General features: G+C 36.2%; 102 protein-coding genes, 1 tRNA gene, 2 pseudogenes, 1 riboswitch and 3 other annotated features (1 of these 109 only partly in view). Of the genes and pseudogenes, 13 read left to right on the forward strand and 92 right to left on the reverse strand.

Annotation, left to right across the window (positions count from 1 at the left end; translation table 11 throughout):
- The 17 genes and pseudogenes from Q1B07_RS07500 to Q1B07_RS07580 all read right to left on the reverse strand — a co-directional run.
- A protein-coding gene (locus tag Q1B07_RS07500) for a 2-isopropylmalate synthase (RefSeq protein WP_299091787.1) crosses the window boundary here: on the reverse strand, positions 1–405 show its start. The gene continues 1,146 nt to the left of window position 1, outside the view; the window shows 405 of its 1,551 coding nt (coding positions 1–405); the start codon lies at positions 403–405; its stop codon lies beyond the left edge, outside the window.
- Complete coding sequence (ilvC, locus tag Q1B07_RS07505; protein WP_299091790.1) at positions 392–1,423, reverse strand: ketol-acid reductoisomerase; 1,032 nt, start codon at positions 1,421–1,423, stop codon at positions 392–394. Before ilvC ends, Q1B07_RS07500 begins: the two co-directional genes overlap by 14 nt.
- 96 nt (positions 1,424–1,519) lie before the next feature.
- Positions 1,520–2,035 (reverse strand): acetolactate synthase small subunit, encoded by a 516-nt coding sequence (gene ilvN, locus Q1B07_RS07510; protein ID WP_299091793.1) that lies wholly within the window; start codon positions 2,033–2,035, stop codon positions 1,520–1,522.
- Positions 2,032–3,753, reverse strand: a complete 1,722-nt coding sequence (gene ilvB / locus Q1B07_RS07515; RefSeq protein WP_299091795.1) for an acetolactate synthase large subunit — start codon at positions 3,751–3,753, stop codon at positions 2,032–2,034. Before ilvB ends, ilvN begins: the two co-directional genes overlap by 4 nt.
- Before the next feature lie 124 nt (positions 3,754–3,877).
- Positions 3,878–4,130 (reverse strand) — a binding site (T-box leader).
- A 609-nt stretch (positions 4,131–4,739) separates the two neighbouring features.
- A tRNA-Arg gene (locus Q1B07_RS07520) sits at positions 4,740–4,816 on the reverse strand.
- 431 nt (positions 4,817–5,247) lie between these two features.
- Positions 5,248–5,760, reverse strand: a complete 513-nt coding sequence (locus Q1B07_RS07525) for a metallophosphoesterase (protein WP_299089443.1) — start codon at positions 5,758–5,760, stop codon at positions 5,248–5,250.
- A 16-nt stretch (positions 5,761–5,776) separates the two neighbouring features.
- Positions 5,777–6,370, reverse strand: a complete 594-nt coding sequence (locus tag Q1B07_RS07530; protein ID WP_299089445.1) for an XTP/dITP diphosphatase — start codon at positions 6,368–6,370, stop codon at positions 5,777–5,779.
- Complete coding sequence (rph, locus tag Q1B07_RS07535) at positions 6,367–7,134, reverse strand: ribonuclease PH (RefSeq protein WP_299089446.1); 768 nt, start codon at positions 7,132–7,134, stop codon at positions 6,367–6,369. The genes Q1B07_RS07530 and rph overlap by 4 nt, the downstream gene beginning before the upstream one ends.
- 122 nt (positions 7,135–7,256) lie before the next feature.
- Positions 7,257–8,327 carry a GerMN domain-containing protein gene (locus Q1B07_RS07540; protein ID WP_299089447.1) on the reverse strand — a complete coding sequence of 357 codons (1,071 nt, stop codon included), beginning with the start codon at positions 8,325–8,327 and terminating at the stop codon, positions 7,257–7,259.
- Between the two features lie 171 nt (positions 8,328–8,498).
- A complete protein-coding gene (racE, locus tag Q1B07_RS07545) occupies positions 8,499–9,314 on the reverse strand; it encodes a glutamate racemase (RefSeq protein ID WP_299089448.1) in 816 nt (271 codons plus the stop codon).
- Positions 9,315–9,323: 9 nt separating this feature from the next.
- Positions 9,324–9,773, reverse strand: a complete 450-nt coding sequence (locus Q1B07_RS07550; RefSeq protein WP_299089449.1) for a MarR family transcriptional regulator — start codon at positions 9,771–9,773, stop codon at positions 9,324–9,326.
- 208 nt (positions 9,774–9,981) lie between these two features.
- Positions 9,982–10,074 (reverse strand): annotated as a pseudogene (locus Q1B07_RS07555) (hypothetical protein); the annotation flags it as partial.
- Positions 10,075–10,084: 10 nt separating this feature from the next.
- The gene (locus tag Q1B07_RS07560; protein WP_299089451.1) at positions 10,085–11,701 is read right to left on the reverse strand and encodes a recombinase family protein; all 1,617 of its coding nucleotides are present in this window, start codon (positions 11,699–11,701) and stop codon (positions 10,085–10,087) included.
- Positions 11,702–11,801: 100 nt separating this feature from the next.
- Entirely contained in the window at positions 11,802–12,275 is a 474-nt protein-coding gene (locus Q1B07_RS07565) for a recombinase family protein (protein WP_299089452.1), read from the reverse strand.
- Positions 12,276–12,312: 37 nt separating this feature from the next.
- Positions 12,313–12,465: a hypothetical protein gene (locus tag Q1B07_RS07570; RefSeq protein ID WP_174750121.1), complete on the reverse strand. Its 153-nt coding sequence runs from the start codon at positions 12,463–12,465 to the stop codon at positions 12,313–12,315.
- Between the two features lie 271 nt (positions 12,466–12,736).
- Complete coding sequence (locus tag Q1B07_RS07575) at positions 12,737–13,804, reverse strand: hypothetical protein (RefSeq protein ID WP_274575469.1); 1,068 nt, start codon at positions 13,802–13,804, stop codon at positions 12,737–12,739.
- 47 nt (positions 13,805–13,851) lie between these two features.
- Positions 13,852–14,208 carry a hypothetical protein gene (locus tag Q1B07_RS07580; RefSeq protein WP_299089459.1) on the reverse strand — a complete coding sequence of 119 codons (357 nt, stop codon included), beginning with the start codon at positions 14,206–14,208 and terminating at the stop codon, positions 13,852–13,854.
- 133 nt (positions 14,209–14,341) lie between these two features.
- Here Q1B07_RS07580 and Q1B07_RS07585 point away from each other — a divergent pair, with 133 nt between their 5' ends.
- Together Q1B07_RS07585 and recJ are read left to right on the forward strand one after the other, a co-directional pair.
- Positions 14,342–14,689 (forward strand): helix-turn-helix transcriptional regulator, encoded by a 348-nt coding sequence (locus Q1B07_RS07585; RefSeq protein WP_274575467.1) that lies wholly within the window; start codon positions 14,342–14,344, stop codon positions 14,687–14,689.
- A 242-nt stretch (positions 14,690–14,931) separates the two neighbouring features.
- On the forward strand, positions 14,932–16,524 hold the full coding sequence (recJ, locus tag Q1B07_RS07590; protein WP_299089460.1) for a single-stranded-DNA-specific exonuclease RecJ: 1,593 nt from the start codon (positions 14,932–14,934) through the stop codon (positions 16,522–16,524).
- A 495-nt stretch (positions 16,525–17,019) separates the two neighbouring features.
- Here recJ and Q1B07_RS07595 read toward each other — a convergent pair whose 3' ends face one another.
- The 4 genes from Q1B07_RS07595 to Q1B07_RS07610 form a co-directional block, all read right to left on the reverse strand.
- Positions 17,020–17,373 carry a hypothetical protein gene (locus Q1B07_RS07595; RefSeq protein WP_299089462.1) on the reverse strand — a complete coding sequence of 118 codons (354 nt, stop codon included), beginning with the start codon at positions 17,371–17,373 and terminating at the stop codon, positions 17,020–17,022.
- Between the two features lie 374 nt (positions 17,374–17,747).
- Complete coding sequence (locus Q1B07_RS07600; protein WP_299089464.1) at positions 17,748–19,388, reverse strand: class I SAM-dependent methyltransferase; 1,641 nt, start codon at positions 19,386–19,388, stop codon at positions 17,748–17,750.
- Positions 19,389–19,400: 12 nt separating this feature from the next.
- On the reverse strand, positions 19,401–22,433 hold the full coding sequence (locus tag Q1B07_RS07605; protein WP_299089466.1) for an N-6 DNA methylase: 3,033 nt from the start codon (positions 22,431–22,433) through the stop codon (positions 19,401–19,403).
- A gap of 145 nt (positions 22,434–22,578) precedes the next feature.
- On the reverse strand, positions 22,579–23,163 hold the full coding sequence (locus Q1B07_RS07610) for a hypothetical protein (RefSeq protein ID WP_299089467.1): 585 nt from the start codon (positions 23,161–23,163) through the stop codon (positions 22,579–22,581).
- 188 nt (positions 23,164–23,351) lie between these two features.
- Here Q1B07_RS07610 and Q1B07_RS07615 point away from each other — a divergent pair, with 188 nt between their 5' ends.
- Entirely contained in the window at positions 23,352–24,416 is a 1,065-nt protein-coding gene (locus Q1B07_RS07615; RefSeq protein ID WP_299089468.1) for a hypothetical protein, read from the forward strand.
- A gap of 45 nt (positions 24,417–24,461) precedes the next feature.
- Here Q1B07_RS07615 and Q1B07_RS07620 read toward each other — a convergent pair whose 3' ends face one another.
- From Q1B07_RS07620 to Q1B07_RS07630, 3 genes are all read right to left on the reverse strand, one after another.
- On the reverse strand, positions 24,462–24,848 hold the full coding sequence (locus Q1B07_RS07620) for a hypothetical protein (protein WP_299089469.1): 387 nt from the start codon (positions 24,846–24,848) through the stop codon (positions 24,462–24,464).
- Positions 24,841–25,659 (reverse strand): ParA family protein, encoded by an 819-nt coding sequence (locus tag Q1B07_RS07625; protein ID WP_299089470.1) that lies wholly within the window; start codon positions 25,657–25,659, stop codon positions 24,841–24,843. The genes Q1B07_RS07620 and Q1B07_RS07625 overlap by 8 nt, the downstream gene beginning before the upstream one ends.
- 903 nt (positions 25,660–26,562) lie before the next feature.
- Positions 26,563–27,609: a hypothetical protein gene (locus Q1B07_RS07630; RefSeq protein WP_274575451.1), complete on the reverse strand. Its 1,047-nt coding sequence runs from the start codon at positions 27,607–27,609 to the stop codon at positions 26,563–26,565.
- Between the two features lie 466 nt (positions 27,610–28,075).
- On the opposite strand from Q1B07_RS07630, the gene Q1B07_RS07635 reads away from it, so the two are divergent.
- Positions 28,076–28,345 (forward strand): hypothetical protein, encoded by a 270-nt coding sequence (locus tag Q1B07_RS07635; protein ID WP_299089471.1) that lies wholly within the window; start codon positions 28,076–28,078, stop codon positions 28,343–28,345.
- Between the two features lie 147 nt (positions 28,346–28,492).
- Here Q1B07_RS07635 and Q1B07_RS07640 read toward each other — a convergent pair whose 3' ends face one another.
- From Q1B07_RS07640 to Q1B07_RS07650, 3 genes are all read right to left on the reverse strand, one after another.
- Positions 28,493–28,771 carry a helix-turn-helix domain-containing protein gene (locus Q1B07_RS07640; RefSeq protein WP_274575446.1) on the reverse strand — a complete coding sequence of 93 codons (279 nt, stop codon included), beginning with the start codon at positions 28,769–28,771 and terminating at the stop codon, positions 28,493–28,495.
- Positions 28,764–29,195, reverse strand: coding sequence for a hypothetical protein (locus Q1B07_RS07645; protein WP_299089474.1), 432 nt, complete (start codon positions 29,193–29,195; stop codon positions 28,764–28,766). Before Q1B07_RS07645 ends, Q1B07_RS07640 begins: the two co-directional genes overlap by 8 nt.
- 213 nt (positions 29,196–29,408) lie before the next feature.
- Positions 29,409–30,629: a tyrosine-type recombinase/integrase gene (locus tag Q1B07_RS07650; protein WP_299089475.1), complete on the reverse strand. Its 1,221-nt coding sequence runs from the start codon at positions 30,627–30,629 to the stop codon at positions 29,409–29,411.
- A gap of 1,547 nt (positions 30,630–32,176) precedes the next feature.
- Here Q1B07_RS07650 and Q1B07_RS07655 point away from each other — a divergent pair.
- Positions 32,177–33,190 carry a hypothetical protein gene (locus Q1B07_RS07655; RefSeq protein WP_299089476.1) on the forward strand — a complete coding sequence of 338 codons (1,014 nt, stop codon included), beginning with the start codon at positions 32,177–32,179 and terminating at the stop codon, positions 33,188–33,190.
- 133 nt (positions 33,191–33,323) lie between these two features.
- Here Q1B07_RS07655 and Q1B07_RS07660 read toward each other — a convergent pair whose 3' ends face one another.
- From Q1B07_RS07660 to Q1B07_RS07685, 6 genes are all read right to left on the reverse strand, one after another.
- Complete coding sequence (locus Q1B07_RS07660) at positions 33,324–34,262, reverse strand: hypothetical protein (protein ID WP_299089477.1); 939 nt, start codon at positions 34,260–34,262, stop codon at positions 33,324–33,326.
- Between the two features lie 407 nt (positions 34,263–34,669).
- On the reverse strand, positions 34,670–34,978 hold the full coding sequence (locus Q1B07_RS07665) for a hypothetical protein (RefSeq protein ID WP_299089478.1): 309 nt from the start codon (positions 34,976–34,978) through the stop codon (positions 34,670–34,672).
- Positions 34,979–35,174: 196 nt separating this feature from the next.
- Complete coding sequence (locus Q1B07_RS07670; RefSeq protein ID WP_299089479.1) at positions 35,175–35,699, reverse strand: hypothetical protein; 525 nt, start codon at positions 35,697–35,699, stop codon at positions 35,175–35,177.
- 102 nt (positions 35,700–35,801) lie between these two features.
- Entirely contained in the window at positions 35,802–36,200 is a 399-nt protein-coding gene (locus tag Q1B07_RS07675) for a pilin (RefSeq protein ID WP_299089480.1), read from the reverse strand.
- A gap of 155 nt (positions 36,201–36,355) precedes the next feature.
- Positions 36,356–36,700, reverse strand: a complete 345-nt coding sequence (locus tag Q1B07_RS07680) for a hypothetical protein (RefSeq protein WP_299089481.1) — start codon at positions 36,698–36,700, stop codon at positions 36,356–36,358.
- A 222-nt stretch (positions 36,701–36,922) separates the two neighbouring features.
- Positions 36,923–37,315: a hypothetical protein gene (locus Q1B07_RS07685; RefSeq protein ID WP_299089482.1), complete on the reverse strand. Its 393-nt coding sequence runs from the start codon at positions 37,313–37,315 to the stop codon at positions 36,923–36,925.
- Positions 37,316–37,540: 225 nt separating this feature from the next.
- On the opposite strand from Q1B07_RS07685, the gene Q1B07_RS07690 reads away from it, so the two are divergent.
- Positions 37,541–38,632, forward strand: coding sequence for a hypothetical protein (locus tag Q1B07_RS07690; protein WP_299089485.1), 1,092 nt, complete (start codon positions 37,541–37,543; stop codon positions 38,630–38,632).
- Positions 38,633–38,685: 53 nt separating this feature from the next.
- Here the strand turns inward: Q1B07_RS07690 and Q1B07_RS07695 are convergent, their stop codons facing one another.
- From Q1B07_RS07695 to Q1B07_RS07735, 9 genes and pseudogenes are all read right to left on the reverse strand, one after another.
- Positions 38,686–39,321 (reverse strand): hypothetical protein, encoded by a 636-nt coding sequence (locus tag Q1B07_RS07695; RefSeq protein WP_299089486.1) that lies wholly within the window; start codon positions 39,319–39,321, stop codon positions 38,686–38,688.
- A gap of 212 nt (positions 39,322–39,533) precedes the next feature.
- Positions 39,534–40,439 (reverse strand): annotated as a pseudogene (locus tag Q1B07_RS07700) (tyrosine-type recombinase/integrase).
- A 200-nt stretch (positions 40,440–40,639) separates the two neighbouring features.
- The gene (locus tag Q1B07_RS07705) at positions 40,640–41,770 is read right to left on the reverse strand and encodes a phosphoribosyltransferase (RefSeq protein ID WP_299089487.1); all 1,131 of its coding nucleotides are present in this window, start codon (positions 41,768–41,770) and stop codon (positions 40,640–40,642) included.
- A complete protein-coding gene (gene dprA, locus Q1B07_RS07710; protein ID WP_299089488.1) occupies positions 41,763–42,797 on the reverse strand; it encodes a DNA-processing protein DprA in 1,035 nt (344 codons plus the stop codon). The genes Q1B07_RS07705 and dprA overlap by 8 nt, the downstream gene beginning before the upstream one ends.
- 269 nt (positions 42,798–43,066) lie before the next feature.
- Entirely contained in the window at positions 43,067–43,255 is a 189-nt protein-coding gene (locus Q1B07_RS07715; RefSeq protein ID WP_299089489.1) for a LuxR C-terminal-related transcriptional regulator, read from the reverse strand.
- Between the two features lie 134 nt (positions 43,256–43,389).
- A complete protein-coding gene (locus Q1B07_RS07720) occupies positions 43,390–43,857 on the reverse strand; it encodes a thioesterase family protein (protein WP_299089491.1) in 468 nt (155 codons plus the stop codon).
- A gap of 454 nt (positions 43,858–44,311) precedes the next feature.
- Entirely contained in the window at positions 44,312–45,073 is a 762-nt protein-coding gene (sdhB, locus tag Q1B07_RS07725; RefSeq protein ID WP_299089493.1) for a succinate dehydrogenase iron-sulfur subunit, read from the reverse strand.
- Positions 45,073–46,836, reverse strand: a complete 1,764-nt coding sequence (gene sdhA / locus Q1B07_RS07730) for a succinate dehydrogenase flavoprotein subunit (protein WP_299089495.1) — start codon at positions 46,834–46,836, stop codon at positions 45,073–45,075. Before sdhA ends, sdhB begins: the two co-directional genes overlap by 1 nt.
- Positions 46,837–46,870: 34 nt before the next feature.
- A complete protein-coding gene (locus Q1B07_RS07735; RefSeq protein ID WP_299089497.1) occupies positions 46,871–47,479 on the reverse strand; it encodes a succinate dehydrogenase cytochrome b558 subunit in 609 nt (202 codons plus the stop codon).
- A 546-nt stretch (positions 47,480–48,025) separates the two neighbouring features.
- Between Q1B07_RS07735 and Q1B07_RS07740 the strand changes: the two genes are divergently transcribed.
- Positions 48,026–48,487 carry a YslB family protein gene (locus Q1B07_RS07740; protein ID WP_299089580.1) on the forward strand — a complete coding sequence of 154 codons (462 nt, stop codon included), beginning with the start codon at positions 48,026–48,028 and terminating at the stop codon, positions 48,485–48,487.
- A gap of 58 nt (positions 48,488–48,545) precedes the next feature.
- Here Q1B07_RS07740 and Q1B07_RS07745 read toward each other — a convergent pair whose 3' ends face one another.
- The 13 genes from Q1B07_RS07745 to zapA all read right to left on the reverse strand — a co-directional run bounded on the left by Q1B07_RS07745 (position 48,546) and on the right by zapA (position 63,818).
- Positions 48,546–49,775: an aspartate kinase gene (locus Q1B07_RS07745; RefSeq protein ID WP_299089499.1), complete on the reverse strand. Its 1,230-nt coding sequence runs from the start codon at positions 49,773–49,775 to the stop codon at positions 48,546–48,548.
- A 143-nt stretch (positions 49,776–49,918) separates the two neighbouring features.
- Positions 49,919–50,100, reverse strand: a riboswitch (Lysine riboswitch).
- Positions 50,101–50,179: 79 nt separating this feature from the next.
- Positions 50,180–51,952, reverse strand: coding sequence for an excinuclease ABC subunit UvrC (gene uvrC, locus Q1B07_RS07750; protein ID WP_299089500.1), 1,773 nt, complete (start codon positions 51,950–51,952; stop codon positions 50,180–50,182).
- Positions 51,953–52,175: 223 nt separating this feature from the next.
- A complete protein-coding gene (gene trxA, locus Q1B07_RS07755; protein WP_299089501.1) occupies positions 52,176–52,490 on the reverse strand; it encodes a thioredoxin in 315 nt (104 codons plus the stop codon).
- A 159-nt stretch (positions 52,491–52,649) separates the two neighbouring features.
- Entirely contained in the window at positions 52,650–53,627 is a 978-nt protein-coding gene (locus tag Q1B07_RS07760; RefSeq protein ID WP_299089502.1) for an electron transfer flavoprotein subunit alpha/FixB family protein, read from the reverse strand.
- A 47-nt stretch (positions 53,628–53,674) separates the two neighbouring features.
- A complete protein-coding gene (locus Q1B07_RS07765; protein WP_299089504.1) occupies positions 53,675–54,448 on the reverse strand; it encodes an electron transfer flavoprotein subunit beta/FixA family protein in 774 nt (257 codons plus the stop codon).
- Positions 54,449–54,499: 51 nt separating this feature from the next.
- Positions 54,500–55,273 (reverse strand): enoyl-CoA hydratase, encoded by a 774-nt coding sequence (locus Q1B07_RS07770; RefSeq protein WP_299089507.1) that lies wholly within the window; start codon positions 55,271–55,273, stop codon positions 54,500–54,502.
- 116 nt (positions 55,274–55,389) lie between these two features.
- Positions 55,390–55,974 (reverse strand): TetR/AcrR family transcriptional regulator, encoded by a 585-nt coding sequence (locus tag Q1B07_RS07775; protein WP_299089509.1) that lies wholly within the window; start codon positions 55,972–55,974, stop codon positions 55,390–55,392.
- Between the two features lie 166 nt (positions 55,975–56,140).
- Positions 56,141–57,829: an AMP-binding protein gene (locus tag Q1B07_RS07780; RefSeq protein WP_299089512.1), complete on the reverse strand. Its 1,689-nt coding sequence runs from the start codon at positions 57,827–57,829 to the stop codon at positions 56,141–56,143.
- Positions 57,830–58,307: 478 nt separating this feature from the next.
- Entirely contained in the window at positions 58,308–58,712 is a 405-nt protein-coding gene (locus Q1B07_RS07785) for a DUF350 domain-containing protein (protein ID WP_299089513.1), read from the reverse strand.
- A 14-nt stretch (positions 58,713–58,726) separates the two neighbouring features.
- Complete coding sequence (locus tag Q1B07_RS07790) at positions 58,727–61,087, reverse strand: endonuclease MutS2 (protein WP_299089514.1); 2,361 nt, start codon at positions 61,085–61,087, stop codon at positions 58,727–58,729.
- Between the two features lie 66 nt (positions 61,088–61,153).
- On the reverse strand, positions 61,154–62,899 hold the full coding sequence (polX, locus tag Q1B07_RS07795; protein ID WP_299089515.1) for a DNA polymerase/3'-5' exonuclease PolX: 1,746 nt from the start codon (positions 62,897–62,899) through the stop codon (positions 61,154–61,156).
- Positions 62,900–63,011: 112 nt separating this feature from the next.
- Entirely contained in the window at positions 63,012–63,551 is a 540-nt protein-coding gene (locus Q1B07_RS07800) for a CvpA family protein (RefSeq protein WP_299089516.1), read from the reverse strand.
- Between the two features lie 9 nt (positions 63,552–63,560).
- A complete protein-coding gene (gene zapA / locus Q1B07_RS07805; protein WP_046517263.1) occupies positions 63,561–63,818 on the reverse strand; it encodes a cell division protein ZapA in 258 nt (85 codons plus the stop codon).
- A 133-nt stretch (positions 63,819–63,951) separates the two neighbouring features.
- On the opposite strand from zapA, the gene rnhC reads away from it, so the two are divergent.
- On the forward strand, positions 63,952–64,890 hold the full coding sequence (gene rnhC / locus Q1B07_RS07810; RefSeq protein WP_299089521.1) for a ribonuclease HIII: 939 nt from the start codon (positions 63,952–63,954) through the stop codon (positions 64,888–64,890).
- A 33-nt stretch (positions 64,891–64,923) separates the two neighbouring features.
- Here rnhC and pheT read toward each other — a convergent pair whose 3' ends face one another.
- The 3 genes from pheT to Q1B07_RS07825 form a co-directional block, all read right to left on the reverse strand.
- Positions 64,924–67,338: a phenylalanine--tRNA ligase subunit beta gene (gene pheT, locus Q1B07_RS07815; protein WP_299089522.1), complete on the reverse strand. Its 2,415-nt coding sequence runs from the start codon at positions 67,336–67,338 to the stop codon at positions 64,924–64,926.
- 16 nt (positions 67,339–67,354) lie between these two features.
- Positions 67,355–68,389 (reverse strand): phenylalanine--tRNA ligase subunit alpha, encoded by a 1,035-nt coding sequence (pheS, locus tag Q1B07_RS07820; RefSeq protein WP_299089524.1) that lies wholly within the window; start codon positions 68,387–68,389, stop codon positions 67,355–67,357.
- A gap of 189 nt (positions 68,390–68,578) precedes the next feature.
- Positions 68,579–68,875: a binding site (T-box leader), on the reverse strand.
- Between the two features lie 49 nt (positions 68,876–68,924).
- Complete coding sequence (locus Q1B07_RS07825; RefSeq protein WP_299089525.1) at positions 68,925–69,677, reverse strand: RNA methyltransferase; 753 nt, start codon at positions 69,675–69,677, stop codon at positions 68,925–68,927.
- Between the two features lie 113 nt (positions 69,678–69,790).
- Between Q1B07_RS07825 and sspI the strand changes: the two genes are divergently transcribed.
- Positions 69,791–70,003, forward strand: coding sequence for a small acid-soluble spore protein SspI (sspI, locus tag Q1B07_RS07830; protein WP_299089526.1), 213 nt, complete (start codon positions 69,791–69,793; stop codon positions 70,001–70,003).
- Positions 70,004–70,326: 323 nt separating this feature from the next.
- On the opposite strand, the gene Q1B07_RS07835 is transcribed toward sspI, so the two are convergent.
- Positions 70,327–71,412, reverse strand: a complete 1,086-nt coding sequence (locus Q1B07_RS07835) for a M42 family metallopeptidase (protein ID WP_299089527.1) — start codon at positions 71,410–71,412, stop codon at positions 70,327–70,329.
- An 84-nt stretch (positions 71,413–71,496) separates the two neighbouring features.
- Positions 71,497–71,985, reverse strand: coding sequence for a dUTP diphosphatase (locus Q1B07_RS07840; protein ID WP_299089528.1), 489 nt, complete (start codon positions 71,983–71,985; stop codon positions 71,497–71,499).
- Between the two features lie 121 nt (positions 71,986–72,106).
- Between Q1B07_RS07840 and Q1B07_RS07845 the strand changes: the two genes are divergently transcribed.
- Positions 72,107–72,499, forward strand: a complete 393-nt coding sequence (locus Q1B07_RS07845; RefSeq protein ID WP_366945160.1) for a sigma-w pathway protein ysdB — start codon at positions 72,107–72,109, stop codon at positions 72,497–72,499.
- A gap of 75 nt (positions 72,500–72,574) precedes the next feature.
- On the opposite strand, the gene Q1B07_RS07850 is transcribed toward Q1B07_RS07845, so the two are convergent.
- The 19 genes from Q1B07_RS07850 to Q1B07_RS07940 form a co-directional block, all read right to left on the reverse strand.
- On the reverse strand, positions 72,575–73,156 hold the full coding sequence (locus Q1B07_RS07850; protein WP_299089529.1) for a VTT domain-containing protein: 582 nt from the start codon (positions 73,154–73,156) through the stop codon (positions 72,575–72,577).
- Positions 73,157–73,225: 69 nt separating this feature from the next.
- Complete coding sequence (locus Q1B07_RS07855) at positions 73,226–73,495, reverse strand: DUF1294 domain-containing protein (protein WP_299089531.1); 270 nt, start codon at positions 73,493–73,495, stop codon at positions 73,226–73,228.
- A 100-nt stretch (positions 73,496–73,595) separates the two neighbouring features.
- Positions 73,596–73,955 (reverse strand): 50S ribosomal protein L20, encoded by a 360-nt coding sequence (gene rplT / locus Q1B07_RS07860; RefSeq protein ID WP_299089532.1) that lies wholly within the window; start codon positions 73,953–73,955, stop codon positions 73,596–73,598.
- Positions 73,956–73,987: 32 nt separating this feature from the next.
- On the reverse strand, positions 73,988–74,188 hold the full coding sequence (rpmI, locus tag Q1B07_RS07865) for a 50S ribosomal protein L35 (RefSeq protein WP_066326889.1): 201 nt from the start codon (positions 74,186–74,188) through the stop codon (positions 73,988–73,990).
- A 20-nt stretch (positions 74,189–74,208) separates the two neighbouring features.
- Complete coding sequence (gene infC, locus Q1B07_RS07870; RefSeq protein ID WP_197089596.1) at positions 74,209–74,730, reverse strand: translation initiation factor IF-3; 522 nt, start codon at positions 74,728–74,730, stop codon at positions 74,209–74,211.
- A 79-nt stretch (positions 74,731–74,809) separates the two neighbouring features.
- Positions 74,810–74,937: a sequence feature (ribosomal protein L20 leader region), on the reverse strand.
- A gap of 366 nt (positions 74,938–75,303) precedes the next feature.
- A complete protein-coding gene (thrS, locus tag Q1B07_RS07875; RefSeq protein ID WP_299089534.1) occupies positions 75,304–77,241 on the reverse strand; it encodes a threonine--tRNA ligase in 1,938 nt (645 codons plus the stop codon).
- Positions 77,242–77,846: 605 nt separating this feature from the next.
- Complete coding sequence (gene ytxC / locus Q1B07_RS07880) at positions 77,847–78,695, reverse strand: putative sporulation protein YtxC (protein WP_299089535.1); 849 nt, start codon at positions 78,693–78,695, stop codon at positions 77,847–77,849.
- A 154-nt stretch (positions 78,696–78,849) separates the two neighbouring features.
- Complete coding sequence (gene dnaI, locus Q1B07_RS07885) at positions 78,850–79,791, reverse strand: primosomal protein DnaI (protein WP_299089536.1); 942 nt, start codon at positions 79,789–79,791, stop codon at positions 78,850–78,852.
- Between the two features lie 30 nt (positions 79,792–79,821).
- A complete protein-coding gene (locus Q1B07_RS07890; RefSeq protein WP_299089537.1) occupies positions 79,822–81,267 on the reverse strand; it encodes a DnaD domain protein in 1,446 nt (481 codons plus the stop codon).
- A gap of 76 nt (positions 81,268–81,343) precedes the next feature.
- Positions 81,344–81,802 carry a transcriptional regulator NrdR gene (gene nrdR, locus Q1B07_RS07895; RefSeq protein ID WP_046517230.1) on the reverse strand — a complete coding sequence of 153 codons (459 nt, stop codon included), beginning with the start codon at positions 81,800–81,802 and terminating at the stop codon, positions 81,344–81,346.
- Between the two features lie 36 nt (positions 81,803–81,838).
- Positions 81,839–82,234 carry a cytosolic protein gene (locus Q1B07_RS07900; protein WP_299089540.1) on the reverse strand — a complete coding sequence of 132 codons (396 nt, stop codon included), beginning with the start codon at positions 82,232–82,234 and terminating at the stop codon, positions 81,839–81,841.
- A gap of 132 nt (positions 82,235–82,366) precedes the next feature.
- Complete coding sequence (gene speD, locus Q1B07_RS07905; RefSeq protein WP_046517225.1) at positions 82,367–82,747, reverse strand: adenosylmethionine decarboxylase; 381 nt, start codon at positions 82,745–82,747, stop codon at positions 82,367–82,369.
- A 289-nt stretch (positions 82,748–83,036) separates the two neighbouring features.
- Complete coding sequence (locus tag Q1B07_RS07910) at positions 83,037–84,056, reverse strand: glyceraldehyde-3-phosphate dehydrogenase (RefSeq protein ID WP_299089542.1); 1,020 nt, start codon at positions 84,054–84,056, stop codon at positions 83,037–83,039.
- 139 nt (positions 84,057–84,195) lie between these two features.
- Positions 84,196–84,801, reverse strand: a complete 606-nt coding sequence (gene coaE, locus Q1B07_RS07915) for a dephospho-CoA kinase (RefSeq protein WP_299089544.1) — start codon at positions 84,799–84,801, stop codon at positions 84,196–84,198.
- Positions 84,802–84,822: 21 nt separating this feature from the next.
- Positions 84,823–85,464: a sporulation membrane protein YtaF gene (gene ytaF, locus Q1B07_RS07920; RefSeq protein ID WP_299089546.1), complete on the reverse strand. Its 642-nt coding sequence runs from the start codon at positions 85,462–85,464 to the stop codon at positions 84,823–84,825.
- 167 nt (positions 85,465–85,631) lie between these two features.
- A complete protein-coding gene (mutM, locus tag Q1B07_RS07925) occupies positions 85,632–86,456 on the reverse strand; it encodes a DNA-formamidopyrimidine glycosylase (protein ID WP_299089548.1) in 825 nt (274 codons plus the stop codon).
- Positions 86,457–86,490: 34 nt separating this feature from the next.
- A complete protein-coding gene (gene polA, locus Q1B07_RS07930) occupies positions 86,491–89,121 on the reverse strand; it encodes a DNA polymerase I (protein WP_299089549.1) in 2,631 nt (876 codons plus the stop codon).
- A 329-nt stretch (positions 89,122–89,450) separates the two neighbouring features.
- The gene (gene pnpS / locus Q1B07_RS07935) at positions 89,451–91,226 is read right to left on the reverse strand and encodes a two-component system histidine kinase PnpS (protein ID WP_299089552.1); all 1,776 of its coding nucleotides are present in this window, start codon (positions 91,224–91,226) and stop codon (positions 89,451–89,453) included.
- Positions 91,219–91,941, reverse strand: a complete 723-nt coding sequence (locus Q1B07_RS07940) for a response regulator transcription factor (protein ID WP_299089554.1) — start codon at positions 91,939–91,941, stop codon at positions 91,219–91,221. Before Q1B07_RS07940 ends, pnpS begins: the two co-directional genes overlap by 8 nt.
- Positions 91,942–92,474: 533 nt before the next feature.
- Here Q1B07_RS07940 and Q1B07_RS07945 point away from each other — a divergent pair.
- Complete coding sequence (locus tag Q1B07_RS07945) at positions 92,475–92,696, forward strand: hypothetical protein (RefSeq protein WP_299089585.1); 222 nt, start codon at positions 92,475–92,477, stop codon at positions 92,694–92,696.
- Positions 92,697–92,731: 35 nt separating this feature from the next.
- Positions 92,732–93,187: a CBO0543 family protein gene (locus tag Q1B07_RS07950; RefSeq protein WP_299089555.1), complete on the forward strand. Its 456-nt coding sequence runs from the start codon at positions 92,732–92,734 to the stop codon at positions 93,185–93,187.
- A gap of 50 nt (positions 93,188–93,237) precedes the next feature.
- On the opposite strand, the gene Q1B07_RS07955 is transcribed toward Q1B07_RS07950, so the two are convergent.
- The 5 genes from Q1B07_RS07955 to Q1B07_RS07975 form a co-directional block, all read right to left on the reverse strand.
- Positions 93,238–93,714, reverse strand: coding sequence for a MaoC/PaaZ C-terminal domain-containing protein (locus Q1B07_RS07955; RefSeq protein WP_299089556.1), 477 nt, complete (start codon positions 93,712–93,714; stop codon positions 93,238–93,240).
- 125 nt (positions 93,715–93,839) lie between these two features.
- Positions 93,840–94,778, reverse strand: a complete 939-nt coding sequence (gene mdh / locus Q1B07_RS07960) for a malate dehydrogenase (RefSeq protein WP_299089558.1) — start codon at positions 94,776–94,778, stop codon at positions 93,840–93,842.
- A 99-nt stretch (positions 94,779–94,877) separates the two neighbouring features.
- On the reverse strand, positions 94,878–96,149 hold the full coding sequence (icd, locus tag Q1B07_RS07965; RefSeq protein ID WP_299089559.1) for an NADP-dependent isocitrate dehydrogenase: 1,272 nt from the start codon (positions 96,147–96,149) through the stop codon (positions 94,878–94,880).
- 222 nt (positions 96,150–96,371) lie between these two features.
- Positions 96,372–97,490: a citrate synthase gene (gene citZ, locus Q1B07_RS07970; protein ID WP_299089562.1), complete on the reverse strand. Its 1,119-nt coding sequence runs from the start codon at positions 97,488–97,490 to the stop codon at positions 96,372–96,374.
- Between the two features lie 622 nt (positions 97,491–98,112).
- Complete coding sequence (locus Q1B07_RS07975; RefSeq protein WP_299089564.1) at positions 98,113–98,577, reverse strand: DUF441 domain-containing protein; 465 nt, start codon at positions 98,575–98,577, stop codon at positions 98,113–98,115.
- 190 nt (positions 98,578–98,767) lie between these two features.
- Here Q1B07_RS07975 and ytvI point away from each other — a divergent pair, with 190 nt between their 5' ends.
- Entirely contained in the window at positions 98,768–99,883 is a 1,116-nt protein-coding gene (gene ytvI / locus Q1B07_RS07980; protein ID WP_299089566.1) for a sporulation integral membrane protein YtvI, read from the forward strand.
- A gap of 33 nt (positions 99,884–99,916) precedes the next feature.
- Here ytvI and Q1B07_RS07985 read toward each other — a convergent pair whose 3' ends face one another.
- From Q1B07_RS07985 to dnaE, 8 genes are all read right to left on the reverse strand, one after another.
- Positions 99,917–100,303 (reverse strand): FxsA family protein, encoded by a 387-nt coding sequence (locus Q1B07_RS07985; protein WP_299089567.1) that lies wholly within the window; start codon positions 100,301–100,303, stop codon positions 99,917–99,919.
- A gap of 162 nt (positions 100,304–100,465) precedes the next feature.
- Positions 100,466–102,226 carry a pyruvate kinase gene (gene pyk / locus Q1B07_RS07990; protein WP_299089569.1) on the reverse strand — a complete coding sequence of 587 codons (1,761 nt, stop codon included), beginning with the start codon at positions 102,224–102,226 and terminating at the stop codon, positions 100,466–100,468.
- 166 nt (positions 102,227–102,392) lie between these two features.
- Positions 102,393–103,352, reverse strand: coding sequence for a 6-phosphofructokinase (gene pfkA, locus Q1B07_RS07995; protein ID WP_299089571.1), 960 nt, complete (start codon positions 103,350–103,352; stop codon positions 102,393–102,395).
- A 270-nt stretch (positions 103,353–103,622) separates the two neighbouring features.
- On the reverse strand, positions 103,623–104,600 hold the full coding sequence (gene accA / locus Q1B07_RS08000) for an acetyl-CoA carboxylase carboxyl transferase subunit alpha (RefSeq protein ID WP_299089572.1): 978 nt from the start codon (positions 104,598–104,600) through the stop codon (positions 103,623–103,625).
- Entirely contained in the window at positions 104,594–105,469 is an 876-nt protein-coding gene (gene accD / locus Q1B07_RS08005) for an acetyl-CoA carboxylase, carboxyltransferase subunit beta (protein WP_299089574.1), read from the reverse strand. Before accD ends, accA begins: the two co-directional genes overlap by 7 nt.
- Positions 105,470–105,649: 180 nt before the next feature.
- Positions 105,650–106,276: a GntR family transcriptional regulator gene (locus Q1B07_RS08010; RefSeq protein WP_299089576.1), complete on the reverse strand. Its 627-nt coding sequence runs from the start codon at positions 106,274–106,276 to the stop codon at positions 105,650–105,652.
- A 17-nt stretch (positions 106,277–106,293) separates the two neighbouring features.
- On the reverse strand, positions 106,294–107,523 hold the full coding sequence (locus Q1B07_RS08015; protein WP_299089577.1) for a malic enzyme-like NAD(P)-binding protein: 1,230 nt from the start codon (positions 107,521–107,523) through the stop codon (positions 106,294–106,296).
- 253 nt (positions 107,524–107,776) lie between these two features.
- On the reverse strand, positions 107,777–111,136 hold the full coding sequence (gene dnaE / locus Q1B07_RS08020) for a DNA polymerase III subunit alpha (RefSeq protein WP_299089578.1): 3,360 nt from the start codon (positions 111,134–111,136) through the stop codon (positions 107,777–107,779).
- Between the last annotated feature and the right edge of the window lie 217 nt (positions 111,137–111,353).

The raw sequence follows: 111,353 nt of genomic DNA on the forward strand, positions 1-111,353 counted from the left end.
AATGATCGGGAAATACTTAGCAGCATATTTCACAGCATCTACAGCCGTTGCAATCACTTGTTCTTTCGACTTTTTCAGCTTATATTCCCTATGAATCGGGGAAGTTGCCAAGAATACATGCAATCTTGGCTCTTCGGCAAATTTTAATGCTTCCCACGCTGCATCGATATCGCTTTTTACAGAACGTGCAAGTCCGGTAACAGAGCTAGTTTTAATTGTTTTCGCAATCTCTTGAACTGCTAATAAATCACCTTTTGATGTAGCAGGAAATCCTGCTTCAATAACGTCCATTCCGAGTCTTTCTAGCTGTTTTGCAATCTCCAGCTTTTCTTTTACATTAAGATTGACGCCTGGAGATTGCTCGCCATCACGGAGCGTTGTATCAAATAGGTTAATTTTTCGCACTCACACTCACCGCTTCTTTCTTGTTTTGTTTAGATTTTACGAACGGCATCATTGCACGAAGCTTCTTACCTACAACTTCGATTTGATGTTCATTTTCGTTGTTATTGATCGCGTTGAATTGAGGGCGGTTTGCTTGGTTTTCTAAAATCCACTCTTTCGCAAATTTACCTGTTTGAATATCTTTTAATACTTCTTTCATTGCTTCTTTAGAACGGCCATCTACAACACGTGGTCCTGAAACGAAGTCACCCCATTGTGCAGTATCAGAGATGGAATATCTCATTCCAGCCATACCATCTTCATACATTAAGTCAACGATTAATTTTAATTCATGTAAACATTCGAAGTAAGCAACTTCAGGCTGATATCCAGCTTCTACTAATGTTTCGAAACCAGCTTTTACTAATGAAGTTAAACCACCGCAAAGCACTGCTTGTTCTCCGAATAAATCTGTTTCAGTTTCTTCTTTAAATGTCGTTTCTAATACGCCAGCGCGAGCTGATCCAACACCTTTTGCGTATGCTAAAGCTTTTTCTTTTGCTGTACCAGTTACATCTTGGTAGATCGCGAATAATGCAGGTACACCAGCACCTTCTTCATATGTTCTTCTAACTAAGTGTCCAGGACCCTTTGGTGCAACCAAGAATACATCAACATCTGCAGGAGGAACGATTTGGCTGAAATGTACGTTAAAGCCATGTGCAAATACTAATGAATTACCTGCTTCTAAACCTGGTTTGATTTCTTCTTCATATACTTTTGCTTGTTGCTCATCTGGAAGTAGTACCATTACGATATCTCCAAGTTGTGCAGCTTCAGCTACTGATACAACATGGTGACCATCTTCAACAGCTTTGTTAAAAGAACCGCCTTGGCGAACACCTACTACTACGTCAACGCCGCTTTCTTTTAAGTTAAGTGCATGTGCATGACCTTGAGAACCATATCCAATGATTGCTACCTTTTTACCTTGTAATGCTGCTTCGTTTACGTCTCCGTTATAATATACTTTTGTCATGTATAATCTCTCCTTTGAAAATGTAAGTTTATTAGTAGATCTTTTGCTTTTATATAAATCTTAAAACCTGTGCTTCAGGCAAGATTTTTACCTTTATTAAACAATGGAAATAGGAACTTCCTTGGCAGCTCTTTGTGTGCCGCGAGTGAATGCAGTTGTTCCTGTTCTGGCAATTTCTTTAATGCCATATGGCTTTAATAAATCAATTAATACTTCGATTTTTGATGGCTCGCCCGTTACTTGTACGACAACACTTTCACGGCTGACATCAATCACCGTTGCCCGGAATGGCTGAATGAGTCCTTGAATCTCCATTCTTGTAGCAGGTGTTGACATCACCTTTATTAACGCAAGCTCTCTTGCTACAATTGATTGTGAGGTAATATCAACAACTTTAATCACATCAATTTGTTTATTTAATTGCTTTGTGATTTGCTCAACTTCTTTTTCTTCTTGAACATTTACAACAAGCGTCATTCGTGAAACACCTTCAGTTTCCGCATGACCTACTGTTATGCTTTCAATATTAAAATGTCTTTTCGAAAATAATCCTGTAATTCGATTTAAAACACCTGTTTGATTTAGTACTGTTAATGAAATTATCCTTTTCAAAGCTTTACACCTACCATTTCATGCAACCCTTTTCCTGAAGCTACCATTGGATAGACGTTTTCATCTTTGCTTACTCGTATATCTAATAAGACCGGACCGTCAGAAGTAATGGCTTCCTTCAATTTCTCTTCCCAGCCTTCAGTTCTTTCAATGCGAACGCCTTTAATGCCATAAGCTTCTGATAATTTAACAAAATCAGGTTGTGAAACAAATTTTGATTCTGAATAGCGTTCTTCATAGAATAATTGCTGCCATTGTCTTACCATTCCTAAAGCAACATTGTTTAAAATGACAACTTTAATTGGTAAGTTCAATTCATGGATAACTGATAATTCTTGAAGCGTCATTTGGAAGCCGCCATCACCTAAAACAGCAATAACTGTAGAATCTCTATCAGCTAATTGCGCGCCGATTGCAGCTGGCAAGCCGAAGCCCATTGTGCCAAGTCCGCCAGATGTTACCCATTTATTTGGATTTTTAAAATTATAATATTGTGCCGCCCACATTTGATGCTGACCTACATCGGTTGTTACGATCGCTTCTCCATTCGTCCATTCATGGATTAGCTCTAGAACCTTTTGTGGTTTTAACTCAGTGTCTTCCTCATTATAAACAAGAGGATATTCTTGCTTATTTTTAGCAAGCTGGTCATTCCATTCCTTTTGATCACCTTGTTTGCCTTCTTGTTTAATTAGCTGTTCTAATACTAGCTTTGCATCACCAACGATCGGAATTTGTGTTGGAACATTTTTTCCAATCTCAGCTGGATCAATATCAATATGTGCTACTGTAGCTTTTTTAGCGAAATGCTCTAAGTTGCCTGTAACCCGGTCGTCAAATCTTGCCCCAACGCTGATTAATAAATCACAGTCATAAAGTGCCATGTTTGCGGTATATGTGCCATGCATTCCAGCCATTCCTAGGAATAGAGGATGATCAGCCGGAAAACCGCCTAAGCCTAGCAGCGTGTTCGCAACAGGTATTTGTTGTTGTTCAGCATATTCTGTCAATTCTTTTGAAGCATTTGCATGTAAAACACCTGCGCCTGCAAGAATCACTGGTTTTTTAGCGCGGCTTACTGCTTCAACTAATTTTCGAATCTGCAAATAATTCGGTTCACAAGTTGGTTGATAACCTGGCAAGTTGACAGGCATATCATAGCTGAAATCCCCTTCAACAGTCGCAATGTCTTTAGGAATGTCAATTAAAACAGGACCTGGTCTGCCAGTTGTTGCAATATGAAATGCTTCTTTAATAATTCTTGGAAGCTCGCTTACTTCACGAACTTGATAATTATGCTTTGTAATAGGAGTTGTAATTCCTAATATATCAGCTTCCTGGAAAGCATCTGATCCGATAACACTAGAAGCAACCTGCCCTGTAAAGACTACTAATGGTAATGAGTCAATCATCGCATCTGTCAAACCTGTAACTAAGTTCGTTGCACCTGGGCCTGATGTTGCAATGACAACACCTGGTTTTCCAGAGACACGAGCGTAACCTTCCGCTGCATGTATACCGCCTTGTTCATGTCGAGTTAATACATGGAACATACCAGAATTATATAGACTATCATAAATTGGTAAGACTGCTCCGCCAGGATATCCGAAAATTACTTCTACTTTTTCCTGCTTAAGTGCTTCAATTAGCATTAAAGACCCCGACATTGTATTTGTACATTTGGCAGTTGAGCTGTTCAACTGTACATTTGTACTCATTTTCTTTCCTCCCTTAGCAGGCTACTTTTAGCCCTTTGTTTTAGTTTTTCTGTTCTTGCTTGACTAAAAACAGCATATAAAAAACCTTCCCACCCCTCATAAGACTCCACAACAATTTGTGTGCCAAAGGGGCAAAAAGGTTAATAAACTTTTCGCGGTACCACCCTTCTTCATGGCCAAAAATGACCACCTTACGAACAGATCCACTGTTCACTTTGATAACGAGTACCGAAGAATGGGACTCGGTTAATCTTACTGTTGTTTCAGATTAACACTCAGAGGCGAGTTCATCATTTGGGAGTATCACCGGCTTCCAGCTACCCCGGTTCTCTGTAGATTCTTTACCAAAGACTACTTATCCTCTTCACCGTTTTCCTATATGCAGTTTATTAGCCAGTTTGAAGGCGATAATCCTTCAAGTGCTTATAATATCCAAGGGTGAAAGATCACCCAGTTCTCATAATTTGTTTTATTTTTTAATATATCCCTTCTAGCGAGAGAAAATCCACTAAAAGAGAAATCTCAAAAAGTTAGCATCAGAACATCTGAATGAAAGGAGAAATTCTCATTTTATTTAAGAATTTTCTACACTTTTTTAAATGTTCGTGTAACTTTATTTGAACTTATATTACGCTCTAGAAAAGCAAGTGTCAACAGTGTTTTATGAATTATTTGATAATTTAGATTTATCGGATTAGTTGTATCCGCTTTCATTGTTGATATGCTTGGAATGGCTTTTTTAAAAAAATTTTGAAGAATTTTTAAAATCCGCAACTGCGGAAATCGTAGGATAGAAGAATAATGTTAAGCAGGAGAGCTTGACAAGTAAAAAAGTGATCTTTGATAAAAATGATGTTACATGAAATTCGAAAGAAAATACACAAGTTTGTAAGGTTATATCCCACTATTTTTTAGATAAGACGTTAGCTTTTCAAATAAAAAAACCCTTCATAATATGATGAAAGGGTTTGATATGTATTGTTTGATGGCGTCCCAGGAGAGATTCGAACTCCCGACCGACGGCTTAGAAGGCCGTTGCTCTATCCAGCTGAGCTACTGGGACTTAATTTATAAAAAATATAAGGTTTTAAATACTAAATTTGTCGTCGTCCCGATTTCAGAAAGATGATTCAAGATGCTGCTCAATCGGTACGCTGATGCCATTTCAAGGTAGCGTATTCGTTCGTGCTCTATCCAGCTGAGCTACTGGGACTTAATTTATAAAAAATATAAGGTTTTAAATACTAAATTTGTCGTCGTCCCGATTTCGGAAAGATGATTCAAGATGCTGCTCAATCGGTACGCTGATGCCATTTCAAGGCAGCGTATTCGTTCGTGCTCTATCCAGCTGAGCTACTGGGACTTATTTTAAGGATACAGATTTCAATTTCAAATATCACTAGCGACATTTTTCATTATATTGATATTTAATTTAAAAGTCAATATTATTATTGAATTTTTTAAAGGAGAGGGAGATCTCTCCCTCTCAAATATTTAATTTAGGGTTACTTGCTGAGAAAGTTCCTCAACTTTCTGTCCATTCACTTCATAAAACGTAACTTTTGCGGTGTTTTTTTCAATAGTAAGTATAGCATATGTCTTTTGTCTTCGCATCGCAGGAAGTCTGATGCTTCCGGGATTTATAAATAATATGCCATCGATCATCTCAGCACCGGCGATATGTGAATGTCCAAAACATGCAATATTCGCCTTTTTCTCTAATGCACGGTATTTTAAATTCATTAATGTAGCTTTTACATTATATAGGTGGCCATGTGTCATATACAAGATGAAACCATTTACATCTACTATGATCTCATTCGGCAATTCTGAGCCAAAATCACAATTCCCTTTAACACCTTTAAAAGAACTTAATTCTTTACTGTCTGCCGGGAGCTCAGAATCTCCACAATGCAGCATAAAGTCCACTTCTGTTTTATGGCGGTTTTTTATGTCCTCGATTTCTGCTGTTAAGCCATGGCTATCACTCATTATTAAAACATTCATAAATACGCGCCCCATTTTAAATTTGTTTAATAACTTCCAAGATCTTTTTTATAGCCTCTGCCCGGTGACTTATCCGGTTTTTTTCCTCTTTCGGTATACTTGCCATTGTCTGATTTAACCCTTTCACAATAAAGATTGGGTCATATCCAAAACCATTTTCTCCTTGCTGCTTCATTGCGATATACCCTTCACAAGTTCCCACCACCGTTTTTGTTTGCTGTCCAGGTATTGATAAGGCCAGCGCACAAATAAATCTTGCAGAACGGTCCTCCATGCTTTTAACACCAGTTAATTCTTCTAATACTTGGCTGATATTCGCTTGATCATCTTTTGCAGGTCCAGCATATCGAGCAGAAAAAATCCCCGGCCTGCCGCCTAAATAATCAATGGCTAAACCAGAATCATCGGCAATTGTCATGCGCTGATAGGCTTCCGAAATAGCTTCTGCTTTCAATATGGCATTTTCCTCAAAAGTAACCCCTGTCTCTTCAACATCAATTGAATCAGGGTAATCTAATAGAGAGTGAACATGGAAGCCTATTGGAGATAATAATGCTTCAAATTCTTTTACTTTCCCTGGATTTTTTGTTGCAATAATGATTTCCTTCACTTTGCACCAACCTGCTTTTTGATATTTTCTGTCACGATGAGTGAAAGATCGCCAAGCGCCGCTTTTTGATGTTCGATAAGAGCTAATATTCCTTCTTCAGCCAGATCAAGCAGACAATTTAATTGCTGTCTTGAAAATGTTGCTTCTTCTCCAGTACCTTGCAATTCAACAAATTGACCTTGCGATGTCATAATGACATTCATATCGACTTCTGCACGTGAATCTTCAACATAATCTAAATCTAAGATTTCTCCATGCTCATTGTCAACCCCTACTGATACAGCAGCAAGGTAATCTGTAATTGGCAGCGCCTTTATTTTCCTATCAGCAACCAATTTCCCAAGCGCAATCGTCATAGCAACAAATGCACCTGTGATTGAAGCTGTCCTTGTTCCACCATCAGCTTGAATAACATCACAGTCAATCCAAATAGTGCGTTCACCTAATTCTTTTAGATCAACAACTGCTCGTAATGCTCTACCTATTAAGCGCTGAATCTCCATTGTCCGACCACTGATTTTCCCTTTTGAGGACTCTCGAATTGTACGCTGCTCTGTTGCCCTTGGAAGCATGGAATACTCAGCTGTAATCCATCCTTTTCCTTCACCGCGCATAAACGGCGGCACTCTATCCTCAATACTGGCATTACAAATTACCTTTGTATTACCGAAGGAGATTAAGACGGAACCCTCTGGATGAATAACAAAATCTTTTACTATATCTACTTTCCTCAACTGATCCTTAGCACGGCCATCATGTCTCATTCTTTAATTCCCTCCAATGAAAGTCCATTAAATTCTGTAAAATTATGTACAAGAAAGAAGAGGTAGCTTTGTTATAAGCATACCTCTTTTTACCCTTTTTATAGTATATCAAAAACGTGCTATTAAAAACTACCTGTGTTCACTTTAGCAGGTCTTGTAACAGGCTCGGTCAACTTTTCTCCATTCTCTCTCATTAATTCTGCTTTTCCATTTACTGTTACAGCAACACTTTCGACCCCTTCTTGCTCAGTTAACGTTAATACCAGTGATTGGAGAACCTCTGATGAAATGATTTTTTGTTCTTCATCAAAACTTCCATAAATTGATTCATTAAAATCTAAGGTTACCTTTCCATCTTCATATTTAGGCGCGCTTAATAATTCAACATCATTTTGGAAGCCGCTAATTAAACCTGTTGAAGGTGAAGGTCCCTCAATAAGCTCTTTTACTGCAGCAGCGATTGGATCTGTTTCCGTATTACTCACCCGCTTTGTAACAGGAACATAGTACTGTTGCCCATCAGCTTCAGCCGTGTAATAAACGGTTAACGGATGGGTATTTGTAATATCAACAACATCTGTAGAATCATGATTAATACCGCTTTCTCTACTCACACCATCCTGAATTGGTGTTCCATTTACAGGCATTTCCTTCTGCTCATGGCCATTCACCCAAATCTTTACCTTTTCCACATTATCAAACTGTGTTAATGTCCATGTAATTGCTTGTAAAATTTTTGCTTCATCTTCTTTTTTATAATCATTGAATTCCTTAGAAAAATCTGCAATGGCTACACCGTCTTTAATATCAACCCCTAATACTTGAGTATCTTGCGGTAGTACGGCACGAAAACCATTTGGAAGAATATTTGATATTGGTCCGCCTTCTACTAAGTATTCTAATGCTTGTTTTGCGACACTTTTCGTTTTTGGTAGGTTCATTGAATAAGGGACAACCAATCCGTTTTTATCGATTAAATATAATTGACTTGTCACACTTTCCTCTGATGCTTCATCTGATACACCCTCTACATTTCCCTCTGAATTTAACTGTTCAGCGTCATCTGTAAGGGTCACATCTTGTGGTGGATCAATTTCTTTTGCAGCTTGTTCAGCATTAAATAAACCACAACCAGAAAGTAACATAGATGATGCAATAACCGTTATTGCTATCTGTTTGTTATATTTAGACATTCTCATCCCTCCAAAGGCAGTTTGTACTACTATGTATACGAGCTATTATTTGTTTTAGACCGATTTTTTGTACAAACTTTCATGAATAGCTACTCGCATTCTTGGAGGGTACCGTATGGGCACACAAGGAAAGAGGCTGCTCAATTGAGACAGCCTCTCTCTTCGTATCTATTAAGATTTCAGTTGCACATCCAATTTGATTGATTTGACACACTCTATTTCATGTTCAAACCATTTTGTTGCAATTTTTTCAAACAATTCTCTTGGACCAGTTGTTAAAAAAAAATGCTGTTTTTTACCTGAGGATTGGTTTAATGCCTTTTTAAACGACAGAATTGTACTAACTTCTCTAGCAGTTTCATCCCCAGAGCAAATGATTTTTACTGCTTGTCCCATGAATCTTTCAATTTGCGGCTGAAGAATTGGATAATGTGTACAACCGAGAATTAACGTATCTATAGGAGAACCTTTAAGTGGTGCAAGAGTTTCTTCAACGATTAAATCCGCTTCTTCACCTTCATACTCACCACTCTCAACAAGTGGGACAAATTTAGGACACGCTAAACTTTCAACTGTTAATCTACTATTTAATGTTTTAAGCGCTGTTTCATAGGCAGCACTTTTAATGGTATTCACCGTACCAATAACACCGATATGATGATTTTTTGTTACTTTAACAGCTGTTCTAGCTCCGGGAAATATAACGCCAATAACAGGTATATCAACATTTTCCTGAATTTCCTGCAAGGCAATCGCTGTTGCTGTGTTGCATGCAATGACTAGCATTTTTATATGATGATTCTCTAATAAGTAATTTGTCATTTCCCATGTAAAACGACGTACCTCTTCAGCTGGTCTCGGGCCATATGGACAACGCGCTGTATCACCTAAGTAAATGATTTCTTCTTTTGGTAATTGTCTCATAATTTCTTTTGCTACTGTTAATCCGCCGACTCCCGAATCAATAACACCAATAGGACTTTTCAAACAATCGCCTCATTCTTCTCTCATTTCTTGTTGCAATTTAATTAACGATTTTTCTAGTAAGATCACTTCATCTTCCTTGAAATGAACAAGTATATCTTTTAAGTAATTTTGACGTTTATGAATCACTTCTTCGATAATTCGTTCACCTTCTTCTAATAGATGAATTCGTACAACTCTACGATCTTTTGGGTCTTTCACTCTAATAACCAATTGATTTTTTTCCATACGATCAACTAAATCTGTCGTTGTACTACACGCCAAATACATTTTATTAGATAGCTCGCCAATTGTTAAGTCCCCATTTTCCCAAAGCCATTGTAAAGCAATAAATTGCGGGGGTGTAATAGCATAATCACTTAATATTTCCCTGCCTTTTTGCTTAATAATAGCTGATATATGACGCAGCGCTTTTTCTAAATCGGCTACGGTTTGTTCATTCACACTTGCATGATTTGTCATTACATTCAAAACCCTCACTAATGAAATAGTGAGGATGACTCTTACACAAGATTTTATAGCAATCTAAGTCATCCTCATTTCATATTTTCCATGTTTTCCACAAAAAATGCAAGCTGCATGAGGACGATCAGATCAACCCAATAATAAAAAAACGATCATTATATAAATAATAACCGGCTTCCTTACTGAAAAGGTTAGCCGGTATTGGTTAGAGCTCTAGTTCACCCATTCGAAGGAGCTCGACAACCGCTTGAGAACGTCCCTTAACACCAAGCTTTTGCATTGCATTCGTAATCGGGTTTGAAAACGAACTAAATTTTTAAGTTCTCCAGTTCTATTGTTCCTAATGGAGTTATAATAAGTACCAGCCCATTCCTATCCACAGTAATTACATCAATAAGCTGTTTTAAAACCAATTGCAACTCATCTATTTCAACAAAATTAAGATTCACCAAGCGTTGTAATCCATCATGAACTTGGGACTTTATATAGTCTAAGTTATTAGTTGTTTTACTCGTATCTTCTAGGTTTTTAAGTTCTTCTTGAATGTCCTTAATCTCCGCTTCATAGGTTTCCTTCTCAAACTCAAATTGTCCTTTGTCTATGTTTCCTAAATTAAATTCTTTCCTGAGATTCATAAGAAACGTTCTATTTTGCTTTAATTGTGCTTCTAACTTCTTTCTCTTGTTTTTATTTGCCTTTTCATCGTTAGTGGTAGTAATTTCAAGACCTGCACTCACTTCATCAATATTTACTTTTTTTTCTAATTCCAACTTAATTGTTTGCAGAACTCCTATTTTAAATTCTTCAAATGGTGCCCACAAATCATTAATGCACCCTTTAGTTCCTATTCTCCGTCTAGATGAACATATTAGATACCTATACTCTTGACCTTTCTTGCCAACTTTCCCTGACTTCATGGAAACATAACTGCTACCACAGTGAGCACATTTAACTAACCCTGAAAAAGGATTTACTTTCACATTTCGTACTCCTCCTCTTTTTCCTCCTCCCCTCTTAAGTCGAATTTTCTGAGCATCTTCAAATATTTTATCTGTGATAATTGGTTCCCACTCAATTTGTTCGTTTCTTTCCCATTTTTCTTTGGGCACTTGAACTAACTTATTTCTTCGATTTTGAACATCAGAGACATCTGTAACTTTTTTTACAGTATATTTCCCGTGGACATTTCTCCCTGTATACGCCTCATTTTGCAGCATTCTCTGTACTGTTGTAATGCCCCATTTTTCATTTCTCGGTGAAGGTATTTCCTCATGATTTAGATACTCTATTATTTTTTTTTCACCCATACCATTGATATATAAATTGAAAATTTTTCGCACGATGTCAGCTTTATTTTCATCAATTTCTAAGGTTTTCACTTTGTTTTTAGACTTTTCATCTACTTTTATTATCTTTTTATAACCGTATGGAGCTGTACTTCCAGTAAAATTCCCTTTCAATGCAGATTCTCTAATACCAGCTCTTGAAGAAACACTTATTTGTTGAGACAGCTTTTGGTTAACTGCTGACATAATGGTGAAAACCATCTCATCGTTAACATCCACTTTTGAATCATAATTGTCATTGATGGATATCAGTCTAATCTCTAGGGCATCAACTAAAGTCCGTTTTAAAGCAAGTGCATCTAAAGAGTCACGAGAAAAACGCGAAAGTGAAGTAAAAATAACAGTTGAAAAATATCCTTTCTTGGCATCTTCAATAAGTAGTTTAATATCATCTCGCTCCATAATGTTGGTTCCCGTTGACCTATCTTCATATATAAATTCTGGTCGAACCTCTAAATCTTCCATTTTAGCTTTTTGGAGACATATTGATTTCTGATGTTCAGGTGAATCCTTTTGTGATTCTTTTAATGTAGAAACACGCACATAAACGGCTGCAAGATTACTTTTGTCCTTCTGCATATTGCTCTTTAACCTCCCTAAATAAAAAACCTCATAGCATAAAGCTGTGAGGTTTACTTGTTCCTTCTATTATAAAATGTTTGTAGTTTCAGTGTAAGTATTATTTATTTCCTGTCCTCAAATGAGTAACCATTTCCTGTGCAACTTCTTCCAGCGTTAATCCCATGTTTATTGCAGCATGCATTAATTGAAATTTTAACTCATCATCATATACACCGGAATCATAGTCTTCTTCTAAAGAAATGAGGCGAAGTCCTAAGCCATTTACCAGTATCCTTTTTAAAGTAAGTGTATCAAAAGTATCCAAAGAAAGCCGCGAGAGCGAAGTAAAGACCACAATTGAAAAAAGCCCTTTCTTTGCATCTTCAATTAGCAGTCTCATGCTCTCACTGTCCATAATTTTTGTTGAAGTTGAATCATCTTCATACATAAAGTTCGGTAGAAACTCTAAGTCTTCCATTCTTATTTTTTCCATGCAACTAGATTTTTGGTTCTCAAAGGAGTCGTGATTAGGACCTTGGTGATTAGATACTCCTACATATATTGCTGCGATTTTAGCTGTCTCCGTACTCATTTATTTACTCCTCCTATTTTTAAAGCCACCATTCTTATTATGAGGTTTTCTTATTTTGATTATAGCGTAGTTCTTGTGATTGGATTAACACTTTATTAATTGTTTGACTTACAAGTTGGTCTACAACCTCCCCAGATGATTTTCCATGGGAACTAGCTGCTACCACAAAAGTTAACTTTTTCTTCGCCATAAAAAAATCATCTCCTTTCTCTGCATGGATATGCAGGCTCAAATTTGTCCTATTACTTTTTTGTTTTGTTAGGCTGATTTTTGCAGTTTTGAACTGTGTAAGTCAGTATACATTCCGAAAAATACAAATAAAATATTGATATTGGTTTTTTTTTATTGTATGTAGATTCAAAATTTTTTCAAAAAATTTTTAAATACGCAAAAAAACCCGGAGAGAGTTCTCTCCGAGGTCAATTTTTCCCTATGTCACAGTAAATACCAAAAATAATCTTCTATTCATTAAAAGTTGGTCTAGAAATCTTCACAAGCTCAATCGCTTGCTCTAGTTCATATTCATGTCTACTCCATATATGGAATTCATCTTTGGTTTTTGTAACAGCAAAATCATGTGGATTCTCTACTGGAATAGGAAACTCTGAAATAAAGTCAAGGTTGCTATTGTAAACCCCCAATGAGATTTGGTCTCCATCGGCTAGAAACACATAGATATTTCCGTTGTCATCCCCGATAATATCCACATCATCAGTCATTTGAATTCCCTTTAATTCTCCATCTTCAAATAATGGTTCACCTGTTACAAGGTCTATTACATGAATACTGCCATCATCATCACTTACGAAAAATAATTTTTTCTTTACAGTATCCACATAAACTGTTGATTCGTATGGGTTCTGCTTTTGAGTAGATGCCATTTCCAATACATCTTTAACATTATCGAACTCCAAAATAGGCTCTCCATCTATATACAATGTGTTTTTATCTTCCGTACTTTTGATTACCCCTTCTCCTTCAGAAGTGTTCACGAAATAAAGTTCACCATCTTCTTCGGGAATTTGCTTACCCGTATCTTTAATAACATTCATATCATCAAAATTAAATTGTCCAATCGTCAATACATCATCTTTCATTTCATACAGCGTATTCCCCCTAGCATATTGAGGTTCGCGTTGTATCCTATGAAATCCATTCTCTGCATTCGTAATGCTTTTCCATCCATTTTCACTACCTGATACCCCGATGGTTCCGTCATCATCATTAAAAGTCATATAAATTCCATCATCCGATTCTACTACATAGATATCGGATGGGCTATTATGTTCCTTGTTCAAATCAAAAGTGCCTCCTCCAAAGACTTTGACTGTTTCGATTAGTTGAAAGCCTTCTTTATCTACACTAACTTCTCTACTTTCTTCTGTATTTTCTTCTTCCTCATTTTTAGTTGATTCTGTTTCTTTAGTTGCAGGTGTAACATTATTTTCACTTGCTTCTTCTTCATTTCCGCAACCTGCCAAGGCTAAAAATAAAAGTAAAATTAATAAATGGTAAGAGCGTAACTTCAACTATGTTCATCTCCCTATAAGATTTTTTAATTGAATTATTCGATATTTTAAACTTTAGGTTTTGCCATTAAGTGAATAGCTAAAGCAACTCCAAATACGAACAATGAACCAAAAATATGTCCAGTGAAAGACCACACCAGAACTCCCCATAGTACAGACAATAAAACAAGAAAAATTACTTGGACAACCGGAAGCCAATATAGGACCATACCTATGAAAAACATAATAAATACTGCTGTCCAGCTATAATCAAAAAAAGTTGCTGATGAAAAAAAGCTAACTACAAACACTTCAGCCATAATGAAGTATATAAATGACCAAGAAACACCGTATTTTTTCTCAAACTCCATATCTTTTACGGCTCCCTTAATCCCTTTTCGAACCTCATCACGGTCTAAGTCCATAATTATCCCCCCTTTAACAAGTTCCTGAGAAAATTTTACCACATTCACACTTATAAGTGTTATAAATATAAAAATAACACTTATAGTGTATTAATTTTAAATTGTGCGCTTTATATGCTTGTGTCAACAGGTGGTGAAGCTATTGGAATTAATACAAAAGTTGGGTGAGCGTATTCGATTTTTACGAAGAGAAAAAAACATAAGCCAAGAACAACTAGGAGAGTTATCGAACTTACATACGAACTACATTGGAGCAATTGAACGCGGCGAGAAAAACATTACTTTAGAGAGTTTGGTGAAAGTCTCTAAAGGATTGGAAGTTTCCTTAGATGAACTTTTTCGTTACTTGGAACCGATGGACGAGCCTGATGACCTGCAAAAGGTTGTTGATTTATTATCCAATCGGTCTTCTGAGGACCAATCCTTAGCTTTTAACCTATTAGTTGAAATTTTTCATTGGGAACAGAAGAAAAATCAATAATGAGGAAAAAAAAGGAGCATAAACTTATTCGGTTTAATGCTCTTTTTTTGTTTTGTAAAAGATTCAGGTATAGATTCTCTTAAAGCAGTTCATAATTACATTAGCAACAAAATACCAGAATACCAGATTAGGAGAGATATGAAGAAAATCTTTGGAAAAAATATGCTATTTCATTAGAAGAACATCAAAAAAGGGATAAAATTCTCTATCATTCAAAGTTATTTAAAATACACCCTATCGTAATGCAATACCTTTTTCATCAAGGGGTAAAAGAGACAGAAAAAATCTTTACTTTTCTTTACCCCACGACTAGTGATTTTCATGACCCATTTTTATTTAACGATATGAAAGTAGCTGTGGATAGAATTATGAAAGCTATTATCAAGAAAGAGAAAATTTTTATTTTCGGCGATTATGACGGCGATGGTATTACATCAACAACTTTACTTTTAAAATGCTTACAATTCCTAGGCGCAGATGTAAGTTATAAAGTCCCAATGAGAGCAGAAGGATACGGATTGAAGGCGTCTAGCATTCATAGATTACCAGATAACATTTCTCTAATTATTACTGTTGATAACGGGACAACTTGCCACCAAGCACTTACTGCAGCAGCAAAAAGAGGGATAGAGGTCATTGTCACGGACCACCACGAGATATCGGAAAAAGGGATACCAAACTGCCTTGCCTTTTTAAACCCCAAACGAAAAGATAACACTTATCCTTTTCAGCACCTTTCAGGTGCAGGTGTTGTATTTAAATTGGCTCACGCACTTCATCTTGCACTAGATAGGGACTGGAGTATCCATTATAAGGAATATATTGAATTCGCAGCCATTGGAACAATTTCTGACCTTGTGCCATTAAAAGGTGAAAATCGCACGATTTGTAAACTTGCTCTGGAGAAAATGAATCATGCACCTTCTGAAGTGCTCAAAACCATTTGTGCACTCTTAAAGGTTAACAAGGTTAGCAGCAGCACGATATCGCATCAAATTGCTCCACTTCTAAATTCACATGGGAAACTTGGAGACCCAAATCAATCGGTTGATTTATTAGTTTCGGAAAATGTTAACGCTGAGAATGTAATGAGACATATTGAGCTAAACGAGAAGCGAAAGCGTATGTCTGATATCCAATACGCCATCTGTGAAGAAGTAATCAAGAAAAACAAATCGTTTGAACAACCTGTCATCACTGTTTATGGTAATTTTCAAAAAGGATGTATCGGAAGCCTGGCTTCTAAAATTTCTAAAAAGTATCGAAAACCTGTCATCATTGTTGGAGAGAACGGTGCAGGTTCTGGAAGAAGTGTATGCAGCTCAAGATTTTCCCTGCTTAATACACTAAATCGATGTAAAGAGCATTTGATTAAATTTGGAGGACATCATTGTGCTGTGGGATTCTGTATAGAGCCTTCGGACCAAAACATTCAAACCTTCTTTGCAACTATTCAAGAAGCAGCCAAAAAAGAAGGCAGTTCCTTCTCATTCAAATGGTATTTTACTGAACAGTCACCCGTTGAATTCAAAAGGGGTATTTTCGAGGGTTTACAATTGTTAGAACCTTTTGGAAAGGACTTTTACCAACCTGTCTTCCTATCTCCTGCGCTCCACATAAAAGAGGTTAAGATGTTTGGTGACAATGGAGAACACGCAAAATTAATTACTGATAACAGTGATACATTCTATTTTTATAATCAATCTTCCATGGCTCGAAGCTATAAAGACCAGTCCAGAAACTTTTTCTACTCTTCAACATTAAATGACGAAAATGAATTTCTGGCACATGCCGTCGAACAGCCAATAAATTTAGAGTATTATGGTATATTCTAACATCAGAATCATATTTTAGAATTAGAAAGGTTCATTATAAGCAATCCTCCCAAGGACTCCATTACATATCCAATTATGGATATATAATAATAAACAAAATGGAGGTCTATTATAATGAATTACAAATGCCAATTACAGATGTTGAAGATGTTTCTAGAGGATAGAATTAGAAATACGAATGAAGCGATGATAGCAAGAAGAAATAAGAATCTGAAGCACGAGCGTAGGGTATACCAGGAAATTTTAGTCTTATTAAGAGACTATAAACTATGATGGTTATATTAATAATTATTAGGATATGGACATGAAAATAAAAAAAGCATTGCGTTAAAACCCTAAGTAGTTCAGTTATTGTGGAGAAAACTTAAAATAACAAGCTAAATAACATTTGATTTCACAGGTTAATTCATATAGTAAATAGCACACAAAAAAGCTCAGAGTTTACTGCTCTGAGCTTTCTTTTTTTAGGGAACTTATTCCATTAAAACCCCCTTTTTATCTGAATAAAGCAGTTGATACTTTTTGTTTTAAGTAGTTATACTGTTTGGCATTAGTATCAGCAAATGCTTCTTCTCTATTTGAAAGTAAATCCTTATATGTAATGTTCTCTATAAATTGAGAATCTGTTAAATCGTATCGTTTCTTATTAATGAAGTTATAAAAATGCCACCCATCGGGCAGTTTGGTTTTCATTATTTCCCCACCCAAAATATCATTTACTACTAGTGCTGTTACACCACATTGTCCTTTGGCAGGGTTTTCCTTACTCCATTTGGAACTTGACTCTAAAGACCAGGACTCTAACAAAATCTTCTTTATTTCTTCTACTTTTATCGTTTTCTTCTCCATATAAATCCTCTTTTCTCAATAGATTAACTCAAACTAAAGTTATTAAGCAAACCTGCCTTTTAGCGGAAAAAGAGTTATTTGCTTATATACTTTAACATAAATTACCTATTCCCTTTGGTTGTTTTTTAACATCTCAAATGACAGCCTAATTCGCACTAAAAATAACACATTGACAATAGCTATTGTCATCCCGTTAATTGGTATGCTATTTCACGCGTTAATTCTGCAACGAAACAGGAATAACCCTTACATACCAATAAAAAATCGAGTACAAAACCTTTGCGATTTAATACTCGATTTCTATCGCTAATTCTATTGTTTCTCCAAGTTATCTGAACTACTTATTAAAACCCGCAATGCTTTTTTTATTTTATCTATTTTCTTTCTCGTCTTCTTTTCATAAGTTTTTTCCAAATAACTCTAAAAGAACTAACGAATTCTTCTTCTAATGCCAAATACTTAACTAAAACCTCTCTATCAACAAGGTCTAATACCTGTTCAAAATCAGTATTATTTCTAATACAATCATCTATATGTTCAAGTAATTTTTTCGCCAAGTTGTCATCGATATTTTGGAGATTTGGCAGCATAATTTTTTCGACTTCTCCAGGTAAAATCTCCAATACTCCTCCACCATAACTTCTTCCCTCTATTTCAGTAAACGCTAAAGTTATGCTGTTATAATACGAGAGTAAAATCTTTTGATGATTAAGCCCCTCATTAAAACGAACCCTATGCATAGTATCCGTACTTACCGCATTAATTTTGTTTATAACAAATTTCGGATATAGGTCATTTCTTCTTAAAATAAAAGCATCTGGTTGCCACACAGAGGGAATGTGATACCAATATTTTCTTAAACCTAACTTATACCCATTATTGTGCCCTACTTCTTCTCCCCATTTTATATATTCCTTATGACCCTCAGAAAAATTATCTGATGATTCATTAGGGAAATATACTAACTGGGCAGGCAAGTTAGCATTTACATTCGCTAGCCAATCTTCGTGATTAAAATAAATCCCCTTCGCATGGGCACTTCTACCAATCAACGGAATAATTACTTCTTCCAATCCGTATTCCTGCACTACTTCTTTTTTTACTGAGAAGTATTTATTATTACCTGTAGTTATGCCAATATCTACATCTGCGATTTCTTCAAATTTATTAAACCTAGAATCAGAAATTACACTATTAATCGCTTCAATCTCATGATTAGATAAAAAGTATTTTGTCCATTTATCTTTTGAATGGTCAACCTCTTTGTACTCAACTGGTTGCCCCATGATTTCCTCATTTAAAGACTGTAGGTTTGTAACATCAATTAGAGAAATTTTGTTTTCTAAATTAATGTCATCTCCTTTTTCACCTAACAAAAGTACAACCTCTTGTTGAACATCAGGGAATACTAATTCCTTGAATGTAATTACCGTAATTTTAGATAGTGTATTCTCTAGAAACTGTCTTAAATCAGCAGCGTAAGCAACTTGTAAGAGCTCAGCAGGTATTATTAATCCAATTTTTCCGTTTGATGATAGCAATTGGACACTTGCCACTACAAATGATACCCAAGCATTAATCAATTTATTTGATTTCATTCCGTTTCTGACAAGAATGTCAGACTGCGTATCTCGCTGTTCGGGAGTGAGATATTGATAACGAATGTAAGGTGGATTTCCAATTATTAAGTCATATTCATTAAATTGCAGATTATCGGTGAATTCCGAGAAGAAATCATTATTAATAATATTTATATGATGATTTCCTTTTAAAACTTTTTGTTTAGCTTTTTCCGCTTCTTCTTCTATAATTTCTATAGCCGTACACTGGTCAAATTCGACATCTTCAATTTCTGTTAAGCCTTCAAGGAATGCACCATCCCCACAGCTTGGTTCTAATATATTTTTTTTCGGTCCGTCTTGAAAAGCCCAGCGAATTATAAAGTCTGTTAGTTCTCTTGGTGTATAGTAACCTCCACGAAGCTTCTGTGAAGAATTTTGAGCTTTTAATTTCAATTTATACCACCCTTAATTAAATACATGCTTATACTCAGATATGCCATAAAGGTCGGTAACTGCATTCGTGACTGAAAGTTTTAAATCATCCTTCTCATTAATTAAAGCACTTCTCTCTCTTCTATCTAAACCTTTATTTGCTAGTTTTTTATTTATAGAATAGATTTCTCTGGTATTCATTACTATTGAATCATAAAGGTTCTTCTGTGTGCTATCTGTAAAATCCACATTAATTATAGGTAGTCTAGATAAAACAGAGGTTCCTCTGGAATGGAACCCACCTTCAAAGTCACTACCAATTACGCTAGTTAGCCATTCAATTGCAGGATGATTTAATACTGCTTGTATAAATTCAAGTACATATGGACTATTTGGATTCTCAGTAATTGCACAAAATCCAGCAGTTCCTCCAGAAGCAATTAGCATATCATGGTCATCATATAAGTATAAAGGTTTTCTCGTAAGAATACCAACTATTAATTTAGGTGTGTTGATGAACCTTGTTAGAGCTTGAATTCGACCGTAATGATACCATGTATCAGGAGTAGCATGGGGTACATCTCTTCCTTTTGTAGCGCCTGACACCTGTTTAGGAACTAATCTGTCGTAAAAATCATTCAAGTATGCCCATGTCTCAGAGAAGAGGGATGACATCTCTGCTCTACTATAAATTTCACCATTCTCATTATAAGGGAATATAATCCATTTATTTGGTGAAACATAGTCGTAAGTATCAATGTTTTTTTCTATTTTTTTTGTTGGTTTATAGTAAGGCTTAAGAATATTTTTTTCAATCAGATATTCCTTTTCCTCTTTTAAAATTTTAAAATATTGGCTATCTTGGTCAATAATTTGGTCTTCACTAAACCAGTAGATTGGCACTGGGCGCTCTGCGCTTGTTTGAATCCCATTAAAAATTTCAGCTATATTTTCATCATTAATTTTCCCACCAAATAGTGTGGCATTTTCATATAACTTATTAATTAACCTAGCTTTTTCTTCATCTGATACTAACACCCAAGAATTTTCACTTAAAATGTTGCTATTTAAAGTGACTCTCAGGAGTTTCTCTTCGTTTTCTTGGTTAATCCACCAGTCTTGTAGGTTTTCGACTTCTTCAAAAATAAACTGTGAACTTTTCAATTTACCTGCTAACAGTACAGAACTATAAGTTGTAACATTTTTGTCTTTAAATAATTGTGCTGCTCCGAAATCTATAAATTCTTTTACATATCCGTTCTTTGCTAAGATATCTCTCAACTTTTCTCCTGCAACAATTTTTGAGAATTTATTAGGAACAATGTAACATAGGATTCCATTATCTTTTAACTTATCCATAGCTCTTTCTATAAATAACATGTACTTATCAAATTGTTTATAGGAAGAAGTATACATTTTTTCATAAACCCATACCTCATCCCCTGGAAGCAAAGTATTCATATCGGACGTTTTAACATAAGGTGGATTACCAATAATAGCATCAAATTTTTCTACATTATTATTAAATTTCCAGTTGAATGCTGAGATTAAGTATTTGTCGTTATCTTCAATTTTTCTTTTTTTGAGATGACCAAATTCTACAAGTGCATTTCCTGTTTTAATATTCTCATTTAGCACTGGTAACAATGAATTGCCTCTTCCTAAAGTTGGCTCTGTTTCTTCTTCCAATAGCTTTAATAATAAACTGAACTTACATACTTCAACAGCATTAGGGTCAATATCTAAACCATATATAGAAGATGTAAGAATTTCTTTTTTTTCATTAAAAGGTAAAAAAAAGCGTTCATCCTCCCCTTCAATGAGAAAATCTTTATCAAACTTCTCATACCAGTTTCTTACTTGTTCCATCAAGTAGCCAAATGATTCAATAAGAAAAACACCAGAACCACAAGCAATATCCGCTATGTTTAGTTTTTTTATTTCATCCGGAGATTTATCTTTTGTCAGTGGTTCTAATGATTTTTTAACCATATACCTTACTATTTGAAGGGGTGTTGTCACAACATCTCTGTTAATATTCTCAGCTTTTTTAGATAAGATAATTTTATTATCAGCAGTTAAAGTTAATTTCTCAGATAAAAATATCTCATAAATTTCACCGAGGATGTTTGCATCAATTATATTATAAATGAAGGGACTTTCTGGATAATAAAGGTCTTTAATAATATCGCTTACCACTTCATTATTTAGGTCTAAGACAATTTCAGCGTTTTCAAATATCCCAGAATTATACTTAACATCTGCCTCTTGCAATACTTTTAATAATTCATTCTTTAATCTATCTTCATTTTCAATAGTATCTAGCAATTTATAATATGTTGGTAAGTTTCTATCTTCACAGATTCGTAAAAAGATAATTTGATTTATAAAAGATTGAACAGCATCATTTATATAGGATATTTGATATTCGGGATGGGTTTCGTATAAGTCGTTTGCTAAGTTTACTCTCCACTTGTTGATTTGCTTAAGAAATAGGCTGTCAACTGTTACAACATCCCGATTTACTACTAGATTTCCTAATTTCTCATCATAATCACTACTGTATACAGCCTCTTTAGATAGTAGAGAATGAATTTCTTCCCATTTTTCAAGATACTCCGTATAGTGATACCTTTTTAATAAAGCCTTCTGTGGAACATCATCCTCCATTGGCGCCACTGTTGTATCATATATATATAAATATTCAAAATTTGTTAATACAGCTATTTGATGACGAGCAGTGACACCATAACTCCTGGTTTGAATAGCTGGCTCAGGAATGTTTGTAATGTCAACATGTGGCTTTTTAACTTCTATAAAAAATTTCTTTACTCCCCTAATGGTAATGGTGTAATCAGGTCTTTTTCCTTTTGTATCAAACTTCTCTGGTACTATTTCCCTTATGTATGGGTCTACGCCTTTTTTGTTACTAACATCCCATCCAAGTAGTTCGAGGAATGGATTAATCAAAACATCCCTTGTTTCATGTTCATTAAAAGAATTTGCTTTATAACTGTCATAGTTTTTTTTGAAATTTTCTACTAATTTTTCTAAAAGACCCGTCATATCTTCACATCCTACTCTCACATATTCTTAGTAAAATTATACCAGCAATATATCATTATACAATTACCGTTTAAAAATTAACTTTTCATAGATAGAATAAAAAAAACAAGCAGGAGGGTTCCTGCTTGTTTTGAGAATCTATAAGTTACAGTGGTGGTAGCTTTAATTTCGTTATTAGTTCAGAAGCAAAAATCTCTTTTGAATCTTTCTGCAAATTAATAATCTCATACTTATCTGTTTTATAATCATCAATATTACAGTTAAATTTATCGTTAAATGTTACCAAAACAAATTGCATATCTTCATTTTTTCCCCAAATTAAATTATTTGCACGAAAAGTATCCTCATCAATTTTTACTGTTTTGGCAGCTTTTACAGATATCCCCCTCAATACTTTAGGTTCTCCAACTGCATTCCCATGTTTAAAGGGATTGATTACTGCAATATCAATTTCATTTTTACCAGTTTTGTATTTATTTAAGAAGTTTTGATTAGTAACAACAGCATATCCCTTAGATTCTATTTGGTGTTTACACAAAAAATAAACAAAACGATGAATAATAAACTCAGGTAAACTTTTATAATTTGAATGGATGCCAGTCATACTTATTGATGTTTCAATAAATGTTTGGTAACAGTCCCTAACTTCCCCATTAGTGATAGAGTAGAGATTGCGTTCAATATAAGTGTTAATTTCTAATAGGTATCTCTCCGAAATTTCTCTTAACATATTTCCCCTCATTGTTTCCATGTTAGCTAGTAAACTTTAGATTTTTTCCATCAACAAGTAATAGATTTCCCTTTTATAAAATTCTACTTTTATACTATGATAGGAAATAACCAGTTAATTTTCAATCAAAAGAGACAATTCCAGCTTTATCAAAATTTCACTTTAATTAGCAAAAGGAGTATTTAGTATTGAAAAAATTATATTTAGTTCTAGTCCTATGCATAGTTTTTTTAGTCTATTCTCCCCAACTAGGAGTTGCGGAGACAAATGAGGTGCCGCCAAAGGCTGAAACTTCTGTTAAGACACCAAAAGCATCCTATCAATGGGATAAAGTTGATGAAGGTCTTTACCACTTTATATTCACAAGTGATTTTAGCAAACTTACTGAAAATGAGAAACTCAACACTTTTTATGAACAGTTAGCGAAGTTTAAAAAAGAACATTCAGGGGAAACAATCGTTGGCTATCAAGCTACAACCAATAATACTCCTTCTGCTTCCATAAATGGCTTTATGGTATCTACAGAAAAGAAAGCAATGAATGGTGCTGTTCTTGCAGCAATCATAACAGGGATTGTTACTGGATTAATTGGGTTAATTACTTTAATCTATACAGTTAGGAATAACAAAAAGACGCTTTTCGTAAATAATATTACATCTGAAAGAGTAAAGTGGATGGGTCAACTAAAAGAGTATGTAGCGGAATTTATCTCTTTAGCTAGCTTTTATAATGAGAAGCCTGTCTTAGAAGACGCAAAAGAAAAAGGAGAATATCTTGATAAAATTATTCATGCCAGAGCAAAAATAAAGCTCCACCTCAATTATAAAGGGGAAGCAGATAAGAAGATAATGGAGATTGTTGATAAAATGTCTTCTAACATTATGACAGCTTTCGAAACATTTACTCTCCTTAAAAAAAGTGATAAAGAAAAAGTTGCCTATGTTATGGAACAGCACAAGGAACAACTAGATAAAAGAATTAAATCAAAAATCGATAAAAGCATTCAGGACACTCCTAAATCTCAATCAATACCAGATTATCAATCAGTCTTAAAAACAGTTACGGAAATTGTCCATGAAGCGCAAAATGAAGAGATTGCACTGTTTAATAACCGTTTTAAGAAGGAGTTTAAACAATTAAAAAAAGAACTACAAAACAATACTGATATATTATTAGAGCATACGCAAAAGTATTTAAAAGAGGAATGGAACCGAGTAAAACAGGAAGCTGAGAAAGGGAATTTATCAAAGTAGTGAATAAATAAATTAGTATTATAAGCCACTTTAGATAGTGGCTTTTTAAAAGTATCCTTCTTGCCTTAACGCATTTTCAATAACCAAATTTACCCATGCACTTTTAGAAATTTTTCGTTCAATATGATTGATGTTATCGTAAATCTTAACATTTTCCTCTTTTTGGTCTGCAATGAAGCGTTCTAAAACTTTATTTAATGAAGATTCAATGGAGACAATTATTTTTATGTACTCATTCTTTTCTTGTTTATCATATGAAATCAGTTGTCTTTCTTCCCGTTTTTCCTGCCCCTTAAGAATGCCATCCTCCTGTTCTTCTTCTGAATTTATTTGTAACCGTTTTTTAGCTTGATTTGTTCTCGTTCGTCTTTCCTCTTCTTTTGCAGCTTCTACTTCTATTTCATCTAGTTGGCTTAAAAAATCATCAGTCATTTAAACTCGCTCCCTTCCCCCTTAAAAACACTTTATTTGAGATGATACGAATATCTTCCATGATATTCTTTGACCAAACATCTTTTAAATCATTCAACATGATACCTTCATTTTTACTCGTAGAAACTTTTTGAGAGTAACGAATGCTACCTAGAATTTTTTCTTCAGGTATTCCATTTTCAATTAATCGATTCCTGAACATTTCTAACTGTTTTAATGATTTCTCTTTAGGTCCTTTATGTTCTACTTTGTTAAAGACAATACCATAATCAATCTGATAACCAGCTTCTTTATATTCACTTACTAATTCAACACTGCGTTCCGCAGAAATAATACCATCCATGTCGATATCGGTCGGTATAACAATAAAATTCGAAGCAGAAATTGAATAATTTACTACATCTGAATTCTCATTAGGATGTGTATCTAAAATGACAAAATCAAACATTTTGGTTAAAGGCTCTAATTTATTCCTTAAAACATCTAGCTGTTTTGGTCGTGGTACATTTTTTTTCACCCAATCAGCATAATCATCGACCCGCTCATCGCTTGGTATGTAGTAAATATTATCCCTGAACTTTTGAATTACCTCCGATGGCTTTGCAGCTCCCGTAAGCCAATCATATGCAGACACATTAAACGAATCCCTATCTTTTAAAAATCCAGTTGCAATACTGCTATTTTGACATGTATCAATGATACAAACTTTTTTTCCTTGTTCTGACTGTTCTGCAATCGAGATGCTTAAAAACCGTGCTAGGGTACTTTTTCCTACTCCACCTTTACCTGAATAAACTGTTATAACTCCCATTAAATATTCCTCCCTACACCCTTCTAAATAAAGGTTCATTTATCACTTTCAGTAATTCAATCTTTATTCCTTTCTATAAAGATAAAAAAATAGAAATTTATATTTATAAAAAGATAAAAGTATATACTTTTATTTTTTGCAATTATCCACCAGCATTTCTAAGTAGCGATTTTCCCGTTTTAAGCCTTTTGCCTGATATTTTCGAATCAATTGTTATCTAAGAAACTTAAAATGAATGATTTGCCCTTTTTTGTGAATTCTACAGCCAATATTTCTTTATAGGATGGGTTTTAAAATAACGCACAATAGTGCGTTCAATCATTTAAGGACAGACAGTGAAAAGAAAAAGAAAAGACCTAGTGGAGAAAGTGATTAAATTCAGTGGACATAAAAAGCTGTGATGTCGTGAACAAGATTTTAAAACCATGCGCCTTCACATTTTCGAAAAAACATCGAAAATGCTTGTCGTTTAAAAATTTCTTTCTAAATAAAAAACGAGGATGGGGTTTATCCTCGTTTGCCAGGCGGCAGCCGTCTGATGACTTTAGGAATCAGACAACTATCTTTACTAATAAAGTACCCTCTAAATTTCTCAGAACACTTGGGGCTACAAGAATAATTCCATATTTCGGTTGTAACCCTATACCATACTTTTTTTCTTCGGTTGGAACTCTATACCATACTTTTTTTTATAAAAGAAGCTGGTTTAATGGTTTAATTTTTTTACTTCGAATAGTAAATTTATGTTTAACAACTATTTTTCTAATAAATCACTCTTCAAAATCCGCTCCTCCTTATAGCTCTAAGTCTCACTCCGTATTTTGGTTGTAACCCTATACCATACTTTTTTTCTTCGGTTGGAACCCTATACCATACTTTTTTCACAAAAAAAGAGTGAAATTATCACTCTTTCTCTTTTTGATTTTTATTGTCTTCTTCTTTAGCTAAACCAAACAATGTTCGCACAGAACGATACCATTCATCATTTTGTACTTGTGTTGTGACGAATACGAGACTAGGATTGATGAAATAGATTTGATTTTCAGCTTCGAATGACCCTAAAACGTTAGCCTGTTTTAAGATTTTAAAATACATTTCTAACTTTTCTCTTTGATTCCCATCCATTCGCTTAGGTGTTTGACCAGTTATTGCTTTCCAAAGTTCTTTTTTGGTCAATTTCTTAATTAATTTTGGATTGTGTTCCAATGCTGTAAGAGCGTCTTTGTACCCTTTAGTGATATCATCATGGTAATTTTTGCATAGTATGTAAGCTTGGGGATGAACAAAAGGTAATAATCCTGCGACTAATGATAAAGGGTACAATTCTAATTTTTTCTTTCTTCTTTTGTCATTGTTCTTTTTTTCAACGATTTCATCTATTTTTTTAATGAATTTTGATAAATTTCTCTGGAATATTTTCACACAATACTCTTCATGTTCATCAAATTCGCCTTTAATTACATATTTTCCATGCATTTTATAACCAAATGCATTGTCTTTTCCTAAACGAACTGGTACAAGTATTTCAACTTCAATTAGAGAATCTAATAAAGCTTTTGTTAGTTTTCTGGAAGCCCCAATGTAATTGGCAATTTCAGTTTGACTTAGGGGTTTCCCCTTTAATGATAATGGAATATCTTGAAAAGAAATCAAAGGCAATAATTTAACGAAATAGTGCATTCTGGCTTGTGTTAATTTCCCTGAAATTTCTTTGATGCTCCGTTTAATTTGAACAAACCCTTTCCGATTGTTTTTTTTATAATCTTCTTCTAGTTTCATTTTTTCTATGAATGCTTTGATTTGATTTTTACTTCTAACATCCGATTTATCTAAATCAATTAGCCTCAAAAATCGTTCTTTCCCTGTTTTTTTGCTCTTTACCTTAATATAAGCTTCTGTTACCTCCAAGACTTCTTCAAATTCCATAATTCGATTAAAATTCGTATCCATTTCTATTCCTCCTAATAAATTTTAAATATCATTTTTTAGGAGTCACTCTAAAAAAATTGAAGGACTTTCATCGAAAATATAAAATGAATAAATAGGTTCATATTATGATTTTGTTTGAATTGTTTTTGTAACTCCACGAATAAGAACATCTAGGATTCTTAATCAATTTATATAAAATCTCGTCCATTTTCGAAGGCTTCTTACTAGCCTTCTTTTTTTAATGTCTTTGTTATAACTTCTTATTTGTATACATCATCTTTAGTAATCTACAACAGAATTTTTCAATTTCCTAGTTTCGCGTTCTTTTTTTATTTAGGTTTATATTGATTATTTCCTTTTATAAAAATAGAAAGATAGAAAGATTGAAGTATATACTTTTATCTACCAAATAAGTCGTATTTCTTTAATCAAAAATTTCATTTTCTATGTATTATAGGTTCATACGGAACAAAGGAGGAATATTTTTATGAAATTCATGAACCCAAACGATTTGATTATCACAATAGACTGGAAAGATGAAAGTACGCTTATGAGGGAAGGATTTGTAACGATTTCAGACTCTTTTTCACAGCGTCACATTTCAGTTGAAATGGTGTTGTTCCCTGCCGAAAACCGAATCGAAATTGACTGTGTAGAACTGATACGCTTATATCCTTCGCAAAAAGGGTTAGATGTGGATATGGGTGAATTAAAAACATTGTTGATGACTCATATTAAAGAATGCTTAAACACATAAAAAAGGACGAATTATTTCGTCCTTTTTTACTCATGAAACATTTATCCCTTATCGGAATCAGCGACTACTATAAAACAGGAATAGAGCCTTTTGCTTTGGTCAATTGTCATATTGAAGTTCGTAAAATAAATAGATATAATGACTATTTTATTTGTATGAGTTATTTAACCAATTAAAGAACCTTCGAGTCGGTATTATAATTCTACTGCCCACCTTCTTGCATGGAAACTCCGGATTCCTTGCCATTTCATAAATTTTGCTGGTAGAGACATTCAATATCTTAGCTGCCTTATCTGCTGTTAAAGTTTCACCGTATTGTTCCACCACATTGTTATTTCCTTGCATCTCCTTTAACTCTTCTAATATCTCCACTTTAATTTTTTGCAGTTCCTCGGAAAGAATCTTTCTTATAATATCTTCAATCATTTTGTTCCCCCAAGTTCCAATAAGCTTCCCCGCCGTCTAACCAATGAAACAACCTAGCTGTATCAACTTTTGAGCTGTATATTTTCGGGAAATTCTTATCAGTTTTACCTAGTTTTCTAATCGCATAGACACTTAAGTTTAGTATCTCAGAAGCGTTTTTTAATGTGATGACAGAGCTATGCTTATCAACCTGAGATTTATATTTCTCCCTAACCTCGTCGTCAATTTGAAGTGCTTCTTCATACCTTTTTTCGAATAATTCATAGTCAATTTCTTCTTGTCCTTTTTTTAGATTTTCTAGTGTATCTGATTCTTCCGAATGCTCTTCATTAACTTGACCAGTATTAATTTCTGGATTCTGTTGTAAATAAAGTTGTATTTCTTCTCGAACAATTTTTCGTATTAGATTTTCAAGTTCACTCACTTCAACCACCCTTATATCATCATGACACTATTCATTTATGATGTTTTTTCTTTTTATTATAAATGAGCCAACACCTAAAGAAATATTAGAATTATTTGAATTCCCTCTGTAATTCAATCAATGAATGATTTTTCAAAGCTTCATAGATTTTTTTGCAAACAGTTTTCGGGATGAATGATTACAGTTCATAGAATACACCTCCTTTTTAAAAAGTTAATTGCTCTTTTTGAAATTACGCTTTAATGGCGGGTCAAGTTTAACATAGCAGCGCCCAACTGTATCCGTTCTTGAGTGCCCTAAATGTAGCATGACATATAATTTTCTCATCTGGTCCCAAGTGAATGGTTTCATTGGCAAGCCTTTTTTTAGACGATAGTAGTTTAGTCTTTTCCTTTCATTTTCAATTCGTTGGTCTATTTTTTCTTTATTTGAACCTTGTAAATTAACATAGTTCCTTATTTTCTTCCATAAATCTTTTTTTGAAGTGAATTTTGTAGAATCATATAATTTCTGTGCAAAACAGCGTCTCGTCGAGTGACTAGTGTAGCGTTTAGTGACATTCCCTTTTTCATCTCTTTCCACCAAACCAGCTTTTTCAGCTATTTTTTTGTAGGTCTCTTGCATATATTTTGATGCAGCTTCTTTGCTCATTTGCTTTCCTTTCTTATCAAATAACGGAAAGAGTGGAGAACCGTCTGCTTTCCCTCTTGTTAAATTGGCATAAAACAGCTTCTGGCTCATATCCATCGGAACTTTTCTGCTAAAGTTATTTTTATCTTTTTCGTAATACTTTGTCATTTTTTCTAAGTCGATATTTCTTGCCTTTAAATTAATTTCAGCCGTAATCCTTCCGCCCGTGTGTCTTTGTGCTAATATGATATTTTTAACCGTTTCGTAATTGAGGTTCGTTTTGGGGATAACTTTATCAATATTGTTAACTATCATGCGGTATTCCTGGTCTGTGGCTTTCATCGAGGTTCGTTCATCGTGGTGCATTGTGGCTTCTTCTTTGTAAATTTTATATAAGTAACCTGTGCCTTCTTCCACGCTCCCTTTTAAGCCTACTCTTACCTTTTCTATTCCGTTTTTCTTCCACACACCGTGCTCTTTTACAATTTCCTGCAACTTTCCGAATGCATGTATACAATTCTCCACATGGCTTCCTGAAACCGGTTTTTTATCGCTTCTGGCATGGAATCGCTCAAGTAATCCATCAATATGTTTCTCAACCCATTCTGCTTTCCAAAACTTTGGATTATAGGCATCACGGCTTTTTTTATCCGTTGCCTGTTCTTTAATTTCATCAAGGGTTGTGTTAAAAAAAGTTTTAACTTGCCCAAAATATCGTTTGGCTGTACTTTCCGAAATATCGCCTTTTTTTACACCACAATTAAATGCTTGTTCTACCATTGCCAAAGCATGGTCTTTCTTCATAAACATCGCCTCCCTTCACGGTATTTTTTAAAATAAAATTATTTAAAATTCTAGAATTTTGTTTTTTATTTAGATTAGAAGTGTCTTCTAGTAAGCACCTTTTTATGACAAAATACAGAAAAACAAATGAGAAAATGGCATGCTAAATGGCAGTTGCTCATTTTGGACTTTCTGCAGTTTCCTTCTTATCCGAATCGCCAAAACATCGCTCCCAACCTGCCCTCATGGGGCAGGTTGCTCCCTCGTTTTGGCGAACGGATGAAGGAAACTGCACTTGCTTCAAAGATTCCAGCTTTGGCTGCCAGCTCCGCGCGAGCGCGAACCTGAACAGCCAAACCCTCCATCTTCGAAGCCGTTTCGCTAAAGCCACAGTCTCCGAAAGAGCTTCGTGCCAGCACGAACCTCTTTCGAAGCCTTTAGGCTTCATCGAAACAAAACCAAATGAACGCAAATAGCAATTCTCCAACTTATGCATACCATTGCCCGACTTAGAGAGAAAATTGTGCTTGCTCCTATGTTTGCTGCACATATCAAGAAATGAATGACAATCACTCAAGTTTCATTTCCTCATATGTACAGCAATTTAAATAAAAGCAATGTTCTCTCCTTGTTGCAGACGCTTCACCGTACTCCTTGGTCCCCTATCCAAGTTTCCTCCACGCACATGAGAATCTTTATACCCCTGTATAAAGATTGCTGAGCCCTCACTCCTCATGCGATTCCCTAAGTTTCCCTAGGTTCACCTGCCTAGCTGTCAAGCTAGTGCCATATCCACACGGGACTTAGGCATGTTGGGATTAATCGCCTGTTACGGCATGCACACATTGTGTGCGAGCAATGCAAAATATACACTCATTATCAAAATCACTAATTGCTACAACCGATTTTCATGAATATTAAATTGTTAAACTTCCTTAAGACTAATGCGACAACTACTTTTCTAAACATCCAATTTTATTCCGACACAGTTTTTTCTCCTCTTTTTTATTATTCTTGCTAATTCTGATTTGGAATCATTGGCTATACGCATCCCATGTTCTCTCCTCCTCTTTTTTAATTTTTTTAGGGAAATCCACGCATAAAATTCATTTACATATCCTCCTTTTGATTTTTTTGCCTTGTTTGGTCAGGTGGCAATAACCTGTGTTCCCAAAATGCAATTGTGACAAGTCTGCCTTAAAACATTCGTGACAAGGGACATCCATAAACTAAAAACAACATTGCAACACGGCAATAAATTATTATTCTCCGCCAATATTCAGTTGTAATTTTGGGTTGTTTTCACTATATGCTGCTGTTTTCATTACATGCGCGAAAGAGCCATTTCTTTGTCGAAATGCCTGTACTATTTACTATCTTGTTTACATTCTTTTATCTATCTCTATACGAGATAATTTCTCGCTTCAGCGAAAAAAGGTTAATACATATTTTTATCATAATTCCATTTAGTTGTTTTGGAGAAAAAAAAGGGATTTTTTGAATGAATTGTCTGTTTTCCTTGTATGATGAAGAACAATCGATTAAAACATGGTAAAGGAGTGATTAAATTGGAAGTTGATTATGTAAAATTTGAAGAATTAGTGATGAACTTGGAAAAAAGATATCGTGCTCCAAAGCTTAAAATCAAGGAGTATGCGTTATCGAATGAACAATTAGGAAAAGTTCGGTTTGATGAGGAGGACATTCATTTTGAGGTTAAACAAGATGTAAGTTCTGGGTGTCTGATGGTTCCTTCAAGTTACGAAGAGTCTCTGAATCTTCCGTTATTGGTTAATAAATTTATAAGGTACTCCATTGATTATCATCGTGGACCTCTTTTTCAAATTACGGTCGAGTCCGGGTATTGGAAGTTAAAAAACCAAGACATGCGTTATAAAGAGTATGTCGTAGAACTTAAGAACACTATACATTTAAATTACTGGTTCGAACAAAAGAGATGGGCATTTATTAAAAAGGAAGACTGGTTGAAGATGTACCGAGACATGCAACAGGATTTAAATCAACCGATATTAAAACAACTTGAAATGGCATTTGCTGACCTTCTTGATACCACTGCAAAAGTACGCCATTCCTTATCCAGCAAACAGTTAACTCCACTAGCAAAAGAGTATATTTCGATTCTCCGTGATTTAAGATGGTATATAGAAAGAGTACCGAAGCTATGGTTCATTTTTAATGTCTATTCGAAAGATATGTACTATCGGATTCTTGATAGACTGAACAATCTACATAAGTGGTTAGATGAAGCAGACGCATTTATTTACGATAAAGAAAAGAATCAAGACCCTATTGCTAAAATAGATGAAGAGAATACTCCATTATATCTCCTCGATAGAGCAGCCGAACCACTTCTTCTGGAAGGATATGAAGTATTTAATAACTCCGTTACTCCCTCCTTACAAACCATCTTCACTCACAATAAGCCATTTGAAACTCACGCCAATAAACAGACCCTCAAAGATTATGAAACAATAGCTCTGGGTATCTCAAGAAAAAAGAAAAAGACCTTTGTTTGGATGAATGAAGTAAAAGCACAATATAATATTCGTAAAAAAGACTAGGCAAATTTCCGCTAACAATTCATATTCGGGATTGAAGGTTATTAGGGAACACTATAAATGACTTACTATAAAGCATTAAAGAACGCAAAGTGCTCAGATATAAATTTTTATCTGAGCACTTGAACAACATATTCTATACAATTCTAAAAAAATCGTATTTACTTCGTTTATCTTTCAAATCATAGAATGGATTATGTTCAAATTGAGCTGGTATAACCTCTGAATATAGTTTTACATGTAGCCGTTTAGTATCGATTTCTACCGAAACATAATCTACATTTTCCTTGAATAAATCTGAATACTCAGTGTGTGTTTTCGAAGGAAATCTATACTTCATTATGTCGTTATATTTTGGTTGAAAATACCTAATCAAAGCAGCTTCTGTAAAGTTTATCTCCTGTTTCTTACGAATTAAATCGTAAGGTCGCTCAGTTATTTCCAATTGTTTAATAAAAATATCAAAGCTTTTTTGTTTATCTTGCTCTATAGGAGATAGAAAACCTATAGTGTTTCTATCAAAATCCCAAGAAGATAAGAAGATACTCTTATCATCTTCCTTTTCTGCATAAATTTTCTGCAAGGTTGAATGAGATTTTAATCTCTCATAGACTGTTCTCTCACCATCCTTACCAAAAGAACGACCAATATAAACAACTTCACAATCCATTACATATCCATTCGCTATTAAGAACATAAATGAATTAGCCTTAAGTACGTAATTACCTAATGCATCTTTAATTTCTAAATCATCTTTATTCGGACTTAATACAACTTCTAATTCTTGGTTTTTCAAGTTATTAATCAACCTAAATTCAACTTTATCATCAGCTCTATCATCCATAATCTTAATTTCCAAATCTATATATTTTTCATCTATTTTTATAGAATCACGAACAAAAATTATTTTAGGTGCTTTAACAACCATATAAATATGCATTTTAGGTATTTGATTGTACTTATTTTCAAGCTCTAATAAACTTGCAAAATCATAATGTCGAAAAAACATTCCATATGATTCCACCATTGAAATACCAAGGTTTGAGCCAGTGGAAAACTCTTCCTTATCCTTCATTTTTCTCATCCTATCCCTATTACTTTAACTCCTCTTACATTACTGATGTTAATTACACAATACATTTTTATTTTACCACACCAAAATTTAGGTTATCTGTATAACTTAGGATAAATATGATTTTTAAATAAAGTAGTAATGAAATACCAATATTACAATCACTAAATACTTCTTCAATTATTTGTCCTTTGGAATAACTCCTTTTTTTATTACAAATAAAAACAATGGAAATTCCCTTGTCATGCCCAGTGTTCTACACATTAGTTCCAGTTTCATCAATACATATGTATATCGCCGTTTTCTAACTTTCAGTCTGGGTTACATGAAAGCATCCAAACGATTTTATTTTTGACTGATAATCTGAATTTGTGTAATTTCCCTCAAACTTTTTTGACCAAATTAATAAGTTAAATAAACATTAAGGTATATAGAGAACCAGTAAGAGCAAAACAAAAGTAGAAAACAAACATTTTAGATAGTGCCTCTTTTACTTTATATCTAAAGCCTGCTCCTAAGAATATTAGTACACTGTAAAGAAACCCAAATATCCAAATGCAGCCTAGCAAATTGCCTTTGCTATTCATATTACCAAGCATAGATAAATTCCAATGGAACGGGTTTGAAAACATTACATAAACGAAAACATAACCAACAAAGAACAAAAACAGAACAATAATAAATCGAAAGGCAATCTCCAGAATCTCTTTTACCTTCATAAGCTATCACTTCCTGATTATAAAAACGAACAGTTTCTTTATACAATATATTTAGATTTTAACAATCAAATCCTTGTAAATCTTTGTTCAATCTGTTTTTCCAATTACCTTTTATATTTAGCAATAAAAAAGGCAGTCAAATGAATTCTATGTTTATCACAGAATCAGACAGCCTGGTTGTCTCTTTATTGGCATCTTAGCTTACTTGGCATGAAGCCCATTTTTCTATATTAATATCCGCTTTTGGACACTTGTTATGTTTTTCAAGTTGCTTCCAAAAACGATAAATGATGGTTTCACTCATTGTTTGAATAAACTCATCTAGCTCTTTATTTATCTCTGTTAAGTGATTTTGCAAAGAATCAATGAATTTTTTCCCGTATTGGTTTACTACTGATAAATATTTCTCTTTATCTGCAGTGATAGAATTATATTGTTCTAATGTTTGTTGAAAATCTCGATTATATTGTTTTAATGTAACCTGAACAAATTTGACATCCAAAAACAGTTCTCTGCTCTGTTCCATCGAAAGCAGCGTAACTCCCTCTGCCGTTTTTATTTCCCCTTCTTTGAAATTCACATACAGCATGCGCGTAGCTATGAGTGATTCTAACGAAGGTCTTTCTTCAACTGGCTCAAGAATGTTAAAGCTCTTCTTCTTTCCTTCATATGCTTTTTTCTCTATATCAGTGTTTTTAAAAACAGTTTTAATAAAATTCATTATGAATTCCCCCCTAAAATCTTTTTTGGCGTACATACATACGCTTGAAAGAATCATAATTACAATATCTATTAAGTCAATAAAAAAAGGCAATAAGCCTTTTTATAAAGTTTGAAAAGTATCAATAAGATTCAAGATATGATAAGCCGAGAATGCGATAAGCATCCCTATTCCAGCACGAATAATCATTTTCTTAGCTTCTTCTATCTTAAACGGGTCACCCTCTGACATTGTGTATTGGAAACCAGCCTGTATTATCATAATAAGTGCCAATCCGGATGACACATAAACTACGGCATATGCGAAAGCATTGAAGCTCTCACTAATCTTTGAAACATTTTCATCTACATTGTCATTTTGGGTTACTGGCATGCAATAACCTGCTCCAGAGTCCCAATACGCACCACCGCTGTAGCAATTGACCTCACCAGGTCTCTTTGCATCTGCGACTGTCGGGGATAAACAGAACATGATAATCCATAAAGAAATTAATCGTTTCATACTCCCTACCTTCCTTTACCGAAAAAAAGACATTGGGGCAGTGAAATTATATTCGATTTCTTTGTTAATGCAATAAACAACGCAAAAAAGCTACTACATGATTAGTATTGTAGTAGCTATCCATGAAATCTACTTTTTAATATATTAGCAGGTAATTATAGCAGTTTTCTTTTAGAAAGATAATTAAACATGTCCTCGACCGTTTCAAATATGTTGTATGCTTCTTCTGCATTTAAATCCGTATCGTTTAAAGGAATCAATGTGTAATGACAAGTTGTGTAGTATACTTTCTTAAATATTTCTGAATTGGAATCACATACTTCTTTTAAATTGCTTTCTAAGTTCAATTCTATTGTTGATTTCGTTGTAACGGACTCAATCGCATTAAACAGCGTTACATACAGAGCAAATTCTTTTTCTGTATAATGTGACAAAGTATTTCTCAATCTTTGAACTTGCGCTTTTTCAATTTCGCTTAATTGTTCATACCCATAGAACATTGTTTTTCTCCCCTTTATACGCTTTACTTTTTCGAATCACTGGTTTTCCTTTAAATCTTTTCGATAAACATATTGGACAGCCAAAAAATACATAAGCATGAGCACATTATGCACAATAAGAAAATAGACCAAGGGCATCACCTCTTTCAGTTTTACTTTTTATACACGGTTATTTAACATTTTCAAGCAAAAATAAAAAAAGACTCAACAATGAGCCTTTACTTAATAGTCAGTAGACACTAATTCTTTCACAAACTTCAGCATATCTTCCCCAAAATTGTCATCATTATAGGATACCTGTATGTCATCTACATGTTTCTCTTCATGCTCATCTAGAACCGTCATAGATGTATAGTACAGCGTTTGTTGTAAGGCATTCGCAAGGCTCACAGCACATGCTAGGTTAGCTTGATAAAATGGATTATCGGGATGCACATGTAGTTCGCAAGCAACTGATTCAGCAATATCATAATTATTTGCAAATGCTTTTTTCCATAGTGGCAACAATATTTTTACTACTTCTTCTGCTGCTTTTGCATGCCGCTGATTATAAGCATGAGCATCTTTCAAACTCTTTTGTAATCTCTGGATATGCTGTTCCATATTTTCCATCATGCTGTCTCAGCCCCTCGTTAGTATATAACTAGTATATGAGAGTGAGAGAACAATCAGGACCAAAGAACAAGCTGTATTTCATTTTATTTAATCTCTGTTTAATTTTATTTCATTTCAATTCATTTTGATTCTTCTTCATCCCACCTTTATTGGCAATTCTATTATCTATATGTACAATTATTAATAACAAATCTTTTTTGCTATCCCTTACTTGGAGGTGTCGTATTGAATTTTCATGAAGAGACAATTGAGGAATTATTAGATATGTATTATCAAGGTATTTTGGATGAATTAAAGATATTAAGAATAGACATGGTAAAATTAGTCATCCACGATGAGCGAATAGACTCAACAATAGCAATTGATTTAAAAAGGGCAGGAATTGATACAAATAGTCCTGGCTGGTATAACAGTAAATTTGAAAAGTATGATTATCAAATCGATAATCCAAAGTTAAAATATTACCCAAGAAAGGGATTTTTCCAGAAGGAATATTGCGAGTTTTTAATCACATATTCTCCCTTTTACAATGATTCAATACAATTTAATTTTTCTATAGATTCGATTGATGTACACATTGGGGAGCCTAGCAATCTATTCAAACTCATGTTTAATCACATTATTTATGATGACCATTCAGACGGAACATGGGACATGTTTCAAACCATTTCACTTCATGGAGTAAAAGAAAGTGAAGCAGAAGTTATTCTCGAACAAGCACTGTATTATCTTTCACGAAAATTCCCTTCTGACTATAATGATTATCCAGAAATTATTACATTTTATGGGGAAGACGGTCAAATTGACCATTTTGAATACGATAATGACGATTCAACAGAACTATCTTATACAAAATCCCAATATAACGAGGTATTCATTTTTTATAATGAAGCAAGAAGAAAACATGACCCCTTATCTTTTTATAGGGTGTTAGAATATTTCTTTATCATCAATCGGAAATCTGAATTTAATTCCATTATTGATTATTATAATCAAGACAAAAATATAGATAAATTAATTTTAGATGTCACAAAAATCTTTAGAAAAGATGAAGAAAAATTGTTGGCTTATCTATTAAACACTTTAGATACTAAGGAAATTTTAAGCTTAGCATTAAAGAAAGGGCTAATAGAAAAGGAAACAAATGAGGATTTAGCTCAAAAGCTCTATAATTTTAGAAACAGTATCGTTCACTCCAAAAAAGAAGATACTAACAAATTTTTATTGCCAGGTCCGTTATCTTCAATGGAAAAAGACAAATGGCTACCAATCCTTGAAAAGCTCGCAATGAATTGTATAATGTATTTCTGCAATTAATCATAAAACTAATCAAGCTTGTACCGGTGTACAAGCTTGATTAGAATATTTTATTATCTGTAATTAAAACGAATTTCATCTATTAAATTAAGGATAACACCGTCTTTATTTATTATTCGAAGCTTTTGAAGTCTACTGATGCTTTCATCAAATTCATTTCTGCTGATTGCTTTCCCGCTATTTGTGTAAGGTAATTGATAGTTCAATTGCTTATACAAATCGTCAGCTTCGCATGTTCCTTTAAACAGATTTAATGTGTTTATGATATGTCCATCAAGTAACGATAGTTCAAATTTGAACGGATTAAATTTAAATACATTAACAATAACACGAGCAGCAACATAAGGTAATATTTCTGGTGTAGTTAATCCACCAGCAATCGCTACGGTAGAATCAGTTAGAGAATCTAGCATCTGCTTTATATTGAACCGAACATTTCCTGGTTTGTAATTAGCTACACTACTTAATCTTGATTGAGAATGATTTAGTTGAGTGTAAGTCATCATTAATTCTTCTTCTTTAGAACTTGGAGCACTAACAGTCACTGAATCGAATACTGCATTAAAGATAATTTCTTTACCGCCACTAAGTAAATTGAATTCAGTTAATTCGCTTTCAACCATATTTCTAACTGTTACTGATATTTCTTTCTCTTTTTGTTGTTGACTTTCTGTATCTCTTATCCACATAATTCCCACTCCCAATATAAATATGAACACTAGATAAATTTACCAAATTGTACTTACAATTTCAATTTTAATTAGGAGTATAATATATTATTTAATCCATAGAATTGTTTCCACTATCCTATCAAACTTTTAAGTGTTATGATTTTAGCTATTTTAAATTTGTAAAATCTTCAATTAGACATCAACCAACTTCATTTGTTTTTACTCACTCATTAAAACATCATGTCATCCAATTTTTCTGAAACATCCTGTAAAGTATCCATTGCATACCGCCTGGTGATTTCTATCGATTCATGACCTAAAATATTCGCTACACTCACGATATCAAGTCCTTGACCCTTGATTAGATTACGAGCGTAAGTATGTCTAAACACATGGGCATGTAAATGGATTTGTTCTTCTTCTGGTAACAACGCATTATACAATTTTCAGACCTTCTCTACGACCCGTTGAAGCGAGCGTTTCTCCATTCTTTTTTTGAAATTAGATAAAAATAATGCTTTATCGTTATCTTCTCTGGTATCCAGGTACTGCTGCACATAGAATTTTGCTTCTTTCGGAAACGGAACTTTTCTTGGTTTATTTCCTTTTCCTCTGACTGAAATGACTCCACCTCTTTTGAAAACTAAGTCTTTGCGATTCAACCGTTCGCATTCCTCGATTCGAATCCCAGTATATGCCAACAGATGAATAATTGCCATGGTTCGTTTATTCCCTGTGTTTTCGGCAGTTCTCAAGACACCTCGTAATTGATTTTTAGTTAATGCTTTTATTTCTAAATCAAATACACTTGATTTCTTTGGTTTTCGGATATGACTGCATATGTGCTCCATCCCATTTGCTATCGTAAATTGCTTAATGGCATTAAAATGGCGGATAACGGTATTGTGTGATTTCTCTTCTTTTTCCATGAAATTGATGTATCCTTGAACATCACTTCTCAACAAATCATAAAGCGACCGGTTATGGTCATCGAGATATTTTTCAAACTTTTTTACATCCGCTAGATATCCATCTATGGTTTGGTCAGCTTTTCCATGTTCGATTAAATAGTGTTCAAACTTTTGAAGTGGGTTAAAATCTACTTCGAATAATTGTGCGACACTTTTTTTCTCCATTCAGATACCCTCTTTCTATATAATTTTGACTCATTTACTCTCTTATTTGACATAAAAATCTAGTTATATGACACTTATAAATTAAAATAAAAAAAGAGAACTCCTCTTTAAAGGATTGTTCTCTAGGTATTTTTTGTTAAATTAATATCAGCCAAACATGATTGTTCTAAATACTATTTGCCTGCCTTAGAAACTTAATTTTATCCATATAATATTTTATATAATTTTCTTATTTCTTCTTTAGCCTGTCCATTGTAATCACCACTAATATCATCTTCGCTTTCTAGTTCGAAAGAATAGCTTGGGCTAAAAACATTTCCCGTCAGTTTGTAGTCTTGCTTATAATACTCTATTCCCCAACCTCTTTTGAATCTTCCTAGAGATACAAATATTACTTTCCTTACTCCTGCATGAAATAACAGATTTCTAAGGGTTTCAAATGAAGTACCATTGGTCAAGTAATCATCTATAACGCAAATTACCTTTCCTTTTAACTTATTATTTTTTTTATACTCTGGATTGATGTTGATACTTGGAAAATGCCTAGAACAATATAATCTGTCATCATTATTTGTAAATGAGTGACTTTTTCTAATAGCAGTGTGTCTGACAAAAAGAGGAGCAGTTAATTTTTTCCCCATTAAAATCCTAGCTCTTTCTTTTAATGCCCAAAGGTCTTGATTTATTTCAGTTCCAGATGATGGCATTATCGCCCATATATCAACTTCTTTAAAAACTGAATTATGAATTATAGAGGCTAAAAAGTGCAACTGTAAAACCTTAAAGTATTGTTTATTACCAAATTTGAGTAAGCTTCTAAAACCATCTACTATCTCTTTTTCTGATTTTGTTACATCACCCTTTGTATTGGCACTAGTTAAAGAATAGACTTTTGCATTTTCATCGATATCAAGTTCGTAAAACCAAACCTTTTGATTCTTAATAATCTGAATAACCTTATAAAGAGCTTTTGGTGAGGGAATTACGAGCCCGTATTTGGAAGGTAATTCATCCTGTACATCTGACCATTCTGGTGTTAAGAGTGCTGTTTTTGTACTTGCAGCGATTCTTAAATCATCATCGTTACTTCCGACTATAATATATGTACCTGAGTTATCATTTTTCACTAAATCTCTTACTTGCCATCTATAACAGAATTCTACAAATTCAAACTCCTTGATTATATCTGCTATTTTGGAACGGTCATGTGACATAATAATGATTTTATCACCGTCATTATTCAATTTCTTCAATAATTTTTTTATGCCGTTATAAATTTCATTTTCTTTATTTATTAAGGTAGCAGTTGGAAAAACGATGGTCTTACTCATGCCCTCTTTCCCCCTCGATGTAATCTAAAATAATAGAATTTACCAGGTCATCTACAGAAACACCTTTATTCTTAGATACGAATTCAAGTTGATTAATCAAATCAGCGTCTATACTAATGTTCGTAAAGTGTTTTTTATTAAACGCAGTTTTTAATACATCACTAGCATCTTTTATAGGAATAGCACTTTCAGTTTTTAATAATTTTTGGACTCCTGATGAAAGATTTCCATCTTTTCCGTTATCAGAAGGGCAAAAAATTTTTTTCCCTTGTGTATAGGCAAACCGAGCAGTATGCATAGTACCACTTTTCTCGCTGGCTTCAAAAACAATTACCCCACTTGATAACCCTGAGATTAAGCGATTTCTAGCTACAAAATTTGATTTAAGACCTTTGGTTCCGATGGGATACTCGGAAAGTAAAGTTCCTCCATTTTCTAGAATAGCATCAGCTAACTTACTGTTTTCTTTTGGATATATAGTATCTAATCCATGAGCAAGTACAGCAACAGTTGTTCCTCTATTTTCCAAACATACTCTATGGGATTCAGCATCAATCCCTTTTGCTAAACCACTCACTATAACTGTATTAGCTTCAACCAATCCCTTTACAATTCTATCCACAAGATGAATTGAGTGTGGACTCGGATTTCTTGTTCCTACACATGCAATCGATTTATCTACATTTAGATTTTCTAAGTTGCCTTTAACAAATAGAAACAATGGACTTTTCTTAATTGCCTTCAAGTTAGCAGGGTAATCCTCATCATAATACGACAATATCTTAATGCCCTCATCAGCACTTTTTTGAATCAGATTATTTACAGCTTCCTCAGCCTTTTCAACCTTTTCTTCGTCGTAAAATACTTTTAGATGGTCATCGTTAAATACATTATGTTTGAATTGTAAATCAAAAGCTCCACCATTGAATAATGCGATTAAATCCTTATTAGAGAAATGATTAACAATATAATTTATTAAAGCACCATCTATACCCAAATGCTTTAATATTAAAAGTTCTTTAAGCATCCTTATCCTCCAGGTATTACAATTATTTAAGCTTTAATTCTGGTTCCATGATTGAAAATATTCATTGTTTTATACAAAAAAGTTATAATCCAATTTTACCACATTTACATAAAGTTACTTTCATCAGATATTAAGTATTACTCATTAAGTCGAAACTTGTTAACCCGTTCTAACTGAAACTTCCCTTACTTCTACATAGAAAAGAACTTAGACGCTTGTCCAAGTTCTTTTCTGGTCGTTTTTCATTTAAGCTCAACTTCCAAACCCTTTCATATCAACACTTCATTAGTTATGCTTTCAGTGAACATTACATTCGAGATGTGGTTTCGAACCGTTTTTTCGCTTATGAAGAGCTCGCTAGCAATCTCCTTTGTTGTCTTATCTTGGACTAACAATTCGAATACTTCTCTCTCTCTTTTCGTGAGTAATGGCTTTGATTGAAACTCTTTCTCTTTCAAGTATTGTAACCCTCCTTGCTAAGGTGAGAGCTGATCAAACGGATGGGTATATATTTAGTCAACATATATTATGTGTTTCTTCAGGTCACTGTGACAGAAATATGAAGGAAAAGGTGGTAAAAACCGTCTATTTTTTACAAATTTGCCAATTTCACCTGTTGCATTCGTTTTTTATCCTCTTTAGTCCATGGAATAGCTTTTCCTGTCTGCTTCGAGATCTGGACAATCGTTCCTCGGCCGACAAAAAGACTCTCACCATTTTGATTGATTCCTAAATAATGCAAGTCAATTGATGATGTACCAATTTTGTTTATTTTTACGTATAATTTGATTTCATCATCAAAAAAGGCTTGATTTAAGAAATCACATTGCAAGTCTGCCACAACCGGTATCTTTCCTCCATTTGCATCCAACCATTGCTGCATTAAGCCTATTTTTTTAAAGAATTCAATCCTACCTAATTCAAAATATGTAAAAGGAGCCGTATTGTTCATATGTCCAAACATATCTGTTTCGGAAAATCTAATTTTTATCTTATGATAAAAGGAAAAGCTGGTTAAATAAGATTCATCAAACCGATCAATATATGAAATATTTTTCAAAACGTTCAGTCCTTTCCACTTATTAATAAGAAAAGCGCAAGCGCCTTGCTCAGCCTAGGGCAAATAAGACGATTTAGAATAGAAGGCGTTCTTTGCCTTCAATTCCAAATCGGCTAGACCCTAGAGGGGCTAGGCGCTGGAGTTAGACACAAAAACTAAGTACAAAAAGTTTCTTTCTTAACGAGTAAGAAAAGCGCAAGGTGCTTAGCATTCGGCAACAAGCATAAGGTGAATAGGAATAGAAGGTGTTCTTTATCTTCAATTCCTATTTGACTAGACCTTAGAGGCAGTCAAAAACTAGGGCGGCCTTATCTCTTGACTGCACTTGCACATCCTGTGCTTCGCCGATGGCGCCTGGAGCTAGACACTAAAACTAAGTACAAAATTTTATACTTTCTTAAACTTCAACAAAGAAAAAGACTGACTTAAAAAAGTCAGCCCTTTCCTAAAACTGTTAACCTTGGTCACTGCCAAAGAAATTACGGAATGATTGAATAGTTGTATCACGGTTTAATGCTGCGATTGATGTAGTTAAAGGAATACCTTTTGGACATGACTGAACACAGTTTTGTGAGTTACCGCAGTTTGCTAAACCGCCATCACCCATAATGGTCTCAAGACGCTCTGATTTATTCATTTCACCTGTTGGATGGGCATTAAACAAACGTACTTGTGATAATGGAGCAGGACCAATGAAATTAGATTTGCTATTTACGTTAGGACATGCCTCTAAACACACACCACAAGTCATACATTTTGAAAGTTCATAAGCCCATTGACGTTTTTTCTCAGGCATTCGTGGTCCTGGACCTAAATCATACGTACCATCAATTGGTATCCATGCTTTAACCTTCTTAAGTGAATCAAACATACGCTTACGATCCACTTGCAGATCACGTACAACAGGGAATGTACGCATTGGCTCAAGACGGATCGGCTGTTCAAGCTGATCAACAAGAGCCGTACATGATTGTCGCGGCTTCCCATTGATGACCATTGAACAAGCACCACATACCTCTTCTAGGCAGTTCATATCCCAGTTAATAGGTGTTGTTTTCTTCCCTTCCGCATTAACGGGATTTCGGCGAATTTCCATTAAAGCTGAAATTACGTTCATATTCGGACGATATGGTATTTCAAATTTTTCTTGATAAGGGGCAGCATCAGGTGATTCTTGACGAGTAATAATAAATTGAACGACCTTATTCTCACTCATTATTTATCCCCCTTTTTACTTTTAGAATAATCACGTTTACGTGGCTTGATGAGTGATACATCTACATCTTCGTATTTAAACTCAGGTGCTGTACGGTCTCCTGTGTAGCTAGCCATTGTTGTTTTTAACCATTCTTCATCATTGCGATCCGGGAATTCAGGTTTGTAATGTGCTCCGCGACTTTCATTACGATTGTAAGCACCAAGTGTTACGACACGTGATAATTGAAGCATGTTTTTCAATTGACGGGTAAATGTTGCCCCTTGGTTGCTCCATTTTGCCGTATCGTTAATATTGATGTTATCAAAACGTTCAATAAGTTCTTGAATTTTCTCATCTGTTTTAAGAAGTTTATCATTATGTCTTACAACGGTTACGTTATCTGTCATCCATTCTCCTAATTCCTTATGAAGAACGTATGCATTTTCACTGCCATCTAAGCTCATGATACTATTCCATTTTTCCTCTTCCTGTTTCACATAACCATCAAACACTGTAGACGAAAGATCCTCAGCACTCTTTTCAATGCCATTAATATACTTAACAGCATTAGGACCTGCAACCATACCGCCATAAATGGCAGATAATAAAGAGTTCGCTCCTAAACGATTCGCTCCATGCATAGAGTAATCACATTCACCAGCAGCGAATAAACCAGGAATATTTGTCATTTGGTCATAGTCCACCCATAATCCACCCATTGAATAATGGACCGCAGGGAAAATCTTCATTGGTACTTTACGTGGATCGTCACCCATGAATTTCTCATAGATTTCAATAATTCCGCCCAATTTAATATCAAGTTCTTTAGGATCTTTATGCGATAAATCTAAGTACACCATATTTTCGCCGTTGATTCCAAGCTTCTGTTCTACACAAACATCAAAGATTTCACGTGTAGCGATATCACGAGGAACAAGGTTTCCATATGCAGGATATTTTTCTTCAAGGAAATACCATGGTTTACCATCTTTATACGTCCAGACTCGTCCACCTTCACCACGTGCTGACTCACTCATTAGACGAAGCTTATCATCTCCCGGGATAGCAGTTGGATGGATTTGAATAAACTCACCATTCGCATAGTAAACACCTTGCTGATATACAATCGATGCAGCAGATCCTGTATTAATGACTGAGTTTGTTGATTTACCAAAGATAATTCCAGGGCCACCTGTTGCCATAATAACGGCATCTGAACGGAATGATTCAATTTTCATTGAAGTAAGATTTTGCGCGGTAATTCCACGGCACACGCCTTCATCATCAATGACGGCACCTAAAAACTCCCAGCCTTCATACTTGGTTACAAGACCGGCAACCTCATAACGTCTAACCTGTTCATCCAATGCATAAAGCAGCTGTTGACCAGTTGTTGCACCAGCAAATGCTGTACGATGGTGCTGTGTTCCGCCAAAACGTCTAAAATCTAGTAATCCCTCAGGAGTACGATTAAACATAACACCCATTCTGTCTAATAGGTGAATAATAGCAGGAGCAGCTTCGGTCATCGCTTTAACTGGCGGCTGGTTCGCCAAAAAGTCTCCACCGTATACAGTGTCATCAAAATGCTCCCAAGGTGAATCTCCTTCACCCTTCGTATTTACTGCACCGTTTATTCCCCCCTGTGCACACACAGAGTGAGAACGTTTAACTGGTACTAATGAAAATAAATCTACTTGAACGCCGGCTTCAGCGGCCTTAATAGTAGCCATTAAACCGGCTAATCCGCCTCCGACAACGATTATTTTACTTTTGCTCATTAAGCCCACTCCTTTTAATAGCTATTGCTAAAAATTACACGAATGCAAATATTGCTCGAACTCCCACGATTGATAGCGCTAAAAAGATCGCCAGCGTAACATAAGTGGAAATAACTTGTGAGCGAGGAGTAACAGTAATTCCCCAGCTAACAGCAAATGACCATAATCCGTTAGCAAAGTGGAATATGGTTGAAATAACTCCAATTAAGTAGAATGCTAGCATAAAAGGACTGCTTAAAATGGAAGCCATCATATCATAGTTTACCTCCGCTCCAAATGCAGCAGCTATTCTTGTTTCCCAAACATGCCATGCAACAAAAATAAAGGTAATAATACCTGTTACACGCTGAAGCATGAATAGCCAGTTGCGCAGAAAACCATAATTGCTTACATTGTTTTTAGCTGTAAAAGCGATGTAAACTCCGTAAATTGCATGGTATAAAAGCGGAAGGAAAATAACAAAAATTTCCAATAGATACCTAAAAGGAAGCATCTCCATAAAATGAGCTGCCTCGTTAAATGCCTCTGCACCTCTTGTTGCAAAGTGATTGACAACAAGGTGCTGAACTAAAAAGAGGCCTACAGGAATTACTCCTAGCAATGAGTGCAGTCTGCGATTCACAAACTCTCTGTTTCCAGCCATTAAACTTACCCCCTAGTTTCAATAATGCTCCTACAAATTTTTAAACCTACGCCTTCAAGTTCACCCATTAATCTTTTCCTGATAAAGTTAAACTTTAATCAATTTAAATACGAATGACCATATGAAAAAAAATAATGAGCGTAAACAGGCAGACAATATATGTACCCTCTGCCAGCTATTCAGATTAAATGTGACAAATACATTTTACTCCCATAAAGTAAGAGCGTCAAGAAAACGTGTTCATAAATTCTAATTTTTCGACAAATCTTATCGTATTTAATTTTATTTTATCAATATAGTGGTCCTCCAACAACAATCTCTATGTAAATACAAGAAATTATAAAGTTTGGGCTCCCGGTAAGGAGATAACGAAAATTGATTTATCCCTCCCCTTCTAAACTTAATCTATCTAAAATAGATTTTCCGCTTTTTTATTTGAAACAAACCTATTTTACTTAATATTACATGTTTTTCAGTACAGAACTTGTTATATAATAAGCTTAGAAAGAGGGGAATACCGTGAATAAACAATTAGAACTCGTAAAAATGGAAGAATTAAAAGAAATTCAGGTACCAGCATTTAGTTTGGAATTGTTAAGAGACGTGCTGCTTCCAGATATTCTTGGACAAGATCATCAGCAAATGCTCTATTGGGCTGGAAAAGGAATTGCTCGTAAATATCCCGTACAATCAATCGAAGAGCTCGCAGCCTTTTTTGAAGCGGCAGGCTGGGGAAATCTCACTTTACTACATAATAAAAAAAATGAAGTTGAATTTGAGTTAAGTGGAGAGCTCGTTTCAATTAGACTAAATAAAACAGATGATTGTACGTTTCAGCTGGAAGCTGGTTTTATAGCCGAACAGTTGCAATTGATGAACAAATACATCACTGAGACCTATGAACAAATCAAAAAACGTGCGGGCAAAGTTATGTTTATCGCACAATGGGACGAAAAAGATTTGCTTGATGAGGTCACCATCGGAAAACGCAGCAAACGTAAACTTTAAATGCAGTATGATGCTGTCTCAAAATGAGTCATGCCATTTTGAGACAGCCCTAATTTGGTTATACCCTTGCTGTTACTTTTGAAAGGTCAAAGGCGCTGTGAAGAATATCTACCGCTGTTACCATATGCTCACCGGAAATGACTGTAGATACTTTAATCTCAGATGTGCTAACCATTTTCACTTCAATTTCTTGTTCGGCTAGGACAGCGAACATTTCAGCAGCAACTCCAGGATTGGAAACCATTCCTGAACCGACAATGGATACTTTAGCAAGACCTGATTCAGATTCAATTCGTTCATATTTTAACTTAGACTTATGTTGCTCAAGAATAGAAATCGTATCCTCAAGATCGCCTGTTTTAATCGAAAATGAAATCGTTGTTTTATTGTCACTTGTCGTATTCTGAATGATAATATCTACATTCAAACCATGCTTCGCTAATGTTGAAAAAATCGTAGATAGTGTTGTTAATTCATTTGGCAGTCCTAAAACTGACACTCTTGTTACTTGATCCTCAAACGCAATCCCTCTTACAATTAGGTTTTCCTCCATTTTTGCTTCCTCCTCTATGATCGTTCCTCGTTCATTTTCCATGCTTGACCGAACCTCTAATGGAATATTATAATTTTTCGCAAACTCAACCGCACGCGGATGTAATACTCCCGCACCTAAATTTGCCAACTCTAGCATTTCATCATATGAGATTGCGTCAAGCTTTCTGGCACCTTTTACATATCGTGGATCTGTTGTATATACACCTGTTACATCCGTGTATATATCGCATTGATCCGCTTTTAAAGCAGCTGCAAGTGCTACTGCTGTTGTATCAGAACCGCCTCTGCCTAAAGTGGTAATTTGCAAAGTATCTGATGCGCCTTGAAAGCCGGCCACTACTACAATTTTCCCTGCAGTCAATTCTTTTTTTATGACATCAGGATTGATATTGGTTATTCTTGCATTTCCATGGCGTTCTTCTGTTTCAATTCCTGCCTGCCATCCTGTAAAAGAAATCGCCTTATATCCTTCTTCCAATAATGCCATCGCTAATAAAGAAATGGTCACTTGTTCACCTGTAGTGAGTAGCATATCCATTTCCCGCTTACTAGGTTTTGCCGAAATTTGGTTTGCCAGATCGACAAGCTGATCTGTAGATTTCCCCATCGCTGAGACGACAACCACTACATCGTTTCCTTTTTCTTTTTCTTGAATGACACGGTTAGCTACATTGAGAATTCTTTCAACAGAGCCAACAGAAGTACCACCAAATTTTTGAACAATAATACCCAAAATTACCTCACCCTTCTGTTTTTTTCAATGATCGGATTATGTCTGCTTGAAGGTTAGAGCCATTAAATGATTTTTTACAAACAAAAAAGCAATGAGACAAAAACATCCCATTGCTAACTAAACGAAAAAAATTCGTCTTTATACAATGAGATAGCTCTCCAAGAAATCCCTTTCTTGACAATTTTACATCTATTAAATGTAAAACCAGCAAGTAAAGCAAATGGTGCCTTACTCACTTCGGCGAACATCCCCTTTTACCAGCTGTCATTGGAGACCATTCCTCCTCAACCTGGTTACTCTTGAAGTTCGCACCTCTACCATCATTTAACAAACTAACGATCAAAGTATGAAATTACTTTTTACATTACCAAACTTTTTTTAAAAACGCAAGCATCATTCATTCCCTACTCTTTTAAGGCTTCAATGATTTGCATAGCAATGCTTTCAGGCATACCGGCTTCCCTAAATTCTTCAACGCCAGCTTCCTTCATTTTTTTTAAGGAACCAAAATGCTTTAGCAGTGCTTTCTTTCTTTTTTCCCCTACACCAGGTATATCATCTAAAACGGAATGGAAGGCATTTTTCCCACGTATCTGACGATGAAAGGTGATCGCAAAGCGATGGACTTCATCTTGAATTCTTTGCAGTAGATAAAATTCCTGACTATTTCTTTCAAGTTGAATCATTTCAGGCGGGGAGCCGATGATCAGCTCTGATGTGCGATGCTTATCATCTTTCACTAAACCTGCAATGGGAATATCAATCCCCAGCTCGTTTTCTAATACATCTTGAGCTGCAGCTAAGTGTCCTTTCCCCCCATCAATAATCACTAAATCTGGTAAAGGAAGCTCTTCTTTTAGAACACGGCTATAACGCCGTCTTACAACCTCTCTCATCGATTCATAGTCATCAGGGCCTTTAACACCTTTAATTTTATATTTACGATAATGCTTTTTGGATGGCTTACCATCTTCAAATACAACCATTGCTGAAACAGGGTCTGCTCCTTGTATATTTGAGTTATCAAAGGCTTCTATACGGTGGGGGGTATGAATACCCAGCTTATCCCCAAGATTTTCGACAGCTTTAATCGTTCTCTCCTCATCTCTTTCGATTAGCTGAAACTTTTCTTTTAATGCTATTTTTGCATTCTTATGTGCCAATAAAATTAAATCTTTCTTTTGGCCGCGCTTCGGTTGGAGAGTTTTTACATCCAATAGCTGTTCAACAACATCCACTTCAATACTATCTGGCAGTAAAATTTCCTTTGGCACAAAATGATTGGCCTTTGAATAAAATTGTCCTAAAAAGGTTAAAAACTCCTGTTCTGGGCTGTCATAAATCGGAAACATGGAAACATCACGTTCAATTAGTTTTCCTTGACGAATAAAAAAGACTTGCACACACATCCAGCCTTTATCATAAGCATAGCCGAATACATCGCGGTCCACATGGTCATTTAACGTCATTTTTTGCTTTTCCATTGTTGCTTCTATATGCAGGATTTGGTCCCGATATTCTTTTGCTCGCTCAAATTCTAATTCCTCAGAAGCCTTCACCATTTTTTCAGTTAAATCTTCTTTTATTTTTTTATATCCGCCATTTAAAAACTTAGTAATTTCCTCGACCATTTGCCGGTTTGTTTCTTCTGATACATCATTTACACAGGGTGCAAGACATTGTCCCATATGATAATAAAGGCAAACACGATCAGGCAGTGTTGAGCATTTTCTTAACGGGTACAGTCGATCCAGCAATTTTATCGTCTCACGGGCAGATTGTACATTGGGATATGGTCCGAAATACTTCCCTTTATTTCTTTTTACTTTTCTAGTCACAAGTAAACGCGGATGACGTTCATTTGTAATTTGAATAAACGGATATGTTTTATCATCCTTCAACATTACATTATATTTTGGATCATATTTTTTAATGAGATTTAACTCCAGTATCAGGGCTTCTAAGTTAGAGGAAGTGACAATATATTCAAAATCAACAATTTCATTGACTAAACGCAGTGTTTTTCCATCATGGGAACCTGTAAAATAAGAACGAACCCGGTTCTTAAGCACTTTTGCTTTACCGACATAAATAACGGTTCCTTGGCGATCCTTCATGATATAGCAGCCTGGCTGATCAGGAAGAAGTGCAAGCTTTTCCTTTATTTGTTCTTTCACTAGCAAACACTCTCCTAACTATTTTGTTTAAGACTTTTACTTCTGTTAAATAGGCAGTAATCCCCCACTATAATGATAATTTACCATGGCGGATTACTGCCTATTTGTTGTTACAACTATTTTATCATGTCTCCTCTCATTCGTCCTATGTTAAATAGTCGAATTACAAGTAATGATTTCCTAAGGAATAAAAAAAAGGACTGACAAAAGTCAATCCTCATTTTTATACATGCTTGTTTAAAACTTCAGCTAATGCTTCTTTTGGTTGGTAGCCAACGGCTTTGTCAACTACTTCTCCGTTTTTTAAGACAAGTAAAGTCGGGATGCTCATTACGCCGAATTTACCTGCAGTTTCTTGGTTTTCGTCGACATCAACTTTTACGATTTTCACTTTATCTCCCATATCTGAATCAAGTTCTTCAAGAACCGGAGCAATCATCTTACAAGGTCCGCACCATGGTGCCCAGAAGTCTACTAATACGACCCCTTCGTTTGTTTCACTTGAAAATGTTTGATCTGTTACATTTGTTATTGCCATTGTAATTCCTCCTAATTTGTAGGGTAAAATATGTTTAAAGTATAGCACTCACAATCGAAGTAAGCTAACAATTTGCTTCTCTATTACTTTTCCCAATGTTTCGCTATCGAAACATTGTTTTTTATCATACGAAAAGCACGCATTTGCGTGCCTCCCATATTAAGTATGAATTTTAAGTTTTTTAAACTCCTCTGTTAAGAGCGGAACGACTTCAAATAAATCACCGACGATTCCATAATCTGCAACTTTAAAAATATTTGCTTCCGGATCCTTGTTAATCGCTACAATGACTTTGGAATTTGACATACCAGCTAAATGCTGAATCGCTCCTGAGATACCGCAAGCAATATATAAGTCTGGTGTTACGACCTTACCTGTTTGCCCGATTTGCAATGAATAATCACAGTAATCAGCATCACATGCTCCGCGCGAAGCTCCGACAGCACCACCTAACACCTCGGCCAATTCCTTTAATGGCTTAAAGCCATCCTCACTTTTGACCCCGCGTCCGCCAGCAATTACTACCTTTGCTTCTGATAAATCGACCCCTTCAGAAGCTTTTCGTACAACCTCTTTTACAATGGTTCGTAAATCTTTAATATCTACTGATAGTGAGCTGGATGTTCCGTTTCTCGTTTCATCTTTTGGAAGTGGAGCAATATTATTTGGACGAATTGTAGCAAATATGATGTCATCTGTGACAATTATCTTTTCAAATGCTTTTCCTGAATAAATAGGTCTTGTAAATACGACATTTCCCCCTGCCACTTCGATAGCTGTTGCATCAGAAACCAAACCTGTGTTTAATTTTGCTGCAATTTTTGGTGATAAATCCTTCCCTAACGCAGTATGGCCGAATACAATGCCTTCTGGATGTTCATTTTGAATGACAGCTAAAAGCGCTTGAGCATATCCATCAGGTGTATACGTTCGAAGTTTATCATTTTCAACCGTTACCACCCTGTCTGCACCATATTGAATGAGTTCTGTTGATAAAGATGCAACATTTTCCCCCATTAATACGGCAACCACTTCTCCCCCTTCAGAAATGGTTTTCCCTGCTGCAATCGCCTCAAAAGATACATTACGCAATGCTTGATCGCGAACTTCACTTAATACAAGAACTTTTCTACCCATTTATTTTTCCCCCTGTTCTGATCATTTGATCCGATTCATTCTCCCTTTTAAATTACCTTTGCTTCGTTGCGAAGAAGTGATACCAGTTCTTTTACTTGATCTTCTAACTCTCCTTGTAAAACCTTCCCTGCTTCTTTTTTTGGAGGTAAGAAAATTTCAATTGTTTTTGTTTTTGCTTCAATATCATCTTCATCCAGATCAAGATCATCTAATTCAAGCTCATCAAGCGGTTTTTTCTTTGCCTTCATAATACCAGGCAACGATGGGTATCGCGGCTCATTTAGTCCCTGTTGTGCTGTTACTAATAATGGCAAAGTTGTTTCGATAACTTCAGAATCCCCTTCAACATCACGAACAATCGTCACGTCTTCCCCATCAATATCAAGCTTTGTAATCGTTGTTACATATGGGATGTTTAATAATTCGGCTAATCGTGGACCAACCTGTCCCGATCCGCCATCAATAGCTACATTCCCTCCGAGAATAAGATCAAAATCTTGCTCTTTAAGATACTCTGCTAAAATTTTTGAAGTTGTAAATTGATCACCAGCTTCTACATCATCTTCTATATTAACTAAAACCGCTTTATCACAGCCCATCGCTAAAGCCGTACGCAGTTGTTTTTCAGACTCTTCCCCGCCGATTGTGACAACTGTAACTTCCCCGCCATTTGCATCTCGCAGCTGTATTGCCTCTTCAATTGCATATTCATCATACGGGTTTATAATAAATTCGGCGCCATCCTCTTGAATTTGGCCATTAGAAACAACGATTTTCTCTTCAGTGTCAAATGTTCTTTTCATCAAAACAAAAATATTCATTTCCCATTCCCCCATGTGTCATTAAGTATTTTTGAAGCAATTCCTTATATGCTAGTTCCCCTTGAAAGTTGGTTTGCGTTTTTCAATAAATGCTGAAATCCCCTCTTTCGCATCAGCACTTTCAAAAATCTCACCAAAGCTTTCAGCCTCTTGTTTCATCCCTGCTTCGTATACTGATGTTTTACTGGTATGAAGCAGTTCAATCACCGCCTTGACAGAAAGAGGACTTTTTTGTGCGAATTTTGCTGCAAGCTTTTTCGCTTCTTCAAGAAGGCTTTCCTCTGGAAAGGAGTGGTTAGCAAGTCCCAGCTTTACAGCTTCGGCTCCTGTAATCGGTTCACTTGTTAGCATCATTTCTAATGCACGGCCTGTTCCAATATATTTTGGGAGTCTTTGCGTACCGCCAAAGCCTGGAATAATGCCAAGCTGGAGTTCCGGCAGGCCAAGCTTGGCATTTTCTGTAACTAGGCGAATATGACATGACATGGCTAGTTCCAGCCCCCCGCCTAAGGCAGCGCCATGTATCGCAGCAATAATCGGTTTTTTAAAAGTTTCAATTCTTTCAAATAATTCCTGCCCAGCCGCAGCCATTTTAGAAAATTCTTCACCTGATGGCACTTGAAGGAATTCTTTAATATCTGCTCCTGCCGAAAAAAATCTCCCTTCACCATGTAAGACAATCGCCCGTACTTCCTCATCTGTTTCCATTTCATCAAGCAAAATTGAAAGTTCTCTCAATACATTTGAGGATAGTGCGTTTGCTGGTGAATGGTCAATTGTCACAACAGCAACCTTATCTTCTTTTACAAGCTTTAAAAATTCCATGTCATTTCCCCCTCGCCTATCAGCTTTTACTCTAATGTATGTTTGTTTCTGACTTATTAAGTACTTTCGATTTAGATTAAGGTTTTTCCTTTACATATTTGAAATACGGTTTATCTCTATCTTTTCGTAAAGCCATATACAATTAAGTCATGAACCTTTTTTGCTTGTTTTGGTAAATCATATTTTTGCTCGTTCATAACCCAGGTTGTAACAGTTTCATCAATCGTTCCAAAGATCATTTGTCTTGTTAATCGAAGATCCAGATCCTCTCTAAATTCTCCCGTTTCCTTCCCGGCTGTAATAATTTTATCCACTACATTGAAGTAACCCTTTAATACCTCATTTATCCTTAAGCGCAGCTCTTTATTTGATTGTCTAAGCTCAAGCTGTGTCACGATCGCTAAATGATGATCATCAGCGAGCAATGAGAAATGTGTTTTAATAAGAGTAAATAGCTTTTCTGCCGCTGTTTCAGATGACTTTATTTCACCTTCGATTTTTTCGATAAAGATGCCCATTTTCTCTTGAAATAGTGACACAAGGATGTCTTCTTTGTTCTTGAAATACAAATAAATGGTTCCATCAGCAACACCTGCTTGTTTGGCAATCTTTGATACTTGTGCTTGGTGATACCCATTTTCAGCGATTACGATTACAGCAGCATCTATTATTTGTTTATATTTCGGTTTTTTCTGTTTCAATGGTCGACTCTCCTTCTGGAAATGAATGAATCATCATTCATGTTTCATGATAAATTTTCCTACCCATAATGTCAAGCCTCAATTCGTTTTTATATAATCCATTCACAAGAATGGACCCAATAAGGGTCCACTCTATATAGCCTTACTTAATCATGTATTAAAACCCTTAATTTGCGTTTTTGAATTTTTCTTTTTCCTCATCTATTAGGACACGCCTTAATATTTTACCGACGGCAGTTTTTGGCAACTCTTTACGAAACTCATATATGTGTGGAACTTTATATGCCGCTAAATGCTGTCTGGCATATTCATTAAATTCCTCTGGTGACGCTGTCTGATTATCCTTTAATACGATATATGCCTTAACCGTCTCACCTCGATACGGATCTGGTATCCCAGCAACAACCACTTCCTGAACCTTCTCATGCTCATAAAGAACTTCTTCTATCTCACGTGGATAGATATTATATCCACCAGCTATAATCATATCCTTTTTCCGGTCAACAATGTAGAAATATCCTTCTTCATCCATAAAACCGATATCTCCTGTAAACAGCCAGCCATCTTTGAGAACAGCTTCTGTTTCCTCACGCTTATTCCAATATCCTTTCATTACTTGAGGACCACGAATGACGATTTCACCAAGCTCATTTGGTTCAGCAAAGCCACCTTTTTCATAGGACAGAATGGCTGAATCTGTATTTGGCCACGGAACCCCGATGCTTCCTGTTTTTCGTTTCTCCCAAAAAAAGTTTGCATGTGTGACTGGTGAAGCCTCTGATAAACCATACCCTTCAACAAGACGCCCTCCTGTTATCTTCTCAAACTTTTCTTGAACCTCAACAGGAAGTGGTGCTGAGCCGCTTATACAGCAATTAATCGAAGAGAGATCGTAGTTTTGGATGTTAGGATGGTTCAGCAAAGCAATATAAATGGTTGGTGCACCTGGAAAAAGTGTCGGTTTTAGCTTTTCAATTGTTTTTAACGTGTCTGTTGCATCAAATTTCGGAAGGAGAATCATTTTAAATGCCTGCATAACAGACAGATTCATCACTGTTGTCATCCCATATACATGGAAAAATGGGATAATACCCAGGACAGATTCTTCTCCTCGCTTACATTTATACATCCAGTGAGCACACATTTGCGTATTTGCCGCAATATTTGTATGGGTCAGCATTACACCCTTTGGAAAACCTGTTGTCCCACCAGTATATTGTAAAATCGCAATGTCTTCTGAAGGCCTTATATCAGGCAAATCTGCTTTTGGCTCAGCTATGGACAGGATCTTCTTAAATAAATGTGTATCACCCTTGTGTTCAATATTTACAACGAGTTGATTCTGTTTTTTTTGAACAAACGGATATAGAAGATTCTTAGGGAACGGCAAATAGTCTTTTATTCCTGTAACAATAATATGCTTTAAATTTGTTAACGCTTTCATTTTTGATACTCTTGGATATAATAAATCAAGTGTAACAATGTATATAGACTCACTATCTTTTAGCTGGTATTCGAGCTCTCTTTCCATGTAAAGCGGATTTGTTTGGACAACAATACCGCCTGCTAATAATACTCCGTAATAAGCAATAACTGCTTGCGGACAATTAGGCAGCATGATCGAAACTCTGTCACCCTTTTGTAAACCAAGTGATTGTAAATAATTGGCCAGCTTTAACGACTGATTGCTAAGCTCTGCATAAGTCAGTTCTTTTCCTAGGAAATGAATAGCTTTTTTTGTTGGGAATTCAGCTGCGGCTTGAAGTAAATATTCATATAATGATGTGTCTTCAAAATGAATTTCGTGAGGGATTTCTTTTGGATAATGACGTATCCAAGGTTTCGGACATTCCATCTTTTACTCCTCCTCAAATGCTATTCTTTAACAGTACAAGCTATATGGATAAACTTTACCATTCAATCTTTATGTTTTTTTGCGGAGAGGAGGCTGGTATTGGTTTAGTAAGATGAAAACTACACTAATAGTCGTAAACAGACGTCGCTCTTCCCCTTCCCTTCTTATAAAAAAGTATAGCAGATTTTTTCATATTCAGAAATATAAATATTTTCAAATAGTATTAACACAAGCTCCTATTCTATAAAAGAAGATTTTTCAAGGGTAGGGTGTCCCCCAAGCTGCTATATTTAGAATTAATAAAGCCTGACATCTTTTAAATGCCAGGCTGAAAGTAGAGCAAAATGACTAATATTCGACATTGTTTGCTACCAATTGATATTCTAAAAAAACACTAAATAAATAATCCCTATTAGGATAAATAAGCCGCACAGCCCAAACATTACTTTAGCCAAAGTCTCCAATTTGCCACTCTCCCTTAAATCCCAGCTCCAATAACAAATGATAATCCGACAGATATCACGAGTGAAATAAAGCCAACAGCACGGTTATCCTTTTGGATTTCCTCATCAATTTTAAATTTTGGGGTCATAAATTCATAAATGAAATAGCCTAAAAGCAGCAGGATAAAACCGAAAAGTCCGGACCCCATCATTTCTAATAAGCTTTCATGCTGATTGATTGAAAATCTGAAAATATTGGCAATACCAAAGATTTTACCACCTGTTGCCATGGCAACAGCCATATTCCCCTTTTGAATTTCTTCCCAATTTTTATACTTCGTCACAAGCTCAAAGATTGTTAAAAACACAATGATACATAGAACAACAACGCTGTAGTAGGCAGCAATTTGAACTAATTCATTTTCCCAAAATCCTTTCATCATACCTCTCCCCGCTATTTGAGTTCAACAATGGTAACCCCGGTTCCACCTTCACCTGCTTCACCAAAACGGGTGTTCTTCACACTTCGATGGTTTTTAAGCAATTCCTTTACACCTGTACGAAGGGCACCAGTACCTTTCCCATGAATGATCGAAACTCTTGGGTAACCTGCTAAAACTGCATCATCTAAGTATTTTTCGACCTTAAGAAGAGCGTTTTCGTAGCGTTCACCACGTAGATCCAGTTCAACGGATACATGATAATCCTTTCCTTTAACTGTTGCGAGCGGCCGCTCCTGTACTTCCTGTTTTGGACTTTTTATATATTGAAGGTCCTTTTCCTTTACCTTCATCTTTAAAATTCCCATTTGGACCTGCCATTCATCATCATTCACTCTTTCAATTAAGTGACCTTTTTGATCGAAGCTTATCACCTTTACTTCATCACCGGGAGTAAACGTTTGCTTGACTGGATCCTTTTTTTCAACTTTTTTACTTTTCTTAAAGACCGGAACCGCATCTTCTAAACGTTTTCTTGCATCAATAAGCTCATGCTCTTTTACTTGTGCATGCTGTTCCTTTCTCATTCGTCTTAAATCGTGAATAATTTTTTCCGCTTCTTTTCTTGCTTCTTCAATCTTTTCCTCTGCTTTTCGTTCAGCTTTTTCATATAAAGCATCACGCTTTTCATTAAATTCAATGATTTGCTGCTGCAACTCTTTATGAAGCTTTTCAGCTTCCTTGCGGATATTTTCTGCTTCCTTCCATTCTTGCTCAGCTGTCTTTTTGCTTGTTTCTAATGAAGCGATCATTGTATCCACTTCTGTACGTTCATCGCTCATCTGTGCTCTAGCCATGTTTATCACATGTTCTTGTAAACCTAATCTCTTAGAAATTTCAAATGCATTACTTCGACCAGGTACACCAATTAATAACTTATATGTTGGGCTTAATGTTGTAATATCAAATTCAACACTTGCATTTATAACCCCGCTTCGATTGTAACCATAAGCCTTTAATTCAGGGTAATGGGTAGTGGCTACAACTCGTGCGCCTCTGTTATACACTTCGTCGAGAATAGAAATGGCCAGTGCTGCACCCTCCTGCGGATCTGTACCGGCTCCAAGCTCATCAAATAGCACTAAACTATTTTCATCAACCTGTTCAAGAATATCAACAATATTAACCATGTGCGAAGAAAATGTACTCAAGCTTTGCTCAATCGATTGTTCATCACCAATATCAGCAAATACATGGGCAAATACAGCAACTTCAGAGCCATCAAGGGCCGGTATTTGCAATCCTGCCTGTGCCATTAATGTACATAAGCCCAATGTTTTTAACGCTACTGTCTTACCACCTGTATTTGGACCCGTTATCACAATTGTAGTAAAGTCTGTTCCGAGTTCGATATCATTTGGAACCACTTCATCTATAGGCAAAAGTGGATGACGCGCCTGAAACAGCCTTATCACACCTTTATTATTGACGTTTGGCTTTGTTCCTTTAATTTGCTTGGCAAACCTCGCTTTTGTAAACATAAAATCCATTTCAGCTAAGCAATAAACATTTTGTAAAATGTCCTGACTATTTTCGGCAACCTTCTCAGAAAGCAGTCTTAAAATCCGTTCGATTTCCACTTTTTCCTTTACCTTAGCTTGTTGAAGGGTATTATTTAAATCTACAACTACTTGAGGTTCAATAAAAAGAGTTGCTCCTGAGCTTGATTGATCATGAACGATTCCGCCATATGATGACCGGTATTCCTGTTTAACCGGGATGACATAACGATCATTTCTAATCGTAATAATTGCATCGGAAAGCATTTTTGTTGCAGAAGACGAGCGAATCATCGATTCTAATTTTTCCCTTACCCTTGCTTCTGTTGTCCGAAGCTGCTGACGAATCCCTTTTAATGTATCACTCGCACTGTCAAGCACATAGCCATTATCATCAATGCATTGTGAAATGTTTTTCTCAAGGTCTTGCATGAGAATAATTTTCTCTGCAAGCACTGGGAGGTGATGCAATTCAATTTCCTCTTCAACCATTTTATCTATAAACCGCTTCATATTACGTCCTGCATAAAGTGTTCCGGCTACTTCAATTAATTCAGGTGCACTTAGCATTCCGCCAATTTTTGCGCGCTTAACAGCGGCTCTGACATCAACTAAGCCGCCAAGGGGGACATTCCCTTTTAACCGTAAAACTTTGGAAGCCTCATCCGTTTGCTCCTGGGCAATTAGGACTTCTTCAAAATGGCTTGAAGGAGTTAACGCTTTTGCTTTTTCTTTCCCTAACGAGGATGAAGCATGGTTAACAAGCTGGTCTTTTACTTTTTCAAATTCTAAAACATGTAATACTTTTTCCTGCAAAACCGTAAACCTCCTAGTAATTGCATGATCGTTTCTCTTTAAAAGAAATTTTCTATGATATTGTCTTTAACTTAAAATCTTATTTCCAGATTTATTATGATGTCTATTTAAAAACGTCCGCAGCTTATTGATCTCCCATGTATTTATAACATTATCACTCATGATCCAGCCTTTTTTAGCAGTCGCTACTCCCACTCTCATATCTTCGAGCATATCGGTATTATGTGCATCTGTATTGATAACAAGTTTTACCCCTGCTTCTTGTGCCTTTCTTACATGTTCAGCACTTAAATCAAGACGATGAGGATTTGCATTTAATTCTAACGCAGTATCCGTTTCCTTTGCTAGTTGAATCAGCATATCAATATCCACATCATACCCGTTTCGTTTCCCGATAAGGCGGCCAGTTGGATGAGCAATAATGTCAACATGTTTGTTCTCCAATGCTTTTTTTAAGCGGCTCATAATAATTTCACGAGGCTGTGAAAAACTAGAATGAATGGAAGCAATCACAAGATCCATCTCACTTAATAGTTCATCATCATAATCTAATGTACCATCAGGCAAAATGTCCATTTCGACACCTGCAAGAATGGTCATATCATCATACTCCTCATTTAAGGCCTTAATTTCCTCTCGTTGCGCTCGCAGACGTTCTGGTGTTAACCCGTTTGCAACCTTTAAATAGTGAGAGTGATCAGTAATGGCAATATAGCTGTAGCCCTTTTTACGGCAGGCCTCCACCATTTCCCTTATCGTAAACGCACCATCGCTCCAAGTAGAGTGCATATGCAGGTCACCTTTTATATCCTCTAATTGAATAAGCCTCATTTCTTTTGTGAAAAAATCTACCTCTGTACCATCCTCGCGTATTTCCGGTGAAAAATGCGGAAGATTAAAATATTCATAAAATTCACTTTCTGTAGCAAAGGTTTTTATTTCATTTGTTTCAATGTTTTCTACTCCATATTCACTTATTTTTTCTCCACGCTCTTTTGCAAGCTGCCTCATCCTCACATTATGATCTTTTGAACCTGTAAAATGATGAAGAGTAGTGGCAAATTCCTCAGGCTTAACGATGCGGAAATCTACGTTTACTTCATAATCATAGCTTAATTGAACAGAAACCTTTGTATCACCATTAGCGATAATTGCAGATAAAGCAGGAATAGCTAACAGCTGTTCACGAACCTTCCCCGGTTCAGTTGTTGAAATGATGAAATCTAAATCCTTGATCGTTTCCCTCATACGTCTTAAAGAGCCTGCTTTTGAAAATCCTTTAATACTTTCACATTGCCTGAGATATGCTTCAATTTTCTCTGCAATGGGCAGCATAAATGCTAACGGAAGACGTTCAGGACGATTTCCCATTTCCTCGATCGCCGCTAATATTTTTTCTTCTGTTTTTTCCCCGAAGCCTGCCAGCACTTGAATTTTATTCTCCTCGCATGCCTGCTTTAAGGCTTCAACACTATCTATTTGTAATTCTTTATAAAGCTTGGCAATTTTTTTGCCGCCTAAACCTGGCAGCTTTAATAATGGCAGCAATCCCGCTGGAACCTCTTCCTGCAATTGCTCCAGAACTTCTGATTTCTCTGTTTCTATATATTCTTTAATAACGGCTGAGGTTCCCTTGCCAATTCCCGGGATTTTAGTAAAATCATCGATTAAAGCAAGGCTTCTATCATCTGTTTCAAGTGCATTTGCCGCTTTTCGAAACGCTGCTATTTTAAACGGGTTTTCACCCTTTAACTCCATTAATACCGCAATTTTTTCTAATAAACGAATAACATCCTTTTTATGAATAGTCATGGTTTCACCTCTACCTCATTAATCAAAATGATACAAATATTTTTAGAAAAAGTACAATTTTTACAAACATCATTTACCGAATAGAAAAAACTTCTCTATGCGTGAAGAGAAGTTATGACATGTACTGAATCCAGAGTTCATTTACCTTATCTGAAAAATACGGTGTATGATTGACGATCAAATTCGATAGCAATGATTGATCTAGTGCTTGTTGAAGCTGTTCAATTGGAATGAGCGCACCAATAAATAGTAAAATAAATAGCACGAGATAGGATTCTAAAAATCCTAAAATGGAGCCCGCCCATCTATTTAACTGCTTTAAAATTGGCAGCAATGCAACAAAATCCAGCATGGTGCCAATGATTTGCATAACAATCTTTGTTCCTATAAATAATATAACAAAAGCAACAGCACGGTAATAAGCTCCTTCTAAATTTTCACCATTTAGTAAGGTTAAAACGGCCGGACCATCACTTGATACAGGATACGGAACCCACAGCTTTAATTTCGGTGCAAGATCATCAAAATACTGATATGCTACAATATATGCAACGATAAACCCGGTCAAATGCACAAATTGGAGAATAAAACCGCGTTTTAAGCCGACTAGGATTCCGAATAATAGAATAATAAATAGTACTAAATCTAGCATTTCTTAGCTTCAATCCTTTTCTATTATTTGCTTCTCTAGTTTTTCATACTCTTCTTTTAGCTTTAAATATTCGTGAACTACATTTACTGCTGTTAAAACAGCAAGCTTATTTATATCAAGAGAAGGGTTTTTACTATTAATCTCTCGCATTTTATCATCAACAATTGAAGCAACTGCACGAATATGACTGGTGCTTTCTGCCCCTACAATTGAGAATCGTTGACCATATATATCTACTATCGTTTTCGATTTAGGGCGATTTGACAACGATAAATCCTCCATTTCCTGCAAATCCTACACCTTATCATAACATGAAGCTTTAGGAAATGGGAAGAAGATCGATATTTCGATTCATTTCGCACGATTCCACGACTATTTTAGAAGATGAAAGGATGTCAGGATGGCAAACACAGTGATTAAGGTAACGACTGATACAATCGAAAAAATGGAAGCGCACTATGCTTCTGTTAAAACAGCGAAAACCCCTCAAGGTGCTGTTTTTTCAGCAAAAGTGAATGGTTGTACCATTACAGCTTACAAATCAGGAAAGGTATTGTTTCAAGGAACCCGGGGAGAGGAGGAGGCGTTAAAATGGGAAACTCACAGTGAACCAGCTAAAAAACATGTAATAGCCTCAACGAAAAAAGCATCAATCGGTTTCCAGCCGCCAGCAAATATTTCAAGCTTATCCATTATTGGGTCTGATGAGGTTGGCACAGGTGATTTCTTTGGGCCAATGACAGTGGTTGCAGCATATGTTAAAAAAGAGCAGATTCCTTTGCTGCAAGAGCTTGGGGTAAGGGACTCAAAAAATCTAAAAGATCCGCAAATTATCGAAATTGCTAAAGATTTAATTCAGACCATACCATACAGCTTACTTGTGCTTCATAATGAGAAATACAATGAACTTCAGCATAAGGGAATGTCCCAAGGGAAAATGAAGGCATTATTACATAATCAAGCCATCAACCATCTTCTTAGCAAAATAACTCCAGAAAAGCCTGACGGGTTATTAATTGATCAATTTGTTGATCCTGCTATTTACTTTAAGCATTTGCAAGGAAAAAATGTCGTTAGAGAAAACATTTACTTTTCAACAAAAGCTGAAGGAATTCATTTGGCAGTTGCCGCTGCTTCGATTATTGCCAGATACTCATTTGTAAAAGAGTTTGAACGTTTATCCGAGATAGCAGGTGTAACACTTCCAAAAGGTGCTGGGGCACAAGTGGATATTGCTGCAGCAAAAATCATTCAAAAAAGAGGCAGTCAATTTTTGGCCTCGATTAGTAAAAAGCATTTCGCTAACACGGACAAAGCGTTGAGATTAGCGAAAAAATAAGGAAAAGGGCTGTTTTAAACCAGCCCTAATTGTTTATCCACGCAAGGTAGCTCCAATTTTTTCTTCTACTGTCCTTAACACGTTTTCATGTGCTTTTGTTACTTCTTCATCTGTTAACGTGCGCTCAGGGTCAAAATAACGAAGTGAGAAAGCAACTGATTTCTTTCCTTCTTCAAGACGATCACCCTCATAAAGATCGAAAACAGCCACTTCTTTTAGCATGTTACCACCTGCTTGGGTAATAATCTGTTTAATATCTCCCGCTACAACATCCTGTTCTACAACAAGTGCAATGTCTCTAGTAATGGATGGATAACGCGGAATCACTTCAAAACGTGTTTCCTCAACCTCTACTGTTAACAGATCAACTAATGAAAGCTCGAATACATAAGTTTCTGATAGGTCTAACTGTTTTTGTACAGATGGATGAACTTGACCGATGAAGCCAACCAATTTATCACCAAGGAAGATTTCCGCTGTGCGCCCCGGGTGCATGCCATCACGTTTTGCTTGCTTATATAGAATGTGATTTGTCAGACCTAGAAGATCTGCTAATCCATCAATAATTCCTTTTACAACATAGAAATCAACTGGCTTTTTCTCACCTTGCCAAGAATGTATATGCCATAAGCCCGTTACTGCAGCTGATAATCGTTCTTTCTCAAGCGGCTGCAAATCCTTTCCTTGCGAAAGGAAGACTGAGCCAATTTCATATAAAGCAACTTGATCAATTTGTCTTGCTACATTGTATTTTAGCGCTTCTAATAAATTTGGAATAAGGCTCAATCTTAGTACACTTCGTTCTTCACTCATCGGCAACGCAAGTTTCGTTAATTCTGAGAGTTCAAGGGCATATTTTGCCGCTTTCTCTTCACTCGTTAATGAATACGTGATTGCTTGATATAAACCAGTACCTTCTAAGTAGCGACGTACTTTACGGCGTTTATGTTGATAATCCGTCAGCTTTCCTGGGAATGCCTGCCCAACCGGTAATGTTGTTGGAATATTGTCATAACCATAAAGCCTTGCAACCTCTTCTACCAAATCCTCTTCGATCGAAATATCACCTCGGCGAGTTGGGACTGTGACAGTAATTGTTGAGTTGTCAACCTCTACTCCGAATTGGAGACGGTCAAAAATTGACTTTATTTCTTCAGCTGAAATATTCATTCCAAGAACACGGTTTATCTTTTCAACCGTTGTTTGAACGACTACTGGCTTAAAAGAGACTGATTGAACTTCTACCGTACCTTCAAGCACCTCTCCACCTGCATATAAGGAGATTAACTGTGCTGCACGCTCAGCTGCGGCTTTGACACGATTTGGATCAACCCCTTTTTCATAACGGGCACTTGCTTCACTTCTTAACCCGTGATCCTTTGAAGCAATACGAATTCTTTGTCCATTAAAGAAGGCGGATTCCAAGAGAATGGTTTTCGTGTCTGATTGAACTTCCGAATTTGCACCACCCATTACACCAGCTAAGGCAACCGGTTCTGTACCATTTGTTATCACTAAATGGTCTGTCGTTAACGTACGCTCTTGATCATCGAGCGTTACAATTTTTTCTCCAGCTTTTGCTCTGCGAACAACAACTTCCTTTGAGCCGAAGCGATCATAATCAAAAGCATGTAATGGCTGACCATATTCTAAAAGAACAAAGTTGGTAATATCAACGACATTATTATGCGGACGAATCCCTGCTGCCATCAAGCGAGTTTGCATCCATAACGGAGATGGGGCAATGGTTACATTTTTAATCACCTTTGCTGTGTAAATTGGATTATCTTCAGCTGCATCAACTTTTACTGTCACAGCATCCGAGGCTTTTTCACCAATGCTCTCATATGAAATTTCAGGATACTTCACATTGCGATCTAAAATAGCTGCCACTTCATGGGCAACTCCTAGCATACTTAGTGCATCAGCACGATTCGGTGTTAAGCCTAGCTCAAGAACAGCATCATCAAGATTTAATTGCTCAAGTGCATTAGCCCCTACTACAACATCGCTAGGAAATACAAAGATGCCTTCTGAATATTCCTTTGCTACAAGCTTAGATTCAATTCCAAGCTCCTGTAATGAACAAATCATCCCGTTTGAAGCTTCCCCGCGAAGTTTTGCTTTTTTAATTTTAAAATTCCCTGGTAGAACAGCTCCAACAGTTGCAACTGCAACCTTTTGGCCTTTATCCACATTCTTTGCACCGCAAATAATCTGAACAACTTCCCCATTTCCTAGATCAACTTGACATTTATTCAGCTTGTCAGCATTAGGATGTTGTTCCTTCTCGAGAACATGACCTATAACAACACCCTTTATGCCTTCGTTTAATACGTCAACACCTTCTACTTCAATTCCGCTGCGGGTAATTTTTTCAGCTAATTCATCAGGTGTAATCCCTGATAAATCGACATACTCGGCTAACCATTTATATGAAACAATCACGTTCATAACCTCCTAATTAAACTCGTTTAAATTGTTTTAAGAAACGGACATCATCTGTATAGAAATGACGGATGTCATCGACTCCGTACTTTAACATGGCGATACGTTCTCCACCGATTCCAAAAGCAAACCCGCTGTATTTCTTTGAGTCAAAGCCAGCCATTTCAAGAACGTTCGGATGGACCATTCCTGCTCCAAGCATTTCAATCCATCCTGTTTTCTTACAGATATTACAGCCTTTTCCTCCACAAGAGAAGCAAGATACATCTACCTCCACAGAAGGCTCGGTGAATGGGAAGAAGCTTGGACGTAAACGAATTTCGCGTTCTTCTCCGAACATTTTCTTTGCAAATATTTCAAGAGTTCCTTTTAAATCACTCATGCTAATGTTTTCATCAACAACTAGCCCTTCTACTTGTGTAAATTGATGGGAATGGGTAGCATCATCGTTATCTCGACGGTACACCTTTCCAGGGCAGATGATTTTCACTGGACCTTGACCTTTATGCTTTTGCATTGTTCTTGCCTGTACCGGTGATGTATGTGTCCGTAATAGCAGCTCTTCAGTAATATAGAATGAATCCTGCATGTCACGTGCCGGGTGTCCTTTAGGAAGATTTAACGCTTCAAAATTAAAGTAATCTGTTTCCACTTCTGGGCCTTCAGCAATTTGGTATCCCATTCCAAGGAATAAATCTTCAATTTCTTCAAGTACCGCTGTTAACGGATGGTGATTTCCAACTTTAACAGGTCTTCCTGGCAACGTCACATCGATTGTTTCCTGTGCCAGCTTTTGTTCTACAGCTAATTGTTCTAAATGCTCCTGTTTGCTTGAAATCGATGTCGCAATTGCTTCTCGCACTTCATTAGCAAGGGCACCCATTACTGGACGTTCCTCAGCTGAAAGTTTTCCCATGCCGCGTAAAACCTCTGTGATTGGTCCTTTCTTGCCTAAATAAGCAACTCGTATGTCATTCAATGCTTTTAAATCCTGCGCTTGTTCAACCTTTTCAAGCGCTTCTTGTTGAAGCTGTTTTAATTGCTCCTGCATGTTTCTTCCTCCTTTATTTGAAAAGCAAAAGCGCCTTGACCATTATAAGGAAAATAAGACAGCCATGAAGTAAAGGTATTTCTCCCTCATTAGTGGCTTATAACCTTGAGGCTCTATGCGCTGCAGCTAAACTTAAATACAAAGTCAAAAGGGTTGGCTTTTTTTTGGCAAATAAAAAACCCGCCCCTAAAAAGGGACGAGTTGAATTCGCGTTACCACCCTTGTTAGCCGTGCACAAACTTATTCTTCGCACTGCTCACTTCATTTAAATAACGGTAAAAACCGGAATACCTTTACGTTTTAGAGATTTGATGTGAGAGGTTAAAGGTTTGAAAAAACTTCCCCACTAAAAAGCTCTAATACGGTCCAAGTATCAACTCGAGAGGTGAATTCATTTACTTTAGTCCAAAAAAGTGCTTTCAGTCTACGGCACTTTTTCCCTGATTGGATAAATTGTAAATTACTAGTCTCTGTCATCGTTTCTTTCATATGTAATTTCTATCTTATTATAATCAAAACAAATTGTTCCTGCAACCTACGCCCGTAAATGATAAAGAAGAATTCCTGCTGCAATGGCAACATTTAATGATTCTGCTCCACCATAAATAGGAATGTACAAGTTTTTGTCGGTTTTATTCAGCAATTCACTGTCCACACCGCTGCCTTCATTGCCAATCACAAGACAAAACGATTCAGACGGCGATGCTTCACGATAGCCTACTCCATTTTGTAAAGAGGTGCCGTATGTTGGAATCTGCTTTTCACGATAAACTTCAAGCCATTCAAGTAAACTTCCCTTAACAATCGGCACATGAAAGATTGAACCTTGACTTGAGCGAATGACTTTTGAATTGTAATGGTCGACCGTTCCTTCAGCTAATATGATTCCGTCAATCCCTGCTGCATCTGCTGTACGAATAATTGTTCCTAAATTCCCCGGGTCTTGTACACGGTCAACGAGGAGAACCTTTTTCCACTCATGGACTGTATTGTGCGAATGAACTTCACAAATAGCTGCTACTCCTTGTGGGGTTTCTGTATCACTAATAGCTTTCATTATTTCCTTTGTAACAATCGTTATATTCAATTGATCGACATTCCAATCAGAAGGAAGTCTTGTCTCCTCGGAAACAATAAGATCTATGATGATTTCCTTCTTTTTTAATGCTTCTTCCACCAAATGCTGGCCCTCAATGATAAACGTGCCTGTCATTTCCCGTTCCTTCTTTGTATGAAGTTTTTTCCATTGCTTTACTTTTGGGTTTTTAACTGACTCGATGCGGTTCACTGTATTTCTCCTTTTACTTACATTCCATTTTCTCCTATCCAATCATACATAATTTTCATGCATTTAACAAACGCTAATCCTAGCATTAAGAATAAAATGAGGAGTGAATCAACATGAATTTAAATTTACGCCATGCAGTTATTGCAAATGTAACTGGAAATACGCAGGATCAATTAGAAGATACAATTGTTGACGCCATTCAAAGCGGGGAAGAAAAAATGCTGCCAGGCCTCGGTGTGTTATTTGAGGTCATCTGGCAAAATGCTACCAAGCAAGATAAAGACGAAATGCTGGCAACACTAGAACAGGGCTTAAAAAAGCAATAAAGAGGGCTGTTTAAAAACAAGAGGGTCAGACCCCCAAACACTTTTATGGAACCTTTCATAGCGGGAGTTCCGGATATGTGTGTTTGATTGGAGTCAGACCCTTTTTTAAAGTTTTAAGTATAAAATTTTGTACTTAGTTTTAGTGTCTAGCTCCAGGCGCCATCGGCGAAGCACAGGACGTGCAAGTGCAGTTAATGCAACAGGACGTCGCGTTTTTAACTGCCTCTAGGGTCTAGTCAAATAGGAATTGAAGGTAAAGAACACCTTCTATTCCTATTCGCCTTAGCTTGTCGCCGAATGCTAAGCGCCTTGCGCATTTCTTTTTATTCATACGTAATTTTATCAACCATTTCACGGTCCAATCGCTTGATAACTTCTGTTATTAATTTTACTGCATTTTCATAATCGTCACGGTGAAGCATTGCAGCATGTGAGTGAATATAGCGTGTTGCGATCGTGATGGATAGCGCAGGCACTCCATTTGCCGAAATGTGAATCGCACCAGAATCAGTTCCGCCGCCTGGTAATGACTCGAATTGATACGGAATATTTAATTCATCTGCCGTATCGGTTACTAAGTCGCGCAAGCCTTTATGAGAAACCATTGAGGCATCATATAAGACAATTTGCGGCCCTTCTCCCATTTTGCTCGCTGCCTCTTTCTCCGAAATACCTGGTGTATCTCCGGCAATCCCTACATCAACACCAAAAGCAATATCAGGCTCAATAAGGTTAGCAGATGTACGAGCTCCGCGTAATCCAACTTCCTCTTGAACAGTACCTACTCCATAAACGACATTTGGATGATCTGTATCTTTTAAATGTTTGAGAACATCAATCGCAATTGCACAACCAATTCTGTTATCCCATGCTTTTGCAAGGAGCATTTTTTCATTTGGCATGACAGTGAATTCAAAATATGGAACGACTTGATCTCCTGGCATCACCCCAAATTCCATTGCTTCTTCACGACTGGATGCCCCGATATCAATAAACATATCCTTAATCTCTACCGGTTTTTTACGCGCTTCCGGAGGAAGAATATGAGGCGGTTTAGAGCCGATAATACCTGTTACATCACCTTTTTTTGTTACAATCGTCACACGTTGCGCAAGCATTACCTGCGACCACCAGCCTCCAACTGTTTGAAAGCGCAGGAAACCTTTGTCATCGATTTGGGTAACCATAAACCCGACTTCATCTAAATGTCCCGCAAGCATTATTTTTGGCCCGTTATGCTTCCCAACCTTTTTAGCGACTAAGCTGCCTAGATTGTCAGTAAACACTTCATCAGCGTAATTTGTTATGTATTTTTTCATGACGTCACGAACTTCTCGTTCATTACCAGGTATGCCCTTAGCATCTGTTAAGTCCTTTAACATCGTTAAGGTTTCATCAAGCTTTGTCATTATGCAGCCTCCTTAAATTAACCATATCTTTACTATTATATAATAAACTGGCTATTTTAAACGAATAATCTACATCAAAAATGATTAATAGCCTTGTTTTTGTCTTTCATGATTAACCTCGTTTTTAGAAACATAGGCATGTTCAATTTGTTCCTTTGTAAAGCCTAGAAGATGACCCAAACACAAATATTCTTCAAACATTTTTTTATACACCTGCAATGTTTGCTGTTCTTTAAAAACCGTAATTGTTTGATACACGCTTAAAAATTGTTCAGTAACACTGTGCTCTGCATGAATTTCTTCAAGCTTGAGTGAAGGGTCGACATTTATTTCTAATCCTAATGATAAAATAAAATGAATTCCATCAACATATTCCTCCAAAATCACATCAATCGGCGCCGGCGCCTTTAAGCTCCAAAATTTAAAACATCTCGTCTCATTTGCAAGTTCCCCTACCTCTACTAGTAATGCCAGTATTTTTCGTTCAATCAGTGACTCATTTTCCAACTTGTGCTGTGTTTCAATTTTTGTATCCAGTTTTTGCTGCATGTCGAATAGCGATAAAAAATTCATTGTTTAATGCCTCCGTCCTTTACTTATGTACTAAAAAAATTATATCAAATTGAAAAAAACTTGAAACCTTTTTCTATACTAAGACGTATATATGGGAAAATTGCCCTCAGGAGGGGTTTACATGATTGTGCTTGTCTTACGATTATTGCTGCTAGCTTTCATTTGTTTCCTTATTTATTCAGGGCTTAAATATTATTTTAATCCGAAGAGAAAGCTTAAACTGGCACATGAACAAAAACAATTTTTCTTGTTAGATGAGAAAGATGTTCGAAAAAACTTTTTGATTACCTATAAGGGAGTATATTTTGAAGGGGAAAAATATGTTGGTACAGCTCCAAATACATTTGAGGTCATTTCTATTTTGATTTGGACGAACTCTATCCACAAGCTGCATGAATTAACCCGGGAAGATCTTTCTTATATTGAACAACAAGTAAAAGAAAAGTATCCGGTTGCTAAAATTGAATGGAAGAGTCCGATTAAGGAAGAATTGATTAAGAAACGGGATCTATAGCGGAAAACGAAGGGTCTATCTCAAAACCAAAAAGTTTATGAGATAGACCCTTTCAAAGTTCCCTTCATGTTTCCCTTATGCTTTCTGTTTTACAAAGAAATCGTTCCATTTAATCAATACCTGTTTTTCTCTAAAAAAATAAACAAGAAAAGCCAATACGACGAAAATAACGAGTAACATGATTGGGGATAGTGCTTGAAGCGAAGCACCTAAAAATGTAAAACAAAGCACAGATGGAATATGGGTTACTAACGAAAGCTTTGTGTAACTTTGAAAGGTTTTTGCCCTTTCGATAATGCATAACGAAATAAGTGAAAAATTAACAAAGGGAATCATCCGCAAAATCATAATTTGCCCAATCGATAGCTTAGTATATTCTCCAAACCATTTTTGTTTCATTTTAATAAAACGACTCATTAGAGCTGGAAATAATTTGGCCATTAAATAAAAAGTAATACTTGAACCTGTAAGGCCGATCACCGAGTACATCGCACCTAATTCAGCCCCAAATATGATCCCTCCGCCTATGCAGACGACAACTACAGGGATCAACAGAAATTGCCTAATGAGATGAAACAAAATAAATACTAACGGTGCAAAAAATCCAGTCGTTTCAATTGCCGTTAACATTGACGATGCAGCTAGTTCAATCGTCATCACCACTTTCTATGTTGTCATTCCTGATGCAGCAGTGTGTCGATACCATTTTACGAAACAAAATGATCTTTATGCTAACTTAATGATTAAATAGATAAAAAGAAACACATGTAAAATAGTAATGAGCGGAAACCCGATCACAAATGAAGTATGTTTTGTTTTATGACGGAATCTATTCATTCCGATAAGTCCTCCTAAAGCACCGCCAACTAAGGCTATCCACCATAATGTTGATTCTTTTATTCTCCATTCCCCACGCTTTGCCTTATTTTTATCTGCACCCATTAAGAAATAATTTATAAGATTGATTAGCAAATAATAGCTAATGATGTAAATCATTATGTACGATCTTCCCTTCCATTCTTTTTACCTACTATACCATATGGAAACGAAAAAAGAGCTGCACCATTACGGAGTCAGCTCTTTATCATTCAATCAATTATTGGTTAAGTTTCGCTTTAGCTGCGTCTGCTAATTGAGCAAATGCTTTTTCATCTGCTACAGCTAAATCAGCAAGCATTTTACGGTTTACTTCAATGCCAGCAAGCTTTAAGCCATGCATTAAACGGCTGTAAGAAAGACCATTTACACGTGCAGCTGCGTTGATACGAGTAATCCAAAGCTTACGGAAATCGCGTTTTTTCTGACGACGGTCACGGTAAGCATACATTAATGATTTCATTACTTGTTGGTTTGCAACTTTGTATAATCTATGTTTAGAACCGAAATAACCTTTAGCTAATTTTAATACTTTTTTACGACGTTTACGTGAAACGATACCGCCTTTTACTCTTGGCATGTAAATTCCCTCCTATATTACGATGTTTCCGATTATTTGATGTTGTCTAATAAATGACGAATACGTTTGAAATCGCCTTTGCTTACTACAGTTGATTTACGTAATTTACGTTTTGCTTTTGTAGATTTGTTAGCGAATAAGTGGCTAGTGTATGCATGTGAACGTTTAAGTTTACCAGATCCGGTCTTTTTGAAACGCTTTGCTGCTCCACGGTGAGTTTTCATTTTTGGCATAAGGGATTCCTCCTTAAGTATTATTGCTTTTCATTTTTCGGTGCTAAAACTAGGAACATGCTACGTCCATCCATTTTAGGATGTGATTCAATCGTACTTAAGTCCGCACATTCAGCAGAGAATCGATCAAGCACCTTCTGACCAATTCCTTTATGAGTTATTGCACGTCCTTTGAAACGGATAGAAGCTTTTACTTTATCGCCTTTTTCTAAGAACTTGCGTGCATTTCGAAGCTTTGTATTAAAGTCATGCTCATCAATTGTCGGGCTTAAACGAACCTCTTTTAAATTGATGATCTTTTGATTTTTACGCGCCTCTTTTTCTTTCTTTTGCTGTTCAAAACGGAATTTTCCGTAATCCATGATGCGGCATACAGGAGGCTTTGCATTTGGTGCTACTAAAACTAAATCAAGATTAGCTCTTGCAGCAATTTCTAAAGCCTCTTGACGAGATTTAATTCCAAGCTGATCTCCATTGGCACCGATCAGACGAACCTCACGTGCGCGAATTCCGTCATTTACCATCATATCTTTGCTAATAATTAGCCACCTCCAAGGTTTTCTCAAACTGAATAGTAGTTTTTCAAATCCGAATTTTTTAGCTCCGCACTTTTTTATTTTAATAAATAAAAAAGTGTGGATGCATGAAACACCCACACTACGATTGTATACACAAAAAGTTCATCGTAACCTGTCAACTACATGCGGATGTGTCAATCAGGTGAGAAGCGGGTGCTTCTACTTGTTATATGAAAGACTATTCAATTACCTTGAACATTATAACACCATAACAAAGATCTTGCAAGTAAGTACTATATGTTTTAACAACGTTTTTTATTTTACCAAATGGATTAACATGTTGCAATAGTTTTTTATTAAGAAAAGAGGAAGCGCCTCGAACAGCCTAGGGTAAATAAGACGATTTGGAATAGAAGGCGTTCTTTGCCTTCAATTCCAAATTGGCTAGACCCTAGAGGGGCTAAGGCGCTGGAGCTAGACACCAAAACTAAGTACAAAAAGTTATACTTTCTGGTTAACGAGTAAGAAAAGCGGAATGCGCCTTGATCTGCTATGAACAAGGCGCTTCCACTAAACTACATTACCAACCAAATAAACTTATCTTTTCACTTCACTCTTAATACCTTCTATAAATTGTTCAAATGCAACCGTTTCTGATTTTTGTTCACCATATTTACGGACATTTACTGCTTTTTCTGCAATCTCATTATCCCCCACAACAAGCATGTAAGGAATTTTTTGTATTTGTGCCTCACGAATTTTATATCCGATTTTTTCATCACGTGCGTCTAATTCAACACGTAATCCTGCTTCTTGCAATTGTTCTTGTACTTGTTTTGCATAGTCAAGATGAATAGCAGGGGATACAGGAATGACTTGTACTTGAACCGGCGCAAGCCAAGTTGGGAATGCTCCTTTATATTCTTCGATTAAGAAGGCTACAAAACGTTCCATAGTTGATACAACACCGCGATGGATAACAACTGGGCGATGCTGCTTTCCGTCTTCACCAACATATGTTAAATCGAAACGTTCCGGTAATAAGAAATCCAGCTGAACAGTTGAAAGTGTTTCATCCTTACCAAGAGCTGTTCTAACTTGTACATCAAGCTTCGGACCGTAAAACGCCGCTTCTCCTTCTGCTTCATAGTAATCATGGCCTAATTCATCCATAGCATCCTTTAACATGCTTTGTGCCTTCTCCCACATGTTGTCATCATCAAAGTATTTTTCTTTATCTTCAGGGTCACGATAAGACAATCTAAACGAATACTTATCGATGCCAAAGTCTTTATATACAGCTTCAATTAATCTGACAACGCGGATAAATTCTTCTTTTATTTGATCAGGTCGAACAAAAATATGGGCATCATTTAATGTCATTCCACGAACACGCTGCAGTCCAGTTAAAGCACCTGACATTTCATAACGGTGCATCGTTCCAAGCTCTGCAATACGAATAGGCAATTCACGATAACTGTGAATATCGTTTTTATAAACCATCATATGGTGTGGACAATTCATTGGACGAAGCACTAAATCTTCATTGTCCATTTCCATTTTAGGGAACATATCCTCTTGGTAGTGCTCCCAGTGACCAGAGGTTTTATAGAGCTCAACACTTCCCAAAACCGGAGTATATACATGTTGATAGCCTAAACGCTCTTCTTTATCAACAATATAACGCTCAACAATACGTCTAATTGTTGCACCTTTTGGCAGCCATAGCGGAAGCCCTTGACCAACCTTTTGAGAAGTAGTAAATAAACCTAGTTCCTTCCCAAGCTTGCGGTGGTCACGCTCCTTCGCTTCTTCAAGTATACGAAGATGCTCATCTAAATCACTTTTCTTAAAGAAGGCCGTTCCATAGATACGTTGCAGCATTTTATTTTTGCTGTCTCCACGCCAGTATGCACCTGCTACACTGAGCAGCTTAAATTCCTTGATTTTCCCTGTTGATGGAACATGAACACCTCGGCATAAATCAAAAAATTCACCTTGTTCATAAATGGATACTGCTTCACCTTCTGGAATAGCATCAAGAAGCTCAAGCTTTAAAGGATCTTGGACTTCCTCATAGATTCTCTTTGCTTCTTCACGGCTTACTTCCTTACGAATAATCTCAAGGTTTTCATTAACAATTTTCTTCATTTCTTTTTCAATCAGTGGTAAATCTTCCGGTGTAATCGCCTGCTCCATATCGATATCATAATAAAACCCATTTTCAATAACTGGACCAATTCCAAGCTTAACTGATTGATCTTTATATAGGCGCTTAATCGCTTGTGCCATTAAATGCGCTGTTGAATGACGCATAATTTCTAGCGCTTCACCACTATCCTGGGTTACAATTTCAATCGCGCCATCCTCTAAGATTGGTGTACGCAAATCAATCAACTGTCCATCAAGCTTTCCTGCAAGAGATTTCTTCTTTAATCCAGGGCTAATGGATGCCGCAATATCTTCAGTTGTCGTACCTTTTGCAAACTCCTTCACAGCTCCGTCTGGAAACGCAATTTTTATAACGTCTGACATCCTTGTTCACTCCTTATTATTTGAAATGCGGAAGTGCCTTGAACAGCCTCGGGCAAATAAGACACTATTGAATAGAAGGTGTTCTTTATCTTCAATTCAATAGTGGCTTATGACCTCGAGGCAGTCAAAACGCGGCGTCCTGCCGCATTGACTGCCCTTGCACGTCCTGTGCTTCGGGGCTAGGCACTGCAGCTGGACACGAACACTAAGTTCGCAGCCAATAATTTTTGGTTGCTCCAAAAAAATAAAACTCGCCCCCAAAAAAGGGACGAGTTAAAAAACATTGTCAATGGATCGTGGTTCCACCCTTGTTCCCATACCTTTATGACGATGAGTCATAATCCATCCACGCAAAAGATAGAATCACGCGTGTATATGTGTATGGCTTAAACATCGATAACGGGAAGACCGTCAGTCATTACTAGGTTTTTCCGTTCACAACTGAAGTTTAAAGGTGGTAAATTTGTTCTTCGTGTTAGGAAGGTTTCAGCATATCCTTCCCTCTCTGGGAACCGTAAAAACAAACTCATGTCCTTATCATTACTGTTACATATTGCAATTATCTCGTATTATAATGTGTTTTTATCTTAAAATCAAGTTAGGTTTTACACATTTTTCTCATTTGTAGACTTCTGCTTAAAGTCACTTAAACTATGTATGGTAACTCTCTCTTGAAATACATTTTGAATCGTTTGTACCATTCCATCAAAAGGATCATTTGTATATAAGTAGATCCATTTTGGTGCGATGGAAACGATAGGAGCTAATAGTTTTGAATCAATATACATCGGATGTTGAGAGACAAAGGCTTGATCAATATAAGCTTGCAATTCATCTTCTGTCACCTTTAGATTTTCAGCATTATAAACTAAAAATTCTTTATCTTGAACAATTGAAAGAAACTCCAGCTTGCTATCACAATGAACAAGAAAATCACGTAAGCTTTGGATAAAGTTTTGGTACTCCTGTTCAAGCTTATATTCCTCAATGGCTGCCTCAACATATTCACGTAATCTAGCTGTATATTCATGCAAGCGGAATTTTTGAAATGAGGAAAAGGAGAAAAATAAATCAGGACGCAAAAATTCTTGAAGGGAATCTCGCAAAATGACATCACGAGAAAAAAAAGACTGAACTCCTGGAATATCCTTACGTTCCCCTTCTATAATCGACTGAGCAATATGTATAATTTGCTGCTGCTCCTCTTCTTCGAGAAAAAAATAATGTTCCTTTAGAATCGTTAACATCATTTGATGTTCTTTATGATCAATAATGAATTGAACTAGTCCAGGTATAACTAGATTCTCAAGTGAATTTTCCCACGTTTTTGGGGTGATTTTTATGCATTGTTGATTGATCATTTGCAGATCAGTTTCAAAATCTTTGCATAAAGTACGAAAAATTGAAAATATAATATTCGCCTCTTTCGGAGACCCAAATAAAATCTCAAGCATGTTTGTCCCCCCTATTTGCCAACACCTGATTCTATGTATATGGGGGAATAGGAATAATTAGAAGTAAAGAAACCAAGGAATTTGAAGATGCATAAAAATAACCCTTCAAAATAGAGATTAAAAAAGCACTTGCCTATGTAAAGGCAAATGCTTTTTAATCCCTTCGATTCCTTCCTGATAATTCAATTGGTATGGCCATATGCTTAATGCGTTCCATAATCCTTGCTGCTTTAACAGGTTCTTCTTCACCACGTTGAGAAACAGCGAGGTGGTGCTGAAGCTGTTTTAAATTAAAATTAGACGAAAAGAAGGTAGGTAAATTTTCAAGCATCCTGTATTGTAGAATTGTCCCAAGAATGTCATCTCTCACCCAGCTTGACATTGACTCTGCACCAATGTCATCAAGCATAAGAACCGGGATCTTTTTTACAGCATCTAACTTTTCATCTAATGATGTTGAATTCTGAAAGGATCCTTTTAGTTCTCGCATAAATTCCGGTACATAGACAAGCATGGACGAGACTTTATGTGAAGCTAACTCATTTGCAAGCGCCCCTAAAATATAGGTTTTTCCAACACCGAAGGAACCATATAAATACAATCCCTTTGGGCTCATCCCGCTATTATATTGTTCAACAAAATCCTGTGCAAGACTAATCGCCTTAAAGCGGCTCGGCTCGTCAATTTCTACTTCGATTTGCTCAAAGGAAGCCCCTAAAATATCCCTAGGAATATACATGCTTTTAATTAAAGATTCATGTTTTTTCCGTTCATCATATGTTTCTTTCGTTGGACACTTATCATATTGCAGATCAATGATTTTCCCTTGAATGACCAATCGAGGATGATAGCCTTCTAATATATTTTTACATTCTGATAGAGATGGACAGTCTTGGCAATTTTTGCTTTGATTTATAAATTCCAGCAGCTTAACAAGACTTCTGTCAATCATCCCCTCCTCAATTTCAGATGAATGCTTGGATAGAAAGGCTTGTACCTCTGCGTTATTTAATACCTGTTTTTTAATATTATTGTAGCGATCTTTAAAATCCGGTCTGTTTGTAAGATTTCTAATGGATTTGCTTAAATGATCCATTTTCTCCACCTCGCTTTCATGTTAACTTAACTACGCATTGTTATTATTATCCTTATATTTTTTTATCCGATCAAATAATTTCCGTTTTTCCAATTCAAATTGTTCGCGGTCAATCTGTGATTGCTCTTTTTTCTCCTTGGCTTCATCGTTTACTTGCTCAGCGTTGTCATCTTCCTTTAACCATGAAGGGAGCATCTCTTTACGAATCGGAGCCTTTTTAGAAGATGTTGATTTCTTTGTCGCTTTTTCTTCTGCCCACTGCTGATACTGTCTGTGTTCATGTTTAGCAAGGTCCATTGCAGCTCTGACTGTTGAAATTTGTTTCCTCGTCCAATGGCTTGCAATTTTCTGAACATACGCCTTTGTAAGCTTCATATCTGTTTTTAACATAACATAATAAATAAGAACATTCACAACTCCTGGCTCAAGCCTTTGTTGAAGCATAACTTCTTCAATGATTTGCATATCTCCAACAGCTGGCGGCCTACCACCAGAGACATCGGTTAAAAACTGTCGTGGGGAGATCGTTTCTAATTGATAAATCATTTCCTCTTCTTGTGTCCGCGGCTTCTTTTCCATCGTTGTTCGCAAATGAGGCGGCTGTGTTTTATCAAGCAGCCCTGGCAAAGTATCACCATATTGGAATTGATACCAATCCCTGGCAGATTTTCTAAGCAGTTCGATGTCTATGATGTCATCTTGATCAATGCTATTCATCACCACATTTTTCATATCAATTGCATTAATCCCATACAAATAAGAGAGCTTTTTAATAACATCCTTTACAGCCGGTGTAATTGCCTTCTTGGGAATAATCGCCTCTGAAAGTCCTGAGAAAAACAATTCGAAATCAAACACATCATCAGATATATCCATTTCAGCATGCTTCGCTGTTTGCATATACTCCCGGTTCTCGGCTAATGACAGGTCTGCCAGCGTTTCCTCATTCACTCGGGCAATCATATCAACGGATTGACTGGAATCAAAAATTTCATTAAAGGATCTTGTAATATCCTTCATCCCTTGATCTATTTGCTGATCGGAAAAAAAGCGTTTAAGTTGTGAAAATTTATTTTTCCCGACCCGATTGTAAAGATATATATTTAATACGCCATCTTGAAAAAAATCATTTGGTCGCAATGGTGCCTGAAGCTCATAAACATAGCGTTTAAATTCAGATGTTTCACTCACATAGGTTTTCAATAAACCAAGCCCTTCTAGCTTTAAACGTTCTCGGTAAATCTCACGCAAGTTAGATTGCATGATCATCATTAGACTATGGTGTGTCATTTCTTCACCCCATAATCGATTTTGTTCCAGCTCACCCCACAATGTCATATAAAGGCTAAAGCACTTAGAACCAAGTAATGGTTGATATAATAAAGTTAAAATCTTTCTATCTAAGTCCTGAAGGACTGAGCTGCTTTTCACCGTATATCGATCAATTGCAAGCAATTCCTTCCAATGCTGATCCATCTTTTTCAACCTTCCATGACTAATTATTTTCCTACACTGAAAAAAGAGCTTGAAGAAAAATTCTTCAGTAGCTCTTCTATCTTACTTTTTTTATTAAATCTGTCAATTCCTCAATAAACACATTAATATCTTTAAATTGTCGGTAAACGGAAGCAAAACGGACATAGGCCACCTCATCAATTCTTGCCAGCCTGTCCATGACCATTTCTCCGACAAGCTCACTGTTTACTTCCGACACACCTTGGTTTCTAAGTTCTTTTTCAATATCGTGGACAATATCCTCTAACTGCTGTAAAGGTACAGGTCTTTTTTCACAAGCCTTAATTAACCCTCTCAAAATTTTATCTCGGCTAAATTCTTCCCTTGTTCCTTCTTTTTTGACAACAATTAAAGGAAATTCCTCTACCTTTTCAAACGTCGTAAAACGATATTGACATTCTTCACATTCTCGGCGGCGTCTAATTGATCTGCCTTCATCTACAGGTCTTGAGTCTAAAACCCTTGTACCATTATGCTGACACGAAGGACATTTCATTTAACCAGCTCCAATCAAACATCTAAAATTAATGAATTAGCTACTTTTTCCTGTTCCAACAAAATTTTCTTTTGCATCAAGCTTTTTATAAAGCTGAAGAATAATCTTTTTGCTATAGCCAAAGTCTGTTGGTAAAAATGTATTCGTTGTTGCCGTAAAATCAACAGCTGTTTCAAACGGGCGGACTGAAACGACCGTTACAATTAAAAAAGCTTTTCTGGGACTGTCAATCGTAACACTCATTTCACCACGGTCCTCTGACACCGAGGTGACCGTCATCCCAGGTGTTTGCTCAATTATTGATTTTACTGATTGCATCGCATTTTTATATGTAGTTTTATAATAATGGCTTTTTAATTCTGGATTATAATGATTTTCACGTGTTTCTTGGTGTGTGCTAAAGAAATCTTTTAGCTTATTCATAAAACTCATGCTCTTTTCCCCTTTATTGTATATTTTTTCGGAATGTACAAAAGTTATTCTTACTCTATCATACTGAAATTTTTCGAGAATAAAAAGAGGTGCAGATTAAATAATCAGCACCTCGGGAATTTTCTTTTAAAATTAAAGAGCTTTTGCTTGAGTTTGTTTTACTTGCACAGGTCCCATACCTCTAGGAATTTCAATATTTTCTCGAGTTTGAGCACCTAGAGATTCTGCAATATAATCTGCAGCAATGTTTGGGTCTAAATCACCGCAAGTGTATACATCAATGCTCGCATATCCATGCTCAGGAAAACTGTGGATTGTTAAATGTGATTCAGAGATGATGACAACACCGCTTACTCCCTGCGGAGCAAACTTGTGAAAAGCAACCTCTCTTATTTCTGCACCAGATTTTAACGCAGCATTTACAAATGTTTTTTCAATGTAATCCATATCATTCAGCTTATCAAAATCGCAACCCCATAATTCCTGGATTACGTGTCTACCCATTGTTTCCATATTCATGGATCCCCCTCTAACTATTTTTTCACATGAATTCTTCGCATAATGGCATATGTTAAACTACCACGGGGGAAAGTTAGTCCAAAGAGGTCCTAACCCTTTAAGTAGCCCTAATACCTTGGCTTTTATAAGAAGTTCACGAAAAATAGTATACTTTGTTTAGTTATGTTTTGCAACACACTTTTACAAAAAACTTTGTTAATAGTTACAGGGTGAAGAATGACGGCGGTGACACATTTGTTATCATACCTTATGCTGTCAGGATTATGCGCTCAAATGAAAAAGATTAAACCTCCATTAAATTTGCCATTTTCGCAGAAACAAATTTCACGAGATCAATCACTCTGCATGAATAACCCCATTCATTGTCATACCATGCTAACACCTTAATTTTATGGGAATCAATCACCATCGTCGATAAGCCATCAATAATGGCTGAATGTGGATTTGTATTAAAATCAATCGAGACTAGTGGTTCAATGGTATAATCAAGAATTCCTTTTAACGGTCCTCTCGCAGCTTCTTTAAATGCGGAATTTATTTCTTCAGCAGTAACCTTTCCTTTTACATCAACAACTAAATCCACTAAAGAGACATTTGGTGTAGGAACTCGTAATGCCATTCCGTGGAGTTTACCTTTTAGATGCGGAAGCACCAGAGAAAGAGCCTTTGCTGCACCAGTCGTTGTCGGAATAATCGATTGTGCGCAAGCTCTTGCTCTACGTAAATCCTTATGCGGATTATCAATGTTCTTTTGGTCATTTGTATAGGCATGAACAGTTGTCATTAAGCCATTTTCAATCTGAAATGAATCATCCAGCACCTTTATGACAGGTGCAAGGCAATTGGTTGTACAGGAGGCATTTGAAATAATCATGTGATGTTCTGGATCGTATTGATGCTCATTTACTCCCATCACAATTGTGACATCTTCATTTTTTCCTGGTGCAGTTAAGATGACCTTTTTCGCTCCGGCTTCAATATGCAGCATTGCTTTTTCTCTCGCATTAAATTTTCCTGTTGCTTCGATTACAATATCGATTCCTAAAGCTTTCCATGGTAAATGTTTCGGATCGCGCTCGTTTATAAGCAGAATTTTGTTACCGTTTACAAGCAAGTAGTCATCCATTGCGATGACATCGCCATCAAATCTACCGTGGTTTGTATCATACTTAATTAAATGTGCCAATGTATCAGCTGGGTAACTTGCATTTATTGCTATAATATTCATTTTTTCTTTCATCGCTTTACGGAATACCATTCTTCCTATACGACCAAAACCATTTATTGCAATTGTGGCTCTCATCATATTTCCCCTCTCATATATGTCATACTAATTATCATTTTTATAAATATAGTATAACACATATAAAAGAAAAAGCGATATTTATTATTGCCTTTTTTAAAATTAGGCTATTTTTATTCAAAAAAAAAGAAGACTTGACCTAGTCTTCGCATATTCCCCATTTCATCAATAATTTATTTATTTGTATGGTGGTTTCTTCGATCGAACCATTATTATCAATTATTTCATCAGATAATTTAACCTTATCCTTCAGAGGCATTTGTGAATTTATTCGCATCATCGCCTCTTCTTCGCTAAAACCATTTCTCTCCATTAGCCGTTTTAATTGTGTTTCCTCATTGACATAAACTAAGACTGTTTTATCCACCATATAGGTCAAACTGCTTTCAAACAATAACGGGATATCCAATATTACCGCTTTTGCCTGACGTTCTTTTTCTTCCTGGGTCTGCTTTAGCATTTCTTGACGAACAGCAGGATGAACAATTTCATTTAATTGCTTGCGTTTCGTTTCATCTGAAAAAATCAGCGCGCCAAGCTTTTCACGATGAAGTGTTAAGTCTTCATGCAAAATTTCTTCGCCAAATGTTTCAATGATTTGTTTATAAGCGGGCTGGCCAACTTCAACTACCTCTCTGGAAATTTTATCAGCATCTATTACTCGAATTCCTGCTTTTTTAATAATATTTGATACTGTGCTTTTCCCGCTTGCAATACCACCGGTTAATCCAATTACTATTGTCACATTGACTTGCCCCCATCATCTTTATAATTTCCATATTCCTATCATAATTAGAATGATCCCCGGCAGGCAAGAAAATTTATCCATCCAAGTGAACTTCGAAAAAATATGGCCTGATTTTATTCCAATTGATACAAACAATGAACTCATACATGCTACTAAAATACTCATAATCGCAGGAGAATAGCCTAATAAAGCCGCACCAATCCCAGCCCCAAAGGCATCAAGTGATAATGCCGCACCGAGCAGAAAAGCTTCCACACCTGTTATTGTTCCCGACTTATCAATATCAGCAGACATCGGTTTTCTAAGTATATTGATCACAATTCCCAGGGTTTTGATTTCAAAATTAATGAGTGTTTTTTCCGTTTCTGATTCATTCTCCTGCCCTTCTTTTGCCGGTCTAAAAAATTGGTACAATACCCATGCACCAATTAGAAGCAGAATAAATCCACCAAGCTTTTCTGTAACATAAACGGGAAAAATCCTTGTCATAAGATCGCCTACTATCATAGCAAGTAGCAGTGTGCCTGCAGAACAGCATGCAATGATTAAAATGGATTTAAAAGGAATTCTCATCTTGCGCATGCCATAAGTAAAGCCCACCGAAAAGCTATCTAAGCTTACTGCGAATGCTAATAATAAAAGTGATGCAAACTGAACCATATAAGCCTAGCCCCTTCCTTCTGATTGCTAACATAGTGTATGATAATCGCCTAGATAGTGTTAAAAGAAGGGATAAAAAAAAGGATGTCTTAAAGCAAAAGAGCCAGCTCCCCTAAAACACATTTGCTTATTAAGAGGGAGCCTTTTGAGACATCCAAATTTTTTCTTTATTTTTGGCAGTTTTCACAATAATGTGTTCCTCTTCCGCCAACAACTGTTTTTGTTAAAATGGTCCCGCATTGCTTACAAGGCTCATTTGTTCTCCCATAAACAAATAATTGCAGTTGGAACATGCCGATTTCACCTTGTGTATTAACATAAGAGCGAACCGTACTTCCTCCTTTGGCGACTGCTTCTTCAAGTGTTGCGATGATTTCTCGATGTAAGAGTTTATACTCTGCAGATGTAAGCTGATTCGCAATCCGTTCAGGGCGGATCCCCGCCCGGAAAAGTGCTTCATCCACATAGATGTTGCCAAGTCCGACAACAACGGTTTGATCCAATAATGCTGCTTTAATTTTTCTTGTTGTTTTCTTCAAACGGTCTTGAAGATATGCTTCAGTAAATTCCTTAGAAAAAGGTTCTGGTCCAAGTAGGGAAAGAGGAGGTTCATTTTCTTCCTCCCCTATTTTAAATAAATGCATGGTTCCAAATTTCCGGACATCTCGATAGCGCAGCTGAGTTCCATCCTCAAAAGAAAAAAATACATGTGTATGATGATCATACTCTTCATCAGGTTTGTATAAACCGTAACGCCCCTCCATTCGTAAATGAGAGACTAGGACATAGTCATCGAGGATAAATTTTAAAAACTTCCCTCTCCGCTTCACATCATGAATGGTTTGTCCAACCAATGCATCCCTAAACTGGTCGATGTCATCTGGCTTTTTAATGATTTTTGGCCAATAAATAGTAATCTGTTTAATTGTTTTCCCTTTTACAAGCTGAAGCAATGTTCGACGAACCGTTTCGACCTCAGGCAGTTCTGGCATCCTATCACTTCCTTGCCATTTTAAAGTTTACTCATCATTTTGCGTCATACCATGAGTCGCCATAGGAATAATCCACCTTTAACGGAACAGCTAACTCAACTGCATTTTCCATTACATCAGGGACAATTTTTTCAAGAATAGAAATTTCTTCTCTTGGGCATTCAAAGATTAATTCATCATGTACCTGTAATAATAATTTTGCTTGTACCTTTTCCTGCTTCAAACGTGCCGCCATATCAATCATAGCCTTTTTTATAATATCTGCGGCACTTCCTTGGATTGGAGTATTCATTGCTGTCCTTTCGGCAAAGCTCCGAAGATTAAAATTTCTGCTTGTGATTTCAGGGATATATCTTCTTCTGTGAAGCAGTGTTTTCACATAGCCTTTTTCTCTAGCATCCGCGACAATGTCGTCCATATACTCCTGGACACCTACAAAGGTTTCCAAATAGCGTTTAATAAACTCTCCTGCTTCCTTACGGGTGATTCCAAGGCTTTGTGAGAGACCATAATCACTAATACCATAGACAATACCGAAATTTACAGCTTTAGCTTGTCTTCTCATATTTGAGGTTACATCCTCTTTGGCAACATGAAAAACATCCATTGCTGTTTTAGTATGAATATCTAAATCATTCCGGAATGCTTCAACTAAATTTTTATCATTTGCAATATGTGCCAATACCCTTAATTCAATTTGCGAGTAATCTGCTGCAAAAATGACCCAATCCTTTTTCGAAGGAACAAAGGCTTGGCGAATTTTCCGGCCTTCTTCAAGTCTGATTGGGATATTTTGCAGGTTGGGATCGATAGAGCTAAGGCGGCCTGTTGTTGTTAACACTTGGTTAAACCTGGTATGAATCTTACAAGTGTCTTTGTGAACAACCTTTAATAAACCTTCAATATAAGTTGATTGCAATTTTCCAAGCTGGCGATAATGGAGAATTTCTCTGACAATTTCATGTTTTTCTTCAAGCTTCTCTAACACGTCTGCTGAAGTTGAGTAACCAGTCTTTGTCTTTTTAATCACCGGCAAGCCAAGCCTTTCAAATAAAATAACACCTAATTGTTTGGGAGAATTAATATTAAAAGCTTCACCGGCAAGTTCATATATTCTTTCTTCTATCGCTGTTAATTGCTCCGCTAAATTGGTTCCCATATCCTTTAACCGATCCACATCCACCTTCACACCTGTTGCTTCCATTTCTGTAAGAATAACGGAAAGAGGAAGCTCTAAATCATAAAACAAGGAAGATTGATCATTTTTTTCAAGCTGATCTGCCAGCTTATCCTTTAAAGCAAAAATCGCTTGTCCTTTACGAACAAGATGCTCACTAAGCTTTTCTTCATCTGGAATTGCCCGCTTTGCTCCTTTTCCATAAACGAGTTCATCAGATTGTACAATCGTTAATCCATTTGTTTTGGCAACAGCCGCAACATCATCGAAATTTTCAGAAGGATTTAATAAATAGGCTGCAATTAAGACATCAAAATCGATTCCTCTTAATGAAACACCTTTCCAGTTAAGGGCAACGCTTGTTTTTTTCCCATCATAAACAATTTTACGCTTTGTCTCATCTTCCGCCCACTTTTTAAAAGCCTCTGACGATAACGCCGCTTCAACTGGTATGTAATAGTTCCCGTTCTCGTTTATAATAGAGAATCCGATAATATCAGCGTTATGATAACTTTCATCAAGCACTTCTGCATATAATGCAGCTTCATCAGCTAATAATTCATTTGAAAAATCTGTTACTTTTTCAAATTTGATATCCTCTACAGCCTCTTCCTCAAGCTCAATCTCTTCTCCAAGCTTATCGAGTAAGGAATTAAAGCCAAGCTCTTTGAAGATATCGGTCACCTTTTTCACATCAAAGCCTTCATATTGTACATCTTCAACCGTTATCGCTATTGGAGCCTCACAATTTATAGTGGCAAGCTCTTTACTCATCAGTGCTTGCTCACGGTTTTCTTCAAGCTTTTCTTTCAGCTTTTTGCCGCTGACTTTGTCAATGGATGATAATACATTTTCAAGTGTTTGAAACTCTTTTAAAAGCTTAATCGCTGTTTTTTCTCCAATTCCAGGCACACCGGGTATATTATCTGATGTATCACCCATTAAGCCCTTCATATCAATGATTTGCTCTGGTGTTAAGCCGTATTTTTCATGTATGAAGCTTGGAGTATAGGAATCGACATCTGTTATTCCTTTACGAGTGATATCAACAGTTATCCCGTCTGTTACAAGCTGTGTTAAATCTTTGTCCCCTGAAATTACCTTTACCTCATATCCTTCCTTTTCAGCTTGGCGTGATAATGTTCCAATGATATCATCAGCTTCGTAATTCTCAAGCTCATAACGAGGTACCTGATAAGCATCAAGAAGCTCTCGAATAAACGGAAACTGTTCGGATAATTCTGGAGGAGTTTTTTGACGTCCCCCTTTATACTCTTGAAATGTTTCATGTCTAAATGTTGTTTTTCCTGCATCAAAGGCCACAAGCATATGTGAAGGTTTCTCATCTTCTAAAATTTTCATTAAGATCATTGTAAAGCCATAGATGGCATTTGTATGGATCCCTTTATCGTTATTCAATAAAGGAAGCGCAAAAAACGCCCGATAAGCAATACTATTTCCATCAATTAAGACAAGCTTTTTTGTCACTTTTTCGTACCTCCTGTAATACCTGGATTCTCCAGCCGTTCAGATTGGGGTGGGGTAAATCAGAAAAAAACCACGGTTTTCCACCTTCTATTCTATCATGACTGCAAATAGAAAGGAAAACTGTGGTTCTTTTGTTTTATCATCAGCCTCTATTGAGAGCTTCAAAGACAAAAAAGGGACGGGAGCATAATGCTCTCGTCCAAAAGATTGGCTCCTTGGATGAAGGGGTTTTCACTTAGTATATTACCAACTTTATATTAAGATAGAATAAATTGGATGTAAATTAATTGTAAAGGATAGTAAATATTATCATCTTTTCAGCAAATTTTTTATAAATTTTGGCCATCCTGATACTTTTTAAACAATTTCACCGTAAACGTTGTCCCTTCTCCAATTTTGCTCGTCACACTTAATTGTCCCTTATGCGCTTCAACTAAATGCTTAACAATTGCCAATCCTAACCCTGTTCCACCTGAATTACGGCTTCTTGCCCGATCAACTCGATAAAAACGTTCAAAAATCCTCGGAATCTCTTCCGCCTTTATCCCTATACCTGTATCGCTCACTTTAATAAGGATATAGTGATTGTATTTTTCTACCTTAACCTGGACAGAGCCGCCTTTTGGTGTATAGGTTAACGCATTGTTCATTAAGTTAATAAAGATTTGCTTTAAACGATATAAATCCCCTTCAATATAAAGGAGGCCGTCCGGTATTGAAAGAGATAAATCTACTTCTTTCTCCTGCGATTTCCCTTGTAAAATGATATAAATATCTTCTAATAGCTCTCTTATATCACAAGGCTGTATCGATAATTGAAAGCCTTGCTGTTCTATTTTTGATAAATCAAGGAGATCTTGTATAAGCGACTGCAAGCGGTCACTTTCCTTGAGAATAATCGATAAAAAATATTCAGCTGTTTGTTTATCATTAAGCGCACCATCTAATAAAGTTTCACTAAAACCTTTTATTGATGTTATTGGTGTTTTTAACTCATGTGAAACATTAGCGACAAAGTCTTTCCTCATTTGCTCCAATTTCTTAAGCTCTGTAATATCATGAAAAACCAGCACAATCCCTTTCCATTCATCATTCGTTCCGATTATTGGTGCACCATATACCTCAAAATGCTTACGTTCTATTTTCAGCGGGATATGCAGCTGCTTTCTAACCTTTACCTCAGTCATAAAGATTTCTTCAACAAGTTCAATGATTTCTTTATGATTAAAGGCATCATAATATAATTGATAGAGAAATTCAGCAGAATCTACCTCAAATAGCTCTTTATAGGCACGGTTTACTAAATTAATATAACCGCGTCCATCGATTAAGATGAGCCCGCTTCCCATGTTTTCAATCAAGGTTTGGAGACGATCCTGCTGCATTTCCTGAGCCCGGGTCATATCCTGGAGATTTCTAGCAAGAATATTAATAGACTGACTTAGCATCCCTGTCTCATCTAGATGATCCTCATATGTCCTAGCCTTATAATTTCCTTTTGCAAGCTCCATTGCTACCGTTGTAGCAGATTCAATCGGTTTAGTATATCGGGAGGTTATTTTAAATCCTAGAAATAAAATGATAAAAAAGGCTGATCCTAAACTTATCAATAAAATGGCCCACATTTGTTTATTAGCTTTATCTAATTCATTTATCGAAGACGTTACTAAAACAATTCCTTTATAGGACTCTTTTCCCATAACTGGAATCCCATAATAAGCCTGTTTTTCTTTTTGATCCATAAAAAAATAGCCATCTTGTTTATTTTTCATTAAGGGTAGAATATCAGTAATCATGCGCTGATGATTATGCTCGTTTGCTAATTCTCCCGCTTCATAAAGAACCTGATCTTTTTCATTTAATACCGTAAAATGGGAAGTAAACGATCTGCCCATTTCATAAACAAGATCATATGCCTCCTCATTGGTTAAGCCTTTTTCAAAAACAAGCTTTTTTGTTATTTTTGCTTCTCTTTCCAAGCTTTCTTTAAAATAATTCATATAATAGCTATTAAAAATTTGTCCAAGCAAGAGCCCTAATCCAATTAAAACCGTAATAACTAAAATAATTAAGGCAAATAACAGCCGTGAACGAAACTTATTCATTCATTTTGGGCTCCTCAAGCTTATAGCCAAGTCCTCGGATAGTTTTAATATAGAGAGGCTTTTTCGTATTTCTTTCTATCTTTTCACGTAAATGACTAATATGGACATCGACAATTCTCGTATCACCAGCAAAATCATAATTCCAAACAGCACTTAACAGTTGGTCACGTGTAAGGACACGGCCTTTATGTTTAGCCAAATACACAAGTAATTCAAACTCTTTAGGAGTTAAATCTAACCGTTCTTTGCCGTAATACGCCTCATAGTGTTCAGGAAGAACCTTCAAATCACCGATCATGACCTGTTCTGAATCGACTGTCTCTTTATAATCCGTTTCAATTTGATGTGATTGTGTTCGTCTTAAAATAGCCTTTATTCTTGCAACGACCTCTCTTGGACTGAATGGCTTTGTCATATAATCGTCAGCCCCAAGTTCAAGTCCTAACACTTTGTCAAATTCATCATCTTTTGCTGTTAACATTAAAATCGGTACCATGATCTTTCTTTGTCGAAGCTGCTTACATACTTCGATACCGTCCATTTTTGGTAACATTAAATCTAAAACAAGTAAATCTGGTTCTTCATTTATACAGCTATATAACCCTTCTTCCCCATCCATCGCTGTAGTTACACTATAACCAGCTTGTTCTAAATTGTACTTTAACAAAGTTGAAATTGATTGTTCATCATCTACTACAAGAATCTTCTTACTCATAACTGCCTCCAAGGATTGTATTTCCCTCCATCATAGCCAAGTTCTTTTTACCTTTATTATATAGGAAACTTCAATTTGCGGGGGGATTTTTTCAATTATGATCACAGAAAATTAAGGAGGACCCTGCTCCATTATTTGTTTTTTAATTATCCTGGCGAATTCTAGGTAAAAAGAACAAGGCTAAATCACCACATATGATTTCAGTATTTATTTACCATTAATGGTAATAATAGGAAACATAATGTGATTAGGAGAAGAATTATGCACTTACTATTTGTCATCCTCGTTCTTTACCTTTCATTTAAAAAGGGTGATTGGAAAAATTGGGAGACCTACTATCCAACCATGCTATATATATCTTTGGCCTCTTTTCTTTACGAGTATATTTCACATTCAAATTTTCATTTATGGGAACTAAAAGAAATGCACATACTGAATCCAATGAATGTTCATTTTGTTCATAATCTGATTATAAATCCTTTAATAGCATTTGTTTTTTTATCACTTATCCTAATAAACCAAAAAAACAAATCATCTATTTTCTAAAATGGGTTGTTTCCTTCTTAGTATTTGAGTGGATTGCAGAAAAATACGGGTTATTATTTTATGACAATGGATGGTCGTTCGGCTGGTCAGCTATTTTTGTGATCACCATGTTCCCGATGGTCAGACTTCATCACGTTAATAAACCTTTGGCATTAATACTTTCTGTCTTTTTTGCCGTATTTTATTTATCTGTTTTTGACTACCTATAGAAATATGTTACCAACTTGAACAGGAGCATTATACTATGGAAAAGGTTATACTATGGATACTCCTTATCCTTGGGATTGTCCTATTTCTTAATAGTCTAAGAAAACCCCCGATCAAGCATTGGATTCTTATTTACTTATTGGCCTCTTATTTTTCCATTTTTCTTGGTGTTCTAGTTGTTGAAGAAAAAATGCTTAAATATCCGGTGCAATTTTTTGATAAATATTTTTCTTCAAGCATTCTTTATGAATATCTCCTTTTTCCAGTTGTTTGTATATACTTTTACCAAACCACCTTTCATTCCAAGTTTTTGGGCATTATTAGGCAGGCCTTTCTCTATACCGCCGCCTTAACACTGACGGAAATTATGCTTGAAAAATATACAGATTTAATTGAATACTTAACCTGGACTTGGCTGCATACATTTATATCTATTTACTTACTTATGCTTACTCTCAGATTTGCTGCCCACTTAATCAATAAGGAGTGGTAAGAATCATAGTAATAAAAAAACTGACCTATTAGATCAGTTTTTTTTATTAATTAGAAATTGTCTAAAGCTTTTCCCTCAATAGGTGTTATTTTACAAGGCGGACAAACGGTAATGCTTCCTGCTAATATAACCTCCTCATCGCCATTAACAGCTTGAACTTCAACGACTATTTGATTTTCTGCTGCATGGATTTCACTGACTTCAAAAAGGAATTGAACAATACTATAATGATAAAGTGGTTTAAGGAAGTTTAATTCTTGTTTAACAATATGGCTACCTGGTCCAGGTAAATATTTTGATACGGCAGAAGTAATAATTCCAGTTAGCATTAAACTTGGAACGAGCGGTTTTTCATATGGAGTTTGCGAGGCATAATCATGCTGTATATAGAGCGGATTGGCGTCATTTGTTAAGCCTAAATAAAGCAATAAATCTTTATCTTCAATTTTTTCTGTTAATGATAATTTTTCTCCAACTGTTATCTCTTCAATATGTCTTCCGAGTTTTCGCTTTTTGCCAAGGAGCATCTTTGCACCACCTTACTATATTAGAAAAAACGCATCAATTTAACGAGATTAAAATGAAATTCTTATGATAAAAAAGAAAATTGAGGATGACCCCAACTTTCTTTTTTGATAAAGAATAAAATAGCTTAAGATAAAACTTTCATTACATTTTTAACAGATTCTGCGGATTTTTCTAATGCAGATTTTTCTTCTTCTGTTAATTCAAGTTCGATGATTTTTTCCAATCCATTTCCGCCTAGAACAGTTGGAACACCTAAATAAATACCATCAAACCCATATTCGCCTTCCAAATAAGCAATCGTTGGAAGGATACGACGTTGGTCCTTTAAAATCGCTTCAACCATTTCTACTAAAGATGCAGCTGGTGCATAGTAAGCACTTCCATTTCCAAGCAGATTAACGATCTCTCCGCCACCCTTACGCGTTCTTTCCACGATCGCATCTAAACGATCTTTTGGAATTAATGTTTGCAATGGAATTCCTCCAGCATATGAATAACGTACAAGAGGTACCATATCATCACCATGTCCGCCTAATACAAAACCTGTTACATCCTTAACAGAAAGATTAAGTTCTTGTGCAACAAATGTACGGAAACGAGCCGTATCCAATACACCTGATTGACCAATGACACGGTGTTTCGGGAATCCTGATTCTTTAAATACTGTATATGTCATGGCATCTACAGGATTCGTTAAAACGATAATTGTACATTCTGGTGAATATTTTACAACTTCCTTCGTTACACTTTTCATAATGCCAGCATTTGTCGAAACAAGATCATCACGGCTCATACCAGGTTTTCTGGCAATACCAGCCGTAATCACAACGATGTCTGAGTCAGCTGTATCTTCGTAATTTGATGTACCAATAATATTTGCGTCAAATCCTTGTACAGGACTTGCTTCCAGCATATCTAAAGCTTTTCCTTTTGTCGGATTTTCCATTTGTGGGATATCAACTAATACAACATCTGCAAGTTCTTTTTGGCCTAATAAAAATGCCGTTGTAGCACCAGTAAAACCACTGCCAATAACAGAAACCTTTTTACGCTTGATTGCCATTTGAACATCCCCTTTAATTATGTAAGTTAGGTAATTCAGGGCCGACCTTATTGTAAAGGCAGGCCCGTATAGTTACCTTATAAAATAATACTCAATTTATTAAGCAAAGTTTTTAATTAACTCATCAGCAAATTCAGAGCATTTTACTTCAGTAGCTCCATCCATTAAACGAGCAAAGTCATATGTTACAACTTTTGAAGCAATTGTTTTTTCAACTGAATTAATAACTAATTCAGCTGCTTCTGTCCAGCCTAAATGTTCAAGCATTAAAACACCTGAAAGAAGAACAGAAGATGGGTTTACTTTATCAAGTCCAGCATATTTTGGTGCTGTTCCGTGAGTTGCTTCAAAGATCGCATGTCCTGTTTCATAGTTGATGTTTGCACCTGGAGCAATACCGATACCACCAACTTGTGCTGCTAATGCATCAGAAATGTAATCACCATTTAAGTTCATTGTTGCCACAACATCAAACTCACGAGGACGAGTTAAAATTTGTTGTAAGAAGATATCTGCAATTGCATCTTTTACAATAATTTTTCCAGCAGCTTCAGCATCAGCTTGTGCTTTATTTGCAGCTTCTTTCCCTTCTTTTTCAACAATGCGGTCATATTCTGCCCAAGTAAACACTTTATCGCCGAACTCTTTTTCAGCAAGCTCATATCCCCAGTTTTTGAAGGCACCTTCAGTAAATTTCATAATGTTTCCTTTATGAACAAGTGTCACAGATTTACGTCCATGCTCAATTGCATAATTGATTGCAGCTCTTACCAGACGGCTTGTACCTTCTTCGGAGACAGGTTTAATACCGATACCAGAAGTTTCTGGGAAACGGATTTTATTTACGCCCATTTCATTTTTTAAGAAATCGATTAGCTTTTGAACTTCTTCACTACCTTTTGCATACTCAATACCAGCATAGATATCTTCAGTGTTTTCACGGAAAATAACCATATCTGTATCTTCTGGACGCTTAACTGGTGAAGGTACACCTTGGAAATAACGTACAGGACGCAAGCAAACAAATAAATCTAATTCTTGACGAAGTGCTACATTCAGAGAACGGATTCCTCCACCAATTGGTGTTGTTAAAGGTCCTTTAATCGCAATTAAGTACTCACGAATAACTTCAAGTGTTTCATTTGGTAACCATTCGCCAGTTTGATTAAATGCCTTTTCACCAGCAAGAACCTCTTTCCAAACGATTTCTTTTTCACCATTGTACGCTTTTTCAACAGCTGCTTCTAATACACGTGATGCAGCTGCCCAGATATCAGGACCGATTCCGTCACCTTCAATAAATGGGATAATTGGATTGTTTGGTACGTTTAATACGCCATTCGTTACTGTAATTTTTTCACCTTGTGTCAAAGAAATAACCTCCCAGATTATGTATTATATCTTAGCTATTATCCAAAGGATAGCTTGCACACTTTTTAGTATAGTAGTTTTTAAAGAATTTTGCAGAGAATTTAAAATAATTTTTTTGATTTTTATGAAGATAATGATTTCACACAGCAATCCTCCCAATCAAACAGGGAGGATGATGTGTTTGAGATCATAATCTATTCTTACCATTTAAATAGCAGGTTATTAACCACGCTGCTCTAATGGTATATAAGCTTGCTTGTCAGGACCAACATATTCAGCGCGCGGGCGAATTAAGCGATTGTTTTCATATTGCTCTAAAATATGAGCTAACCAGCCAGAAACACGGCTAACCGCAAAAATTGGCGTAAACAAGTCATGATCAATACCTAAGCTATGGTACATAGATGCTGAATAGAAATCAACGTTTGGCGGCAATGGTTTACGGGATCTAACAATTTCTTCAACTTTTGTTGAAATATCATACCATTTCGGTTCACCAGTTAATTTCGTCAGTTTCTCAGACATTTTCTTTAAATGTTTAGCTCTTGGGTCTCCTTGACGATATACACGATGACCAAAGCCCATAATTTTTTCTTTATTATCCAGCTTTTCATTGATATATCTTTCTACATTTTCCACTTCACCAATTTCAGTAAGCATCTTCATTACTGCTTCATTTGCTCCACCGTGTAATGGGCCTTTTAATGCTCCAATAGCTGAGGTAACACCTGAATATACGTCTGATAATGTTGCAACACAAACGCGAGCAGTAAAAGTTGACGCATTTAATTCATGGTCGGCATGTAAAACAAGTGCTTTATTAAACGCCTCAACTGCTACTTCATTAGGTTCCTCACCGGTTAGCGTATATAGGAAGTTTGCAGCCATTGATAAGTCTGTTCTAGGCTCAACTGGCTCTAAGCCTTTACGGATGCGAGCAAAAGATGTGACAACGATTGGAAGCTGTGCTTGTAAACGGATTGCTTTTCTATAGTTAGCTTCTGTATCCATCACATCAGCTTCCTCGTCAAATAAGCCTAGTAATGATACAGCTGTACGAAGAGCTGCCATTGGGTGCACACTATTGATAGGATATGTTCTGAAGTGTTCGATGACTTGCTGTGGAATTTTTGCATTTTCCGCAAGTTGTTTTTTGATTTCATTCAGCTGCTCAGCATTTGGCAGCTTTCTGTGCCAAAGTAGATATACCACTTCTTCAAAGCTTGCGTTTTCTGCTAAATCATCAATGTTATAGCCCGCATATGTTAGTGTGTCATCAATGATCGAGCTAACAGATGAAGTAGTCGCTACGATTCCTTCAAGACCGCGTGTTGCTGTCATATTAAACCTCTCCTTTACCTTTTATTCCCCATTTGATTCATCTTTAAAGTTTAAAAGTTTTACCCACAAAAATCCGTTTTCCATCTCATTTTTCCTATCAATGAATATGTAAGAAAAATATCTGTGGTAAGAGATATTTTTTATAGTATAAGCAAATTTATTTTATGCTTTTATACCAATTAAATACGTAATGCTCTTTCTTTTAAACTTTTTGACGATTGAGCGCTTGCTCAAATGCAAGCCCAAAAAAGAAAATGCTTACATTTTTTGTGATAAAAGAGTCAAAACGATCATTCTTGACTCATTATATACTATCTATATTTCATTCAAATGGTGATAGTATTTAGAAAACTTAATCATTTACCCAGTAGAGTCGGGAAAAGCAAGATTTTCTATTATGTAGGCATTTAAATGAACCTAACCCTATTATAAACAATTATCAGACTTTTGTGAATGAAAACAATTCAATAAGGTCAAAAAATTTGTTAGAAAAATTTTATTTTAGGGATTTTGCCACTTCATTCGACTACACATATATAACCATACCATAATTTTGTTATATTAGTGTACATTTTGCCTTAAATAATTTCCTGCTTTATTAACGATTGGAGCAACCCGAACTTTATGAGCTGAAAAGCTTCACGATTTGCATGGCGAGGTAGGCTATACCAGCTCCAATTAATGGACCTACAGCCACTCCATTAAATAGCGAAACCGCTAAAATTGTCCCAAAAACCAAGGCTGTCGTTATATGCGGATCTTCAGCCAAAAGTGTTAAGCCATTTTTGGCAATTAAGGCTACTGCAATACCTGCTCCTAATGCTATCCATGCATAGGCAGATTTCACTGCATCTAGCAGTTGTTTAAAACCAATATCCCCTGTTGCAATAGGCACAAGGACAGCAATTGTAATCACCGTTACTCCCCAATTGATTCCTTTTGAGCCGATGGCAGGGAGTATTTTTGAGTCTAAACCAAACAGTTTTATAATCATTAAAAAAGATACTGCAATAATTAATGACTGATTTTTTGCCAGCAGTCCGATCCCTAACAAAATAAGTAAAAATAACATCGGTTGGCTAAACATGATGGACCCTCCATACAGAAACTTTACTAACAACTTTAAACTTTATCCCAATCTTAACAGACAGTAAACCCATCTGATAAAAGTCTCACTTTTTCATATATTCCCTTTAAATATCTCCTTTTGTTTACATAAACGTGTCCACCTTGTAATAAATATGCTATAAGACGCGAAAATTCGGGAGGAAACAAACTTGAGTTTGGACTATCTATATAGCACGTTAAGACTTTTATTAATTGTTGGAATATTGGTTATCGGTCTTTCCTTTTTTTATTATTTATCAACTTTAACCTATCCTTTTATCATCGCTATTTTTATCGCTTTTCTTATAAATCCGCTCGTAAATTTATTGGAGCAAAAGGGAAAATTCCCAAGAGGCATAGCGGTTATTACAGCAATCTTACTTTTAATTTGTATTATTGCGGGAATCCTTATCCTATTAGTTGCTGAAATCGTGTCTGGTACTACATATTTGGCAAAGGTGATCCCCGGGCATTTAAAACTGCTTACCGTTTACCTTGAAACCTTTTTTGTTGAAAAGCTAATGCCAATATACAACCAGTTAACCTACCTTTTTAATAATTTAGAGTCTAATCAACAGCAATCCATCATCGCAAATATCCAAAACATAGGTGAGCAGGTGTCCTCAAGCGTTGGAAATTTCATCAAAAGCTTTTTAGAAAATATACCTGCCATGATTAGCTGGCTTCCCAATGCAGCAACTGTCATCATTTTTTCTTTGCTGGCTACTTTTTTCATCAGCAAGGACTGGTATAAGTTTAAACATACCTTAAGTACGATCTTGCCGGTTAAAGCCAGAAAAAGCGGCAGAACTATTTTTGAAGAATTAAAAAAGGCATTGATCGGTTTTATTCGTGCCCAAACAACCCTTATCTCGATTACAACAACAATCGTACTAATCGGACTACTTATCCTTCGGATTGATTATGCAATAACGATCGCTTTGCTGATAGGGTTAGTTGATATCCTTCCATATTTAGGTACAGGGCTGGTATTCTTTCCTTGGATTATTTATCTGGCTTTTAGTGGAAGTCTCCCACTTGCGATCGGAATCGGGATCCTTTATCTGATTGTATTAATCCAACGTCAGGTGATGGAACCAAAAGTTCTTTCCTCAAGTATAGGATTAGATCCACTTGCTACACTTGTTTCTCTTTTCATTGGGTATAAATTAATTGGGTTTTTAGGCCTTATTGCAGGTCCGGTTACTTTAGTCATTTTCAAGACATTGCATAGTGCTGGAATATACGAGGATTTATGGGCATTTGTTGTAGGCAAAGGAAAATAATGGAAAGGATGACTTTTTGTCATCCTTTCTCTATTAACGAATGATCGTTATTCGATTTCGATCAATCCACTTACGAATAAGTGTGATGAAGAAGGGTTTTATTTTTTTCCTGCTTAAAGGAAATAACAATAAAAAACCTGCTATATCTGTAATAAATCCAGGGGTAAGAAGCAATAATCCTCCAACTAATATACATAATCCATCAATGATCGCATCACTAGGTATTTGTCCATATTGCATTTGATGCTGTACTTTTCTTATCGCTTCGATTCCTTGTTTTTTAGCAAGCCAAGCCCCTATGACACCCGTGAGGATAATCAAGAGGACTGTTGGTATGACCCCAATGGTTTTACCAGATAAAAGGAGAAAACCTATTTCTAAAGCAGGTATGACAATGATGAATAGCATTAATAATCTCATCTTCTCACCTCTTAAATAAGAGACATGGTTAAGGACAAGCTCTTTTTATTCGTTTTTATATTCCTATTCTATTCGTTTTCTTAATAAAAGAGAAGTAATCTGTCCAATTGAAAAAGGAACCGGTAAAAACCGATTCCCCTACTTTTAACCAAAAACTATTTCTTAAAGTACACTTGCATGTCCTTGGTAGATTACGCCACGTACAGCGTCAACTGTTATATCCTGTCCGTCCTTTAGTAAGGTTGTAGCATCTTCGACTCCTACAATGACAGGAATTCCAAGGCTTAACCCTACAACAGCAGCATGGCTTGTTAACCCGCCTTCTTCTGTAATTAATGCAGAAGCTTTCTCAAGCGCCTCCATCATATCACGATCTGTACTTTGGGCAACAAGGATAGATCCTTTTGTCATCTTTTCCTTAGCATCTTTTGCTGTGCTTGCAACAACAACCTTACCGAAGGCTGATTTTCGTCCAATCCCTTGACCTTTTGCAAGAACATCTCCGATTACATGTACTTTCATTAAGTTTGTTGTTCCGGCTTCTCCAACTGGAACACCAGCAGTAATCACAATTAAGTCACCATGGGAAACAAAACCACTGTTTATTGCTTCAATAACTGAGTTATCAAGCATTTCATCTGTAGTTGTTGAATGGTTTCCGCTTCTTGGATATACTCCCCATACAAGCGCAAGCTTACGAGAAATTGAGTCAGAAACCGTTACCGCGATAATTGGTGCTTTAGGACGATATTTTGAGATCATTCTAGCCGTATGACCGCTTTCTGTTGGCGTAACAATTGCTGACACTCCAAGATTTAATGCTGTATATGCAGTTGATTGCCCAATTGCATCCGTAATTGTTGTGCCAACTTGAGCACTGCGTTTCGTTAAAATGGCTTTATAGTCTAAAGCTTGTTCAGCTCTTGAAGCAATGTTATGCATCGTTTTAACCGCTTCTACTGGATATGATCCCGCTGCCGTTTCACCTGAAAGCATAATCGCATCTGTACCATCAAAAATAGCATTTGCTACGTCACTTGCTTCTGCACGAGTAGGTCTAGGATTACGCTGCATGCTATCAAGCATTTGTGTTGCTGTGATAACAGGTTTTCCTAATGCATTACACTTTCTAATTAATTCCTTTTGGACCAATGGCACTTCTTCAGCAGGTATTTCCACACCTAAGTCGCCACGAGCAACCATAAGACCATCAGACACTTCAAGGATTTCATCGATATTGTCTACGCCCTCTTGATTCTCTATTTTAGGAATGATTTGAATATGACTTGCATTATGCTCTTCAAGTAATTCTCTAATTTCAAGTACATCTGAAGCACGACGAACAAATGAAGCTGCAATAAAGTCAACGTCCTGCTCGATTCCAAATACGATATCTTTTGCATCCTTTTCCGTAATACCTGGAAGCTTAACACTCACACCTGGTACATTTACACCTTTTTTGTTTTTTAATGTTCCGCTGTTTTTAATAAGTGTTTTTATTTCATTGTTAGCTTGATCTAAGCTAATAACTTCAAGTTCAATAAGACCATCATCTAAAAGGATTGTCGAGCCGATATGTACATCGTCAATTAAACCTTCATATGTAACAGAGAATTTTTCTGTGGTTCCGATAACCTCATTCATAGAGATGATAATTTCTTTCCCAGCCTCAAGCTCAATTGCACCATTTTCCATTGTATGAGTTCGAATTTCTGGACCTTTTGTATCCAATAAGATCGCAACCGTTTTATTTAGCTTTGCAGAAGCCTCTCTAATGTTTTTAATTCTTGCTCCATGTTCTTCAAAATCACCATGAGAAAAGTTTAAGCGTGCAACATTCATTCCTGCTTCCATTAACTCTGTTAATTTCTCAATCGATTCACTAGCTGGTCCGATTGTACATACAATCTTAGTTTTTCGCATTTATGTTCCTCCTACCAATTGTGTGGAAAGGAGGCAGCTCTATGTAAGAAGAGATTACCTCTAATTCCACTTATAATACGGTTTTATATATTTGTTCGATTTCCCCGCAATTAACTTAAGCTCTTTAAATCGGGATCTTTATGAAAACGATCCCACCCTTTATCTATTATATAGATAGTTCTTTAGATAAACGGTACATATCATTGTCAATTGTATGAGGTTGATCCAGTATTTCTAAAATATCATGATGGACCAATTCATTCTTCTGGATACCTACACAACGTCCGCCCTTACCTTCAAGTAGTAATTCAACAGCGTAAGCTCCTAATCTGCTAGCTAATACACGGTCAAAAGCAGTTGGTGATCCTCCGCGTTGAACATGTCCTAAAACAGAGACGCGTGTTTCATAAGAAGTAGCTGCTTCAATTTGTTTTGCAAATTCCACTCCGCTTCCAACACCTTCTGCTACAACGATAATACTATGCTTTTTACCACGATCATGGCCGCGCTTTAAACGAGTTATAATATCTTCCATATCATAGTCAGCTTCTGGAATCAAAATCGTTTCGGCTCCTCCTGCTAAACCAGACCATAATGCAATATCCCCAGCATGTCTTCCCATAACTTCAATAACATATGTACGTTCATGTGATGTAGCTGTATCACGAATTTTATCAATTGCATCGATTACCGTATTTAGTGCAGTATCAAAACCAATTGTATAGTCAGTTCCAGGGATATCGTTGTCGATAGTGCCAGGTACTCCAACACATGGGAATCCATGCTCAGTAAGCTTTTTAGCTCCCATATATGAGCCATCTCCGCCTATAACGACTAATCCTTCAATACCATGCTTTTTCAGCTGCTCAATACCCTTTTTTTGTCCTTCAATTGTCTTAAATTCAGGACATCTAGCAGAATACAATTTTGTACCGCCGCGGTGAATAATATCTCCAACAGAACCTAATTCTAATTTTTCAATACGACCTTCAATTAATCCGGTATATCCGTGATAAATACCGTATACTTCAATATTATGATAAATTGCCTTACGAACAACTGCCCTTACAGCAGCATTCATACCTGGAGAATCTCCTCCACTCGTTAAAACACCTATTTTCTTCAAACTCTTCACCCCACTATATAATATAGCATTATTCATTTAATTAAAAACTAACTTGCAATGAAAGTCAAAAACAACATAAGCTGTATGCAGCTTTTGTCGAATAACCTTTTTAAGAGCCTATCTCATTATACAATAAATTCATCTCTGTGTTTAATGAATTATGTAATTTTGCTAAATTATTGTCCTTGCTTGCATGCTTGGTTGATTGCACCAACGTCCATGAATATATCTATTACTCAAAAGAAACGTGGACCAATGGCCACACGTTCTTTATTTTACCCCAAGTAACTCATTTGTAAATGATACTTGCCCTATTCTTTTATACTTTTCGTATCGATGCTGAATCAACTCTTCGCCATTCATTGCTGAAAGAGCCTTTAAAGAGCTTGCTAATACTTCTTCTATATACCCTGCTTGTTTTGTGATATCTTTATGTGCTCCACCTTTAACTTCAGGGATAATTTCATCAACAACGCCCAGTTCCTTTAGGTCTGGTGCTGTTATCTTCATTGTTTCTGCTGCCTTTTTAGCTAATCCGGAATCCTTCCATAGCAAAGCTGCAGCACCTTCTGGTGAGATAACAGAATAAGTAGAGTTTTCTAACATATGAATGTGGTTGCCAACACCCAATGCTAAAGCACCTCCACTACCGCCTTCACCAATAACAACGCAAATAACTGGTACAGACAATCCAGCCATTTCAAACAAGTTTTTAGCAATTGCTTCGCTTTGACCGCGCTCTTCCGCTGCTTTTCCTGGATAAGCGCCTTTTGTATCAATAAAGCAAATAATAGGACGGTTAAATTTATCAGCTTGCTTCATTAATCTTAATGCTTTACGATACCCTTCAGGATGCGGCATACCAAAATTCCTTCTGATATTTTCCTTCGTATCCTTCCCACGTTGATGACCAATAACGGTAACAGGAAGCCCCTTAAACTTAGCAATCCCGCTTACAATGGCTTCATCGTCGCCAAAATAGCGGTCACCATGACATTCAAAGAAATTAGTAAAAATATGTTCGATATAATCTAATGTTGTCGGTCTATTTGGATGCCTTGCAATTTGGACTCTGTCCCAAGGCTTAATATTCGTATAAATCTCATTTTCGAGTTTTTCCAATCTAGCTTCAAGTTTCTCAATTTCAGAGGTTAAATCAACATCTGATTGGCTAGTAAATTCTTTCAGTTCACTGATTTTTTTCCTAAGCTCGACAACGGGCTTTTCAAATTCCAGTTCGCCTACCATGTTATTTCACCTCCTGCTTGATGGATATCTAGAATATTCTCAAGCGTATCCTTTAACTCTCGACGATCAATAACGGCGTCAAGCTGTCCATGCTTTAATAAAAATTCAGCAGTTTGGAAATCTTCAGGAAGCTCTTCCCTTATCGTTTGCTCAATAATTCTTCTTCCTGCAAATCCGATTAATGCGCCAGGCTCTGCAAAATTATAATCACCAAGAGAAGCAAAGCTTGCAGATACACCGCCTGTTGTCGGATGTGTCATAACAGAAATAATTAAACCGCCATTATCGCTATAAAGCTTTAATGCAGAGCTCGTTTTTGCCATTTGCATTAAGCTTAGGACACCTTCCTGCATTCTGGCACCACCAGAAGCAGTTAAAATAATAAAAGGCAGGCCTTTTTCATTTGCTTTTTCAATTGCACGAGTAATCTTTTCTCCAACCACTGAACCCATGCTTCCCATTCTGAAGCTGGCATCCATAATGGCAACAGTCGTTTTATAACCGTTTATCGTGCCTTCTCCTGTAACAACCGCCTCATTTTGCTTCGTTTTTTGACGGTCCTTTTCAAGCTTTTCCTCATAACCTGGAAATTGCAATGGATTTTCTGAAATCATGTCTTTATCATATTCAACAAAGCTATTCTCATCAAATAAACTCTGAATTCGTTCTCTTGCATTCATTTGATAGTGATAGCCGCAATTTAAACAAATCTTATGGTTTTTTACTAGTTCTTTTGAATAGATAATTTTTTTGCAGCTTGGACACTTGCTAACTATTCCTTCTGGAACATCTTGTTTTGTTTGCTCGGATGGAACCTGCGCATATTTTTTTTTCTTCGGTTTCGGTTTCGTAAATAAATCTTTTAACAAAACGGTACCTCCCCTTTTCTAAAGCTGTTTCATCGTTTCTCTACAAATCTTTTTCACTAACGTGGCACCTCATAATGTTTACTATAGATATCATAGCTGTGTTAGGAAAGCAATAGTACATGACCCTCGTTATTACTTTAACGAAAGTTGAACAAGCATGTTGTTGAAGTATGTCAGTAACTATTCGACATTTTCCTCAAGTGATATGGCCTCATATGCTTCAAAAACTTTTTCTCGTTCTTTATTTAATAAGCCTTTTATAAGCATTTCTAATTTTTCATCCGGATAAACCATCCCCACATCCCGTTTGCAGACATACGTAACATACTCATTTAATACAGACCATATTCGAAAAAGGAGATGGTTATTAGATAATTGCATAAGTTCTTTCATTACTTCATATCTTGTCATTGTATGGTTTGTAAGCTTTTCTATTAAAAGAATAAGTTCTTTTTCACAATTATTTTGTAATAGTAAATTAAGTGCATTGTTTTCCAGAAGAACATTCATTTCTATAATATCATCAACCACTTTTGAATCTTCTAAAATGAATGTTCCCAGCAATTCGATAAGATGATGTTCCCTGAAGTCTTTAAGAAATGTTCCTTCTCCCCTTCTTGTTTCAATCATCCCTAATAGCTCAAGTGCACGTAATGCCTCCCTTACAGAGGATCTACCTACCTTAAGCTTGTCAGCAAATTCTCGTTCAGAAGGGATCTTATCACCATAAGAAAGCTGATTTTCAGCGATATAAGCTCTAATATGACGAAGAATTCCTATATAAACTTTTGATTGTTCAGTCGTCAAAGACAAATCACTCACTTCTACTCAATAATCGCAAGCCTTCTTGTTTTTTCAGCAACTTCCTCTGGATCTACTTTTATTCTCGCTACCCCTGTCTCCATCGCGGTTTTTGCCACGGCAGAAGCTACTGCTGGAGCAACGCGAGGATCAAAAGGAGCAGGAATAACATAATCTGGCCTTAATTCATTTTCAGTAACAAGTGAGGCAATAGCTTCAACTGCTGCTATTTTCATTTTCTCATTAATATGGGTAGCGCGAACATCTAATGCACCTCTAAAAATTCCCGGGAATGCCAGCACATTGTTGACTTGATTTGGAAAATCAGAGCGTCCCGTACCAATAACCATAGCTCCAGCTGCTTTTGCATCCTCCGGCATAATTTCCGGAACTGGGTTTGCCATTGCAAAAATGATTGGCTGATCGCTCATTGATTGAACCATTTCTTTTGTTAACGCACCCTCAACAGATACACCAATAAAGACATCGGCATCTTTTATTACATCAGCAAGGGATCCGGCAATTTGATCTCGGTTCGTAAATTTTGCCACCTGCGCTTTTACTTCATTCATCCCAGTCGGACGATTCTCATAAATAGCACCTTTTGAATCACACATAATAATATCTCTAACTCCATAAGTATATAGAAGTTTAATGATTGCAATCCCTGCTGCCCCGGCGCCATTTGCAACTACTCGTATATTCGACATGCTTTTATCAACTAATTTCAAAGCATTTACAAGACCTGCAACCGTTACGATTGCTGTTCCGTGCTGATCATCATGGAATATCGGAATATTCGTTTCCTTTTTTAAACGCTCTTCAATCACAAAGCAGTTTGGTGCAGCGATATCTTCAAGATTGACCCCGCCAAAGGTTGGCTCAAGAAGTTTAACCGTATTAACGATTTCATCAACATCTGTAGTATTTAGACATATTGGAAAAGCATCTACCCCCGCAAAGCTTTTAAATAATACGGCTTTTCCCTCCATGACAGGCAAAGCAGCCTCCGGTCCAATATTCCCTAGTCCCAGCACTGCTGTTCCATCTGATACAACTGCAACCATATTCCCCTTCATGGTATAGTCATATACTTTATTTTGATCATCATAAATATCTTTACAAGGCTCCGCGACTCCTGGTGAATAAGCAAGACTTAAGTCATGTGCATTTCTAACAGGTATTTTAGACTTCGATTCAAGCTTTCCTTTGTTTACACGGTGAATATGTAATGCTTCTTCTCTCAATGACATCATGAACATCCCCTTTGTACCTTGTAAAGTTGCAAGAACAGACTATTGTTCAAGAACTTCTCGTAATTTTATCCTATCTCATAAGTGGTCTGACCACCTATAATCCTATTAAATGATAACATAATTCATTTGTTTGTAAAGAAGGTTTTATATCCAATCGTTTAGAAAAGCCCCATATGATCTAGGAAAGCTGTCCTTCTATTTCCTATAACATAGGTTTAGAAGAAATGATTATTATTGACTAATTAGATGATTATTTCTTTAACACCACATTACTTTTCCCTAATAATTTTATCAATTCATTCAAGCATTCTTCTGTTGGCGAAATAAAATACTCTTTACCTAGCTGTACCGTACGTTTATCCGTTTCATAATAAAGAAAAACCGGTGTATCGCCATGAAAAGCTTTAAGAAGTTTTTTTACACTTAAGAGTCTTTCTGATTCCATTTGCCGATCAATTTTTATAAAAAGCTTGCCAAACCCGTCTTGGCTAGGCAGCTCCTCTGGTAATATGACCTGTTGGATGATAAACTGAACTTTTTCTTGACGTCTTTCTACTTTCCCCTCTAAAAGAAAAATGTTCCCAGAAGACATTTTTTCGCTAAATTTTGTATAGAATTGCGGGAACATGACCGCATCCATCTCACCAGTCTCATCACCAACTTTTAAAAATGCCATTACCTCGCCTTTTTTGGTGCGAATGGTTCGGATACTTGAAACCATGATCCCAATTGAAGCTCGTTTATTTAGTTTGACCTGTACTTCATCTATCAGGTCTGCACCGGCCAGCTCAAATTTCTTTCGATGCAATTCTGCAGGATGACTTGAAAAATAAAAGCCGAGCGACTCTTTTTCAAACTTTAATTTTTCTTCTATTTTAAATGGTTCAACTTCGATGTATTTAGGCTTTAGAGTAAATTCCTCTTCATTAAATAAGTCAAATTGCTGATCATCTGCCGGTTTTAACAGCTCCGCATGCTCAATGGCAACATCTAAACTGGCAAGCAAGGTTGCACGGTCTACCCCAAAATCATCCATTGCCCCTGAAAAGATTAATTGTTCGATTGTACGCCGATTTACAATTTTCATTGATACCCGGATGCAAAAATCAAATAAGTCGATGAATGGTTTCTTTTGCCGAGCATGAAAAATTTCCTTTATCGCTGTAATACCAACATTTTTTATCGCCATTAAACTAAAGCGCACCATACCATTTTCAACTAAAAAAGGATATGCGCTATTATTTACTGAAGGAGGTAAGATCGTCACTCCTTTTTGCTGGGCTTCACGAATATACTGTGAGACCTTCTCATCATTTCCAATGACACTTGTTAATAAAGCTGTTGTAAAATACAGTGGATAATTTGCTTTCAGAAAAGCAAGCTGATAAGCAATCATACTGTAAGCAACTGCATGGCTTCGATTGAAGCCGTAATTAGCGAATTTGACGATCAAATCATAAGTTTTCATCGCTACTTCTCGGTCATAACCATTTGCCAAACAGCCTTTTACGAAATGCTCTCTTTCCTCATCAAGGACTTCCTTCTTTTTCTTACTAACTGCACGTCTTAATAAATCAGCTTCACCTAAAGAAAAGCCAGCAATCGTTGAGGCAATTTCGATAATTTGTTCTTGATAGACAATAACTCCATAAGTTGAATGCAAAATGGGTTCAAGAGCAGGATGCAAATAATGCACTGGTTTTTTGTTATGCTTTCTTTCAATGTACAGAGGGATATTTTCCATTGGCCCCGGACGATATAAGGCATTTACCGCGACAATATCTTCTAGACTTGTTGGCTTTAAACGCTTTAATACATTTCTCATTCCTTCCGATTCCAGTTGAAAAATCCCAGTTGTATCTCCGCTTGAAAGAAGAGCAAATGTTTTTTTATCTTGATAAGAAATGTTCGTTAAGTTAACTGAAACTCCTTCTTCACGCCGAATTAATTTTGTTATATTTTCTATCAAGGATAAATTTCTTAGACCTAAAAAATCCATTTTTAATAAGCCTAAATCCTCTAAATAATCCATTGTAAACTGAGTTAAATAAACATCCTGTGCCCCATTTTGTATGGGGACAATGTTTGTAAGAGGCTGGTCGCTTAGCACAACACCTGCAGCATGTGTAGATGCGTGCCTTGGAAGTCCTTCAATTTTTAACGCTGTATCTATTATTCTTTTATATAAATTGTTTTCTTGTATCGCTTTTTGTAAATTTTTAGATTCTGATATGGCTTTTGAAAGGCTGACACCAGGTCGGGATGAAATTTGTCTGGATAGGTAATCCATTTCTTTTGTCGAGGCTCCCATGACTCTCCCGACGTCACGGATTGCAGCCTTTGCTGCCAATGTACCGAATGTAATAATTTGTGCGACATGGATTTTTCCATATTTCTTCGCAACATATTCAATAACTTCGTCACGTCTTGTATCTGGAAAGTCAATATCGATATCAGGCATCGATATTCGCTCAGGATTTAAAAACCGTTCAAACAATAGACGATGCTTTATTGGATCAACATCCGTTATTTTTAAGACATAGGATACAAGCGAGCCTGCCGCAGAACCCCGGCCGGGACCAGTAAGAATACCATTTTCATGAGCATATTTCATAAAGTCCCATACAATGAGAAAATAATCACTAAAATTCATTCTTTTGATGACACTTAATTCGTACGCTAGCCGATCTTGATAAACCTTATCTATTTTCTTAATCCGTACAGGCAATGCTTTTCGGCAGAGCATTTCGAGATAATCATCCGCACTTTCCTGATTGGGTGTTGGGAATTTGGGCAGGTGAGTTACCCCCAGTTCAAGATTCACATTACAACGATTCGCTATTATTAATGAATTTTCCAACGCTTCTGGATGATCATCAAATAATGTAATCATCTCCTGCGGCGATTTTAAATAATATTCATTTGGTGTTTCCAGATCCACATGTTCATCTGAAAGCTTCTTACCATTTTTAATAGCGACTAAACATTTTTGAGCAAAAAAATCTTCTTTCTCTATATAAGAAACATTGTTTGTTGCAACAATCGGTATTTGTGTTTTTTCACTTAATAAGATGATTTCTTCCATAAGCTGTTTATCTTGATGTAAGAAGTGATTTTGAATGCCAAAATAAAAGGATTCCTGTCCAAAAATCGCTTGATATTTCATTGAAAGCTCTTTCGCTTTCACACGATTACCTTCCATAAGCATTTGTTCAATTTCCCCATCCGAACCGGGGGTAATTGCAATTAAACCATGGCTATAACTCTTTAACCATCTTACAGGCAGCCCATCTGGAGTTTTCGTTTGCAACGCACTGCTGATCTTGATTAAATTTTGATACCCGCTATTATTTTCAGCAAGTAATACAAGCGGAGCAGCTTCTCTTTCCTCTTGATCATCGATCACTTTTATCGTTAATCCAATAATTGGCTTAATATCATGTTGCTTGCATAATTTATAAAATGCAATTGCTCCGTACATAACATGGTCATCTGTTAAAGCAAGGGCTTGAAAATGAAGCGATTTTGCTTTACTTACCAGCCTGTCCAGCTTTGCTGCACTTGTTAAGAGACTGTAAGCACTTTTTACTTGAAGGTGAACGAAAGGCAAAATAATCCCTCCTTTCTTAATGCTATTGATCTGTATAGTGCTTTCTTAACTATATCCTCCATTATATTCTTAGATTTTTATTGAGACAAATAGTAAGTACAAGAGTTTGGTTGTCTACAAAACTATAATCTACATCTAAATCACTAGCTTTGCATAAAAATCTTAGCATTTAGTCAACCATCTCATAAAATGGGAAATAATCCAAAATAATTACATT

Origin of the sequence: uncultured Metabacillus sp. (genome assembly GCF_947503125.1) — a bacterium.
In the GTDB taxonomy this organism is placed as follows: Bacteria; Bacillota; Bacilli; order Bacillales; family Bacillaceae; genus Metabacillus.

What these genes read in the sequence shown, in the direction of transcription:
- Q1B07_RS07800 (WP_299089516.1), bottom strand. Translation starts at nt 63,551, where the DNA reads ATGCTAGATTTAGTACTATTTATTATTCTATTATTCGGAATCCTAGTC.
- pyk (WP_299089569.1), bottom strand. Translation starts at nt 102,226, where the DNA reads ATGCGAAAAACTAAGATTGTATGTACAATCGGACCAGCTAGTGAATCG.
- Q1B07_RS07685 (WP_299089482.1), bottom strand. Translation starts at nt 37,315, where the DNA reads ATGATGGAAAATATGGAACAGCATATCCAGAGATTACAAAAGAGTTTG.
- Q1B07_RS07765 (WP_299089504.1), bottom strand. Translation starts at nt 54,448, where the DNA reads ATGAATATTTTTGTTTTGATGAAAAGAACATTTGACACTGAAGAGAAA.
- ytxC (WP_299089535.1), bottom strand. Translation starts at nt 78,695, where the DNA reads ATGCTTGAGATTTTATTTGGGTCTCCGAAAGAGGCGAATATTATATTT.
- Q1B07_RS07620 (WP_299089469.1), bottom strand. Translation starts at nt 24,848, where the DNA reads ATGACTGATGATTTTTTAAGCCAACTAGATGAAATAGAAGTAGAAGCT.
- Q1B07_RS07975 (WP_299089564.1), bottom strand. Translation starts at nt 98,577, where the DNA reads ATGTTTAGCCAACCGATGTTATTTTTACTTATTTTGTTAGGGATCGGA.
- Q1B07_RS07650 (WP_299089475.1), bottom strand. Translation starts at nt 30,629, where the DNA reads ATGAAGAAAGACCATGCTTTGGCAATGGTAGAACAAGCATTTAATTGT.
- Q1B07_RS07890 (WP_299089537.1), bottom strand. Translation starts at nt 81,267, where the DNA reads ATGGATCAGCATTGGAAGGAATTGCTTGCAATTGATCGATATACGGTG.
- Q1B07_RS07855 (WP_299089531.1), bottom strand. Translation starts at nt 73,495, where the DNA reads ATGATTTACATCATTAGCTATTATTTGCTAATCAATCTTATAAATTAT.
- Q1B07_RS07630 (WP_274575451.1), bottom strand. Translation starts at nt 27,609, where the DNA reads ATGGATACGAATTTTAATCGAATTATGGAATTTGAAGAAGTCTTGGAG.
- Q1B07_RS07670 (WP_299089479.1), bottom strand. Translation starts at nt 35,699, where the DNA reads ATGAATTTTATTAAAACTGTTTTTAAAAACACTGATATAGAGAAAAAA.
- Q1B07_RS07605 (WP_299089466.1), bottom strand. Translation starts at nt 22,433, where the DNA reads ATGACGGGTCTTTTAGAAAAATTAGTAGAAAATTTCAAAAAAAACTAT.
- sdhB (WP_299089493.1), bottom strand. Translation starts at nt 45,073, where the DNA reads ATGAGTGAGAATAAGGTCGTTCAATTTATTATTACTCGTCAAGAATCA.
- Q1B07_RS07780 (WP_299089512.1), bottom strand. Translation starts at nt 57,829, where the DNA reads ATGGAATGTCCGAAACCTTGGATACGTCATTATCCAAAAGAAATCCCT.
- Q1B07_RS07770 (WP_299089507.1), bottom strand. Translation starts at nt 55,273, where the DNA reads ATGGAATTTTTAAAGCTTGTAAAAGAAGATAAGGTTGCTGTTGTGACA.
- nrdR (WP_046517230.1), bottom strand. Translation starts at nt 81,802, where the DNA reads ATGAAATGTCCTTCGTGTCAGCATAATGGTACAAGGGTTTTAGACTCA.
- ilvC (WP_299091790.1), bottom strand. Translation starts at nt 1,423, where the DNA reads ATGACAAAAGTATATTATAACGGAGACGTAAACGAAGCAGCATTACAA.
- Q1B07_RS07610 (WP_299089467.1), bottom strand. Translation starts at nt 23,163, where the DNA reads ATGTTAAGAGAAATTTCGGAGAGATACCTATTAGAAATTAACACTTAT.
- Q1B07_RS07550 (WP_299089449.1), bottom strand. Translation starts at nt 9,773, where the DNA reads ATGACAAATCATGCAAGTGTGAATGAACAAACCGTAGCCGATTTAGAA.
- pheS (WP_299089524.1), bottom strand. Translation starts at nt 68,389, where the DNA reads ATGCAGGAGCAATTAAAACAGCTTCAACAAGAAGCGCTTGAAAAGGTT.
- citZ (WP_299089562.1), bottom strand. Translation starts at nt 97,490, where the DNA reads ATGACAGCAACACGCGGTCTTGAAGGAATCGTAGCGACTACTTCATCT.
- thrS (WP_299089534.1), bottom strand. Translation starts at nt 77,241, where the DNA reads ATGTCAGACGTTATAAAAATTGCGTTTCCAGACGGAGCTGTGAAGGAG.
- sspI (WP_299089526.1), top strand. Translation starts at nt 69,791, where the DNA reads ATGAATTTAAATTTACGCCATGCAGTTATTGCAAATGTAACTGGAAAT.
- Q1B07_RS07900 (WP_299089540.1), bottom strand. Translation starts at nt 82,234, where the DNA reads ATGAGTTTTATGAATAAGCTAAAAGATTTCTTTAGCACACACCAAGAA.
- Q1B07_RS07910 (WP_299089542.1), bottom strand. Translation starts at nt 84,056, where the DNA reads ATGAGAGCCACAATTGCAATAAATGGTTTTGGTCGTATAGGAAGAATG.
- mutM (WP_299089548.1), bottom strand. Translation starts at nt 86,456, where the DNA reads ATGCCAGAACTGCCTGAGGTCGAAACGGTTCGTCGAACATTGCTTCAG.
- dprA (WP_299089488.1), bottom strand. Translation starts at nt 42,797, where the DNA reads ATGCTTAAAGAACTTTTAATATTAAAGCATTTGGGTATAGATGGTGCT.
- polX (WP_299089515.1), bottom strand. Translation starts at nt 62,899, where the DNA reads ATGACTATTCATAAAAAGGATGTTATTCGTTTATTAGAAAAAATTGCG.
- Q1B07_RS07950 (WP_299089555.1), top strand. Translation starts at nt 92,732, where the DNA reads ATGGAAAAGGTTATACTATGGATACTCCTTATCCTTGGGATTGTCCTA.
- speD (WP_046517225.1), bottom strand. Translation starts at nt 82,747, where the DNA reads ATGGAAACAATGGGTAGACACGTAATCCAGGAATTATGGGGTTGCGAT.
- Q1B07_RS07680 (WP_299089481.1), bottom strand. Translation starts at nt 36,700, where the DNA reads ATGTTCTATGGGTATGAACAATTAAGCGAAATTGAAAAAGCGCAAGTT.
- Q1B07_RS07740 (WP_299089580.1), top strand. Translation starts at nt 48,026, where the DNA reads ATGGAAGAATTAAAAGAAATTCAGGTACCAGCATTTAGTTTGGAATTG.
- sdhA (WP_299089495.1), bottom strand. Translation starts at nt 46,836, where the DNA reads ATGAGCAAAAGTAAAATAATCGTTGTCGGAGGCGGATTAGCCGGTTTA.
- Q1B07_RS07985 (WP_299089567.1), bottom strand. Translation starts at nt 100,303, where the DNA reads ATGAGATTATTAATGCTATTCATCATTGTCATACCTGCTTTAGAAATA.
- Q1B07_RS07635 (WP_299089471.1), top strand. Translation starts at nt 28,076, where the DNA reads ATGAAATTCATGAACCCAAACGATTTGATTATCACAATAGACTGGAAA.
- ilvB (WP_299091795.1), bottom strand. Translation starts at nt 3,753, where the DNA reads ATGAGTACAAATGTACAGTTGAACAGCTCAACTGCCAAATGTACAAAT.
- Q1B07_RS07940 (WP_299089554.1), bottom strand. Translation starts at nt 91,941, where the DNA reads ATGAGTAAGAAGATTCTTGTAGTAGATGATGAACAATCAATTTCAACT.
- recJ (WP_299089460.1), top strand. Translation starts at nt 14,932, where the DNA reads ATGCAATACCTTTTTCATCAAGGGGTAAAAGAGACAGAAAAAATCTTT.
- Q1B07_RS07835 (WP_299089527.1), bottom strand. Translation starts at nt 71,412, where the DNA reads ATGACAAAGCTTGATGAAACCTTAACGATGTTAAAGGACTTAACAGAT.
- pnpS (WP_299089552.1), bottom strand. Translation starts at nt 91,226, where the DNA reads ATGAATAAGTTTCGTTCACGGCTGTTATTTGCCTTAATTATTTTAGTT.
- Q1B07_RS07785 (WP_299089513.1), bottom strand. Translation starts at nt 58,712, where the DNA reads ATGAAAGGATTTTGGGAAAATGAATTAGTTCAAATTGCTGCCTACTAC.
- ytaF (WP_299089546.1), bottom strand. Translation starts at nt 85,464, where the DNA reads ATGGTTCAGTTTGCATCACTTTTATTATTAGCATTCGCAGTAAGCTTA.
- Q1B07_RS07570 (WP_174750121.1), bottom strand. Translation starts at nt 12,465, where the DNA reads ATGGCGAAGAAAAAGTTAACTTTTGTGGTAGCAGCTAGTTCCCATGGA.
- rpmI (WP_066326889.1), bottom strand. Translation starts at nt 74,188, where the DNA reads ATGCCAAAAATGAAAACTCACCGTGGAGCAGCAAAGCGTTTCAAAAAG.
- rnhC (WP_299089521.1), top strand. Translation starts at nt 63,952, where the DNA reads ATGGCAAACACAGTGATTAAGGTAACGACTGATACAATCGAAAAAATG.
- trxA (WP_299089501.1), bottom strand. Translation starts at nt 52,490, where the DNA reads ATGGCAATAACAAATGTAACAGATCAAACATTTTCAAGTGAAACAAAC.
- Q1B07_RS07845 (WP_366945160.1), top strand. Translation starts at nt 72,107, where the DNA reads ATGATTGTGCTTGTCTTACGATTATTGCTGCTAGCTTTCATTTGTTTC.
- Q1B07_RS07595 (WP_299089462.1), bottom strand. Translation starts at nt 17,373, where the DNA reads ATGGAGAAGAAAACGATAAAAGTAGAAGAAATAAAGAAGATTTTGTTA.
- dnaI (WP_299089536.1), bottom strand. Translation starts at nt 79,791, where the DNA reads ATGGATCATTTAAGCAAATCCATTAGAAATCTTACAAACAGACCGGAT.
- Q1B07_RS07695 (WP_299089486.1), bottom strand. Translation starts at nt 39,321, where the DNA reads ATGTGGATAAGAGATACAGAAAGTCAACAACAAAAAGAGAAAGAAATA.
- Q1B07_RS07565 (WP_299089452.1), bottom strand. Translation starts at nt 12,275, where the DNA reads ATGAGTACGGAGACAGCTAAAATCGCAGCAATATATGTAGGAGTATCT.
- rplT (WP_299089532.1), bottom strand. Translation starts at nt 73,955, where the DNA reads ATGCCAAGAGTAAAAGGCGGTATCGTTTCACGTAAACGTCGTAAAAAA.
- Q1B07_RS07840 (WP_299089528.1), bottom strand. Translation starts at nt 71,985, where the DNA reads ATGAATTTTTTATCGCTATTCGACATGCAGCAAAAACTGGATACAAAA.
- Q1B07_RS07640 (WP_274575446.1), bottom strand. Translation starts at nt 28,771, where the DNA reads ATGATTGAAGATATTATAAGAAAGATTCTTTCCGAGGAACTGCAAAAA.
- Q1B07_RS07955 (WP_299089556.1), bottom strand. Translation starts at nt 93,714, where the DNA reads ATGCTCCTTGGCAAAAAGCGAAAACTCGGAAGACATATTGAAGAGATA.
- mdh (WP_299089558.1), bottom strand. Translation starts at nt 94,778, where the DNA reads ATGGCAATCAAGCGTAAAAAGGTTTCTGTTATTGGCAGTGGTTTTACT.
- rph (WP_299089446.1), bottom strand. Translation starts at nt 7,134, where the DNA reads ATGAGACATGATGGCCGTGCTAAGGATCAGTTGAGGAAAGTAGATATA.
- Q1B07_RS07735 (WP_299089497.1), bottom strand. Translation starts at nt 47,479, where the DNA reads ATGGCTGGAAACAGAGAGTTTGTGAATCGCAGACTGCACTCATTGCTA.
- Q1B07_RS07525 (WP_299089443.1), bottom strand. Translation starts at nt 5,760, where the DNA reads ATGAATGTTTTAATAATGAGTGATAGCCATGGCTTAACAGCAGAAATC.
- Q1B07_RS07705 (WP_299089487.1), bottom strand. Translation starts at nt 41,770, where the DNA reads ATGAGTAAGACCATCGTTTTTCCAACTGCTACCTTAATAAATAAAGAA.
- Q1B07_RS07540 (WP_299089447.1), bottom strand. Translation starts at nt 8,327, where the DNA reads ATGTCTAAATATAACAAACAGATAGCAATAACGGTTATTGCATCATCT.
- Q1B07_RS07625 (WP_299089470.1), bottom strand. Translation starts at nt 25,659, where the DNA reads ATGGGAGTTATAACAGTTTATTCAGGTAAAGGTGGAGTAGGAAAAAGT.
- Q1B07_RS07580 (WP_299089459.1), bottom strand. Translation starts at nt 14,208, where the DNA reads ATGGACTTAGACCGTGATGAGGTTCGAAAAGGGATTAAGGGAGCCGTA.
- accA (WP_299089572.1), bottom strand. Translation starts at nt 104,600, where the DNA reads ATGGTAGGCGAACTGGAATTTGAAAAGCCCGTTGTCGAGCTTAGGAAA.
- Q1B07_RS07850 (WP_299089529.1), bottom strand. Translation starts at nt 73,156, where the DNA reads ATGACGATTGAACTAGCTGCATCGTCAATGTTAACGGCAATTGAAACG.
- Q1B07_RS08015 (WP_299089577.1), bottom strand. Translation starts at nt 107,523, where the DNA reads ATGTCATTGAGAGAAGAAGCATTACATATTCACCGTGTAAACAAAGGA.
- Q1B07_RS07675 (WP_299089480.1), bottom strand. Translation starts at nt 36,200, where the DNA reads ATGAAACGATTAATTTCTTTATGGATTATCATGTTCTGTTTATCCCCG.
- Q1B07_RS07560 (WP_299089451.1), bottom strand. Translation starts at nt 11,701, where the DNA reads ATGCAGAAGGACAAAAGTAATCTTGCAGCCGTTTATGTGCGTGTTTCT.
- Q1B07_RS07665 (WP_299089478.1), bottom strand. Translation starts at nt 34,978, where the DNA reads ATGAAGGTAAAAGAGATTCTGGAGATTGCCTTTCGATTTATTATTGTT.
- Q1B07_RS07660 (WP_299089477.1), bottom strand. Translation starts at nt 34,262, where the DNA reads ATGAAGGATAAGGAAGAGTTTTCCACTGGCTCAAACCTTGGTATTTCA.
- Q1B07_RS07760 (WP_299089502.1), bottom strand. Translation starts at nt 53,627, where the DNA reads ATGGGTAGAAAAGTTCTTGTATTAAGTGAAGTTCGCGATCAAGCATTG.